The sequence below is a fragment of the Bacillus thuringiensis genome (assembly GCF_022095615.2).
Lineage (GTDB): Bacteria > Bacillota > Bacilli > Bacillales > Bacillaceae_G > Bacillus_A > Bacillus_A cereus_AG.
Map to the genome: position 1 here is coordinate 1,402,444 of NZ_CP155559.1, position 115,343 is coordinate 1,517,786.

Sequence of the window (115,343 nt, forward strand, 5' to 3'; positions counted from 1 at the left end):
CGTCGTACTAACTGGTAAGTGAATGAATGTTGCACCGAAAATAACAAGTGATGATGATAAATCGGCAGCTACACCATTTACAGGACGAATTTTCATAATTTGTCCACCGACAGTTTTAATAATTTTCCATCCACCGACAGAAGTACCAAGACCCATTGCAATCGCACAACATAATTGTACCCAGAATGGGATGTCGCTAGAAGTATGATAGTTATTAGCCATAAGAGCCATCGTAATGATTCCCATTGCTTTTTGCGCATCATTTGTACCATGTGTATAAGCTTGTAATGCAGCAGTGAAAATTTGGAATATACGGAAGTTTTTGTTCGTCTTCGTTAAATTAAAGTTTTTAAAGACTACTTTAAATATACTGTATACGATATAACCAATAACAAAAGCGATAATCGGTGAAATGATTAAAGCTTCAAGAATTTTTATGAACCCTTTAAGATTTAATGAGCTAATACCGGCCGCAGCGATAGCTGCACCTGCGATTGAGCCAATGATTGCATGCGAAGAACTACTTGGAATACCATAGTACCAAGTGATCAAATTCCATGCTATTGCCGCAAGTAAAGCAGCTAAAATTACAAGAGAACCATTTTGCAAGGCAAATGGATCAACGATATCTTTTGTAATTGTTTTTGCTACACCTGTAAATGTCATCGCACCTAAAAAATTCATAATAGCTGCCATAATAATTGCATGTCTAGGCTTTAGAGCTTTCGTTGAAACAGCCGTTGCAATAGCATTTGCTGTATCGTGAAATCCATTAATAAAGTCAAAAGCTAAAGCGCAAATGACTACTAAAACGGTCAGTAACAAGAGTGTATCCATGATCAAACTCCTTACGCGTTCTTCATAATAATTGTTTCTAATACGTTTGCAACGCTTTGGCAGCTATCCGCTACTTCTTCAAGCTCTTCGTAAATCTCTTTGTATTGAATAATTTTAATCGGATCTTTCTCACGAGAGAATAAGTGCTTAATCGCATGACGGCGAATATCATCACATTGTGATTCGTAATCCTTAATCTTAATCGCGTTCGTACGAATGTCGACTAACTTCTTTTTAGACAGTAGTTCAACAGAATTTGCAATCTCAATCGCACATTGATTAATTGCTTCAACGAATTTAATCATGTATTCATCAGCTTCTGTAATAGAATACATTTCGAATAGACCAGCACTATGATCTAATCCGTCTAATACATCATCCATACTCATTGCAAGTTGTAGGATGTCCTCACGTTCAATTGGAGTAATAAACGCTTTGTTTAGCTCCATAATGATTTCGTGAATAAATGAGTCACCTTTTGACTCATACTCTTTCATGCGCATAGAAAACTCTTTTAAATCGCTAGCATTTTTAATTTTATACTCCACGAAAAACTGCGCGCCTTCTTTTAAATTTTCTGAAACATTCATTAACATTTCAGAAAATTTATCTTTTTTTGATTTAAATACCATTATTAGTTACCCCCACAAAAGTAATATATGTAAAATATATTGGCTAATCAATTCTAACAAAAAACTGTCGTTTTTTAAAACATTTTATCGAAAAGTTTACAAAAACTTAACATAACTCTTATTGTTGTATTAATAATATTAATAATCAATAATGAATATCTTACTTGTAGAATGTCCTTTTCTTGCAAAAAGTATGAATGTGAAAGAAAAGCTTTACACTATAGGAAGGACTACGTTATTATAATAAATTTAAAAGGAGGTATATTCTTCCTTTTGAAAAGAAGAGTGTAAACAAACGAAGGAAGTGAACGAATGAAATTGAAGAACACTCACTTAAAAAAAATGCAGGAGTGGTTCAACAAGAGGAAGAAACTTCGTAACTCATTAATTGTATTAGGGAGTTTACTCGCTACTCTATTTATTGCTATAAATATAATAATTTCCATTCAAGACATATCTGAATTAAAACAAGCTGTTCCGCAACCGACCTTAATTTATGATGCAAATAATGAAGTTGCGACTAAATTAGCTTCTTCTAAAACAGAAGGTGTTAAAAGGAAAGATATTCCTGACATTATGGTTCAGGCAATTGTTGCAGTAGAAGATAAGGAGTTTTTTAACCATCACGGTATTTACTATAGTGGAATTATAAGTGCAGTTTTTAAAAATATTACAGCAGGAGAAGTTGTAGCGGGGGGAAGTACAATTACGCAACAACTTGCGAAAAATGTATTTCTGACACAAGACCGCACGTTCTCGCGTAAAATAAAGGAATATTTTTTAACCAAAAAAATAGAACGTACGTATACGAAAGATGAAATTATCGAAATGTATATGAATCAAATTTATTTCGGTGAAGGTGCTTGGGGCATAAAAAGGGCAGCTAAGTCTTATTTTGATAAAGATGTAAAAGATTTAACAATTTCAGAGGCTGCAACGATTGCTGGCTTGATTAAAGCACCGTCTGCGTATTCGCCTTATAAAAACTTTAATAAATCAATCGAACGACGTAATGTTGTATTAAGTTTAATGAAAGAGCAAGGATATATTTCTGACGAACAATATAATAAAGAAAAAGAGAGCGGTCTTGTGTTAAAACGTGGTGTTGATGATAAATACAAGGGAAAATACTCTCAATATGTAGACTATATTGTTAGGGAAGCAATGGACAAGTACGAATTAACACAAAATGAAATTTTAGCAGGTGGTTATCGTATTTATACAGAACTTGATCCGAAAAAACAACAAGCTGTAGAAGACGTTGTGAATAATGAGAGTTATTTCAAAGATAATGGCTCAGACCAGCTTATGCAGACGGGTGTAGTTCTTATGAATCCAAAAACAGGTGGTGTACCAGCTTTAGTTGGAGGTAGAGGACCGTATCAGTTTTTACAGTTTAACCATGCAACCCAATTAAAAAGACAACCTGGATCAACGTTAAAGCCTCTGGCTGTATATGTACCAGCGTTAGAGCAAGGGTATGAAGTATACGATATATTAAAAGATGAACCATTTAATATTAAAGAATATAAACCGCAAAATAGTGATCATACTTTTCACGGTGATGTGACAATGTATGAAGCTGTGGCAAAGTCGTACAATGTTTCAGCTGTTTGGCTATTAGAGCAAATTGGATTAGATAAAGGATTGAAATCTTTAGAGCGATTTGGTATTCCATTAGTGCCAGAAGATCGTACGTATCCAATTGCTCTAGGCGGGATGCATGTGGGAACCTCTCCATTTGTAATGGCTCAAGCGTATAGTACATTTGCAAATGACGGTGTTCAAGTGGAAGCTCATGCGATTAGGGAGATACAAAATGCTGAAGGTGAAACGATTGGAAAGTGGTATAAGAAAGAGACTCGGGTTACGAGCGAGAAAATTGCTCAAAAGATGACATATTTATTAAAAGGTGTTGTCGAAAAAGGAACGGGCGAAAAGGCGAAAGTTAATAATGTTGATACGGCAGGTAAGACAGGAACAACTCAAATTGTAAATGGACCAAGCACCGGTGCAAAGGATTCGTGGTTTGTTGGATACACACCAGATTTAGTAGGTGCGATTTGGGTAGGATATGATAAAACAGATAGCGATCATTATGTTCCGGGCGGGAGTCAAATTACGACGACAATGTTCCGGGATATTATGAAAAAAGCGGATGCAAATCCAGCTCAAAAAGCATTTCAGTTATCGCTCATATCTGAGGCTGATTATAAAAAACAATTGAATACAATAGAAGAGGAAAAACGAAGAAAAGAAGAAGAGAAGAGAAGGAAAGAAGAGGAACAACAAAGAAAAAAAGAGCAACAAGAGTGGCTTGATAAAGTGAAAGAATGGATTCCATCATTTTGGTAAAAGAAAGAGGCGAATAACGAAATTCGCCTCTTTTTCGTATGAAAAATAAAATGCAACTTTAATCGGTGGAGATTTTTGTCGATTTCTACTAGCTATTAATCCATATCCATTGAGATAGATGATATTAATCGTTAAGTAGAATGTTTGTACTGCCAAACGATTCGGAATCGTAGGTGATGATTATTTTGCCTTTACTAATAGGTTCGTAAGGTAATTCTTCTTCATAATCACCATTATTTTCATTGTGGATAGAAAGTGTAATTTCATCGATTTCTTTATTTGTATATTGATTTTTAATCGTTTCAGCAATTTGAAGTAACGCTTCGGAACTAGAAGCTTGCGTAATAAGCATTCCTTTTATAACTTTTTTTTCATTTTTTGTAGCATTGGAATAAGGGATGTTGCTTTGTTTTGTATACAAAAGTTTGTATGGAACAGTTTTTCTCTCTGCTTTTGATATAGTGGAATATTTTAGAGTTAAAAAAAATCCTACACATAAAATAATGCATACCATAAGAGCAAACCAAATGCGCATTAGTGACATCCCTCTCATTTTCATCCCTCTTTCATATCTTTGACTTCACTATTTATCATACAAAATGAGGATTAAGATAGAGTAAATTTGAGGTAAAGAAACGTAAAGAAAGAGCACTTATCCTCCCAAATAAGTGCTCCTTTTTATTAAAAGAGAGATTTAATAGACAATCGACAACCTATTACTTATAAATGTGCTTGGTCACTTCAAAATAGTATTGAAAATTGTGATTAGTAAATTCGGAAGACCGAAAGTATAGCAGTTGTTTCGCCTGTGTTAGGAATAGAAATAGTATTTGCTGTAGGTTGTACAGAAATTGTTGTACCAGCTTGTAAAGTAACGATTGTAGAGAAAGAAACTGCACTACCGATAACGTTAGTTGAAAAATTACGACTAGGTGGTTGGCCGTTAAATGAAAGACCGAAGCCAAATGGTGAAGAACCTGGGAAAGTTGTAGATGCAGAGAAACTAATATCATATACACCAGTTTCTAAAACAGTTAGAGTATCAGAACCATTAAAGGAGATGTTTGTTAATTCAAATGTTTCATTGAATTGTACATTGCTTCCCGGTGATACTGTTTGTGCAATTGTGTTTCCTAATACAGCTGTAGTTACAGGAATTGGAGTACCCGCTGCTCCTGTCGCGCCAGTAGCGCCAGCCGGTCCTTGAGCACCAGTAGCACCAGTAGCACCTTGAGCGCCAGCTGGTCCTTGAGCACCAGTAGCACCTTGAGCGCCAGCCGGTCCTTGAGCACCAGTAGCACCTTGAGCGCCAGCTGGTCCTTGAGCACCAGTAGCACCTTGAGCGCCAGCTGGTCCTTGAGCACCAGTAGCACCTTGAGCGCCAGCCGGTCCTTGAGCACCAGTAGCACCTTGAGCGCCGGCTGGTCCTTGAGCACCAGTAGCACCTTGAGCGCCAGCCGGTCCTTGAGCACCAGTAGCACCTTGAGCACCGGCTGGTCCTTGAGCACCAGTAGCACCTTGAGCGCCGGCCGGTCCTTGAGCACCAGTAGCACCTTGAGCGCCGGCTGGTCCTTGAGCACCAGTAGCACCTTGAGCACCGGCTGGTCCTTGAGCACCAGTAGCACCTTGAGCGCCAGCCGGTCCTTGAGCACCAGTAGCACCTTGAGCACCGGCTGGTCCTTGAGCACCAGTAGCACCTTGAGCGCCGGCCGGTCCTTGAGCACCAGTAGCACCTTGAGCGCCGGCTGGTCCTTGAGCACCAGTAGCACCTTGAGCGCCGGCTGGTCCTTGAGCACCAGTAGCACCTTGAGCGCCAGCCGGTCCTTGAGCACCAGTAGCACCTTGAGCGCCAGCTGGTCCTTGAATACCTTGAGCACCTTGAGGTCCAGTAGCGCCTTGAGCACCAGTAGCACCTTGAGCACCGGCTGGTCCTTGAGCGCCAGTAGCACCTTGAGCGCCAGCTGGTCCTTGAATACCTTGAGCACCTTGAGGTCCAGTAGCGCCTTGAGCACCCGCTGGTCCTTGAGCACCAGTAGCACCTTGAGCGCCGGCTGGTCCTTGAGCACCAGTAGCACCTTGAGCGCCGGCTGGTCCTTGAGCACCAGTAGCACCTTGAGCGCCAGCTGGTCCTTGAGCACCAGTAGCACCTTGAGCGCCAGCTGGTCCTTGAGCACCAGTAGCACCTTGAGCGCCGGCTGGTCCTTGAGCACCAGTAGCACCTTGAGCGCCGGCTGGTCCTTGAGCACCAGTAGCACCTTGAGCGCCAGCTGGTCCTTGAATACCTTGAGCACCTTGAGGTCCAGTAGCGCCTTGAGCACCCGCTGGTCCCTGGGCACCTTGAGGTCCTTGAGCACCAGTAGCGCCTTGAGCGCCAGCTGGTCCTTGAGCACCGGTAGCACCTTGAGCACCAGCCGGTCCTTGAGGTCCAGTAGCACCTTGAGGTCCAGTAGCACCAGTAGCACCTGTTGCTCCTCCTCCAAGGCAACCTGATCCGTATTGGACTAGGATAGTTTGAATCTCTGTTATGAGTTTAACTAGTTTGTCGATAGTGGAGCAATCTACTTTGAATAACTTAGCGATATACAATAAATAATTAAGCAAGCTTTGTAGCTCAACGTACAATGCTCCGCATGAGAAAGGTTTTGTTCTTAGAATAGTTAATAGATTAGCAATAATAGAATTTCCAATTTGTTTTTGTGCTGGAGATAAATCTAAGCAATTGAGGAATTTTTGTAGGTTATTTAGGGCAGCGATCAAGTTATCGATATGATTTTGAGAAGGGTTTTGAAAGACCGCTTGAATAGCTTGGCCAAGAGCTTGAAGAAGTCTAACGAATTCTGTAAGTTCGGACTTAGAGATGTTAATATAACTACAAGCTCTTACTTCGCAACAATCATTACCATAAAATACTTTTCCTTTATTTTTATTGTTCATCTTTTCATTCCTTTCTTTCATAGAATCAATAGTCATTACTATATATTAAAATGAAATTTATACTAAATTCGTGATGGACAAACTACCATTTCTAAAAAAATAAGAAATCGGCCCTCTTAGCAAAAATAAGTAAGATAAAGAGAAGGTTTATATAATGTAAAGACGAAAAGTTCAACATAAAAAACTGCATGCTAATTGTTGTAGGTATTTAACAATTGGCATGCAGTTTGTGGAGGAGTACCTCATTTGTATTCATTCAATTTTTCCAAAGTCGTTTTAGGTAAAATTGGAATTGAAACGGTAAAAGTTGTACCATCTTGATTACTAGTCATTTTTAATGTACCGTTATGATTTTGAATAATTTTCTTCGTTACTGACAAGCCCAGTCCTGTGCCTGAATCTTTTGTTGAGAAGAATGGATCAAAGATATATTCTTGAATGGCTGGAGGAATACCAATTCCATTATCAGTGAAAGTAATACGAACAAAGTTATTAAGGCGATAACTAGTGATTTGGATAGAAAGTTTTTTTTCGCCTTGAGCGTCGACAGCGTTCTGAAATAGGTTTAAAAAAACTTGCACAAGTTCATGACGATCAATATGGACTAATACATCATCTAATTCGGTAGAAAAAGTATAGTCAATTGAAATATTATGTAAAAAGACTTCACTAGCTAGTAACTGTTGAATATACTCACGTAAAAATGTATTAATAGGAAACGGTTCTCTTGTAAAATCGCGTGTTTTTGAAATAGCTAAAAATTTTGTAATAATACTATTTGCGCGGTCTAATTCAGGAATAAGTAAGTTTTTAAATAATTCTTTATTAGATGAAGAAACAGTTTCTTGTAAAAATTGTAAATAACCTCGTACGGTTGTAAGAGGATTACGTACTTCATGCGCAATACCAGCTGCGATTCGCCCTGCTAAAGAAAATTTCTCTGCATCACGTTCCGTGTTTAAATAATGAAAGACACTAATAACTCTAAAAATCTCTCCGTTATAATCACGAATAATTCGGTTATTTAAAATGCCATAGTTTTTGTCTAACACTTCTTCATTATATATTTCTGTACCCGTTCTTAATGTTTCAAGAGCTTTAATTTTTTCTTCTGGCAATTTTAGTAATTGTTGGATTGGTTTTCCGATTATATCATTTCGTATTACACCAAAATCATCTGCTGCAGCTTGGTTACATAAAGTGATATTTCCTTTAGCATTAACAAAGGTTACATGATGTGAAAAAGCATCAAAAATATGAACAAAGTATGTTTCAAGTTGCTCAAATAAAAATAATGAATCACAAGTAAGTTGAAAATCAGCCTCTTTATTTTCTTTTTGTATGTTTTGGATGGAATGAGTCGTTCTCGTTTTCTTTATTTGTAAACCAATATGTGGATTTTTGTATGTGAAATGATGTGGTAATTGATTCACAAGCTCTTCATAAAAACGTACTTTATTTTCTAGTTCTTCTATTCGTTTTTCATGAGATACAATATCATCGTTTGGAAGCATAAATAAATAACCCCTCAATTCAAAAATTCTTCCATCTAGTATATCATATTTTTATACGGATACTCTTAAAGAAGGGGCTACTTAATGAAATTGATTAGCCGAAGTGTTCGGGAAGTGAAAAAGGGAGGGATATATTTGCTTTTCATTGGAGTGACAGGGTGGGGAGATCATGATTCTTTATATATAGACCCCTATGAAAATAGAAATAAATTACGAACATATAGTGAGTATTTTCCTATAGTGGAAGTGGATAGTTCATTTTATGCGATGCAACCTGCACGAAACTATACAAAATGGGCAATGGAAACACCGAAAGATTTTGCTTTTATCGTAAAAGCATATCAAGGAATGACAGGACATATGAAAGGTGAAATCCCTTTTTCTACGTTTGATGAGATGTTTGATGTGTATAAACAATCTATTCTTCCTTTAATAGAAGCTGATAAATTAAAAACGATTTTATTTCAATATCCACCATGGTTTGATTGTAAAAAGAAAAATGTAGATTTTCTTCGATATACGAAAGAAAAAATGGAAGGTTTGCCGTGTGCTATAGAATTTCGAAATCAAACATGGTTTTATCCAGAAATGAGAGATAAGACGTTACAGTTTCTAGAGCAGGAGAAATGGATTCATACAATTTGTGACGAGCCACAGGCGGGGATAGGTTCGGTACCGCTCGTTTTAGAAGTAACGAATGCAGAGATGGTGTTAATACGTTTTCATGGTCGAAATGTTCATGGATGGCTTGATAAAGGGGAAAATTGGAGAGCAGTTCGCTGTTTATATCGCTACAATAATAAAGAACTAAAAGAATGGGTAGAGAGACTAGAGCAATTAAAAAAGAAGACAAAGGGCATATATGTACTATTTAATAATAATTCGGGCGGAGATGCAGCGGATAATGCGAAACAGCTTATGAAAATGATGAACATTACATATGGTGAGCCGAAACCTGAGCAATTAAATTTGTTTGAATGATGATAAATAAGAAAGGCACTGTACAAACAGGGGGAATGTACAGTGCCTTTCTATATGAAAAAGAGGGGTAACAATGTTACTGAGCGTTTGGTTGATTCATCAATTGTTGGCTTCGTAATAAATGATAATGGTTATCATTATCATTGTCAATAGTTTTCCGAAAAATAAATAAAAAACTTTTTATGAGACATTAACGGGTAGGAAGATACCTGATAAAAAGTTTGGCTGAAGTAAAGAAGTTTTTCGGGGTAGAATGCTAGTAAACTCCTGATAAAGTATCAAAAAAAAGAACAGCAATTAATGCTGTTCTTTTCCAGTGACGAATTGTTGTAAATCAAAAGGAGTTATCGCTTGGATAAATTCTTTTGAGATAAGTGTTTGAACAAGAGTACTCTCAGAAATGGAAGCACCTGTTTTCTTTTCATAAGCTTGTTTTAATAAATCAAGTTTTTCAGCCGTTTCTTTCGGTAATTCGATTGTTAATGTGTTCATAATTTCTCCCCCTTACTATTAGAGTACCACTACAATATAGGAGAGACAAGGAAAGAGAATGTGAAACATAAAAAAGGTTACCATTTATAAATGGTAACCTTTTTTATGTATAAGAGTTATTAAGCAATACCGATGTACTTTAAAGTTTTTGATGGAGTACTATGATCAAAGAAGTGTTGTAAAAATGCGATGTCAACACCTGATTTGTATGCACAATATCCCCAAGTTTTTCGAAGTGTATGTGAGCTAATCCCTTCTAATCCAACTTCTTTTGCAGCTTTGTTTAAAATGTACCATGCATGTTGTCTCGTAATAGATTTTGTTCCTTTTTGAGACTTTAATAATGGTTCATTACGTTTCCAAGTTTTACGTTCTTTCATGTAGTCTTCGATCGCGTGCTGTAAGTCTTCATTTACAGCAAACCATTTATGTTTCTTTACCTTTTCATTGTAAAATAAAATGGAATGGCGAACATTTTCATTTTCATCGATTACATCACTAACTTTTAATTGTAAGATTTCACTTACTTTTAAGCCAGAATTTACAGCTAATACGAATAATAAGCCATCACGTTTCGAAGATTGTAAAAGTATATTTTTGATAGTTTCTAATTGTTTTTCATTTTGAATAGGTTGTCCTGCTTGTTTCATTTCACGCACTCTCCTCTTTTATGTGTGTAAAGGAAAGGATTAACTTGTTTCTAACTATAAAGGGAGAGTGTGAATTTCATGTGAACTCCTAGTGAAATTAAGACAAATTATTTGACTTCTTTTACTTTTTGTAAATTAAAGTAGAATATAACACTATTAGTCGTATTATATACACCGTACTCGGCATGATGGAGATCTAAAATGTTTTTTACAATAGATAAACCGAGACCGGTACCTCCAGTATGACGGCTACGGGATGCATCTAAACGGTAGAAACGATCCCAAATTTTTTCAAGACTTTCTTCTGGGATAGGGTTTCCTGTGTTTTCGATTTCGACTTTTACTGTATCTTTCATTGCTATAACGGAGACTTGTATTTTTTCTCCATCTGGCGTATAGCGAATTGCATTGCTAAGTAAGTTCACAACGACTTGCTCAATACGACTACGATTAGCTTTAACAAATATCGAAGAGTCTACATCTATGTTTACTTGTAAATGCTTTTCCTCCATGCTAAATAATAACTTTGTATAGACTTGTTGAATTAATTCACCGATTGAGAATGTCGTCATATCTAGTTTGTACGTACCTGATTCTAATTTTGCCAATTCTAACATTTCAACAATAAGTCTGTTCATGTTTTCTGTTTCTTCTAAAATAACATCTGTGTAATACGTCGTATCTTTACTAACGCCATCTTTAATTCCTTCTGCGAAACTTCTAATTACACTGAGTGGTGTTTTTAATTCATGTGATACACCAGAAATGAATTCTTTTCGCGTTTTTTCCAATTGACGTTCACGTTCAATATCTTGTTGCAATTTTGTATTGGCAACATTTAATCGATCGATTCGGTCTTTTAAGTTTACAGATAACGTATTAATACTGCCGGAAAGCCCACCAATTTCATCGTCTGCTGTTACAGGTAATTTCTCACTAAAATCAAAATTGGCCATTTTCTTTGTAACGCGATTCATTTTAATTAATGGTTTCACAATGATTTTTGAATAGTAGAAGGATAATAAAATAATTACGAGAAATACGATTATTAAGGCATAGACATAATAATCCTTTAAAACGAGCATTGCTTCATTAACAGGTTGTAAAGACGCTATCGCAAAAGCGTATTCTTTAATTTTTCCATTTTCAATAATAGGTTTTACAAAGATACTATTTTTTATATTTTCTCCGCCATCTATTATATAAGTGTTTAATTGCTGCGAGTTAGCAGTGCCATTTCTAATAATCTCTGCAAAATATTGAACGGCTTGTAATGTTTCAAAATCATTTGCAAGGCGAACATCCGCTTTGGATGGAAGCTGTAACTTAGATACAATACCAGTAAACTCAATTTGAGTCACAGTTTTGGATCGGCTTGTAAGTCTATTTTTAGCAGGGTTGCCATTAATGGATTGAAAATCTGAATTGACATTTTCGTTTTGCCATCGATTATAGTTTGTTGTCAATTCTAGCGGTGTTATGGTGGAATCTTGTACAAAACCGACGACGTTTATCATCCCATCTTTTTTCAATCCTAAGTTTTCAAATTTATTATATTCTTCGGGCGTTAAAACATTATTGAGTGGAATGGAATATGCTTTATTATTTTTAGGGTTAATTACATCAATGTAAAAATTATTGTCGCTTTTAATAATGCCGTTCGCATTTAAAAACTGCATTTCAGCATTTGTTTTATCATGAAACTCTTGTTTTAGTTTTCGAACTTCCTCATAAGTTTTACCACTTTCTTCGTAAGTATCTACAAACTTCTCAAAAGCAGTTTGAACTGTTTTTACTTTTTTATTAATATAAAATTTCTCTAAAAATAGAGATTGTCCTAAGAAAAAAAGGAGGAATATGATTGTAAATAATGTTGATGTTAATAAAAATAGTTTAAAGACGATACTTCTGTTTTTCACTGCGTCACCTCTTGTGAGAAATACTGTAAATGATTTCTTTATTATAACAAACGTTACAAAAAAGTAGAGGAGAAAATCTGTCTCTTCCGAAAGTAGTTTTTAATAAAAAGTCACATAAAAAGAACTCGACAGACGTATGACGAGTTCTTTAGTGTATTATTGTTGAATTGCTGCATCTAAAGCAATTTCAATCATTTCGTTAAATGTAGTTTGACGCTCTTCAGATGTTGTTTCTTCACCAGTGAAAATGTGATCGCTTACTGTTAATACAGATAAGGCATTTACACCGTATTTCGCTGCTAATGTGTAAAGAGCAGTTGTTTCCATTTCTACTGCTAGTACACCATAATCTCCAAGTTTTTTAACCATGTCCATGCTTTCACGGTAAAATACATCTGCTGTTAAAACATTACCAACACGAACGTGTAAGCCTTTTTCAGTTCCAGCATCGTAAGCTTTCTTTAAAAGGTCAAAGTTTGCAGCTGGTGCAAAATCAAAACCTGGGAATGTTAAACGGTTCATATTAGAATCCGTACAAGCTGTCATTGCAATAATAACGTCACGTACTTTTACGTCTTTTTGAATCGCACCACAAGTTCCAACGCGAATTAAATTTTTAACTCCGTAGCTTTGGATTAATTCGTTTACATAAATAGAAATAGAAGGAACACCCATACCCGTACCTTGAACAGATACGCGTTTTCCTTTATAAGTTCCAGTGAAACCTAACATACCACGCACGTTATTATAGCATGTAACGTCCTCTAGAAATGTTTCCGCAATATATTTTGCACGTAATGGATCACCAGGTAATAGAATAGATTCAGCAATTTCGCCTTGTTTTGCTTCAATATGTACACTCATGAAAAGTCCTCCTTATAATGTATTGATAGAAATCAATATCATTTGCATTATACACTACGAATCCTTTCAATTAAAATCTTTTAATTATTTGTAATATGTGCAAAGCAGGAGGATTTCATAAATCATAATCTAGAATATATATGTAAGAAGTTTTGTATGAACAGAGACAATAAAAATGGTAGGTGATATTTTGAAAAATCTTGTCATTGGACTTGTTGCTTTATTATTTATTGTACTAGGCGGATTTTACATAAAAAAGTATCAGGAAACTACAGAGACTGTAGGTGATGTTCAGGAAGTAAAATGGGATGTGTCAAATGGAAAAGGAAATGAGAAAGTAGATATTTTGTTTCAATTACTAAATCATAAAAATAACGAAGTTCGTGGTGTGAATGATCAAATTCGGGCAGTTATTGTAGACGGACAATTAAAACAAGTACAACAAATGAAACCTACATTTGCAGGAAATGGATCCTATAAGGTATCTTCCAAAATAGCGAAAGATGAAGGCTATACAATATTTTTATATGAAGACAAAAATAAGTCTGTGCAATCATTTGCGAAGAATGATTTTGGGAAAGAGATGGACGAAAAAAATAAGAAAAAAGCAAAATTCCCAATCGATAGTGTACTTACAAAAAAAATAGGGGAGTATGAAGTTTCTCTTTTGTTTGGTGCATTGCATCCAAATGAACCAGCGACATTAACGTTTCAATTCCAAGCGAAAAAGGGTGAAAAATTGAAATTACATTCAGAGAGAGGAGAAGTCGAGGCGCTCTATATTGTGGACGAAACGAGAGAAAACTTTTTATACGCAATACCTGTTGATACAGATGAGCAAGTACAATATCGCATTACATTTCCTGCCGAAGGAGCGTATAAAATATGGGGAGATTTCTATATAAATGGTAAGAAATATGAAAAAGAATTTATTGTACAAGTTCAAAAAAGAAAAAACAGCTAAATGTTTAGCTGTTTTTTCTTTTTCCTATTAATTTTGTTACAGAGAGCATTGTAATTGGTAAAGAATGATTCTTTCTAAATGCTAAATATTTACCGCTCCATGCTGGTTTATATTTTTCTTTAAAATGACGTAGCCCGCTGAAACTATACGTATAACGAACATTATTAAAGATGGCAGCAGCAACTCGTTCAGACCAGAAAGATTGTGTCGATAAACCTACATTTGAAAGTGGTGCCATACCAATATTAAAGGAATGGTATTCATTTTCTTTTGCCCACTGGAACAGGTGGATGAAAATTGCATCCATAATGCCACTAGGTGCATCTGGATAATAGCGCATTAAATCAACAGACAATGATCCGTCTTGATATACGGGCATAAAGGTTGTAAATGCGATGATTTTTCCATCTGCATCAGATAATGTAGCGATAGGTGCTCGGCTAATATATTCGCGATCAAAGTATCCGAGTGAAAAGCCTTTCTCTTTTTTACCGCCGAGCCACGCATCTGAAACTTTCTTTAACTCTTCATATAGTTCATCTGAGAATGGTGGCTGGTGAATAGAGAATGTATAGCCTTCTCTTTCAAAACGGTTGAAAGTCGCTCGCATACCAGCGCGTTTTTTCCCTGTTATTGTAAATGTATTTAAATCAACGACAGCTTCTTCACCAAGCTTAAAGAAGTTATAACCAAAATCATGATATAAACTCATCCATTTACTTTCGATTTGGTAGAATACACAAATGTATCCAAATCGATCAGCCTCAGCTAAAAACTCTTGTAACACAGTACGGTAGGAGGAAGGATCTCCAATTGGATCACCTAGCACAACAAGACGTTTTCCTGTTATAGAGAAGAGAAGGAGCGCTTTCCCATCACTACTGAAGAAGAATTGTTTATCACCTAAAAATCCTAAATGACTAAGTACATTTCCGTCATGTTCATCTAAAAAGTTTTGCAATCTTTTATCATTAGCTGGTTGCCCGGGAAATTCATTTCGATAACGATTGGCAATGAGTGAGCCAATCAGTAAAAAGGTAGGAACGAAAAAGGCAGCTGCTAATGCACTTCGTTTCACTTGTGTAATATTACGAACGACAAAGTCAGGTTTAAAAGCTTCTTTTGCACCTGCAAATAAAATACCTAAGTTTTTATATAAATATAAAGTTATAAGTAAGAATATAAAAACTTTTACCATATCAGAAAGCGAAACTTCCATTTTCTCTCGTACAAATCTTTTACGAAGCATATATAATACAGCGAGTACGATTAATAAAATAAACGTCTCTTCAATATCAATTCCTTTGAGCGTATTAAAGATGGCTGCCCCGATTAAAGAAATAATCGTCATATAGTAAGAACGTTTTGTTCCATAATATATCCCTCGCGAAAGGATTAGCAGGAGAATACCAAATGTTAGTGATAAGCTAAAAGAAAATTGAATAAGATGTTTTGGAGCTAGAATATGTAAGGCGTGTGCCCTGTTTATACTTGTTGGTAGAATGGTCGATAAAATAACCATTAAGCCAGCAAATACTGTTAAAGCAGCAGATGCCCATGAACCTAGTTTTCCTAGAAAGTCACGCTGCAAGGTCCATATAACACCAGTTGTTTCTAGTGCAGGCGCAATAAAAGGTTTATCTTCAAACTTTTTAATGGCCACGCCTGTCATTTCAAAAGCTGCAAAAATAAGACCAAGGCAGAAAGGTAAAATGTAATAGACAAGGCGATATAATAACATAGCAGGTAGTAATACGCCTGTATCAATGCCGTATTGTCCGAGTCCAGTTAAAAAGACAAGATCAAATGACCCAAGTCCACCAGGTACAAGGCTAACAACGCCAGCTAAAGCAGCAATTACATATACACCTAAAAACTTTTGAAATTCGATATCGATGCCAAATAATATTAATATAACGTACATAACAATACCAGCAGATACCCACTCGACTAATGAAACTAATGAGTATAAAACAGTTGGGTTTTTCTCTTCTTCTTCTTCTTGTCCTTCAGTTTGGTTTGTTTTTCTATTTTTAAGTTTAGAAAATCCAATATATATAGGGACGAAAAGAGCAAAGAAGATAAGAACAGGCCATAGCCACGGTTTTTCATGCAAAATAAAACTTGTGTCTAATATTCCAATAAGACCGAGGAATGAAAGAATGGCTAATCCGTTAATAAAAGCAGTTGTCATCCAGGCGATACTTTTAATAAGTTTGCCATTTTCTTTTATGTATGGACGATAAAGCATTGTGCGTACACCAGCTCCAACGAGACCACCAAATCCAATAAATCCATTTAAAGTATTAGCAATCCATGAGATACGGAAAATCTTTTGGACTGGTATATCAGCTTTTAAATAACGAAGCATAACATAGTCATAAAAGAACATTGTTGATACGGCAAATGCGCCAAGTGTAATTGCTAAAAAGACTCCTCCGGTTGGAATGTTTTTAATTGTATTGATTGCTTCTAAAAAAGAAATGCCTGCTAATTCTTTTTTTGCTTGAAAGAATACAATTGTTAATACAATAAATGGGAAGATAATTTTCCCAATTTGTAAGAAACGTTTCCATGAAAACGACATAAATACAACTCTCCTTGTATAAGAAAACTGAGACAATAATATTATTATGACAAACTTCAAGAAAAATAAAAAGGTAAATTCCTTTATAGGGAAGCTATTTTTTATAACGGTTATATTTAAAAGAGTATTCCGTTTGTCAGAAAATTAAGTTAAAATAAATTGAAAGAAGGAAGAGAGGGGAAGTAGATGATTATAATAGGTTATGCGGGATATGAGTTAGAGAAAGCAAAACCTAATACATCAGAAGATTTCTTTAATAGATCTGAAGTGACATATATATTAAATAATGAAGAGAGAACTTTTTCCGTTTTATACGTTCGATATTTTGAAGAAGTTTTACAAGAAATTACTTCTTTTGAAGGAAATCCAGTATGTCAAGTAGAAGAACAAGACATATATTTGCGGGAAATTGTAGCGATATGTTGTTTACTGAAAGAGAATGAGCTTCGTACACAAAAACGTTTGTATGTAAATAATATAGAAGAATTCCAACAATATTTTGATGCGGGAACAGTGGTGAAAGTACAAGAAATATTGGCTGAATTACATAAAAATAAAAGAGTAGAAATAGCGTGAAATGGCAAAGGAGAGGGAAAAAATGTCTAATCTAATGGTTGAAAATCAAACAGAACAAGTTTCTATGTTTTTAGAAGATGTTATTACTTTGATAACCAATTATGTAAATTATCATACGTTGCCTTCTTTATTAGAAGAAACACCAGCAGGGAACGAGCGATATTATAAAGGGTTATTAGCATCAATGAGACGTCTTCTCGTTTTTTGTGAAGAAGGACATGATGCATGTTTTGTTCTGTTAAATAGCCAGCCATTTCGAAAAACAGCAGCTGAAAAAATTTTATATAAAATTTATCATCAAGTAATTGCAGAGTTTTTCTCACCAAAGAGTGATCATTGGTATGAAAATAGTCGGTCTGCCTATACAGGGAAAAACTCCATTGTTTTTCAACAAACGCCACCAGCATCTGTAGAGCAAGTGATGAAGAGTTTAGAAGGTAAATTTCAATTGATGCGTGAAGAACTAGAATATTATGAGACGGATTACCAAACAAAGATGTTACACAAATATTAATTGCGAAAAAGAAGCTAAGGGGACTTAGCTTCTTTTCCTTTTGTAAAGTTATATAAGGGATTTCCTTTGAATATATTTATGGGGATAGCATTAAGGAGGTGTAACATGAGTCAGCAAGGTGTATTTACAGATTACTTTCATGAAGTAGAGAGCTGGTGTGAAAGTGTTCTTCACGTATTAGATAGCCGTGCAATGGAAGTGTATGATGTCCATATGCTTGCTTATAAAATTCAAACGTTATTGGATCGTATGAAAGAGCATGAGTATGATACAGATGCAGAGTTTATGTATGAAATAAGTGATGATGTAGAACATATTCAGCATCACTTGCAGGAAGTATTCGTGCAGGGAGAAGAGGAATATGAACTATATGAAAGAGGGGGTAGTGAACGAGCTGTTCCAATTGGAGGGCACACACTTCCACCATTACCTTATCCGTATAATGCGTTAGAACCTTATATTTCTAGAGAAATTATGATGTTACACCATGATAAACATCATCGCAGTTACGTGGAAGGATTAAATAAGGCAGAGAAGATGATGGAAGAAGCGAGAAAAACGAATCAATTTGATTTAATTAAACATTGGGAAAGAGAAGCGGCTTTTCATGGATCAGGTCATTACTTACACACGATATTTTGGAATAACATGAAAAAAGATGGTGGTGGAAGTCCAAGAGGGGCTCTTTCACAGCAGGTTGAACAAGACTTTGGGAGTTTTTTACGTTTTCAAAAACATTTCACAGAAGCAGCTTCTAAAGTGGAAGGATCAGGATGGGCGATTCTCGTTTGGGTTCCACGATCTGGAAGATTAGAAATTTTGCAGAGTACACTTCATCAATTATTTACACAATGGGATACGATACCGCTCCTCGTACTAGACGTGTGGGAACATGCGTATTATTTACAATACCAAAATCGAAAAGATGAATATATTAAAAACTGGTGGAATGTTGTAAATTGGCCTGATGTCGAAAAAAGATTTGAAAGTGCGAAACAAATTGAATGGACACCGTATTAGACGCAGGTTTTCTGCGTCTTTTTTATTGGAAGGGGCAAGAGATTTCGTTCATATTTTAAAAGGCCAAGCATACACTTGTACAAAAAGTGCCAAAAGGACGTGGGGGGAAATATGAGACGAATTTGTGTAATAATCACGCTTCTTATTATGTATGCAAGCGTTATGCCAATTCCTACATATGCAAAGATGAACAGTAATGTCAGTGCTCGAAATGCTGTATTAATGGAGCAACAGTCAGGTCGTGTATTATACGGGAAAGCAGAACATGAACCACAAAAAATTGCTAGTATAACAAAAATTATGACAGCCTTGTTAGCTGCTGAATCAGGAAAAATGAAAGAAATGGTATCGGTTAGTAATGAAGCGGTGAGAGTAGAGGGATCAGCAATTTATTTAAAGCCTGGACAGAAAGTGAAGTTAGAGGATTTAGTATACGGACTCATGCTTAGATCTGGTAATGATGCAGCACAAGTAATTGCTGAAAATGTAGGAGGGAGTATAGAAGGGTTCGTATATTTAATGAATGAAAAGGCGAAACAAATTGGAATGAAAGATACGCACTTTTCAAACCCACATGGTTTGGATGGAGATGGGTCCCATTATTCGTCCGCTTATGATATGGCACTTTTAACGAAGTATGCAATGGGGAACGAAACCTTTAAGAAGATTTTTGGAACAAAAACGTATAAATCAGACTCATGGGATTATCCGTGGAAAAACAAACATAAACTTGTGACGTCGTATTATGAATTTGCAACAGGAGGAAAAACAGGTTTTACGAAGAAAGCAGGACGGACGCTTGTTACAACAGCATCAAAAGATGGACTAGATCTAATTGTCGTGACTTTGAGCGCTTCTAGCGATTGGGATGATCATATGAATTTATTTGATAAGGGTTTTGAACGTTTCAAGCAAACGAACGTTGTAGGACAAGGAGCTCTTGCTGAAATAACTGAAAAGAAATATGCCAATCATGTCTATACAAAAAATAGTTTTGCGGTGCCATTAACTGAGCAAGAAAGAAAGGATGTCGTATTAAAAGTTGAACTCGATAAAAGTGCAAAACTTAAGGATGGTGTAAAGGTTGGGAAGACAGAAATTTATGTTGGCAATGAGAAAGTTGGAGAACGGAATTTATTTTATAGTAAACGAAAGTTAGTAGCTACAACGGGAATGTACTGGAATAATGTGAAAGAAATTTTTTCTCATATGATAGGTGTTGGAAGCGATGGTTAATCTCGTATGGGTAGCGATGGCAGTCATAGGGATCGTATATGCCATGATAAATGGAACGATGGAAGCAATAAATAAAGCTGTATTTGACGGAGCAAAAGACGCAGTAACAATTTGTATAGGACTGATTAGTGTTTTAGTGTTTTGGCTTGGTTTAATGAAAATTGCAGAGGAAGCAGGGTTGTTAAAAAAGTTAGTGTCACTTTTTATGCCGATCGTAAAAAGGTTGTTTCCAGAAATACCGAAAGATCATCCGTCAATGGGATTTATTTTATCGAATATGATGGCAAACTTTTTTGGGTTAGGTAATGCAGCGACCCCTCTCGGTATTAAAGCAATGGAACAATTGAAAGAGTTAAATGGAGGGAAGGACTCTGCGAGTCGTTCTATGGTAACGTTTCTCGCGTTAAATACATCAGCGATTACTTTAATTCCTACGACTGTCATTTCGATTCGAATGACGTATGAATCAGCGAATCCTACTGAAATTGTTGGGGTAACATTCATTGCACAAGTACTCTCTATGATCGGAGCGATTTGGATTGACCGCTATTTTTACCGAAGAAGGAGTAGGAAGGGGCGGAAAAAATGAGCATTGTCAATACAATTTCATTATGGGTAATCCCTTGTGTAATTGGTTTTATCCTTTTATATGGCACGATAAAGAAAGTGCCAACGTATGAATCATTCGTTGAGGGAGGAAAAGAAGGAATTCAAATTGCAATCTCCATTTTACCGTTTATGGTTGGAATGCTCGTATCTATTTCTATATTTCGAGCTTCAGGTGCGTTAGATGCAATGATATCAGTAATGAAACCGATGTTAGATTTAATTCATGTCCCAGCAGAAATTGTTCCGCTAGCACTTATACGCCCTATTTCAGGCTCTGCTGGTTTAAGTATTACGACCGATTTAATTGCCACATATGGGCCAGACTCATTTATTGGAAGATTGGCTTCTACGATGCAAGGGAGTACAGATACGACTTTTTATATTTTAACAGTATACTTCGGAGCTGTTGGAATTAGAAAAATGGGAGATGCATTAAAAGTAGGACTTTTTGCCGATTTGATCGGAATTATTTGTTCAATTGTGTTTGTTTCTTTAATGTTTAAGTAATGCTATTCATTTTTTATGCTATTTCGCTTATAATACGTATACGACCACTATTAAGGTGTTGCTTAATAGTGGTTTTTTTATGCGGTATTTTTGACAAAATGATGAACTTTTATTGTGAGCAATATGAAGAATATGGACAATAATAAAAGGTAAAAACATGATTTGACCTTTATATGTTTATTATCATCGCTATGTTGTTTAAGTAAGATGAAGCGAAAAGCCGTCAAGTGTATGCGGTTGCCAAGTCTTTCTAATGTAAGGTAAGATAAATTCGAGGTGAAAAAAAGAAATGGAACGATTACAAAAAGTGATTGCGCAAGCAGGTATTGCATCAAGAAGAAAGGCTGAGGAATTAATTCAGCAAGGAAAAGTGAAAGTTAACGGAAAAATAGTGAAGGAGTTAGGAACGAAAGTCACTCCTCAAGATAAAGTAGAAGTAAATAACATCCCTCTTGAAAAAGAAGAACCTGTTTATTTTTTACTATATAAACCAACTGGCGTAATTTCAAGTGTATCAGATGATAAAGGAAGAAGTGTTGTAACAGACTTTTTCCCTGAAATTAGACAACGTTTATTCCCAATCGGACGCTTAGATTATGATACGTCGGGCGTATTATTGATGACAAATGATGGGGAATTTGCAAATGTATTAATGCATCCGAGATATAAAGTTGAAAAAACGTATGTTGCAAAAATTAAAGGGCCATTAACAGGTGAGAAAATTCGCATGTTAGAACGAGGTGTTGCATTAGAAGATGGGAAAACAGCACCAGCACAAGTGAAAATTATTTCTTGGGACAAGCGTAAAGAAATGGCGATTGTACAATTAACAATTCATGAAGGACGTAATCGTCAAGTACGTCGTATGTTTGAAGCGTTAGATTGTAAAGTAGTGAAACTAAAGCGTGAACGCTATGCTTTCTTAGAAGTAGGAAGCCTGCGACCTGGTGATGCAAGAGAATTGACACCACATGAGGTAAAACAATTACGTGCATTGGCTTCTACAAAGCCTCGCTAATCGATCTTGTGAAAATTTCACCAGTGGAATGCTCCGCTGGTGATTTATTAAAAAATACATATATTCATCACTCGTCGAAGAGGGGAGACAATATGAAAAAAAATCGCTTATTATTTCGCGTTATTATTCTGCTCATTTTATGTGGTGCTGTAGGATTTACACTTTATCAAGGATTCTTTGCTGATAAAGAGAAAATGCAAATCGGAAAAGAAGCACCTAACTTTGTTGTGACAGATTTAGAAGGAAAGAAAATTGAATTAAAAGATTTAAAGGGAAAAGGTGTATTTTTAAACTTTTGGGGCACTTGGTGTAAACCTTGCGAGAAAGAAATGCCTTATATGAATGAATTATATCCAAAGTATAAAGAAAAAGGCGTTGAAATTATTGCGTTAGATGCAGATGAAACAGAAATTGCTGTTAAGAACTTTGTGAAACAATATGATTTGAAGTTCCCAGTCGCTATTGATAAAGGAACAAAAATCATAGGGACATATAGCGTAGGACCATTACCGACAAGCTTCTTGATTGATAAAGATGGAAAAGTAGTCGAGAAAATTATAGGTGAACAAACGAAAGAACAGTTAGAAGGATATTTAAAGAAAATTACTCCGTAATAAAGAAAGCCTTTACATAAGAGGTGCTCACCTATAGCACCTTCGGTTTAAAAATTCTGAGTATTGCGGTAACTTGAGGTTAGAATATACAATAGTACATATAGATACAGGGGCGGTGAGAGTGTTGAAAGAAATTAAGTGTGAATGTGGACATGTTAATCCAATAGGAACTGTTTTTTGTGAGGCTTGTGGGAAACCATTTGAAAGCAATGAAAATATAAAACTATTGGATATGCGCTATGAGGGGAGTGCACGAAGATCTCTCACGCAAACAAAAACGATTGTCGATAAAATTTGGAGCTTTTTCTCTTCTGTAAAAGTGGGTGTATGGCTCATTGTAATCACTTTAGCTGCATCGGCGATTGGAACTATTTTTCCACAAGAAATGTACATAACTCCAGGGATTGCACCAGCTGAATATTATAAACAAGAATATGGATTTTTAGGACAATTATACTATCAATTAGGATTTAATAATTTATACGGTTCGTGGTGGTATATGATTTTAATTGCTTCAATTGGTATTTCACTTGTGATATGCAGTTTAGATCGTGTCATTCCGCTTTATAAAGCCTTAAAGAAGCAAGGGGTGAAAAGACACCCTAGCTTTTTAAAGAGACAACGATTATACGGCACTGGTACACCCCAAGATGGTGATTTGGAAAAAATCCAAATGAATTTAAAGAAAACGAACTATAACGTGAAAGTGGAAGACGGTAACATTTTAGCTGAAAAGGGACGGTTTTCACGCTGGGGTCCATATGTGAATCATATCGGTCTCATTATCTTTTTATTCGGTGCAATGCTCCGTTTTTTACCGAGTATGTACGTAGACGAAGCGCTTTGGTTACGTGATGGTGAAACGAAAGAAATACCAGGAACGGATGGGCAATACTATCTAAAAAACGAGAAATTTATAAAGGAAGTTTACGATAAAAGTAAGGACAAGGAAGTTTTTGATGAAGCAATTGACCGTGTAGGTGATAAAATGATTGCGAAAAACTTCCAAACGAATGCGGTATTATATAAAGTGGTTGGCGAAAATATAGCAGGACAAAAACCGAAATTGGAAAAGATAAAAGAAGCGGAAATTCGAGTAAATGAGCCGATGAAATTTGATCAATTTGCTGTTTATCAAGTGGATTACAAAGAAAGTGAATTTAAAAGCATGTCATTCCATTTGCAAAACAAAGAAAATAATCAAAAGTGGGGACCAATCAAAGTTGATTTAACGAATCCTACAGAAAAATTCGATTTAGGAAATGGTTATTCTTTAGAACTATTAAGCTATTTTCCTGATTTTTATTTTGACGAGAATGGAAGACCGAATACAAAAACGAAATTGCCAAACAACCCTGCATTTGTGTTTAAAATGTTTACGCCTGAAACACCAGATGGTGAAGTGAGTTTTGTTGGTATTCAGCAAAATATAGAACCAGATGGGAATAACAAATATAAAATGTCGTTTGCAGGTGTTGAAATGCAAAATGCAACAGCACTTACTGTAAGGAAAGATTTAACGCTTTGGATTCTCGGTATTGGAGGATTTATATTTATGGTTGGTGTCATTCAAGGGATGTATTGGAATCATCGCCGTATTTGGATACAACGCGTTAATGATGAATGGTGGATTGCAGGACATACGAATAAAAATTGGTTCGGTTTAAAGAAAGATATTGAAAGAGTACTAGAAGGTACAGCAATTCCGCAGCCAAGCGATAAAGTAGTGGATAAAAAAATTAGTTAAGGTGGGGAAACGATATGGTGCAAATAAGTAGTAACTTCCTCTTTACCGCATTTATTTTATATTTAATTGCAACTCTATTTTTCGGGGGAGCCATTAAAGAAAAGGGTCATAAATGGGCAAATATAGGAATAACGATTACAATTTTAGGGTTTATTGCACAGACAGTATATTTTGTTACAAGATGGATTGCATCAGGACATGCACCAGTTAGTAACTTTTTTGAATTCGGTACATTTTTCGGCATGATGCTTGTCGGAGCATTTATTGTCATGTATTTTATGTATCGCGTAAGTATAATCGGACTCTTTGCATTACCAGTTGCACTTTTATTAATTGCCTATGCAAGTATGTTTCCGAGGGAAATTTCGCCGCTTATTCCTTCTTTAAAAAGTAATTGGTTACATATTCACGTGACGACTGCAGCGGCAGGACAAGCAATTTTAGCAATTAGTTTTATTACGGGCGTTATGTATTTATTGAAAAATGTAGATCAATCAACGAGAAGTAAACGTACATTTTGGTTAGAAACGGTAGTGTTCACACTTGTTTGTACAGTTGGTTTTATTGGGGTGACAACGGTATTTTCTAGTATGAAATATGAAGCGAAGTTTCAATGGATTGATAAAAATGAACAACAAGTGGAAATGAAGTACAATCTTCCGGCTTTAGTAGGACCGCACGAAGGAAAGTTATTGACAGAAAATAAATTAGAACCGACAGTTGAAGTTCCAGCGATTGTAAATGCGAAAAAGTTAAATACTGTTATTTGGTCAGTGTTAGTTGGGACATTACTTTATATTGTATTAAGACTTGTTTTACGGAAACGAGTATCGGCAGCACTTCAGCCGTTAGTAAAAAATACAAATAGTGATTTACTGGATGAAATCGGATATCGTTCTATTGCAATTGGATTCCCAGTTTTCACATTAGGTGCATTAATTTTCGCCATGATTTGGGCACAAATAGCGTGGACGCGTTTTTGGGGCTGGGATCCAAAAGAGGTTTGGGCGCTTATTACTTGGCTCTTTTATGCGGCGGTATTACATTTACGCTTATCAAAAGGATGGCACGGAGAGAAGTCAGCGTGGTTAGCGGTAATTGGTTTTGCAATTATTATGTTTAACTTTATTGTAGTAAACTTAATTATCGCGGGTTTACATTCATACGCATAGAGAAATAAAATAGGAGAGTGAATGTCACTTTCCTATTTTATTTTTGTCAACTTTTCTTCTTTTTTGAGAAAAACATGACAAAGTAGCGGTTGATTTTGTAAAATGATGTCGAGGACATTATATACTGTTCAAAAAAAATACATAGTTTTGGAAAAAAATTGAACAAACTTTATTATTCTTGTGAAGCATAATATGGGAAGTGAAACATTTAGAAGATTGCTTAAATAAACGAGAATAGCGTAACATACTAGTGTAGAAGGGTAGGTGTAAACCGTTGTGGTAAAAGTACGCGACGGGTAGAAATGGAAAATGAATCAAGAATTTTAATTGTAGACGATGAGGATCGTATTCGTCGTTTGTTGAAAATGTATTTAGAAAGAGAACAATACACAATTGAAGAAGCGGACAATGGTGATACAGCTTTAGAAATGGCACTGCAAAATGATTACGATTTGATCCTACTAGATCTTATGATGCCTGGTAAAGATGGTATTGAAGTGTGTAAAGGAGTTCGTGAGAAGAAAGCGACGCCAATTATTATGTTGACAGCGAAGGGTGAAGAGGTAAATCGAGTACAGGGGTTTGAAGTAGGAACTGATGATTATATTGTGAAACCATTTAGCCCACGTGAAGTAGTACTTCGTGTGAAAGCGGTCTTACGCCGTTCAGTACCAACAACATTCTTTACACAAGATACAACGACAAAAGATGTTACTGTGTTCCCTCATTTAACAATTGATAATGATGCACACCGTGTTACAGCAGATGGTAATGAAGTAAACTTAACACCGAAAGAGTACGAATTACTATTATTCTTAGCGAAAGCGCCTGATAAAGTATTTGATCGTGAGCAATTGTTAAAAGAAGTATGGCAATATGAATTCTTCGGAGATTTACGTACAGTTGATACGCATGTAAAGCGTTTACGTGAGAAGTTAAGCAAAAAATCACCAGATGCTGCGAAGATGATTGTTACCGTTTGGGGCGTAGGTTACAAGTTTGAGGTTGTGAACGACTGATGCTTTGGAGAAGTGTAGTAGGGAAGTTATGGATGACCATATTACTTCTCGTTTCGTTTGTGCTTGGATTTGTTGCGATTTTACTTTCACAGTTTTTTAGAACATATTATGTTGATATGAGTGAAGCAAGACTTCAAAAGGTTGCAACAAGTGTCTCAGAGTTAATTGAAGAAGGTGCCGATGTAAAAACGATTGAGAATATCGCGTACAAATTCTCTGATCCCCTTTCAAGGATTATTATTGTAGAAGATGGTAAAGAAATATCTTCTTCGCCGAAACAAGAAGGGTTAGTCACTCTTACAATGGATGATTTGAAAGAAGATAAAGAATTAGCGGCTGTTTTTACAGACAAAAAAGAAATTAAGAATAACATTAGAAAAGCCTCTAATAGTAGAAAGAATAAAAACACTGAAAATGATATTATGATTGTCGGAAAACCAGTGCAGTCAAAAAATCAAAGTGCAGTGTTCGTATACGAATCTTTAAAAGTTCCGATACAAGGTATGGAGAGAACGACTGATTTCATTTTCTTATCAGCAGGGATTGCGATTATATTAACAACTTTCTTTGCATTCTTCTTATCTACTCGAATTACAGCACCACTCCGTAAAATGCGTGAGGTTGCTTTTGAGGTGGCGCGTGGGAAGTTTGATGCGAAAGCTCCTATGGTATCTCAGGACGAGATTGGTGAGCTTGCAACGGCCTTAAATCAAATGGGGAAACAGTTGAAGTTTAATATGAATGCTCTGCAGCAAGAGAAAGAACAGCTAGCTAGTATTTTAAGTAGTATGGCAGATGGGGTTATTACGTTAAATCAAGAAGGTGAAGTCGTTGTAATCAATCCGCCGGCTGAACATTTCTTACAAGTTTGGCAAGAGGAAAAAGAAGTAGAGCTCAGTAAAAAGCTGCCTTCTGAACTTGTTGAATTATTCCATCTTGTTGTAGAAAGTGAACAACAACAAGTGGTTGAAATTAATTTACAAAAAGGGAACTATGTAGTTCTTATGACGCCGCTTTACAACCAAACGAAAATTCGTGGTGCTGTAGCTGTATTACGTGATATGACGGAAGAACGCCGTCTTGAGAAGATGCGTCAAGACTTTATTGCAAACGTATCACATGAACTTCGTACACCGATGGTAATGCTTCAAGGGTATAGTGAAGCGATTTTAGATGATATTGTGCAAACGAAAGAAGAAATTAATGAGTTTGTTCAAATCATTTATGATGAATCTGTTCGTTTAGGTAAACTTGTAAATGAACTATTAGATTTAGCGCGTATGGAAAGTGGTAATGTAGAGTTACATATAGGTGAAGTTGATATTCATCCTTTCGTTGAAAAAATAGGTCGTAAATTCCAAGGAATTGCAAAGGATAAAGAAGTCGCATTAACGGTTGATTTCCAGAATCCAATTGAACAATACCCGTTTGATGCAGATCGTATGGAACAAGTATTGACGAATTTAATTGACAACGCAATTCGTCATACGAATGCAGGCGGACATGTAACGCTTGTAATTGATACGAAAAATAATGGTCTTACTTTTGAAGTACGAGATTCGGGCGCTGGTATTCCAGAAGAAGATATTCCATTTTTATTTGATCGTTTCTACAAAGCTGATAAAGCAAGAACACGTGGAAAAAAAGGTGGAACGGGGCTCGGGCTTGCGATTGCAAAAAATATTGTGCAAGGCCATGATGGTAAAATTGCTGTTTCAAGTGTTGTTGGAGAGGGAACTACATTCTCTGTATATTTACCGAATCGTATAATTTAGATATACGTTTTTAAAGTTGATAATGAATAAAGTTCTACTGTTTTTTATTTTTTTGTAAAATCAATTAAATAAATAATAGTAGAACTTTTTTTCTATCTTAGTCGAATGAAGAATAGTAAGAGGGGTGTCGTGAAGTGATGAAATTATACACGAAAACAGGAGATAAAGGGACAACGAGTGTAATAGGCGGCAGAGTGGATAAAGATAATATCCGAGTTGAAGCATATGGCACGATAGATGAGGCGAATTCTCATATTGGATATGCAATGACTAAGCTACAAGGCGGATCTTTTGGAGATATTTACAATGAACTTGAAAATATTCAACATGAACTATTTGATTGCGGGGGAGACTTGGCGATAGTAGAGGGGAAAACACCTCATAAAGTAACGATTGAAATGGTTGAAAGCTTAGAAAGAAGGATTGATTCGTATATAGAAGAAGCACCGCCGTTAGAGCGTTTTATTTTACCAGGTGGAAGCGAAGCGGCAGCTGCTATTCATATTGCGCGTACAGTTGTAAGGCGAGCAGAACGATGTGTAGCGTCCTTGCAAAAAGAAGGGGAAATAAATGGAGTTGTTCTAAAGTATGTAAATAGATTATCTGATTATTTGTTTGCGGTAGCTAGAGTAATAAACGCTCGATTACAAGTAAAAGATGTGGAGTATAATCGCAGTGCAATCGTTTTCCGTAATAAAGAAGAGAAGGAAGTGGAGTGATTCACTTTCTTTTTTTGTATACTTTTTTCTGTAATATACCAAAATAGAGAAGGTATGGTGTTAATTAGAAAACGGAGGATGTATATGAAAGTGTTAAAATGTGGTGTCATGTTATTGACGGTATTGTTTTTATCTCAATTACATGTGTACGCAGAGGGAAATCGATGGACATGGCCTGTTGAAGGGCAGATAAGTGATTATTTTGGGACAAGGCATGGAAAACACTACGGTATAGATATAGCGGCACCGATTGGCACGCCTGTGGCAGCTATTCAAGAAGGTAAGGTAACGAAGTCTTATTATTCAAGTAGTTATGGAAACGTTGTATTTATTAAACATGGAGAATATGAGGCTGTGTATGCACACTTAAATAAGAGATATGTAGTTCAAGGGGATTATATTTCAAAAGGAGAAATAATTGGAGAAGTAGGAAATACAGGAGAATCGAGAGGTGCACACTTACATTTGGAAGTTCATCAAGGAAGATGGACGATAGCAAAAAAGAATGCGATGAATCCATTGCTTGTTTTACATGAACAGAGAAATGAAGTCGTTTCTTCATCGTTATATGTCGTGCAAAAAGGGGACACTTTAGTTAGTATTGCACGGAAATTTAGTATGTCAGTTAAGGAAGTTAAAGAAAAAAATGGATTGCAGCAAGATCGGATTTATCCAAATCAACAATTATACGTAAAGTAAAGAAGAGCTAGTTTAACTAGCTCTTCTTTTACCAAAAAATAAAGACACATATAAATCCAGAAATAGCTAAGTAGCTATATAAGTAAAATACTTGCGTTCTTGTTTTTTCGTTTGTCCGAAACAGTACAATTGTTGGTTCAATTAAACCGATTGTCAAACAAAGTAGACCAAGAAGCATACAACCGATTGAAATGGAGTACAGGGCAATTTGTGGTGCTTGAAATGGAATCATCCATTTTAATAAAAATGCAATAAGTGCAGTGTAGCAAATGCTGCCGATGTATTTATTCAACGGTGCATTAGAACGGAACCCTGGAAGTTTTTTTAAGAAAGAGCGGGAAACAACTTCAGTTTGTAAAGATGTATGCTCTTCAATTATTTTTTGAGCTTCTTTTCCTTTTTGGAAAAGGGATAATATCCAGTTTCGCTCCCCTTGAAAAATAAATTGTGAAGTTGTCAAGTAGTGATCAATCTTCACTTTATTCCAACTCTTCCACGGATGACGCTCGCATAATTTTAATTTACTCTCTGTTTTTTTATCATACTGATAAATACTGATGCCATCTTCATCGAAAGCAGCATAGTATGTCTCGCTTGAGAATGTGCCTAGATCAATTGGACAGTAGAAAAGTAATTCTTTTTTTAAGTAAAAGTATTCTTTTCTTAAGTTTTTTTTCATTGCTTCTCGAATAGAGTGTCTCTTTTCTTTCTTCATGACATTTCCTCCATAATCCAGAAAATGTTCTTATCTTAACAATTCAACATCTTATCACTTTTAACTATATATGACTAGTGGATTCATAGGAGAAATACCTAATACTAAAAAATATGGGGTGTATTGTAAAATATAGCGATTGGTTTCAATTATATAAAATTAATAACTTATTTTTAATAAGTTACACTTTTTTTGTTCACAACACGATCATGTTGTTGTATAATGAAGTGGAAAATAGAATATCGGTCTATCTTCGGGGCAGGGTGAAAATCCCGACCGGCGGTGATGAACTATATGTGATTTTGTTCTAAGCCCGCGAGCCGTTAAGGCAGGATTTGGTGTGATTCCAAAGCCGACAGTACAGTCTGGATGGGAGAAGATGGAGGTTCAAGCGTTCAAAAAAGATAGGTATTTGAACGTCTGTTTGATGTGCCTTAAATTCTCCCTTTGTGTAAAACACAAAGGGTTTTTTCATTCTATGAAAAAATAGGCATAGCAGAACCTTTCCACTTTCCATGAGATGATCGATGGAAAAGGAGAGAGAAAGATGAAACAAAAAAACAGTGTAGTGCAGATGGTGAGTGTAGCGATGCTAAGTAGTATTGCATATTTACTGATGATGTTGGATTTCCCGTTTCCAGGGCTTCCGCCATTTTTAAAAATTGATTTTAGTGATGTACCAGCTCTAATTGCTGCGATTATTTTCGGGCCAGTTGCAGGGATAATTGTAGAAGCGATAAAGAATATTTTACATTACGGGATTCAAGGGAGTTTAACGGGAGTACCAGTTGGAGAAATTGCTAACTTTATTGCAGGATGTTTATTTATTGGACCAGCAGCTTTCTTATTTAGGAAGTATCGTACTGTTAAGAGTTTAACGACAGGATTAATGCTAGGTACAATTACAATGGCGCTCATTATGAGTGTATTAAATTACATCATCATATTCCCAGCTTACACTTGGTTTTTAAATTCACCAGCTATGTCTAGCGAAGCGATAAAAACAACGGTTGTAACGGCAATATTACCATTTAATTTGATTAAAGGAATTGTTGTGACAATTGTATTTGTAGCGTTATTCTCACGCCTGAAAGTATGGGTGTTTGCAAAAATGAAAAATGCATAAAATATAAAGTGAAACTTTAATTAGTGGGATTTTTGTTTATCCCCCACTAATTATTAGCCCTTACCAATCGGGCCTTTACGGACAGCCCGTCCCTCATCTAACTTCTTTGCTTTCGTTGGATTTTGAGGGGGGGATCTTACTGCCTGGCAAATAGCGGGGAGAAATAAAACCATTAGTAGTATGGAACTACTAATGGTTTTTTATTAAGTAGAATGAAAAAAGAAAACAAAAAATATCCCTCATATTAATGAGGGATATTTTTTGAAGTTAATAAAAGACTATTCGAATTTTAAAGAGTCGCCGTCGAATGATTCGTCAGCAACTTTAATTGAGTCAGTTGGACAACCTTCGAATGCATCCATCATATCTTCAATTAATACATCTGGAATTTCAACGATACCTTGGTTATCGTCTAACGTTACAAATGCAATACCTTCATCATCATAATCATAAATGTCTGGTGCAGCAGCGCCGCAAGCACCACATGCGATACAAGTATCTTTATCAACGATTGTATATTTTGCCATCTTTTATCCCTCCTGATAATATGTATGTGAAAAGCTCGCCATAAAAATTATAACCTTATTGTAAAACGGTTTTTAAAACTTTTCAACATAAAATTATAATGATAATCCTTATCAATTAGAGTGTCAACTAATTTTTGTATTATGTCATAAGATTTTCAAAATACGTAAATGTTATTTCGTTTGGTACAATATACTATATACAAGTACATAGTGCCAATATGATAAGTTTAATGAGTAACGTAGATAGTGCAATCATACTAAAAAGTAATTAAGTTAGAAAGGAGGAAGCGGTAATGCAACTACAATATACTTTATTGTATTGTTTAAAACAATTGAATGGTGAAAGGACCGTTTCTTCTATTTATTATTTATTAAAAGGAAAACGATCTTCGCAAACGTTCCAAGATGGAAATATGTTCCGAATTTCTTTTTTATTTGGAATATATAAATCGTTAAATAGAACAGACTATGATCGTGAAGTTGCAAAGTTGTTGCAAGCAGACTTGATTCAAGAAATACATGAAAATACATATTTGTTAACATCTAAAGGTAACATGCAGTTGCAAACATGGGAGGAAGTGTATGCTTTTCCCGCGCATTTACATGGTTTGCACTATGGAGAATTAGGTGAAACATTTTGGAAAAGGTTATCATTAATTATTCAAACTATATCTAATTTACAACAGAATAATACGAAGTTTATTCCCATTCAACAAGATACAGAAATAACGGTGTGGGTGAAACGCTTTTTAACAGGTATACCGTATAGGAGAAGTGAATTGGCTAAAAGATTATGGAAAGAAATACATAATCTTTTAGGAAAAGGTGATGTAGTAGAAGCGACAATTGTAACATATCGATTAACAGGATATGAACGTATCGGTTGTACATTGCAGCAATTAGTGGAAATTACGAAACAAGATATATTTCGGGTGTATTTTTTATTTTGGGGTACAATTCACTTCTTTATACAAGAAGTTCGCGATAAAGAAAATGAATTTCCGCTGTTAGCTGAAATTATATCTTACCCAAATGAGAGAGCTGAATTATTTAGTTTATCAACGAAAAAAACATATAATTTTTGGAGACAAGGACGTTCTTTAGAAGAAATAGCGACAATTAGAAATTTAAAGGTTGCAACGATAGAAGATCATTTTGTTGAAATTGCTTTACGGGAAAAAGAGTTTTCAATCGAGATGTTTATGGAAAAAGATAAAATAGATAAAGTAACAAAAGTAATTGAGGCATTACAAACACGTAAGTTGCGTGAGTTGAAACAAGCGGTTGGAGAGGGGATTTCTTATTTTGAGGTCCGTCTTGTATTGGCGCGGATGGAGGGTATAAATGAAGCTTGAGGAATATTTATATAGATGGTTTGGATATTCTGAATTTCGACCAGGGCAAAAAGGGGTAATTACAGATTTATTGGAAGGAAAAGATGTTATAGCGATGCTCCCGACTGGAAGAGGGAAGTCTATGTGCTATCAACTTCCAGGGCTAATGCAAGAAGGAACAGTACTTGTTGTATCACCGTTATTATCTTTGATGGAAGATCAGGTTGCACAATTAAAATATGTTGTGAAAAACCGAGTAATAGCATTTAATAGTTTTCGGACATTACATGAAAAAAGAGAAGCGATGAAAAAATTAGCTTCATATAAATTTATTTTTGTTTCACCAGAGATGTTGCAGTCGGAAGTGCTAATAAGAGAATTGAAGAAAGTTCATATTTCATTATTTGTTGTGGATGAGGCTCATTGTATTTCACAATGGGGTTATGATTTTAGACCGGACTATAAAAAACTAAATGTGGTCATTGAGAATATCGGGTCTCCTACGGTGCTAGCATTAACGGCAACAGCGACGAAAGATGTGCTACGAGATATAGCGGATAGTTTAGATTTGAAGAAAGTGACGCAGCATGTATACTCTATTGATCGTCCAAATATTGCAATGGAAGTCCAATTTGTGGAGACGATAGAAGAGAAGAAAGAAGCGCTTTTGGACCAGGTGATGTATTTACAAGGGCCAGGGATTGTATATTGTTCAAGCAGAGCATGGACAGAGCGCTTAACGGAATACTTAAGAGGAAAAGGCGTGACTGGTGTCGCTTTTTATCATGGTGGTATGGAACATGAAGAGCGTATGTTAATTCAACAGCAGTTTATGAATGACCAGTTGCAGCTTGTAATATGTACAAGTGCTTTTGGTATGGGAGTAAATAAGTCGAATACGAGCTATATTATTCATTTCCATTATCCGACCAATATAGCTTCCTATTTACAAGAAATCGGAAGAGCTGGAAGAGATGGTGAACCGAGTATAGCTATCTTACTATGTAGTCCGTTAGATCACGATTTGCCAATTTCAATAATTGAAGATGAATTGCCAAGTCAGTCGCAAATACAATTTCTATTTTCTTTACTACAAGAAAGAATGTTTCAAACGAAAGAATTACCAATAGAAGAGGTAGAAGAAATTTGTTATAATGCAGCAAGATTTAATGAACAATATTGGCGTTTCATCCGCTATCATCTTGAGCAGCTTGGAATCATACAACAGCGAAAATTAAAATTAGAGAGCTTGTCAGATGAAATTATGAACAGATTAATAGCTGAAGTAGAAATAAGGCTGCGTAATAAATATAGTGAGCTAGAAAACATGAAATCATGGATACATGTGAAAGGATGTAGACGTGAATATTTGCTGCAACAGTTCGGTTATAGAAAAGAGAACGAGTTAAAAAATTGCTGTGACTATTGTAGTATTACAAAAACAGATTATAAAAAAAGACAAGCGCAGCAATCGGATTTCGACTATAATTGGGAAACAGAGTTACAAAAGCTTTTCGGTCTAGAAAAGATGGGGGAATGATGAACATTCAAAGGCATAATATTGAAGATATGAGTCCGAAAGAAATAAGGCTGAATCTGTATATCACACAGTTCATTATTATCGGTATCGGTTGTTTACTAGCATATATATTATTCCGAGATATAAAATCGGTGTATAGTCTATGGAAATGGGAACCGGTGTCTATACTTATAATAGGCGGCTTATTAGCAATTGGTATTGTGTTATTAGATTATGTTGCAATGCGAGTATTTCCAGAGTCTTGGTTTGATGATGGGGGTATTAACGATAGGATGTTTCAAGGAATGTCAGTTATGCATCTACTCGTTATTACGTTCATTATCGGTTTTGCAGAAGAATTTCTATTTAGAGGTGTAGTGCAGACGCACTTTGGAATTGTAATAGCGAGTTTAGTATTTGCAGTGTTACATATTCGGTATATAAAAAAGCCATTTTTATTTTGTTTCGTATGTTTCATTAGTTTTGTCTTCGGTTATGTATTTGAATGGACAGGAAATTTGTTTATAACAATCTTTGCACACTTTCTTGTTGATTTTATAATGGGACTCCAATTAAGAAAATAAATGGAAGGTGGTGGTGAACAACATGAGAAAACGAATTCCTGATTTTGAAGAGGAATTAGAAGTTGAGCGAGTGGAAGAAAAAGAAAGTTTACCGCCGCGTAGTGAAATTCATAGAAATAAAGAGAAAAAAGAAAAGTTTAAAATGAATCATATTTTCGTCCGAGTTTTAACATTTCTATTCATATTACTACCAATTAGTATCTTATGGTATACAGATAAATATATTCAGGTGAAAAGTGATGGTAATAACGCTGGGAAAAGTGCGTTTGAGGTCATTTTCTTTGATTCAGCTAAATCTGAATCAGGGGCACCATCTGAGAAAGTAGTAACGCATACGGTGAAAGAGGGAGAAACTTTAGAAAGTATAGCGAAGCAATATTTTTCAGATGAAACTGGGATCGAAGTGATTAAAAAGTATAATGGTTTACAAGAGGATGAAGTGAATGTAGGTCAAGAAATAAAAATTCCGATAAAAGATAAGTCCGCAAAGCAGGAGAGCTAGAACATACTTGCTATAAAAACTGAGGATTATCTTTATGAGGAAGGGAGTAAAAAATATATGATATGGATTATCTTATTAAGTACTCTCATATGTATTGGTATTATATTTCTTCTTGTAATGTATACAGAAGCGATGCGTAATACTGTGTTAGAACATACTTTAATATTTGAAGAATTTCCGAAAAGTTTTCAAAAAGTAAAGGTGTTTTTTATTTCTGATATTCATAGAAGGGTCATTTCAAGTTCATTAATTGAACAAGTAAAAGGAAATGTAGACCTTGTAATTATTGGCGGTGATTTAGCGGAAAGAGGCGTCCCTTTATCGAAAATCTCTGCAAATATACAAAAGTTAAGAGTTATAGCTCCTGTATATTTTGTATGGGGAAATAATGATTATGAGATTGAATATCATGAATTAGATGCTTTGTTATTAGAAAATAATGTGAAAGTTTTAGATAATACAAGAGTTGTATTTGAGTCTGAACTAGGAGAAAAAATTTGTTTACTCGGTGTAGATGATGTTGGTTTGAAACGTGATCGTTTAGATTTAGCGTTGGCTGATTGCAAAGAAGATGGTTTTCGCATATTAATTAGTCATAACCCTGATATAATAAATAAAATGTCTGGAAAAGAACAAATTTCACTTGTGTTAAGTGGACATACACATGGAGGACAGATTCGATTATTCCCATCTAAAAAATATTTAAAAGGTGGCGTATATAAGCATTCAAATATGACTCTTTTTGTTAGTAATGGGTATGGAACAACGTTGATCCCACTTCGCTTCCGAGCACCTGCTCAAACACATATTATCACGTTATGCGGAGGGAAATGATGCCAACTCTAAACGGGAAATATAACATAAAAGCTGTTTCGAATATAATTGGAATTCAGCCGAGTACGCTTCGTGCATGGGAGAGACGATATCAAATTATTGCTCCAAAGCGGAATCATGCGGGGCATCGATTATATACAGAAGAGCATATTCAAATTTTGAAATGGTTAATGGACAAGGTTTCTTCCGGCATGATGATTGGACAAGCAGTTCAATTATTAGAAGGGAATCGTTTGCAGCGTAATGTTCAAAAAGAAATACATTACGATAGAGAAGTTGTTTTAGTGGACGATTTACTACAAGCTTTGTTAAAATTTGATGAAATTACAACTTCTGCATTGTTAAACGAGGCTTTTAGTATTTATGCAACAGAAAAAGTTATAGCAAGTATTGTTCTTCAAGTGTCAAATAAATTGTTAACGCTAAAAAATAATAATGAAGTTACATTGGTGCAATTCCAATATGTCGTATCATTTTTACAAACTCGTCTAGGAATGGTGTATCATAATGCATCATCATTTTCTTCTATACACAAAGTTGTTGTGTTAGAAAATAATATGTTGAAAGGGTTTGTTTTCTCAACGTATTTACGCTTAAAAGGATATGAAGTGATATATATTAGGTCAAGCTTAGCGGAAGATGGCATTTTGTTAGCTGTTGAGCAAATACAACCTACATATGTAGTAGTCTCTTTTAATGAGGAACAAGAACTTAAGAACGCGATGAACGACACGAATTTGTTGCAAGAAAAAAGTGAGAAACTTTCTGTTGGGTTTATAGGAGAAATAGGTGCTCGAGATCAGTTGAACATTCAAACATGCCTAATTGGTGATACGAAAGAAGAATGGGATGATTGGTTAAAAATGTTAGAATAGTTGTTCGAAAAGAACCATCTATTTTCTATTTCATATAATAAAAATTATATTCATTGGTTACGTAGGGAGGGTATGAGATGAGGCTGGAACGATTAAATTACAATAAGATAAAAATTTTCTTAACATTTGATGATTTATCTGAACGAGGATTAACGAAAGAAGATTTGTGGAGAAATGCACCGAAAGTACAGCAATTATTTCGTGATATGATGCAAGAAGCAAATAAGGAACTAGGGTTTGAAGCGGATGGTCCGATTGCAGTTGAAGTATTTTCTCTACAAGCGCAAGGAATGGTCGTAATTGTAACGAAAGAACATCAAGATGTGGATACAGATGATGAGTTCCGTGACGAGTTTATTGAAATGCAAGTGACTCTAGATGAAAGTGAGCATATACTTTATGAGTTTGCTACACTAGATGACGTAATTAACCTGTCGAATCGTTTATATAACCTTGATGTAACTGGCGGAAAACTATATACGTGGGATGGGCGTTACTATCTTTGGATGGAAGAAGAGGAGCAAGTTCAATTACTGAAGGCAGATTTTATAGCTATTTTAGCGGAATATGGTAATCCGTCTACAGCAACTATTTATCGTCTAATGGAGTATGGTAAAGAATTAATGGCTTCTCAAGCAATTGAACAAATACACAATTACTTTGTGAAAAAACAAAACCTTAGCTAATATAACAGAGCTAAGGTTTTGTTTTTTATTTGGAAAAACCTAAAATGTTGGTCTGAAAATGTCAAAACGATTAATGGTATAGCGGGAATCATAAATACTTAAGCATTCTTTATTTTATTTAAATGTATCTTTTTAAGGTGTTGTATTTAAGTGAAATAAAAAATATTTAAATATTTAAGTATTTTACTTTTCTAAAAGTAATAAAAGGACTATAATGATAGTGAAAACGCTTGCAAAAGAAAAAAGTTTGTATATATTTGTTAGCGTTTTCTATTGCATTCCAAATTTAACGGTGTATACTAGGCAATGAAGGTTTACTAAACAAGTGAAATTACAGGGGGTTTACTTACTATGGTAGCCGAAAAGGGAACTCAAACAAAAACACAACAACAAAGGGAACAACATTTTGAACTATTGAATTCGACACAAATTGTTATTAGTGAAGCATTAGAAAAATTGGGTTATCCAAACGAAGTATATGAATTATTAAAAGAACCAATTCGTATGATGACAGTGAAAATACCAGTTCGTATGGATGACGGGACTGTTAAAATATTTACAGGATATCGTGCACAACATAATGATGCTGTTGGTCCAACGAAAGGTGGAATTCGCTTCCATCCGAATGTAACAGAAAATGAAGTGAAAGCACTTTCAATCTGGATGAGTTTAAAATGTGGTATTGTTGATTTACCATACGGTGGAGGTAAAGGTGGAATTATCTGTGACCCACGTGAAATGTCATTCCGTGAGTTAGAAAGATTAAGCCGCGGTTATGTACGAGCAATTAGCCAAATCGTAGGACCGACGAAAGATATTCCAGCTCCAGATGTATTCACAAACTCTCAAATCATGGCATGGATGATGGATGAATATAGCCGTATTGATGAATTTAATTCACCAGGATTTATTACAGGTAAGCCACTTGTATTAGGTGGATCACATGGACGTGAAACAGCAACGGCGAAAGGTGTAACAATTTGTATTCGCGAAGCTGCAAAAAAACGCGACATTGATATTAAAGGTGCACGCGTTGTTGTTCAAGGATTCGGTAATGCTGGTAGCTTCTTAGCTAAATTTATGCATGATGCAGGCGCGAAAGTTATTGCAATCTCGGATGCTTACGGTGCATTGCATGATCCAAACGGATTAGATATTGATTATTTATTAGACCGTCGTGATAGCTTCGGTACAGTAACCAAACTATTTAATAATACAATTTCAAATAAAGAATTGTTAGAACTTGATTGCGATATTTTAGTTCCAGCTGCAATTGAGAACCAAATTACAGAAGAAAATGCTAATAATATTAAAGCAAAAATCGTTGTTGAAGCTGCAAATGGTCCAACAACATTAGAAGCAACTAAAATTTTAACAGATCGCGGAATTTTACTTGTTCCAGACGTATTAGCAAGTGCTGGTGGGGTAACAGTATCTTACTTTGAGTGGGTACAAAATAACCAAGGTTACTACTGGACTGAAGAAGAAGTAGAACAACGTTTAGAAAAAGTAATGGTAAGATCATTTGATTCTATTTATGAAACAGCACAAGTTCGTAAAGTGAATATGCGCTTAGCTGCGTATATGGTCGGTGTTCGTAAAATGGCTGAAGCAAGTCGCTTCAGAGGTTGGGTATAATATTATATCGTGAGAAAACGTGATTCCTTTCGAGGGAATCACGTTTTTTTGTTGAAGTATTAGTGTGAGGTGTTGTATATGGAAAATGAAATGATGGAACGAGTAGAACAATTAGAAGAAAAGGTTAAGAGGTTAGAGGCAGAACTCTCAAGAACGATGAAAGCCCGAAAAACAAGTAACGTTCGGATGTTCGGAGAAGGACTACTGTTTTTAATATTTGGTGCAGTTGTAGTAGGGCCGATTATCGCTTTTGTAATCTCGATTCTTACTTGGATTGTTGAAAAATAAAATAAAAATAAAAAAGAACGCTTGTTCTGCACGAACAAACGTGCTATACTTTCCTTAGATAAACAAAACGGAAATGATTTTAAGGAGAGATAAATGATGAAAATGACAGTAGACCAAAGATTTATGATGCCAGCAGATGTTGTAGAGCGAGTGGAAGTATTACGAAACAAACAAAGTAAGCGTGGCACATTATTACAATCAGTAAACAAATTTTTCGGTTTAGATACGAAAGAAGATTGTGTTTGGTTTTACGGTTTTTATGGAGTGGCTGTAAGTATTTTGTTGTTTATGGTGTTCACTTCAAATATTTTCGATTTTCTCTTCGCGTAAGAAATATGCGATAAGGACATTACTGCCGAATACATATATAAGGAAGTAAGGTAATCTTCTAGAGCGGGAGTTGGTAGTAATGGCGATGTTTCCTATAGAGCGTAACTATATTGGGTATGGAAGTTCACGACCGGGAATTCCTCTTTCTAAAGTAAGGTTTATTGTAAGTCATGATACGGGGAACCCTGGTAGCAATGCGATAGGGAATCGGGATTATTTTAATGAAATACAACCGAAAGCTTCGGCACATACATTTATAGATGATAAAACAATATTGGAAATTGTTCCTATAAATGAAGTTGCGTATCATGTTCGATATGGTGTGCCGACGGATAATGACTTATACGGCTATGACGCGAATAAGGCGGCCATTGGAGTGGAACTTTGTTATGGTGGTGATGTTAACTTTTGGGAAGCATATAATCGTTTTACATGGTATCATGCGTATTTATGCCAAAACTTTGGCTTAAATCCGAAAAAAGATATCGTGTCACATAAAACGCTTGATCCAGCTAGAAAGATTGATCCTGAGAATGTATTAGGGAAACAAGGTATTAAATTTCAGCAGTTTTTAGCAGATGTCTATCGGATGTACGTTTCGTTTAGATGACAAATATATGAAAAATGAATACAATAAAGATAGGTGCCTACTGCTGTAAGTAGGTTTTTTCTTGTTTTTATAAATAGCGTATTGGTAGAAGACTAGGAGTGAGCTGAGTATGCAGAAAGAAACAGCTATCATAATTGGAGGCGGTCCGTGCGGATTAGCAGCAGCAATTTCGTTGCAAAAGGTAGGGATAAATCCGTTAGTAATTGAAAAAGGAAACATTGTAAATGCGATTTATAATTATCCAACTCATCAAACATTTTTCTCTTCTAGTGAAAAATTAGAAATTGGTGATGTAGCTTTTATTACAGAAAATCGTAAGCCAGTCCGAAATCAAGCGCTTGCGTATTATCGTGAAGTAGTAAAGCGTAAATCTGTACGTGTAAATGCTTTTGAACGAGTGGAGAAAGTTCAAAAGGATGGAGAAGTGTTTCAGGTTGAGACGACAAAGCGTGACGGAAGTACAACAATATATATAGCGAAATATATTGTTGTAGCAACTGGATATTATGACAATCCAAATTATATGAACGTTCCAGGTGAGGAACTGAAGAAAGTAGCTCACTATTTTAAAGAGGGACATCCTTATTTTGATCGAGATGTAGTAGTTATAGGTGGGAAAAACTCGAGTGTAGATGCTGCGTTAGAACTTGTTAAAGCCGGTGCGCGTGTAACGGTTTTATATCGCGGAAGTGAGTATTCACCAAGCGTTAAGCCGTGGATTTTGCCGGAGTTTGAGGCGTTAGTACGAAGCGGCACGATTCAAATGCATTTCGGGGCTCACGTGAAAGAAATCACTGAACATACATTAGCGTTTACAGTTGATGATGAGGCATATACAATTCAAAACGATTTTGTATTTGCGATGACTGGTTACCATCCTGATCATAGTTTCTTAACGAAGATGGGTGTTCGGATTGATGAAGAAACAGGACGTCCGATTTATACAGAGGATACGATGGAAACGAACGCTGAAAATATTTTCATTGCAGGTGTAATTGCTGCTGGAAATAATGCGAATGAAATATTTATTGAGAACGGTCGATTTCATGGAGATGCGCTTGCACAAACTATTGCAACAAGAGAAATATAAAAAGAAGCTGTCGAAGTCTATTTCGACAGCTTCTTTTTTAACTGTGCATAAACATATTTTGGATTGTTTCATGAGAATTTGTGTTCTCTAATGCAACTAATAATTTAATACGTGCTTTTTGAGCATTTAAACCGTATGTGAATACAATACCCATATCTTTTAATTGCTTGCCGCCACCTTCATATGAATATACATCTTGAACGATGCCATTGAAACAACGAGAAACTAATACGACAGGAATGCCTTTATTTATTAATCGTTCTAGACTAGGAAGTGTTCTTGGAGGTAAATTACCTTGTCCAAGTGCTTCAATAACAATCCCGTCTACTGGAAGGGTTTCGATTGCTGCTAACAATGTATCGTCCATACCAGCGTATGCTTTTAGAACAACTACGTTTTTAGAAACTGTATTGACTGAATATGTTTCGTGATGTACTAAAGCGTGATGGAATACAACGCCTCGCTTTGTTACCATACCAATTGGTCCATACTGTGGACTCTGGAATGTTGCCACGTTACTTGTATGTGTTTTCGTTACATTTGTAGCGCAATGAATTTCGTCGTTTAATACGACTAGAACACCTTTTTCAGCAGCTTCACTACAGCTAGCGACTTTTACAGCTGATAAGAAGTTATATAGACCATCAGCACCTAATTCATTACTAGAACGCATTGCGCCTGTTACAACGATTGGAATAGTTGCTTGCACCGTTAAATCTAAGAAATAGGCTGTTTCTTCTAATGTATCCGTACCATGCGTAATGACTACGCCATGAATGTCGTCTTGTTTTACTCTTTCATCAATGATGACTTGTAATTGTAACATTTCGCTCGGTGTCATATGAGGAGATGGTAGATGGAACACATCTTCAACGATTAAATCAACATCGCCTTCTAAATCAGGAATAAATTTTAAAAGAGGATTTTTTTCACCTGGTTGTACGACCCCAGTTTCTTTATCTTCCTCCATTGCAATTGTTCCACCTGTGTGTAAAACTAGGATTCTTTTCAATGCTTATACCCCTTTCAAGTTGAAAAATACATTTAGAACATAACATGTTTTGAGTAAATTCGACAATGGAAATGTATAAAAGTATGCCTCGAAAATGACAATAAAGTTAGCTGCTATATGTACGATGTATAAAATTGCGAAACGAAATGTGTAAATATAGGATAGGAGGGAGCAATTACGTTGAAAAAGATGGAGAGAATTTTTATTCGTATATTAGTAATACAATTCATTTGTCTTTGTATTGTACAATTGTTATTTATACATAAGTCATCGGTGAAATATTTATCTAAAATTGTTTATTATGAAGGTGTCATGGTAAAAAACAAAGCAGAAATCTTACAGGTGAATAGGTAGTTTTCATTTTCTTCTATGAAGGATTATGCTACAATAATTGAGGATTTAATGACGTGAAGCAAATGAGAAGAAGCAGGCGAATACCTGCTTTTCATTTTGTTTTATAAGTGAAAAAATGAGGTGTTACAATGGATAAACGAATTTCAATTGCTATAGATGGTCCAGCAGCTGCTGGAAAAAGTACGGTTGCAAAAGTAGTGGCAAAGAAGCTTTCTTACGTTTATATTGATACAGGCGCTATGTATCGTACGATTACATATGCAGCCCTTGAGCAAAAAGTGGATATTGAAAATGAAGAGCAGTTAATGGAAGTTGTAAAGAATGTGAAAATCGAGTTTCAGCAAGGAGAAAATACACAACTTGTATTTTTAAATGGACAAGATGTTTCTGAAGTAATTCGTACACCTGAGGTGACGAATCGAGTATCTATTGTAGCGAAACATCGCCTTGTTCGTGAAGAAATGGTACGTCGTCAACAAGAGTTAGCCGAAAAAGGCGGCGTTGTAATGGATGGTCGTGATATTGGTACACATGTGTTGCCAGATGCTGAAGTGAAGATCTTTATGCTTGCTTCTGTTGAAGAAAGAGCAGAAAGAAGACATTTAGAAAATATGAATAAAGGTTTCGATTCTAATTTAGAGCAGTTAAAAGAAGAAATTGCTCAGCGTGATAAATTAGATTCAGAACGCGAGGTTTCTCCTCTAAAGAAAGCTGATGATGCATTGGAATTAGATACAACTTCTTTATCAATTGAAGAAGTTGTCCAAAAAATTATGAGTATTGTTTCAGGAGTGTTTGCGAAATAAAGAAAGGGGATAACCTCTTTCTTTTTTGTTTATATAGAAATGTAAAGGATACGTGAATTGTGAGTCTCTTTCCTTGACAAATGATGGGATTTGTAAGAAGTTAGTAAAAGAGAGATAAAACTTTCAGAATATATTCGCTATTATATTTCAAAACATACTTTCTTCAAGATGATTTTGCTGTATACTATTTATATAGGTTTAATATATTTTCTAGTGAAATGTATGAAAACTGAGTATGTGATGATAAATTCTTAAACATGCAAATGAAAACACATGTTTTCATTTCGTATATACATAAAAAATGCTTTGTCAATTCTGTAGGGAGGTATTTCCATGGTAGAGAAAATGAATGAAGAAGTTATGGATTCAAAAGAATTACAAGTTGGTGACGTTGTTACAGGTTCTGTAACGAAAGTTGAAGAGAAACAAGTGCTTGTAAATGTTGGATACAAAACAGATGGCGTAATTCCAATTAGTGAATTAGCTAACGTTCATATTGAAAAAGCAAGCGATGTTGTAGAATTAGATCAAATACTAGAATTAAAAATTATTAAATTAGAAGAAGATGATCTTGTCTTATCTAAACGTGCTGTTGATGCAGAAAAAGCATGGGTAGAATTACAAGAGAAATTTACTTCGGGTCATGTATTTGATGTGACTGTAAAAGATATCGTGAATGGTGGATTAGTTGTGGACCTTGGTGTTCGTGGTTTTATCCCAGCTTCACTTGTGGAAGTACATTATGTAGAAGATTTTACTGACTATAAAGGCAAAACATTAGCCGTGAAAATTGTTGAATTAGACCGCGAAAAAAATCGTGTAATCCTTTCGCATAAAGCAGTAGTAGAATTAGAACTAGATTCTAAGAAAAAAGAAGCAATCTCTTCATTAAAAGAAGGAGACATTGTTGAAGGAACAGTACAACGATTAACTGATTTTGGTGCTTTCGTAAATGTTGGTGGTGTGGACGGTTTAGTTCATATTTCACAAATTTCACACGAACGTGTAGAGCAACCTTCTGAAGTATTAGAGCAAGGGCAAAAGGTAAAAGTAAAGGTGTTATCTGTTGATGCTGATACACAACGTATTTCTTTATCAATTAAAGCAGCTCAACCAGGACCTTGGGAAAATGTTGCTGGCGAACTAAAAGCTGGAGATATTCGTGAGGGAGTAGTAAAACGTCTTGTTACATTCGGTGCATTCGTTGAAGTTTTACCTGGCGTTGAAGGTCTTGTGCACGTATCTCAAATTGCAAATCGTCACGTGAAAAATCCAAGTGAAGTATTGGAAATGGGACAAGAAGTAAAAGTGAAAGTGCTTGAAGTCCATGTGGCAGAGAAACGTATTTCTTTAAGTATAAAAGAAGCGCTTGAGGAAAATAATGTAATTGAAGATTACAGTCAGTATGAACCAAATGCTGATTCTGCTACTTTCCAATTAAGTGATATTATTGGTGAACAACTGAAAAAATTAAAGAAATAAAGAGGGGTACAAGTGGTAAGGGCAAAACGTAAATTAGATCATATTGAATACGCTCTTTCTACTGGTCAGTCTCGTACGCATGGCTTTCATGATATTGATTTTGTGCATCAAGGTTTGCCAAATTCAAGTTATGACACAATAACATGTGAAACAAAAATCGGCGAACTTTCACTAAGTTCGCCGATTTTTATCAATGCGATGACTGGTGGTGGAGGAGAGAAAACGTTACATATTAATGAGCAATTAGCATATGTAGCGAAACATCATAAACTTGCTATGGCCGTAGGGTCGCAAATGGCGGCGTTAAAAGATGAAAGTGAGGCTGCTTCTTATAAGATTATCAGAAAGGTAAATCCAAATGGTATTTTCTTTGCTAATTTAGGTAGTGAGGCAACTATCGAACAAGCAGAGCGTGCCGTTGATATGATTGAAGCGAATGCATTGCAAATTCATTTAAATGTCATACAAGAGTTAACGATGCCAGAAGGAGACCGTGACTTTACTGGTGTACTTCAACGCATTGAGAAAATTGTTTTAAATAGTAAGGTTCCTGTCATTGTGAAAGAAGTTGGATTTGGGATGAGTAAGGAAACAATGCAACAGTTAGCGAGCATAGGTGTCACGGCAATTGATATTGGCGGACAAGGTGGTACGAATTTTGCTGCTGTTGAAAATGAAAGAAGACAACGAATGCTTTCTTATTTTAATAACTGGGGCATACAAACGGCAACCTCGATTATTGAAGCAACCTCTACAAATAATAACCTCTCTTTTATTGCATCTGGGGGCATACAAACAGCGCTTGACGTAGCGAAAGCAATCGCATTAGGGGCGAATACAACTGCGTTTGCTGGATACTTTTTACGTATTTTAATGCAAGATGGTATCGAGAAGTTAGTGGATGAAATTGATCTTTTACATACAGATTTGAAATTTATTATGACAGCTCTTGGTGCGAAGACGATAGAAGAGTTACAGGCTGTACCTCTTGTTGTAAAGGGCGAAACATATCATTGGTTAACGCAGCGTGGTATTGATACTGCGCATTATAGTAGGAGATAAAGAAATCAACCGTTTGGTTGGTTTTTTTATTTCCTGTTCTTTTTTAGTAATATAAAGTGAGGAACGAATTAATATTCTATAAAAATAAAAAATGAAATTATTATGTATATAAACATTAGCTTGAGAAAATTGCGACTGAAATAGAGGTTGAAAAATGTAGATATTGTACTGATGAATGATTGGGAAGGGTTTAATTTTGTCAAAGAAAATAGGTGGAGGTAAAAAAACCTAGAAAGACTTATACATGAAATATTATTTCGGTATAAATAAAAATGTAAAAGACGGTTTCGTACAATATCGAAACCGTCTTTTTGTGTTCATTAGTGCTGATTTTGTTTTCGGGCTTGCTCTGGTGTATCCAGTCCAGTTGCACCGGGATATTGTAATGATTGGTCGCGGTCAGATTCGACGCGTCGTGATTCTCTTAGTTTTCGTTCTTGACGATCTTTACCCATAATGAATAGCACCTCCTTATTAAAAGTGTTGCTGTTATGTGAAAAAACTATGCGTGAAGAAAGTGGATTAACTTTCATAAAAAGTTCCCATAATGGAAAACATAGGAGGTGAAATGATGGAAGGGAGTACTTTTTATTTTGTATCTTGGATAGGGTGGATTGTTGTAACTTTTTTTATGAAAAAGGACTCTATGCGGTGGAAGATAAGCGCTTGTATATTGATTTTTATTATTTGCTCTTCGTTACATGTAACGATTGCTTCATTCACGGTATCAGTAAATGCACTTTTGCTTTGTATTGTTGCTTTTATAGGAATCACACTATATTCGATTTGGAAAAAATTATATACCTTACTTTCGGCACTTATTATTGCAATGCTATATACAAGTTTTCATTTGTTAGAAGTATATGATCCGATTTGGATTGTGGTGGACAGGTTGTTTTTGTTAAGTAGTGCTCTTGTGTATGCATCAGTTTTATTACATGGGGATCGCATATTACGATTATGTTCTCTTTATATAGGAATGTTACAGGGAGAATTGTTTGTGACACTTATTTTTCGGAAACTACACTTTCCTTATGATTACGGGAGTTTAGCGTTTTTTGATATCGTCGCCGTTTCTACATTTTTCATGGCAATTTTGTTTTGGATTGCAAAAGCATCAGTATACATGGAACAGTTCAAGAGGAAAGCACGTAAAAGAAAGGCGAGGGTAATACATGACTGAATATACACCGGCCATTTTATGCGGAGTAATAGCGGGGACAGTAACGAGAGTGCTAATGCTCCGGACGGATACGCGTCAATATCCGACGAGGCTCCACGGGAAAATTATTCACGTTGCGATGGGGTTAATTGCAGCGGCTTTAGGAGCGATTGCGATTCCGTCAATTTTGAAAAAAGATTTTTCTGCTATTACATTTCTGACATTAGCAGCAACACAGTTTCGTGATGTGCGTAATATGGAAAGAAATACACTTCAACAATTAGATGGATATGAGCTCGTACCGCGTGGTAATACATATATTGAAGGGATTGCATTAGTTTTTGAAAGTCGCAACTATTTGGCGATGTTAACGTCGTTTGCAACGACGTTTGCGTATATAGGGTTCCGTTCATGGGTTGCTGGAGTAATTATGGCTATCATCGCATTTATTATCGCGAAAAAATTAATGTCGGGCAGAAGGTTACATGATCTTGTTGATATCGAGCATGTTCCACTTCGTTTTGAAGGAGCGGGACTGTATATTGATAATATTTACATTATGAATATTGGATTGCCAGCAAGGCAAGAGGAAATTATGAAATATGGAATGGGCTTTATTTTAAGGCCGAAATCAATTGATGCCATGGTGACAATCTCAAACTTAGGACAACGACAAGCTATTTTACATGATGTTTCTGTTGCTTTAGGGATTTATAGAGATTCTGGTACGCCAGCGCTTGTGCCGTTAGCAAAGCGTGATTTAGAAGATGGTAGGGTGGGGATTTTTGTCTTGCCACAAGATCAAGATGCAGAGAAAGCGATAGGTGTCATAGGGAACGTACCGACGTTAGAAAGTGCTGTTCATATGTCATCGGAAGCCCCGAAAGGAAGGGGAGATAAAAGATGATGTTAGAAAGTGTAATACTCGCGGTTATTACCACAGCGCCGGAGAAATTTGCTGGTGGTGCCCCTTTGTTTACTTGTGAATCGACAGATGAATTAGAGTTTGTTGCAAATAATTTAGAGGCAATTTTGGATGGTATTGCGCATCGCTTACAAGAGAATGTATATATTATTGTGAAACATTAGTAACGTGTGGTATAATGTGAGGTGTTTTGATACGCTGAGAAATATTCTGGAATGCAAATCCCTTCTTGCACAAAGAAGGGTTTTTTACATAATAAACAGAAGCAAGTTGAAAGGATGAAAGTATATGCCGAAACCAGTAATAGCAATAGTAGGCCGCCCGAACGTAGGAAAATCTACTATTTTCAATAGAATTGTTGGAGAAAGAGTTTCAATCGTAGAAGATATACCAGGTATAACGCGAGACCGTATTTATAGTGCGGGAGAATGGTTAAATCATGAGTTTAACATTATTGATACAGGTGGAATTGATATTGGTGACGAGCCGTTCTTGACACAAATTCGTCAACAAGCGGAAGTAGCGATTGATGAAGCAGATGTTATCATTTTTATGACGAATGGTCGCGATGGTGTAACTGCAGCAGATGAAGAAGTTGCTAAAATTTTATATCGTTCTAAAAAACCAATTGTACTTGCGGTAAATAAGGTTGATAATCCAGAAATGCGTAGTGATATTTATGATTTTTATGCATTAGGATTTGGCGAGCCATTCCCAATTTCAGGTACACACGGTTTAGGACTTGGTGATTTGTTAGATGAAGCTGCAAATCATTTTCCAAAGATTGAAGAAGAAGCTTATGACGATGAAACAATCCGTTTCTCTTTAATTGGACGTCCGAATGTAGGGAAATCATCACTTGTAAATGCACTTCTTGGTCAAGAACGTGTAATTGTAAGTAATATAGCGGGAACGACACGTGATGCTGTTGATACACCATATAGTAAAGATGGTCAAGATTATGTAATCATCGATACAGCTGGTATGCGTAAAAAAGGGAAAGTATACGAAAGTACAGAAAAGTATAGTGTACTCCGTGCACTAAGAGCGATTGAACGTTCTGACGTTGTTTTAGTCGTTTTAGACGGAGAAGAAGGAATTATTGAACAGGATAAAAAAATCGCTGGATATGCTCATGATTCAGGACGTGCTGTTATTATCGTCGTAAACAAATGGGATGCAGTGAAAAAAGATGAAAAAACAATGAAAGCATTTGAAGAAAACATCCGTGCTCATTTCCAATTTTTAGAGTACGCACCGATTGTATTCTTATCTGCGAAAACGAAAAAACGTACACAAACATTATTACCAGTTATTAATGAAGTAAATGAAAGCCATAGTATTCGTATTCAAACGAACGTATTAAATGATGTAATTATGGATGCGGTAGCGATGAATCCAACGCCAACTCATAATGGTAGCCGTTTGAAAATCTTCTATGCGACACAGGTTGCGGTAAAACCACCAACATTTGTTATATTTGTAAACGATACAGAGTTAATGCACTTCTCATATGAGCGCTTCTTAAAGAATCGTTTACGTGAAGCGTTCGGTTTTGTAGGAACGCCAATTCACATTATCGCTAGAGCAAGAGACTAATGGAGAGGATGTGATTTTATGACAAAAATCACAGTAGTAGGAGCAGGTAGCTGGGGAACAGCGTTAGCGATGGTATTGGCTGACAATGGACATGATGTACGAATTTGGGGAAATCGCTCTGAACTCATGGATGAGATTAATACGAAACATGAGAATAGTCGATACCTTCCAGGAATTACATTGCCAAGCACAATCGTAGCCTACTCTTCTTTAGAAGAAGCATTAGTAGATGTAAATGTAGTACTTCTTGTAGTACCAACGAAAGCGTATAGAGAAGTATTGCAAGATATGAAGAAATATGTAGCGGGTCCGATTACTTGGGTTCATGCAAGTAAAGGAATTGAACCTGGTACGTCAAAACGTATTTCAGAAGTGATTGAGGAAGAAATTCCAGAGAACTTGATTAAAGACGTTGTTGTACTGTCTGGACCGAGTCATGCTGAAGAAGTCGGTTTACGTCAAGAGACGACGGTTACGTCTGCAGCAAAGCGTATGGAAGCGGCTGAGGAAGTACAAGACCTGTTTATGAATAGTTACTTCCGTGTATACACAAATCCAGATATCGTTGGAGTTGAACTTGGTGGTGCGTTAAAAAATATCATCGCATTAGCTGCTGGGATAACTGATGGACTTGGATTAGGTGATAATGCGAAAGCAGCATTAATGACACGTGGTTTAACGGAGATTGCTCGTTTAGGAAGAAAAATGGGCGGAAATCCATTAACTTTTGCTGGTCTAACTGGTATGGGAGACTTAATTGTAACTTGTACAAGTGTTCATAGCCGAAATTGGCGCGCTGGAAATATGCTTGGAAAAGGACACTCTTTAGAAGAAGTGTTAGAAAGTATGGGTATGGTTGTAGAAGGTGTAAGAACAACGAAAGCTGCTCACGAATTAGCAGAGAAAATGGAAGTTGAAATGCCGATTACAGCTGCTTTATATGACGTGCTATTCAATGGGAATAATGTGAAAGATGCAGTAGGCTCATTAATGGGACGTGTTCGAAAACATGAAGTGGAAGCTATACCTGACTTACTTTAAAAAAAGCGACAGAAGTACATTTGTACTTCTGTCGCTTTTTATTTTTATGGGTCTTTTCACCATTTTTTTAATTTTGCATAGGATGAAGAGTAACTTGAGGAGAGGGTGAAAAGAATGGATAATAACATTTTTAATAACATTGAAAAAGAAGCGAAAGTGAATAAAGAAGATATTTTTAAATTAGCATCATCTGTACAAAATGCGAATTTACGTGATGAGACTGTGCTTCGTCAATTGATTCATCAAGTGGCTCTTATGGCAGGACGTGAAGTGCCGAAAGAACAAGAGGATCAAATTGTAAAAGCGATCATTAACAATAATATGCCCGCTGACTTTGGCTCGTTAAGCAAAATGTTTAAAAAATAAAATATAAGAAACAAAGAGTTTGTAGATTGCATATGATAGCCATGAAAGTATGGGAATAGAGCTGTTTTGGGCATATTTGGTCAACCGAAGCGAGAGATACACTCGCTTCGGTTTTATTTTTATCTAGATTAGAGGAAGATGCGAAAAAATATGTGGATTAAAGTTATATATTCGTAATTTGTAATAAAATGTTCTTTTTTTTATTTGTTTAAAAATTTTAATTTGTTAAAATAGTATAAAAATAGATTAATAAAAAGGGGTGTGTATATGTCAGATGGGCTTTTAAAAATGTGGTTTGCTTTAGGAGCAATTGGATTTATGTTTTTTGCAGTAAGTTTTATTTTACTAAGTAGATACAAAATAAAGAATAAATTTTTGAAAGGGATTACAGCGTTAGTAGCGTACACCCTTATGGTTGTGTCAGGAATTGTTATTTTTCTTGTTGTATTTAGTGGACCAGTACAGCAGTAAAGGGAATGGTCTCGAAAATGCTACATACGGAGCAAGTTATATTAGTATGAAAAGGTGATTGCTAGTGAAAAAAGTCCATATTATTTTAATATTTTGTTGTATGAGCCTTTTAACAGGTTGTCTGTATCCGAAAGAAAATATGAGACAAAATGCTGTTCCTTATGAAGATCAGCTACAGGTTGTCCAAAAAGCTGTAGAGACATTTAAGGAGAAAAATGATGGGATATTGCCAATTAAGACGCGGGATATGAGTACGCCTATTTATCAAAAGTATCCAATCGATTTTCAAAAGATTGCTCCGCGTTACATACAAGAAGCGCCAGGAAATGCGTATGAAAGCGGAGGGGTGTACCAATACGTATTAATAGACGTTGAAACAAACCCAACAGTAAAGTTAATTGATGTTAGGATGGCTGAACAAATCCAGGAATTATCATTAAAGCTTAGGATGTATCGGGATGAACATCAATATCCACCATTTAAAAAGGTAATTTCAGATGGTGTGTATGAATTAGATTTCAAAAAACTAGGATACAAAGATGTGCCACAAGTAACAAGTCCGTACTCTGGTAAAGGGCTTCCTTTTGTAATCAATGAAAAGGGAGAAATTTATGTTGATTATCGAATCGACTTATATGAAGCGTTGAAAAAAAATGAAGGGCAATTTCAGGAGGGGGAAGATATTCGGAATATACTTTTGAAAGATTCTCCATTTGTACCTGCGTATTCTTTACCGTATACGGTAAAGAATGGAGAACCAATTTTTTTAAAATCATAAGTCATGAACCTTTCTTTTAGTGAATAAGTTCTAGAAGAAAGGTTTTTTATGTTACACAACTTGCGATGCAAACAAAAGGTATTTTTTAATAGTCATATGAAATTGGACAAAATTATATGATATATTGTCCGAACTTCTAGAATACCATTATATTATATCAGATATTATAGGCAACGTTAGAGAAGGTATTAGTTGACTATAAACGTGGAATTATTCCCAAAAATATTGAGGGAGGGAATCACTTGGAAAAGGTAGATATTTTTAAAGATATTGCGGAACGCACAGGCGGTGATATTTATTTTGGAGTTGTAGGAGCTGTTCGAACAGGGAAATCAACATTCATTAAAAAATTTATGGAACTTGTAGTTATTCCTAATATTGAGAATGAGTCTGACCGTCAAAGGGCGCAGGATGAACTGCCTCAAAGTGCTGCTGGTCGTACAATCATGACGACGGAACCGAAGTTTGTTCCAAACCAAGCGGTTTCTATCGAAGTAGATGAAGGTCTTGAAGTGAATATTCGATTGGTAGATTGCGTTGGATATACGGTTCCAGGAGCAAAAGGCTATGAAGATGAGAATGGCCCACGCATGATTAATACTCCTTGGTATGAAGAACCTATTCCATTCCATGAAGCTGCAGAAATCGGAACACGTAAAGTAATTCAAGAACATTCCACAATTGGTGTTGTAATTACAACAGATGGAACGATTGGTGAAATTCCAAGAAGAGATTATATAGAGGCAGAAGAACGCGTAGTAAATGAGTTAAAAGAAGTCGGAAAACCTTTCATTATGATCATCAACACTGTACAGCCGTATCATCCAGATACAGAGCAATTGCGCCAAAGTTTATCTGAAGAATATGATATCCCAGTCATTGCGATGAGTGTAGAAAGTTTAAGGGAAACAGATGTGTACAATGTACTTCGAGAAGCATTATTTGAGTTCCCTGTTTTAGAAGTGAATGTTAACCTTCCGAGCTGGGTGATGGTGTTAAATGAAGGGCATTGGTTGCGCCAAAGTTATCAAGAAGCGGTTCAAGAGACTGTGAAGGATATAAAACGTCTTCGTGATGTGGACCGTGTCGTTTGGCAGTTTAGTCAGTATGAATTTATTGATCGAGCGAGCTTAGCTGGTATTGATATGGGGCAAGGCGTAGCAGAGATTGATTTATATGCACCGGATGAATTATATGATCAAATTTTAAAAGAAGTAGTAGGGGTAGAAATTCGAGGGAAAGATCATTTATTAAAGCTTATGCTCGATTTATCTCATGCAAAAATAGAATACGATCAAGTGGCGGATGCCTTGCGTATGGTAAAGCAAACAGGATATGGTGTAGCAGCGCCTGCGTTAGCTGACATGAGCTTAGATGAGCCAGAAATTATTCGTCACGGTTCAAGGTTTGGTGTGAAATTAAAAGCTGTAGCTCCGTCTATTCATATGATTAAAGTAGATGTGGAGTCAACGTTTGAGCCAATCATTGGTACTGAAAAGCAAAGTGAAGAACTAGTTCGTTACTTAATGCAGGATTTTGAAGATGACCCATTATCAATTTGGAATTCTGATATATTCGGGCGTTCACTTAGCTCTATTGTTCGAGAAGGCATACAAGCGAAACTATCTTTAATGCCAGAAAATGCGAGATATAAATTAAAAGAAACGCTAGAGAGAATTATTAATGAAGGATCTGGCGGATTAATTGCGATTATATTATAAGAAAAAATCCCTCTCATCGTAGAGGGATTTTTTTGATTTTTGCGTATGGAATAGAAAAATAAACAGTCATTATCTAATATATTGTTGTAAATTGTCAAGTTTCATCAGATTTTCACATTTTAAGAGTAACAATTTCCTTAAAAATATTGAATTATAAAGGAGAATCGTATAATATAGGCGTTGATAATGATTTATCTACATCTTTGTAGTATAGAATTTGTAAAAATTGCCTACAAATGAAAGTAAGACTCATTTTATGATCATTATACAGTCTTATCTTTGGGAGGAGGTGAATGGCATGAACAAGACAGATTTAATCAATGCTGTTGCAGAAGCAAGTTCCCTTTCTAAAAAGGACGCAACAAAAGCAGTAGACGCTGTTTTTGATTCTATCTTAGAAGCTTTAAAGCAAGGTGATAAAGTACAACTGATCGGATTCGGTAACTTCGAAGTTCGTGAGCGTGCGGCTCGTAAAGGTCGTAACCCACAAACAGGTGAGGAGATTGAAATCGCTGCAAGTAAAGTACCTGCATTCAAACCTGGTAAAGCGTTAAAAGATGCGGTTAAATAATCCTTACATATTAACAGGGAAGAAGAGTTTCCTTTTTGGGAACTCTTCTTTTTGCTTTTAAAAACATAAATATGCTAGAATGTGTTCGTATCACTTTTAGGTTTTCGGGAGGGCTAGCGGATGGCAAAAGTTAATTTAGAACAAATTGAACATGCAGTACGCCTTATTTTAGAGGCAATCGGAGATGACCCAAATCGTGAGGGAGTACTTGATACACCAAAGCGTGTTGCAAAAATGTACGCAGAAGTGTTCTCGGGTATGCATGAAGATCCGAAAGAACATTTGCATAAAGTGTTCGGAGAAGATCACGAGGAGCTTGTACTAGTAAAAGATATACCGTTTTATTCGATGTGTGAGCATCATTTAGTTCCATTCTATGGAGTTGCTCACGTTGCATATATTCCGCAAGGCGGAAAAGTGACAGGGTTAAGTAAATTAGCTCGTACTGTAGATACAATTGCACGTCGTCCACAACTGCAAGAACGTATTACATCAACAGTAGCAAACTCTATTATGGAAGTACTAGAGCCGCATGGTGTAATGGTAGTAGTAGAAGCGGAACATATGTGCATGACGATGCGTGGTGTGAAAAAGCCAGGCGCGAAAACAGTAACAACAGCAGTACGTGGTGTGCTAGAAAATGATGCAGCAGCACGTAGTGAAATTTTATCTTTTATTAAATCGAAGTAAAGAAAAGTAGGAAACTGCTTTTCTTTTTTTTTTATGTAAATAAATGATATAGTTTTAGCAAGGAAGAGTGAGAATAGAAAGACTACTAAAAAGAATGGAAGATGTTATTTCGTTCGGTGGAAGTTTGGAAAGAGTAGCCAAGTTTTGGTTATAGAAAATAGTATGTATGTGTTATAATAAGTTTTATGAATTAGAAAACAAGGGTGATTTTTGTGTGTGACATCTACGGAGGGTATGCGGGTATAAGAGAGAAATTGATGGAGAAATTACGCCATCCTTATTTTATAAACTATATTGAAGAACCATTTATTGATGAAGAAAAAATAGCATTGTTATATGGTGCTTTAAAAGGTGCAAATTTACATATAGAACAAATTGAGCATTATGTAGTAACGATTATGCTTGTGCAAATTGCGCTTGATACACATGAAAGAGTATCAAATAAAGCAGGGGAAGAAGCAAATGAATCGCATAAACGTCGTCAGCTAACAGTACTTGCTGGTGATTACTATAGCGGGTTATATTATTACTTATTGTCTATGAATCGTGATATTGTTTTAATCCGTGCGCTTGCTGAAGGAATTAAAGAAATTAATGAACACAAAATAATGTTATATCAAAAAGCGCATGAAACGATGGATGACATAATGGAAAGTGTAGTTACGATTGAGTCTGCACTCTTGCAAAAAACATGTGATCATTTTCATTTATCGCATTGGAAGCCGTTTATAACATATGTACTAGGAAAAAACCGTCTTCAAAAAGAATGTGAACTGCATGCTGATAAACGACATTCACCTGTTTTTCAAGCAGTTCAAGGGATTGCGAAGGATAAAGCGGAGGCAGAAACAGTTATACATGGATGGATGATGGAACTCAGAAAGAAAGAAAATCAGTTTTTAGAAAACCACACAGATATAAGCGAAATAAACTCTGTGTTAAGAGATAAATCGAAGACATAAGCTATTTTACATTGGAAGAAGGTACGAGCATGCAACAATCAAAAGAAGAAAGAGTACATGATGTATTTGAGAAAATCTCTGATAAATACGATGTGATGAATTCTGTAATTAGTTTTCAAAGACATAAAGCATGGCGTAAAGAGACGATGCGCATTATGGATGTAAAACCAGGTAACAAGGCTCTTGATGTATGCTGCGGGACAGCGGACTGGACAATTGCGCTAGCTGGAGCGGTAGGTGAACAGGGCAAGGTTGTTGGTTTAGACTTCAGTGAAAATATGTTATCTGTCGGTAAGCAAAAGGTAGAGGCGTTACAATTAAAACAAGTAGAACTTCTACATGGGAATGCAATGGAACTTCCATTTGAAGATAACACATTTGATTATGTAACGATTGGATTTGGTTTACGTAACGTACCAGATTATATGCACGTATTAAAAGAAATGACGCGTGTAGTAAAGCCAGGTGGAAAAGTAATTTGTTTAGAAACATCTCAACCAACAATGATTGGTTTTCGACAAGGATATATTTTATACTTTAAATATATCATGCCGTTATTTGGAAAGTTATTTGCGAAAAGTTATAAAGAATATTCATGGCTGCAAGAATCTGCTAGCTCATTCCCAGGTATGAAAGAACTGGCTAATATGTTTGAAGAAGCTGGACTTGAACGTGTACAAGTGAAGCCGTTTACTTTTGGAGTAGCAGCGATGCATTTAGGTATGAAACCAGAATCAAAATAGAAAAAAGAAGTTTTAGGTTAAGGTGAACAATATGAAGTTACAACTTATGTACTCTTTTTTACGATCGGATATTAATGTGATAGAAAAAGAATTAAAAAAGACAGTTGCTTCTGAACAACCATTAGTAGAAGAGGCAGCATTACAACTTATTGAAGCTGGTGGGAAGCGAATTCGTCCTGTATTTGTATTGCTTGCGGGAAAATTTGGAGATTATAAGTTAGATGCAATTAAGCATGTAGCTGTTGCGTTAGAACTTATTCATATGGCTTCTCTTGTTCACGATGATGTTATTGATGCTGCATTTTTACGACGTGGTAGTGCGACTGTGAATGCGAAATGGGGAGATCGTATTGCAATGTATACAGGGGACTATCTATTTGCTAAGTCTCTTGAATGTATAACAAATATCGAAATTCCAGAGGCGCATCAGGCGCTATCGCATACCATTTTAGAAGTATGTAAAGGTGAAATTGAACAAATTAAAGATAAATACAATTATGACCAAAATTTACGAACGTATTTAAGAAGAATAAAGCGAAAAACAGCATTATTAATTGCTGCGAGTTGTCAACTAGGAGCAATTGCTGCTGGCGCTAATCGTGATACGGTAAATCGACTATTTTGGTATGGGTATTTTGTAGGCATGTCGTATCAAATTATTGATGATATTTTAGACTTCGTTTCTACAGAAGAGAAGCTTGGAAAACCTGCTGGCGGAGATTTACTACAAGGGAATATTACGCTTCCTGCCCTATATGCTATGGAAGATCCCGTACTTCGTAAGAAAATCATATCTGTACATGAAAATACAACAGCGGACGAAATGAAAGAAATTATTGAGGCTATAAAAAATAGTGACGCTATTGATCAAGCATTTGCGTTTAGTGAACGTTATTTACATAAAGCATTAGAAATCATAAAACCACTTCCGCGTGGACAAGCGAAGTATGCATTACAAAATGTAGCAAAGTATATTGGGAAACGAAAATTTTAGTGTTTTTTCTAAAAAATAAAATAATCTCTCTATTTCAAAACTATTGCACAATTGTGATAAGGGTGTTAATATGTGTGTGGGGATATACAATTACATACATAATTCAGAAGTGGAGAGATTTTTTATGGAAAAAACATTTCTAATGGTAAAACCAGACGGTGTACAACGTGCTTTCATTGGGGAAATTGTAGCTCGTTTTGAGAAAAAGGGCTTTCAATTAGTTGGTGCAAAATTAATGCAAGTCACTCCAGAAATTGCTGGACAACACTACGGTGAGCATAAAGAAAAACCTTTCTTTGGTGAATTAGTAGACTTTATTACATCAGGACCTGTATTTGCAATGGTATGGCAAGGTGAAGGTGTAGTAGATACAGCTCGTAACATGATGGGTAAAACAAGACCACATGAAGCAGCTCCTGGAACAATTCGTGGAGATTTCGGTGTAACTGTTGCAAAAAATATTATCCATGGTTCTGATTCGTTAGAAAGTGCAGAGCGCGAGATTGCTATTTTCTTTAAGGAAGAAGAATTAGTTGACTACTCAAAATTAATGAATGAATGGATTTACTAATTATTTTGAAATAATTTGTAAACGCTTTAATCACTGTGATAATAGTAGAAAGTGCAAGGAGAATAGGGGTATTCTTCTTGCACTTTTTTTTGTTTCAATTAGTTACGAAGTTAGAGCTGTTATGATATATTGATATGTAAAGTAAAAGGCCTATCGGAGAATAAACGAATGGCTGATTAATTATATAATTTCTTTCATATTTTTAGAGTAAGGAAAGATAATATCATTGCTTAATATAGCGAGATAAATACATATACGAAAAGAGGAATAACGTATGCGATATATTACAGCTGGTGAATCTCATGGTCCACAACTTACGACGATTATAGAAGGTGTTCCGGCAGGACTGCCTTTAGTAGCGGATGATATAAATGAAGAGTTAGCTAGAAGGCAAAAGGGGTATGGGCGTGGTAGACGCATGCAAATTGAAACAGATCAAGTGCAAATTGTAAGTGGTGTTAGACATGGAGAGACATTAGGTTCTCCAATTGCACTTGTTGTTGAAAATCGTGATTTTGCACATTGGACAAAAATTATGGGCGCAGAGCCTTTAACGGAACAAGAAGAAAAAGAAATGAAAAGGAAAGTAACAAAACCAAGACCGGGACATGCTGATTTAAATGGTGCGATTAAATATGGTCATAGAGACATGAGAAATGTACTTGAGCGTTCTTCAGCACGCGAAACGACAGTGCGTGTTGCTGCTGGTGCGATTGCTAAAAAAGTGTTAGCAGAAATCGGTATTACAGTGGCGGGCCATGTAATTGAAATTGGTGGTGTTGAGGCTAAGGAAGTTACGTATAGTTCAATTGAAGAATTAAAAAATATTACAGAAGCATCACCTGTACGTTGCTTAGATAAAGAAGCAGGTAACCAAATGATGAAAGCAATTGATGATGCGAAAGCAAATGGTGATTCAATTGGTGGAATCGTTGAAGTGATTGTGGAAGGAATGCCAATTGGGATCGGTAGCTATGTGCATTATGATCGAAAACTGGATGCAAAATTAGCAGCCGCAATTATGAGCATTAATGCTTTTAAAGGCGTCGAGATTGGAATTGGTTTTGAAGCAGCGCATAGACCGGGAAGTGAAGTTCATGATGAAATTTTGTGGAATGAGGAACATGGATATACACGAAGAACAAATAATGCAGGTGGATTAGAAGGCGGTATGACGACTGGAATGCCAATTGTTGTGCGAGGTGTGATGAAACCGATACCTACACTATATAAACCTCTTCAAAGTGTAGATATTGATACGAAAGAGCCTTTTACAGCGAGCATTGAACGTTCAGATAGTTGTGCTGTGCCAGCAGCTAGTGTCGTTGCAGAAGCGGTTGTAGCTTGGGAATTAGCGACAGCTTTAATAGAACAATTCGGATTAGATCGTATGGACCTTATTCGTGAAAATATTGAGAAACATAATGAATATGCGAGGGGATTTTAATGGGAAACATACATATTCAAACGAAATCAAAAGAATATGATGTACATGTAGGAAAAGAATCGTTGTCACATTTGACAACAATCGTTCAAAACATGCAGCCATCTGTATCAAACATTATGATTATTTCAGATGAAGCTGTTGCATCTTTCCATTTACAGACAGTTGTAGATGCATTGCAAATAGAGCAAAAAGTATTTTCATTCGTTGTACCGAGTGGCGAAAAAGAGAAGTCTTTTGAAAACTTCTATGCAGCTCATACGTCAGCTCTTGAAAATAAATTAGATAGAAATTCTTTAATTATTGCACTTGGAGGCGGGATGATTGGAGATTTAGCTGGCTTTGTTGCTGCGTCGTTTATGCGTGGAATCCGCTTTGTTCAAGTTCCAACAACTTTATTAGCTCATGATAGCGCAGTAGGTGGGAAAGTAGCGATTAATCATCCGTTAGGTAAAAATATGATAGGGGCATTCCATCAACCAGAAGCAGTTGTATATCATACGCCGTTTTTACAGTCTCTTCCTGAAAAAGAATGGCGTTCAGGTTATGCAGAAGTGATAAAGCATGCTCTTATTGGTGATGTAAAGCTGTATCATTGGCTAAAAGAAGAAGTGCAAACATTAGCAGACCTTCGTGATGAAAAGTTAATTCATATATTAACGAAGGCGATTCCTGTAAAGGCGAATATTGTAGCGCAAGATGAAACAGAAAAAGGTGTACGTGCTCATTTGAACTTTGGACATACGTTAGGCCATGCGCTTGAAAAAGAGCTAGGATATGGAAATATTACTCACGGTGACGGAGTAGCGGTTGGCATGCTATTTGCTTTGTTTTTAAGTGAGCAAGTGTACAAGGTTGACCTTTCCTATGGAGAGATGAAGCAGTGGTTCTTAAAGTACGGCTATCCAAAAATGCCAAGTGATTTGAATGTAGAGCGCCTCGTCCAGTTGATGAAACAAGATAAGAAAGCAAATGCTGGAGCAATTCATATGGTGCTAATGCAGGAATATGGGGTAGTGAATGTCGTATCTATTCCAGATGAGACTGTTCATATTGCGTTAGAGGCATTTCAAAAGGATATGGTTTAAAAGGTGCGAAGTGCTTGTTTAGATGTATTCTCGTAATAGTGACGGTAATGATAAACGATTATAGTAAGGGATTATAACCGTATTGTAATTGAATAAAATGACTGGGGGAAGAAAAATGAGAGTGAAAGAGCAATTGTTAACTTTGAGAGCATATGTACCTGGGAAAAATATTGAAGAAGTAAAAAGGGAGTATGGGTTATCAAAAATTGTGAAATTAGCATCGAACGAAAATCCATTCGGTTGCTCAGCACGCGTAACAGAAGCATTAACTTCTTTAGCGAGTCAATACGCACTTTATCCAGATGGATATGCATTTGAACTTCGGACAAAAGTAGCAGAGCAGTTAAGTGTCAAAGCAGAACAACTGTTATTTGGTAGTGGATTAGATGAAGTTATTCAAATGATTAGCCGTGCATTACTACACGAAGGAACAAATGTTGTAATGGCGAATCCAACATTCTCACAATACCATCACCATGCTGTTATTGAAGGAGCAGAAGTTCGTGAAGTACCACTTAAAGATGGCATTCACGATTTAGATGCGATGTTACAGCAAGTAGATGATAAAACAAAGATTGTATGGATTTGTAACCCGAATAATCCGACAGGTACATATGTAGAGAAACAAAACTTACTTTCATTTTTAGAATCAGTTCCTAAGTCAGCGCTCGTTATTATGGATGAAGCATACTATGAATATGCGGGAGAAGAAGACTATCCGCAAACATTACCACTTCTTGAAAAGTATGAAAATCTTATGGTTTTACGTACGTTTTCAAAAGCATATGGTTTGGCTGCTTTTCGTATCGGGTATGCGGTTGGTAATGTGAATTTAATCGGGCAGCTAGAAGTAGCAAGGTTACCATTTAATACATCGACTGTAGCGCAGGCTGTAGCACTCGCTGCATTAGAAGATCAAGTATTTTTACAAGAATGTGTGAAAAAGAACGAAGAAGGATTAAATCAATATTACGCATTTTGTAAGGAATATAATGTATTCTATTATCCATCTCAAACAAATTTCATTTTCTTAAAGCTCGGTATTCCTGGTAATGAGGCTTTCGAACGATTAATGAAGAAAGGCTACATTGTTCGTTCTGGTGCTGCATTTGGTATACATGATGGTATTCGTATTACTGTCGGTTTGAAAGAAGAAAATGATGAAATTATAGAATTATTGACAGAGCTTGTAAAAGAGCAAGTAAAGAAAGAAGAAACATATTCTTAAGAAATTGTGAAGGCTCCTATTATAGGGGCCTTTTTTATCGCATTAAAAATAAAGGTTGAAGACTGGTAATTAAGTTGTTCTGTAAACCACGGTTTGTATGGCTCGATAATTAGTGAGAGAAGTTATTTGCACGGTCATAAAAGAAAACGGTACAATAGAAAGTAGTAATGCGGTATCGGTGTCATATTCGAATCGTTATCAGTGAAAGTACAAGAAGAAGTATGCTCATTCTAGAGGTTGCGTTCTTACACCTAGTTGCTTATGATAAAGTGAAACTTTAATCAGTGGGATGTTTATCCCCTACTGATTATTAGCCCGCACCAATCGGGGTAAATGACCAGAAAATAATATTTGTTAGAATTAAAGGAGACGTTTATGCAAAAATTTGAACAAGCTGTTTCACATATTGAAAATGGTGAAGCGGAAAAAGGATTACAATTATTAAAAGAACAATTAAAAATTGCGAATGATGAAGAGAAGTATGATATCGCTCGCTATTATCATACACTTGGATTTACGGATGAAGCGTTAGCAATTACAGAAGATTTGCGTTTATTGTACCCAGAAGAAAGTGAATTCACTGTATTTTTAGCAGAATTATATATTGATCTAGACAAAGAAGATGAAGCAATTGAAGTGCTTCATGATATTCCCGAAAATGATGATTTATATGTTCAATCGTTATTACTTGTTGCGGATTTATTCCAAATGCAAGGTTTCGATGATGTAGCAGAACAAAAACTATTAAAGGCGAAAGAAATGATGCCTGACGAGCCTGTTATTACGTTTGGATTAGCAGAGTTATATAGTAGTAAAGGGGAAGAACAAAAGGCAATCACTTATTATGAGGCGCTATTAGCGGAACATAAAGTAATGGGTGGTGTTGTCATTGCACTTCGCCTCGCAGAAACGTTAAGTGCGATTGGAAATTGGGAAGAAGCGATTTCTTATTATGAAGCAGGTTTAGAGGAACAAAAAGATATCCACTCATTATTTGGATATGCCTTCACATTATATCAAGGTGAAGAATACCAAAGAGCAATTGGTGCTTGGCAAGAATTAAAAGAATTAGATCCGGAGTATGCATCGCTTTACATGTATTTAGCGAAAAGCTATGAAAAAGAAGGAATGCTTCAAGAAAGCTATGAAACACTTCAAGAAGGAATTAAAGTAGATGAGCTTTCTGTGCCATTTTATGTAGAATTAGCGAACATTGCGGCGAAATTAGGAAAAATAGCGGAAGCAGAGGAAGTGCTTCAAAAAGCGCTTGAGTTAGATCCAGGACATTTAGGGGCGATATTAAAATATGCGTATATCCTAAAAGAACAAGAAAAGTATGAAGAGTTAATTGCAGTTGTAGAGCGTGCGATTGATAGCGGAGAACCAGATACACAACTACTTTGGGATCTTGCATTTGCAAAAAAACAATTAGAAATGTATTCGGATGCATTAAAACACTATGAAAGTGCATATACTTCTTTTAAGAATCATCCAGACTTCTTGGAAGAGTACGGTTATTTCTTATTGGAAGAAGGTATGCGAAAAGAGGCGAAAGAAGTATTTACTCAGTTAATACAACTAGACCCGACACAAATTCATATTGAAGAATTGTTATATAATTTAGAGGATTTTTCATAAGTTGGAAGGAAACTGAATACCGCTTCTTGAATCTAAAAAGAAAAGAGAAAGACAGAGGAGGGACTTAATTGCTATGAATACCCCTGTTTCTGTAAACGAGAAGAAGGATTTTGTAAAATGGTTTTTGAACAATTACCAACTGAAACAGCGTGAATGTGTATGGATTTTGAATTATTTAATGAGTCACGACCAATTGATGCATAAAGTCCACTTCGTAGAGCATGCAAAATATTGTCCGCGTGGCTTAGTGATGTCCGCGAATTGTGTAAAAGATACACCGTTTCACTTTTTTAAACAAAATGTTATGACAACAGATGCTGAAAAATCGTTTCATGATATTCGTTTAAATCGAGATGAGGATATTTATATTCAACTCAATTTTAAATCATCGTTTCAAAATGCCAATTATGTAGCTGTATTAGAAGAAAACCCGTATTTACCGAAGCATATTGAAGTAAATGAAAAAGATCGTTTACTTGCAGAAAGATTTTTAGAAGAAAGTGTATTTTCTTTTAGAAGAGAACGCCTTTTGAAACAAATTGATGAAGCGCTGGATAAGCAAGATCAGGAAGCGTTTCATAGGTTAACAGCTGAGTTAAAGATGTTATAGAATTCATTTGGATTCATAAAATTTTAAAAATTTCAGACTTTTTAAGAAAAACTACCTATATTAAGGTAGTTTTTCTTTTTTTACCTCTTTTAGTATGGTTTAATATATATAAAGTGAAAGTTCTGTCATTTGCAGGTGAGGGGAGGGAAGAAATTTGAAATGGATTGTAAAAGATGTGGAACAGTTTGAGCAAGCAAGAGAGTATGTAGATACAGGTGTTATACCACTTTTATCAATTTCGGCAGCAAAAGAAATGAAAATGGTAGTAGAACAAGGGGAATTTATCGAATTGTTGAGTATGGAGTTGGAAAGGGAATATAAGGGAAGAGTGCTTTTACTACCATCATTTACGTATTTGGTAGAAAGTCAAAAAAATGAAAAAGGTCGTTTGCAAGAATGGACAAATCATTTACAAGAGCAAGGTTTTAAGCATATTGCTTATGTTACTAGTGATTTTTCATGGAAAGAAGATATGCAAGAATTGCAGGGAGATTTATTTTGGTTTCCTTCATTAGCGTTAGAACAATTTAGTGATCAAGCGAAAAGAGAAGTTATTCATGCGCATATAAAAAATATAATGGTGATGTTAGAAGAAAAATGGGGAAAAAAATAATAAACAGAAAGTTCTTATTATTATGAGTAGTATGATATTGACCTGTGCATGAGCGTATTATATCATGATAGTGTCCTAGTTTTTATTTTTTATATAATTTATCACGAGGGGACAATTTCTGATAGAGGGGGGAAATTTTCGTGAGCGAGAAAGAACATCGTGTATCAAGAAGACAGTTTTTAAATTACACCCTTACCGGGGTAGGAGGCTTTATGGCAGCGGGTATTTTAATGCCGATGACGCGATTTGCGCTTGATCCGGTGTTAAGAAAAGAAGCGGGAACGGATATGGTTGCTGTTGCGCAAGTAAAGGATATTACAACAGAGCCGAAACGTTTCGACTTTAAGGTGAAGCAGGTTGATGGTTGGTACAAGTCCGAAGAGCCAAAATCAGCTTGGGTTCATAAAGATGAAAGCGGAGACATTGTTGCGTTCTCTCCAGTATGTAAACATTTAGGATGTACAGTGAACTGGAATTCGGACAAAGCACATCCGAATCAATTCTTTTGTCCATGTCATGGGGGCCGTTACACAAAAGACGGGATGAACATTAAAGGCACGCCGCCCCTTGCTCCACTTGATGTATATGAATCTAAAGTGAAAGATGGAACGTTGTATTTAGGAAAAGCGAAGCCAAGAGGGGGTGCAAAGTAGATGCTAAATAAAATTTATGATTGGGTAGATGAAAGGCTAGATATTACACCAATATGGCGTGATATCGCTGATCATGAAGTACCTGAACATGTAAACCCGGCACATCACTTTTCTGCATTCGTTTATTGCTTTGGAGGACTGACCTTTTTCGTTACCGTAATTCAAATTTTATCTGGAATGTTTTTGACGATGTATTATGTGCCTGATATTAAAAATGCTTGGGAATCGGTTTATTATTTACAAAATGAAGTTGCATACGGACAAATTGTTCGTGGTATGCACCACTGGGGTGCTAGTCTCGTCATTGTAATGATGTTTTTACATACACTTAGAGTTTTCTTCCAGGGTGCGTATAAAAAGCCTCGTGAGCTAAACTGGATTGTTGGTGTTCTTATTTTCTTTGTTATGTTAGGTCTTGGATTTACTGGATATTTATTACCGTGGGATATGAAAGCTTTATTTGCTACGAAAGTAGGGATTCAAATTGCAGAGCAAACGCCGCTCATTGGTCCTTATATTAAAACATTACTCGCTGGTCATTCCGAAATTGTTGGCGCTCAAACATTAACTCGCTTCTTTGCTATTCACGTCTTCTTCTTACCAGCAGCACTTCTAGGTTTAATGGCCTTCCACTTCATCATGATTCGCAAACAAGGTATTTCCGGTCCACTATAAGAGATTGCTAAATTAAAGGGGAAAGAACTAAAGGAGGGAGATTATGCATCGCGGCAAAGGGATGAAGTTTGTAGGAGATTCTCGGGTACCGGTAGCTCGGAAACCAAATATTCCAAAAGACTATTCTGAATACCCAGGAAAAACAGAAGCATTTTGGCCGAATTTCTTGCTAAAAGAATGGATGGTTGGTGCAGTTTTTTTAATCGGTTATTTATGTTTAACAGTGGCGCATCCGTCGCCACTTGAGAGAATGGCGGATCCAACTGATGCCGGATATATACCACTTCCAGATTGGTATTTCTTATTCTTGTATCAGTTGTTAAAGTATTCTTATGCTTCTGGCTCATTTACTGTAATTGGAGCGTTTATAATGCCAGGGATTGCGTTTGGCGCATTACTATTAGCTCCATTTCTTGATCGAGGACCAGAAAGACGCCCGTTAAAGCGTCCTGTAGCAACTGGATTTATGCTTTTAGCAATTGCATCGATTATCTTTTTAACTTGGGAATCTGTAGCACACCACGACTGGGAAGCTGCAAAAAAACAAGGAGCAATTGTAAAAACAGCACCAGTTGATAAAAATGATGACGGCTATAAATTAATGCAAAAAAATACTTGTTTAACATGTCACGGTGACAATTTACAGGGCGGGGCAGCAGCGCCTGCACTGCAAAACTTAACTTTAAAGCCAGAAGAAATTGCTAAAATTGCGAAAGAAGGAAAAGGTTCAATGCCTAAAGGCGTATTTAAAGGTACGGATGAGGAATTGAAGAAGCTTTCGGAATTCGTTGCAAAGTATAATAAAAAATAATAAAAAGCTGACTACAAAAATTTGTAGTCAGCTTTTTATTTTGATGAAAGAAAGTTTACTATATAATAGAGTAGTGTTTGAGAAAAGAATGACTTTGTTTGAAAGGTGTTGGACATACAGCTTGGTTTACTTGTATGCAATGTTAAGGCAACGCTCCGTGTTATTATTTTTATTAGTTGTTAACATATTAGGTACAATATACGGATTTATATGGTATGGAAATCAATTAAAAGAAACTTCACCTATATTTTGGCCATTTGTACCTGATAGCCCGATGGCGAGTCTCTTTTTTGTCTTTGTTTTAATTGCTTTTTTAATAAAGAGAAATTGGGGATTAATAGAGGCGTTAGCGATTGTTACTTTAATAAAATATGGTATATGGGCTGTTGTTGTAAATGGGGTTTTGATCTATGTAAAAGGTCCTATTGGTGTTATGGGATATATGTTAATGCTTTCGCATTTTGCGATGGCAGTACAGGGATTGTTATATGTACCGTTTTACCGTATAAAAAAATGGCATTTTGCGGTAGCGGCTATATGGACATTACATAATGATGCAATTGATTATTTATTCTGGCAAATGCCGAGATATGGAATTATGCATTTGTTTGTAGAAGAAATTGGTTATTTTACGTTCTGGCTAAGTATTGCAGTTCTTTGTATTACATATTATTCTTGCTTACGTGAGAACCGAAAACAGTTTTCTTTATAATAGTTAGAACATGTAGGGGGAGAAAATGAAGAAAAATAAGAGTGGTACAAAAATATGGGATCGATTGGTTACAATAGTTGTTTCATACAGCATAGCATTTTCTGTATTTGCACTCGCAACAACGGCGGTTGTATACGGAAAATGGCTGTATTATTTTGAAATTGATTTTTTAAACATTCCAGATTTAGCGGATATGACGAAGGGTGATATTAAAAGAAATTATGATGTGCTTATCACATATTTATCGCCGTTTTATGATGGTGCATTACAGTTGCCAACATTAGATATGTCTACAAATGGCCGTATTCATTTTGTAGATGTTAAAAATATTTTAGTCAAGATTCAATATGTAATGTATGCAACAATTATGATTGCAATGATAGGCGGCATTTATTTATTAAAAAAGAAAAATGAAAAGTTTTTACTGCACGGATCGATTTTAACAATTATCTTTCCGATCGCGCTGATGCTACCAATCGCTATTAATTTTGAAAAGAGTTTTGTATTATTCCATAAACTGTTATTCAGTAATGATTATTGGATGTTTGATATTGAAACGGATCCGATTATATTAATGCTACCAGAAGAATTCTTTATGCATGCTGCGTGTGCTATTTTATTATTTATTTTATGCGGCAGCATAATTTGTTACAGCTTGTATAGATATTTTGTAAAAAAGAAAAGGGTTTCAAAGGAAAAATTCTCTGTTTAAAGAGAATTTTTTTGTTTGTAAAACGATAATATATTTTTCGGTCCAGTTCTGTTCTATTCTTGTCCAAATTAACATATTTTGTACTAGTAGTTATAGGGGGGACCGTGATGAAGAGAACATTAATTGGATTGATAGCATTTCTAATTATAATGTTTCCGTTACGTATATATGCTGAAGAGTGGAGTGAACTAACCGGATTGTTAGATGACTCATTACAATTAGTGAAGCGTAATGAAGATGAAAAAGCAGTACAAGTATTACAACATTTCTCGGAGCAGTTTGTCATAAAGGGGAATGAAAAGAAGCAAGAAGTAACGCCAGATCAAGTTAGAGTTATTTCTTTGGCATATGACAAGGCAAAACAATCTCTCGCAGAAGAAGATTTAGGTAAACAAGTTAAAATTGATAATGTGTTAGCCCTACAGCTCGCGGTTGATGCGCAAGTGTCGAAATATCAACCACTTTGGATGGAGAGAGAAAAAAAAGTAATGGGTGCCTTTTCTCAAATGGAAAAAGCGATGAAAAAAGAAGATACGGGACAGTTTCAACAAACGTTAAACACATTTTTGCATGAATTTAATATTATTTATCCAAGTTTAATGATTGCTTTGCCAGAAAACGAAGTGCAGCGTGTAAATGCCCATTTATCTTATTTGGATGAATTTCGTAACGTTATGTTAAAAACAAAAGGTGGGCAAATGCAATTAGGGATCATTAAAGGGGATTTGCAAAAAATATTTCACACAGTAAAAAAAGATGAAATTGCACCCTCTCTCATTTGGTTTATGACAATTACTGGAGGTCTTATTTTATTCACATTAACTTATGTTGGGTGGAGAAAGTATAAAGGAGAGAGAGAAAAAAGGAAAAGTAATGTACACTCTAAGAATAGATAATGCAATAAATAAAGATATGGATTGTAAGGTTTATTCATTGACAATGATGTCAGAAGAAAATAGAATGAGAAGTACTATAATTAAAACTTCAATGGAGGTTCAGAGGTTCATGATGTTTTATTTAATTTACTTCGCGATCATAATGATCATACCGTTGTATGCACAGTCAAAAGTACGTAGTGCCTATAGCAAGTATTCACAAGTTTATTCAACATCAGGTATGACAGGAGCGGAAGTGGCTCGAAAAATTTTAGATGAGAATGGATTATACAACGTAGCTGTAGAAGAAACACCAGGTCATTTATCAGACCATTATGATCCAACTGCCAAAACAGTTCGATTATCAACAGACAACTATTACGGTCATTCAGTTGCTGGTACAGCAGTTGCAGCACACGAAGTAGGACACGCAATTCAAGATGCAAAAGATTATAACTTTATGCGTATTCGTCATTCGTTAGTGCCAGTTGCAAACTTTGGATCGAATATTTCTTGGGTATTTATTATGATTGGTGCCTTTGCATCTATGTCTAACTTATTGTTATTAGGTATTATCTTAATGGCAGCAGGTGTTGTGTTCCAACTGGTTACATTACCTGTTGAGTTTGATGCATCAAAGCGTGCAATGCAACAAATTGAAGCGTTAGGTATCGTATCAACAGATGAATATGGGCAAGCTCGTAAAGTATTAAATGCGGCAGCATTAACATATGTAGCAGCTGCAGCTGTAGCGGTATTTGAATTATTACGTCTCGTATTAATGTATACTGGTATGCAGCGTAGCGACGACTAAAGACTATCATTTGATAGTCTTTTTTTGTTTTGTGGATTGGATTATATAATGTATTGTAAATAGAAATAATAGAAGTAATGCGGAAAGGTGGTGAGGGAAATGAAATATCCAAGCCATTTAGCAAAACAAGTGAGAGAACAAAGTGCCTCTTATCAGCTAGAAGGCTTTTTAAGTGGACAAGGTCCTGAAAATCCAAAATTTATGTTGCTAGGAGAAGCGCCAGGTGAAACAGAAATTCATAATGGGATTCCGTTTAGCGGGAGAGCAGGAAAACAATTAATGGTTTTTCTAGAACGGATTCCCGTTACAAGGGAAGAAGTATATATTACGAGCGCTGTTCGGAGTAGACCTTATAAGTGGAGAGAGAAAAAAGAACGAAATGGTGAAATCATACAGAAAAAGTATAATAGAACGCCAAATCAAGGAGAAATACTTGCCCATGCCCCTTTGTTGGATTATGAATTAGAGGAAATAAACCCGAAGCTTATCGTCACACTTGGAAATATCGGCCTTCAACGTTTAACAGGAAAAAATAAAAAAATAACTGATGTGCACGGACAATTATTAAAACAGCCCATTCAAAAATTAAAGGATATGCAAAGTACAGAGTTTATATGGTCAGAGAAAGAATATCATATTTTCCCGACTTTTCATCCTGCTTCCATTTTTTATAATCGGAGTTTATTGGAGCTTATTTATGAGGATTTAGGGAAACTAAAAAAATATGTAATAAAAAACTAGAAAAGCTAGAGAGCTTTTCTAGTTGCATTTATGTATGTAACGGGTTTTTATTTTCATCTAATGTAAAACCTTCACCAACTACATCATGTACATCACTTACAGCAACAAAGGCATGAGGATCTACAGAAGTAATAATATTTTTTAATTTCACGATTTCATTTTTAGCAACAACGCAATATAATACGTTCCGTTCCACTTTTGTATACGATCCAACAGCTTTTAAAAAAGTAGCTCCGCGTTCCATCTCAGATAAAATTTTGGCTGCAATTTCATCATTTTTATCTGAGATAATAGTTGCTCCTTTCGCTGCATAGGCTCCTTCTTGCATAAAATCAATGACTTTCGCACCGATAAAAACAGCAACTAACGTATACATGCCCTCGCGGTATGATAAATATGTAAGAATCGAGACGATAATGACGATAGCATCAAACATAAACATCGTTTTCCCCATACTCCAGCCAACGTATTTATGAGCGAGTCTCGCGATAATATCTACACCGCCGGTAGTCCCGCCGTATTTAAATATTATTCCAAGACCGATACCGATAAATGCCCCGGCGAATAAAGCCGCGAGTGTCATATCATTTTGTAAGTTTAAATGTAAGTTGAGAACTTCGTAACGCTGAAAAATCCATAGAAATAAAGATACGCTAAAGGTGCCGATTAGTGTATAGATAAATGTTGTTCTGCCAAGTAACTTCCAACCAATGAAAAATATAGGGATATTTAAAATTAAGTTTGAGTAAGAAGGATCAAACTTAAATAGAAAATACAATAATAGTGTAATACCGGTAAATCCACCTTCTGCAAGGTGATTTTCAATATTGATATTCACAATACCGAAAGAAAAAATAGCGGAACCGATTAAAATGAAAATGATATTTCGAATCTTCAAATTTGATGTCATATAGAAATCCCCCTAATTATGTAGATTGCATTGCTCCGCTGATACGGTAAAACATAATGATAAGTAATTTCTAGTTGTTAGTAAAAATAGTGAAGGCTACAAAAATCCGATTGGTTCGGGCTGGTGTTTTGCGAAAATCATGCAAAAGAAGTTTCACTTTACCCCGTTCCAACGGCTGGTAGGAGATAAAGCTCTGAAGAAAGTCAAACCAGCCGTAGGAACCCGATTGGTTCAACTAATCTTTTGCAAAAACCGCAAAAGAAAGTTTCACTTTATTATAGTCTATCCAAAAAAGGGTCGCAAATAGGTGTTTGGCGGGGAATAATATTTGTCAAATCGCGATGAATTGGCTAACATGAAAGAGGAAGGATTAGAGGTGAATTGTATGGAAGCGAAAACGATGAAGGATATGCAGAAAGAAGTAGATGCATATATTGGTCAGTTTAAAGAAGGTTATTTCAGTCCACTTGCAATGATGGCTCGTTTAACGGAAGAAATGGGTGAGCTTGCAAGAGAGGTTAATCATTATTATGGTGAGAAACCGAAGAAAACAACTGAAACAGAACGTAGTATTGAAGAAGAGCTTGGAGATGTATTATTTGTTATGATTTGTATGGCAAATAGTTTAAATATTGATTTAGAAACAGCACATAACATTGTAATGAATAAATTTAATACTCGCGATAAAGATCGCTGGACACGTATTGATGAGGGAGAGAAAGAATAATGAAAGAAATTAAAGTAATTATCGCTGGACCAAGAGGACGTATGGGACATGAAGCAGTCCTTCTTATGGAAAGAACGGAACATTTTAATTTAGTAGCAGCGGTGGATTATAAGCATGGCGGAGAGAAAATTTCTGATTTACCGGGTATGCCAGCGCTAGATGCACCTATTTACGCAGATTTACATACTTGTTTAGAGGAAGTAGAAGCTGATGTGTTATTAGATTTAACAACGCCAGAAGTTGGGAAACAACACGTTACACTTGCAGTTGAGCGTGGACTTCGTTCTGTTATTGGTACAACTGGATTTACAGAGGAAGAACTAAAGCAATTAACAGAGAATGCGAAAGAAAAAGAAGTAGGAACAATTATCGCTCCAAACTTTGCAATTGGTGCAGTTCTTATGATGAAATTCTCACAAATGGCAGCGAAGTATTTCCAAGATGTTGAAGTAATTGAATTGCATCATGATCAAAAGTTAGATGCACCATCTGGTACAGCGGTAAAAACAGTAGAATTAATTCGTCAAAACCGTGAATCAAAACAGCAAGGTCATCCAAATGAAGTAGAGCAACTAGAAGGAGCTCGTGGTGCAAATGTAGACGGCATTCACATTCATAGTGTACGTTTACCAGGACTTATTGCACATCAAGAAGTAATGTTTGGTGGAAATGGACAAATGTTAACGGTTCGTCATGATTCATTCAATCGTGAATCATTTATGTCGGGTGTAAAACTATCAATTGATACAGTAATGAATCTAGATCATCTGGTGTACGGTTTAGAAAATATTATCGACTAAAGGGGAGACAACGGATGAAAATTGCCTTAATCGCACATGACAAAAAGAAAAATGACATGGTTTCGTTTGCATACGCATATAAACCAATTTTTGAACAACATGAATTATTTGCAACAGGAACGACAGGACTTCGTATTATGGAAGCGACTGGCTTAGTTGTAACAAGATATCAATCGGGTCCTCTTGGTGGCGATCAAGAAATTGGTGCAATGATTGCAAAAAATGATATGGATATGGTGATTTTTTTCCGGGATCCACTAACTGCTCAGCCGCATGAACCAGATGTAAATGCATTGCTTCGTCTATGTGATGTATATGCGATTCCACTTGCAACGAATATGGCAAGTGCTGAAATGTTAATGCACGCATTAGAGCGAGGAGATTTAGATTACCGCAAGTTAAGAAAATGAGGGGAACAATTATGAGTGGATTACATATATTAGCGTTTGGTGCTCATGCCGATGATGTTGAAATCGGCATGGCTGGTACCATTGCTAAATATACGAAGCAAGGGTATGAAGTAGGTATTTGTGATTTAACAGAAGCTGATCTTTCTTCTAATGGAACGATAGAGTTGAGAAAAGAAGAAGCAAAGGCGGCAGCTCGTATAATGGGAGTAAAAACGAGACTGAATTTAGCGATGCCAGACCGTGGTTTGTATATGAAAGAAGAGTATATACGTGAAATTGTAAAGGTGATTCGTACATATAAACCAAAACTAGTTTTTGCGCCGTATTATGAAGATCGTCATCCAGATCATGCAAATTGTGCGAAACTTGTGGAAGAAGCTATTTTTTCAGCGGGAATTCGTAAATATATGCCAGAGGTTTCACCACATCGCGTGGAGTCTTTTTATTATTATATGATTAATGGTTTTCATAAACCGAATTTTTGTATAGATATAAGTGAGTACCTTTCTATAAAAGTGGAAGCATTAGAAGCATATGGAAGTCAGTTTTCAACAGGGAGTGATGGTGTGAAAACGCCGTTAACAGAAGGTTATGTTGAAACTGTGGTTGCTCGTGAGAAAATGTTTGGAAAAGAAGTTGGAGTTTTATATGCCGAGGGATTTATGAGTAAGAAGCCGGTTTTATTACATGCTGATTTAATAGGGGGATGTAAATGAAATTAAAAATAGGTATTACATGTTATCCTTCTGTAGGTGGTTCTGGAGTTGTTGGAACAGAATTAGGAAAGCAATTAGCGGAACGCGGGCATGAAATACACTTTATTACATCGGGTTTACCATTCCGGTTAAATAAAGTGTATCCAAACATTTATTTTCATGAAGTGACGGTAAGTCAATACTCTGTATTTCAATATCCACCATACGATTTAGCGTTAGCGAGTAAAATGGCAGAGGTTGCACAAAGAGAAAACCTAGACATTTTACATGTGCATTACGCAATACCACATGCAATTTGTGCTTATTTAGCAAAACAAATGATTGGAGAGCGTATTAAAATTGTTACAACCTTACATGGAACAGATATTACTGTGTTAGGTTCCGACCCTTCGTTAAATAATTTAATTCGTTTTGGTATTGAGCAATCTGATGTTATGACGGCTGTCTCGCATTCATTAATTAGCGAAACGCATGAGCTGGTAAAACCAAATAAAGATATTCAAACGGTGTATAACTTTATAGACGAACGTGTATATTTCAAGCGTGATATGTCTCAATTAAAGAAAGAATACGGTATAAGTGAGAGTGAAAAGATACTCATTCACATTTCAAATTTCCGTAAAGTGAAACGTGTGCAAGATGTTGTTCAGGCATTTGCTAAAATTGTTACAGAAGTAGATGCGAAGTTGCTTCTCGTAGGAGATGGACCAGAATTTTGCACGATTTTACAATTAGTGAAAAATTTACATATTGAAGATCGCGTCTTATTCTTAGGGAAGCAAGATAATGTTGCTGAGCTACTAGCGATGAGTGATTTAATGTTGCTTCTATCAGAGAAGGAAAGTTTTGGGCTTGTTTTATTAGAAGCGATGGCGTGTGGTGTACCTTGTATCGGAACAAGGGTTGGAGGTATTCCAGAAGTCATTCAACATGGTGAAACAGGATATTTATGTGAAGTTGGCAATCCAGCAGGAGTGGCAACTCAAGCCATTCAGCTATTAAAGGATGAAGAACTTCACCGTAATATGGGAGAGCGAGCAAGAGCAAGTGTTTACGAGCAGTTCCGCTCTGAAAAAATCGTCTCACAATATGAAACGATTTACTATGATGTACTAAGGGATGACAAAAATGAAAAGATTTAAAAAAGCTAGTTCTATTATTGAGACTTTAAAGCAACAAGGACATGAGGCCTACTTTGTCGGTGGAAGCGTACGAGATCTTATGATCGATAGGCCGATTGGAGATATTGATATTGCGACATCTGCTTTACCAGAAGAAGTGATGGCTATATTTCCAAGACATGTTCCTGTTGGTCTTGAGCATGGAACTGTAATTGTGGTAGAAAATGGTGAACCTTATGAGGTAACCACTTTTCGAACAGAGAGCGAATATGAAGATTTTCGAAGACCTAGTAGTGTTCAATTTGTTCGTTCATTAGAAGAGGATCTAAAACGTCGTGATTTCACAATGAATGCAATTGCGATGACAGAAGAAGGCGAAATGGTTGATTTATTTGCTGGACAGGAAGCGATTCAAAAGAGAGAAATTGTGACAGTCGGCAATGCTGCGGATCGTTTTCAAGAAGATGCCCTGCGAATGATGCGTGGTATTCGTTTCGTAAGTACGTTAGGTTTTTCTTTAGAGATGAAAACGAAACAAGCAATTGAAACATATGGGCATTTACTGGAACATATTGCAATTGAGCGAATTACAGTGGAATTTGAGAAACTGTTAACTGGAACATATTGCGTGAAGGGCTTGCAAGAATTAGTAGAAACGAAGCTATTTTCTCATCTGCCATATTTACAAATGTCAGAAGAGAGATTATTAAAAGCTACGCAATATAACTGGGATTCTTTTGAAACGGACATTGAGGCATGGGCATTCTTCTTATACTGTATCGGAGAAGAGCATCCATCTGTCTTTTTACGTCAATGGAAGTTTTCGAATAAAAAAATAAAAGATATCGTCGCAGTTTTATTAACAATCCGTACGAGAAAGGAGAAGGATTGGGATACAGTCCTTCTTTATAAAACGGGACTTCATATCGCTGAAATGGCTGAAAGAGTATATGAAGCGATGATTGAAAGCTATGATCATACATCTGTTAAACGAGTACAAACGTTGTTTGAAGCATTGCCAATCAAGAGTCGCCAAGAAATGAATGTGACTGGGAATGATTTATTAAACTGGGCAAATAAAAAGCCCGGTCCATGGGTTGCTGAAATGATTCAAAAAATTGAGGAAGCAATCGTACAAGGAAACGTAGTTAATGAGAAAGAGTGTATAAGGGAGTGGCTGCAAGGATGCAATCTACTATAAGAAAGCAGTTATTGCAAGTTTTTTCGGAAGCGGATGGCGCGTTTGTATCTGGCCAAACGATTAGTGATAAACTTGGTTGTTCAAGAACCGCTGTGTGGAAACATATGGAGGACCTTCGGAATGAGGGATATGAACTTGAAGCTGTGCGTCGATTAGGTTATCGCATTGCGGGTAAGCCAGACAAAGTAACTGCTAATGAAATTCAGTTAGGGTTACAAACGAAACGTATTGGTAGAACGGTATATTTTGAAGAAACTGTTGAATCTACGCAGCATATTGCAGCAAAACTTGCTTATGAAGGCGCAGAAGAAGGAACGATTGTTGTGGCAGAAGAACAAACGTCGGGCAGAGGTCGTTTAAGCAGGAAATGGTATTCACCAAAAGGAACAGGAATTTGGATGAGTATTATTTTACGTCCATCAATCCCGGTTCATCATGCACCACAACTTACTTTGTTAGCAGCTGTTAGCGTTGCACAAGCAATTGAAAAGTGCGCGGGTGTAAACGTAGGAATAAAATGGCCAAATGATATTTTAATTCAAGGTAAAAAGGCTGTAGGTATATTAACAGAAATGCAGGCAGATCCTGATAAAATTAATGCTGTCATTATGGGTATTGGTATTAATGCGAATCAAAAGCAAGAACATTTTGATGAGGAAATTCAGCATATTGCTACTTCTTTAGCGATTGAGTCTGGTAAGCCAATTGTTCGTGCAGAGCTTATGCAACAAATCTTTTTACAACTAGAAAAATTATATGAAGAGTATTTACAAAATGGTTTCTCTGTTATTAAAATTCTTTGGGAAAGTTACGCTGTTAGCATCGGGAAAGAAATTACCGCTCGAACGATGAGAGAGACAATTATAGGGGTAGCAAAAGGAATTACAGAGGATGGTGTATTGCTTCTGGAGGATCATGAAGGTAAAGTACATCACATTCATTCTGCGGATATTGAAATTAAGTAAAAGAAGTTCCTTTTTGGAACTTCTTTTTATTTGACTATTACTTTGCCTTCCATTCCTTTAAGAAGATGGTACCGGCATATTAATTCATATGTACCAGTATTTTTAGGTTTCACGGTAATATTTCTTTCTTTTCCTGACTCGACTACGACGTCAATGCCAAGTTTTTTCACTGTAAAGGTGTGTTCATTCTTACCTTTGTTTTTTAATAACAATGTTGTTGACTCTTCAATTGGAATCGTGATGACGTTTGGCTGAAAGTAATCATCGTTTAATTCAACTTCAATGACTTTCGTTGAATCGATAGGTTGTGTTACGACGTTAACTGAGGCAAATGCATGGAAGGAGCTAAAAGTTATCATCCCTGCAATCATCACAGGCAGAACGGTGAATCGAAATAACCATTTGTTCATAGACATTCGCAATTCTCCTTTTGTTAAGTATGTTCTTCCATTAACCTGCATCATTAGTTTAAGAGTTATACACGGCTTAAACAAAGGTTTGCCTTTCTATGATTGAGTTATTTATAAAAAAATTTCACATACCGTAATGAGAATAAAAAATTATTTTTTCGAAAAAATGTAGTAATTCCTTTTTGGAGTTTGCTATAATTAGTTCGAATGTGGGCAGTATCAGAGCGAACTGCACCATGATTCGAAGCAATCCGAAAAAATAATAACTTGGATTCTGCCTTGATCCAATAATGGACTGGGACAGAGGGATGAATAATGCCGACTAACACACAACCCTTCTGCCCTTTTATGGCCAGAGGGGTTTTTTATATGATTTCGGCCATCTCCTCTCTCCTGCATAAAGGAGGAGTAGTTTTTGAAAACAAAAACAGATTTTTTGAAGATGAAAGAGCAAGGTGAGCCGATTACGATGCTAACGGCGTATGATTATCCATCTGCTAAATTAGCAGAAGAAGCTGAAGTTGATATGATTCTAGTTGGAGATTCCCTTGGGATGGTGGTGCTCGGATACGATTCAACAGTACCTGTAACAGTAGAGGATATGATTCATCATACGAAAGCTGTACGCCGAGGAGCGAAAGAGACGTTTATTGTAACTGATATGCCATTTATGTCGTATCATGTGTCGCCTCAAGATACGATGGTGAATGCACGCCGCATTGTTCAAGAGAGTGGTGCTCATGCACTGAAGGTAGAAGGTGCAGGGGAAGTAGTATCAACAATTCATTACTTGACGAACGCGGGAATTCCTGTCGTGGCGCACTTAGGCTTAACTCCTCAATCTGTAGGAGTACTAGGTGGGTATAAAGTACAAGGAAAAGATGCTGAAAGTGCAAAAAAATTAATAGAAGATGCGAAGAGATGTGAGGAAGCTGGTGCGATAGCGCTTGTGCTAGAATGTGTGCCAATGCAATTAGCAGAATTAATTTCGAAGCAACTAACAATTCCAACGATTGGAATTGGAGCAGGGAAAAAAGTAGATGGGCAAGTACTTGTTTATCATGATCTTATCTCATACGGTGTAAATCGTGTTCCGAAATTTGTGAAGCAATATACGTCTGTTCAAGAGGAGATTGTGCGAGGGATTTCACAATACGTTACGGAAGTAAAGACAGGGCAATTTCCAGAAGAAAAACATTCATTCACAATGAAAGAGGAAGAATGCTTAGCGCTATACGGAGGAAAACAATAATGAAAATCGTTACTACAGTACAAGAGATGCAGCAAACTACAAACGAACTTCGTACCAGTGGAAAAAGTATTGGTTTTGTTCCAACGATGGGTTATTTACATGAAGGTCATGCGACTTTATTACGTAAGGCAAGAGCAGAAAATGAAATTGTAGTTTTAAGCGTGTTTGTCAATCCGCTACAGTTTGGGCCGAATGAAGATTTAGATCGATACCCTCGTGATATTGATAGAGATGAAAATGTAGCAAAAGAAAACGGTGTAGATTATTTGTTCTATCCGAGCATAGAAGAAATGTATCCAGCAGAACAAACGACAACAGTAGCAGTTGTGAAGCGTACCGATGTATTATGTGGCAAACAAAGACCTGGTCATTTCGCTGGTGTTGCGACTGTACTAATGAAACTATTTAATATTACATTGCCAACGCGTGCTTATTTCGGTATGAAAGATGCACAGCAAGTTGCTGTCATTGAAGGATTTGTCGCTGATTTTAATATTCCGGTTACGATCGTACCAGTGGATATTGTAAGGGAAGTGGATGGATTAGCGAAAAGTTCTCGTAACGTGTATTTATCACAAGAAGAGCGTAAAGAGGCTCCTCATTTATACCGCAGTCTATGCATAGCAAAAGAAAAAATTGAAGCAGGCGAACGTAATGCAGAAATCATTACAAATCTTGTGAAAGAGTATATTGAGACGTATACGAAAGGCACCGTAGATTATGCGGATTTATATGCATATCCTTCACTACAAGTAATAGATAAAATTGAAGGACGAATCATTTTAGCAATTGCAGTTAAATTTGAGAATGTACGATTAATTGACAATATAACATTAACGGTTAAATAAGGGGGAGCATCTATGTTTCGCACAATGATGAGAGCGAAGTTACATCGCGCAACAGTAACAGAAGCAAATTTAAATTATGTAGGTAGTATTACAATTGATGAAAATTTAATGGATGCAGTAAATATTGTAGAAAATGAAAAAGTACAAATTGTAAATAACAATAATGGTGCCCGCTTAGAGACATATGTTATTAAGGGAGAACGCGGTAGCGGTGTTGTTTGTTTAAATGGTGCAGCTGCAAGACTTGTACAGCCGGGGGATAAAGTTATTATTATTTGCTACGGTTTAGTGGCAGAAGAAAATATTCATAAACAAGAGCCGAAAATTGCAGTATTAGACGATGATAATCAAATTATTGAAATGTTAGGTGCTGAAAAAGCGGGTACGATATTATAAGTAAGAAGGCTATCTCTATTACGGAGATAGCTTTTTTGCGTATCTTTTCATTAAGATGAGATAAAACGTGGTATAGTAACATTATATAATTTTGTGTTTGATAGGTAAGAAATTGAGGTGTTACATATATGAGTAAGCGTTATGTTGTTGTGGATTTAGAGACGACAGGGAACTCCTGGAAGGATGGGAAGGATAAAATTACCCAAATTGCAGCTGTTGTAGTGGAAGATGGAGAGATATTAGAGATTTTCTCATCTTTTATTAATCCGAAGAGAGAGATTCCGCCATTTATTACAGAACTAACAGGGATTGATGAGAGTATGGTAAAGCAAGCCCCGTTATTTCAAGATGTAGCCCCGATGGTTGTTGAGCTATTACAAGGTGCAGCTTTCGTTGCACATAACGTTCACTTTGATTGGAATTTTTTAACGGAAGAATTAAGGCAGGCTGGATATACAGAAGTACATTGTCCGAAAGTTGATACAGTTGAGTTGGCGCAAATTCTTTTGCCGACGGCTGATAGTTATAAATTACGTGATTTAGCTAAACAACATGAACTAGAGCATGATCAACCGCATCGTGCGGATAGTGATGCTCTTGCAACAGCGGAATTGTTTTTGCAATTTTTAAATGAAATTGAAAAGTTACCCCTTGTCACCTTGCAATCGCTCTATGAATTGAGCGATGTTTTTCAAAGTGATATAGCGGATGTACTTTCTGAAAATATTTTAAAGAAAATGATGCATGGTAAAAAAGCGGTAGAGGGGTATGAAGTGCATCGAAATATTGCGCTTCGAAAACGGAATTATGCTTTAAATCTCAGTGAAACATGTTCATCTAAATTTGATGCTTTCTTGCATAAGACAATCGATAAACTTGAATTGAATATGCCAAAGTTTGAAAAAAGAGAAAGCCAACAGATTATGATGAAGGAAATATATACAGCACTAAGAGATTCTAGGTTTTCACTCATTGAAGCGGGAACAGGAACAGGGAAGACTCTTGCATATTTACTTCCAAGTATTTATTTTGCAACGAAAAAAGAAGAACCTGTCATCATAAGTACCCAAACAGTACAACTGCAACAACAAATATTAGAAAAAGAAATTCCATTATTACAGAAAATAATGCCATTTTCATTTGAAGTAGCTCTTTTGAAAGGAAGAAAGCATTATCTTTGTCTACATAAATTTGAATATGCTTTGCAAGAGGAAGAGAAAAATTATGATATGGCGCTCACAAAGGCAAAAATTTTAGTGTGGTTATTGCAAACGGAAACTGGCGATCGTGATGAATTAAATATTCCTGAGGGCGGAAAGTTACTTTGGAACCGTATTTGTAGTGATGTACATAGTCCAGGCGGGATGCAAAGCAACTGGTATAGCCGTTGTTTTTATCAACGAGCAAAGAATAAAGCATTATTTGCAGATATCGTTATTACAAATCATGCGTTATTATTTCAAGATTTTTCAAGTGAAGAACCACTATTTGCTTCATGTGAACATATTATCTTTGATGAAGCTCATCATATTGAGGAAGCGGCGAGTAGAACATTAGGTGAACAGTTCTCCTGTATGTATTTTCAATTAGTTTTATCTCGTCTTGGCACGCTAGAAACAGATGATGTACTTTCTAAAGTATATAAAATGATGAAAAAATCAGAGCAAGCTTCTCGTTCGACTTTCCGTATGGTTAGTCATAGTTTAAAGGAATTGAAATTTGATGCGGATGAGCTATTCCAAATGTTACGTGCTTTCATCTTTAAACAAACAAAGCAGGAACAAGGGATAAGCAATATGCCACTCATTTATCGATATAACACGGAAGTAGAGAAAGGTAAGTTATGGGATAGCATTACCGAGATAACAAATCGTTTTGTATACGATGTAAGGAAATTATTGACTACACTTGAGAAGCAAGTTGATATATTGCAAAGTAAATTAGAATGGGAGATGCATGTTGTTACAGGTGAATTTATGCATTTAATTGAGTTGTTGAGAAAGATGGAACAATCTTTACAATTACTCATTTTAGAAAAAAATTCATACGTGACATGGATGGAGACTGAAACAAAGGGAACAATTCATTCAACAGTTTTATATGCACAGCCTGTTCATATTGGTGAAAGGTTTGCGGATGAATTTTTAACGCAGAAAAAGAGTGTTATTTTCACATCAGCAACGTTAACAGTAAACGATTCATTTGCTTATATAAAAGAGGAGCTAGGTTTACATGATTTTTCTCCAAATACATTACAGGTCCCGTCACCATTCCGTTTTGAAGAACAGATGAAATTAATGGTTTCAACAGATGTGCCTTTTATTAAGCAAGCAAGTAATGAAGAATATATTGAATCTGTGTCGGCTCATATTGCAAAAATAGCGAAAGCTACAAAAGGTAGAATGCTTGTTTTATTCACTTCGTATGAAATGTTGAAAGAAGCGTATACGAATTTGAAAAATGATGAGGAATTAGAGGGATATTTATTATTAACGCAAAGTGTGAATAATAAGAGCCGAAGTCGTCTCATTCGTAAATTTCAAGAGTTCGACAAATCGATTTTGTTAGGAACAAGTAGTTTTTGGGAAGGGATAGATATACCTGGAGATGCCCTTAGTTGTCTTGTTATTGTCCGGCTTCCCTTTACGCCTCCCCATCAACCGATGATGGAAGCAAAAGGAGAATGGTTAAAAAATCAAGGAGAAGACGTATTCGCTAAGTTAGCACTCCCGCAAGCAATACTGCGTTTCAAACAAGGATTTGGTCGTCTGATTAGAACAAGTACAGATACCGGAACGGTATTTGTGTTAGACCGTCGTTTGACAAGCGCTTCTTATGGAAAACGTTTTTTACAATCAATCCCAACTGTCCCACTTTATGAAGGCCCTTTAGAAGAATTATTAGAACAATTAAAGGAACGGCCAAATAAATAAAATTGGAAGAAAAATACGCCTGAAGTACATTTAAGCTTCAGGCGTAAAAAATGTGGGTAGGAGGAATTTTATTTTTCTTACTTCTTGTATACAAAATGTATTGGTTTTCGACTTGAAACCTTTTTTTGCAGTACATGTCCTGCTATAATAGATGGGTGATGAAGCAGGGGTTGTAAAGAATGTACTCTTATTGTAACCGCATTGCGTTCTTCTATAATTAGAAATTTTTGTGTAACGGAGGAGTTTTTTCATGGATAAGAAAATCGAAGTCCTATCAACGACGCGTCTTAAATATTCGTCTGACTTGTATAAAATCGTTGATAGTTTGAATCGTACGTTAAAAGAGCAGGACCTCATGTTCGGATTAGCATTAGACGAAAAAGACAAAGAAACAGCTGTATTTACGATTTACAGAACGTAGTGATACAATGAAAAAGTGGATCTTTGCAATCGTTATCGTAATCGTTGCTAGCGGAATATATGGGGCGTATGTTTATAATAAAGCAATGGAAAAGAAACTTCCTAAAGAGGCAAAATCTGTAGAAATTGCGAAAGAAAAGGCAAAGCTTATAAAAGTAAAATCTGTTGATTATTATAACGGAGAATCTTCATATACAGTCGTACAAGGTACAGATGAAAAAGGAGAGCAACTTATCGTTTGGGTGCCTGAGAAAAAAGGGGAAACAATAGTAAGGAAAAAGAGCGAAGGTATTTCTGAAAAAGATGCTTTACAAAGAACGATTGAACAAGTCGGAGATGAAAGTAAAGAATCAAAAAGCAAGCCGAAAGAAATTTTAAAAGCAAAATTAGGCTTTGAAAACAATATACCATTATGGGAAGTTACATATATTGATGATGAAAATCGTTATAGTTATTACTATCTTGCATTTAAAGATGGTCAGTTTTTACGACGATATAGCATTGAAAAATAGATGTAGGGGGAACTACAAATGAAATTAGCAAAGCGAGTAGCTGCTTTAACACCATCTGCAACTTTAGAAATTACAGCAAAGGCACAAGCATTAAAAGCAGAAGGTCATGATGTAATTGGATTAGGGGCAGGAGAACCTGACTTTAATACACCAGAACATATTATGGATGCTGCGCATAAAGCGATGTTAGAAGGACATACGAAGTATACACCAACAGGTGGATTACAAGCGTTAAAACAAGAAATTGTGAAGAAGTTTACTCGTGATCAAGGAATTGCGTATGATCCATCTGAAATTATTGTATGTAACGGTGCAAAGCATGCATTATACACATTATTCCAAGTATTACTTGATGAAGGAGATGAAGTTATCATCCCAACTCCTTATTGGGTAAGTTATCCGGAACAAGTAAAGCTTGCTGGTGGTAAGCCAGTTTATGTAGAAGGTCTGGAAGACAATGAATACAAAATTACAGCGAAGCAGCTGCGTGAGGCAATTACAGAGAAAACGAAAGCAGTTATTATTAATTCACCGAGCAATCCAACAGGAATGATTTACAGCAAAGAAGAATTACAACAGCTTGGAGAAGTATGTTTAGAACACAATATTTTAATCGTTTCAGATGAAATTTATGAAAAATTAATTTATGGTGGAGCAGAATATACTTCGGTTGCCCAGCTTTCTAATGCATTAAAAGAACAAACACTTATTATTAATGGTGTATCTAAATCTCATTCTATGACAGGATGGCGTATTGGATATGCAGCAGGAAATAAGCAGCTTATTAAAGCGATGACGAACTTAGCGAGTCATAGTACGTCAAACCCTACTTCAATCGCTCAATACGGCGCAATCGCGGCATATGCAGGCTCACAAGAACCTGTAGAAACAATGCGTCAAGCATTTGAAGAGAGATTAAACATTATTTATGATAAATTAATTCAAATCCCTGGCTTTACTTGTATTAAACCACAAGGTGCATTTTACTTATTCCCTAATGTAAAAGAAGCTGTAGCTTTATCAGGATATGAAAACGTTGATGATTGGGCAAAAGCTTTATTAGAAGAGGAAAAAGTGGCTCTTGTACCAGGTACAGGATTTGGTGCTCCAAATAACGTTCGTTTATCATATGCGACATCTCTTGAACAAGTAGAGAAAGCATTAGAACGCATTCATACGTTTATGAAAAGTAAAGTGAAAGCTTAATTGTATATTTTATTAACGCAATACAAAAAACCTTCCTATATAATAGGGAGGTTTTTTTGACGAATTGTGGCAAAAAGAAATAGCGAAAGGTGTGTTATACTAGAGAGCGAGGTGTTTGGTGATGAAAAAGAAAATGATGTTACAGTGGTTTGAGCAGGGAAGCATTGCAATTCCAAAATTACTTATGATGCATTATAAAAAATTAGGGTTAAATGAAACGGAATTTATGGTTGTACTTCATGTACACACATTTTTAGAATCGGGCAATACGTTTCCGACTCCGTCAGAGATTTCAGAACGGATGACGATTACTGAAATGAAATGTATGGAAGTAATTCAGACATTGATTCAAAAAGGTTTTTTATCATTAGAAGGTGGACAAAAATCAGAAGCGATGATGTGTGAAAGTTATTCTTTACAACCGCTTTGGGAAAAAATATTGCATTTCTTAATGAATGAATCAATAGAGGAAGAACAAAAAGAAGTAAAACAATTGCAAGTAAATTTATATACAGTATTTGAAAAAGAATTTGGAAGACCACTTTCTCCATTTGAATGTGAGACGTTGGGAATGTGGGAAGATCAAGATCAACATCATCCGAATTTAATTCAAGCGGCCCTCAGGGAAGCTGTAATGAGTGGTAAGCTTAATTTCCGATATATTGATCGTATTTTATTTGAGTGGAAAAAGAATGGTATTAAAACAGTAGATCAAGCCCAAAACCAAGGACGAAAATTTAGAGAAAATCAACAACGAACGCAGCAAACGACAAAACAAGAGACGAAATTTACTGGGAAAGTGCCTTTTTATAATTGGTTGGAGCAGTAATGTAGGAGGAAGTATATGTTAAATAAAACGCAAATTCGCTATTGTTTAGACACAATGGCGGATATGTATCCAGAAGCACATTGTGAATTAATTCATGAAAATCCGTTTGAACTAGTAATCGCGGTAGCATTATCTGCACAATGTACAGATGCACTTGTAAATAAAGTGACGAAAAATTTATTTCAAAAATATAAAACACCAGAAGATTATTTAAGTGTTTCTCTAGAAGAGTTACAACAAGACATACGTTCTATTGGATTGTATAGAAATAAAGCAAAAAACATTCAAAAATTGTGTCAGATGTTGCTGGATGATTATAACGGAAAAGTCCCAGAAGATCGTGACGAGCTGACGAAATTACCAGGAGTAGGGAGAAAAACAGCAAATGTAGTTGTTTCGGTAGCGTATGGCATTCCAGCAATTGCTGTTGATACACATGTAGAGAGAGTGAGTAAACGGTTAGCGATTTGTAGATGGAAAGATTCAGTGTTAGAAGTAGAAAAGACATTAATGAAGAAAATTCCGATGGATGAATGGAGCGTTACACATCACCGTATGATTTTCTTTGGACGTTATCACTGTAAAGCACAACGACCACAATGTGAAGAGTGTCGCTTACTAGAAGTATGTCGTGAAGGAAAGAAGCGAATGAAGGGGAAATAAAGGATGGAGCGAGTTATAGAAATACCGAAAGAGTTTCGGTGCTTACCATTTTTTAAAGAAAGTATAAATTCGGTTGCGTATCATACAGAACAATCTTTTGAAGAAATAATACAACGTACTTACTTTATATATGATATGGAAAGACAAGATGAGCCGTGGAGTGAAATTGAAAATAGTATTCCTGTACTGTTGAAAGTATGGAAAAGTAAGCATGAAGACATTGCTACACTATTTCGAAACAGAAATAAGCAAGAAGCTGAAGGTCCAATGATTCTTTTTGCTGCACATTTGTTATCGATTGTATTTTGGTTAAATGAGCAACCTGTTCATAGTTTGAATGAAATGGAAGCTCATACGAGTAAATTGGAAGTACAACCAGTTAATTTTATGGAGCGCTATTCGTTCATTATAAAGAAACCGAATAATTATCATTCCTATATTCAGTTAGTGCAGTTGTATATTGAAATAGAAAAGCTATATGTAAAGAAAATGATAACAAAAAAGAAGTCCTTTTCTCGTTAAGAGAAAGGACTTCTTTTTTTGTATTAAGACTCTGTTGTAACAACATTTCCGTCTGCGTGAGGTGTATCTCCTCCGGTATTTTGTTGTTGTTCTTGTTGCTTGTGTTGTTCTTCTTCAGCTTTTTTTCTAGCAGCCTCTTCTTCAGCTTTCTTTCTAGCAGCTTCTTCTTCGGCTTTCTTTCTAGCGGCTTCTTCAGCAGCCTTTTTCTGAGCTTCTTCTTGTTGTTTACGTTGTTGTTCTTGTTGCTGTTGTTGCTGTTGCTCTTGTTGTTTACGCTGTTCTTCAGCAGCCTTTTTCTGAGCTTCTTCTTGTTTTAGTTTATCTTCATTAGCTTTTTTCTGAACTTCCTCATCAGCTTTTTTCTTAGCTTCTTCGTCAGCCTTCTTCTTAGCCTCTTCTTCAGCTTTCTTCGGGTCTGGAGTTCCGCCAGGTGCAGTGAAGGATGCACCAACTGCAGGGCTTGTTCCAGTGCCTTTTTTCGCTACTACAGAGAAGCTGTAAGTAACGCCTGGTTTAATACCACCAAGAGTAGCGTTCGTACCACTTATTGATAGGCTACCACTTGAACCGTCAGTAGCTTTATAGCTTGCTGCATACGCATCAACTTCTGCTGGTCCAGACCAGTTTAGTGTAACTGTGCTAGCGCCATCGAAAGTAACATTAAGACCACTAGGTGCATCTACTTTAATTTGTTTAATTGCATCTTTTTTCGCACCTTTTACGTATAACTCTCCGTTTATTTCTTGTACAGAAGAAGGACGCTCGAAACGAGATTTATCTGTAGCGAATTTGCTCATCATTACTTGGAACATTTGTTGTGCAATTCTAGTAGAGCGATCACCAATGTAATTTTCTGGACTATCTTTTTCGTAACCAGTCCAAACAGCCATTGTATATTGTGGTGTATATCCAGCGAACCAACTATCTCTGTTTGCATCAGCTGGAATACCATATTTTTTAATAACGTCTTCATCAAAGTTTTGTGTTCCTGTTTTACCGGCTACGTCAACACCAGAAACGTATGCTGTTGGACCTGTACCACCAGAACCAGGTTTTACTACGTCACGAAGAACGTCAGTAACCATGTAAGCTGTGTAGTCTTGCATCACACGTTGTTCTTTCGGTTTAAAACTTTTCTTTTTCCCGTCGGGGAAGATGACTTCTTTTACGAAGTGCGGTTTATTATAGTTACCATTATTACCAAAGGCTGCATATGCACCTGCTAATTGTAACGGAGAACTATCGTTACTACCAATTGCTGTTGATTCATATGTTTTGCCGTCTTTGAATGTCATACCCAAGCCTTCAGCAAACGCTTGGGATTTAGGAAGCCCAACCGCTTGAGCTGTCTTTAAAGCCGGGATGTTTAATGATTTTTTCAAAGCTTCACGTAGTGAAACGTCACCTTTGTAACTATTTGTTGCATTTCGTATTTTTTTACCATTGGAATACGTATACTCTGAGTCATTTAATTGATGGTATGTAGACCATTGTAAATTCTCAATTGCTGGACCGTAGTCGAAAATTGGTTTCATTGTTGAACCGACTTGGCGTTTTAAATCAGTTGCCATATTATGACCTTTGAAAGTAGATCTACTTTCTTTACGCCCAGCTCCAATTGCTCGAACTTCTCCAGATTGTGTATCCATAAATACGAATGATCCTTGGAATTGATCGTTCGGATACTTAATAAGGTTGCCATCCATAATTTTTTCAGCGTAATCTTGAGCATCTTGATCAAGTGTTGTATGAATCGTTAAACCATCTGAACCGATATTTACATCGGGATATTCTTTTTCAACTTCTGATACAACAGCATCTAAAAATGCTTGATACTTCATCTCAGTGATTTCTGAAGACGCTTGAAGACCTTCAGTTACAGGGATTTTCATCGCGTTATTCATTTCATCTTTTGTTATATAACCATGTCGATTCATTAAGGATAATACGACGTTACGACGTTGTGTAGCTCGTTCAACGTTGTCTTTTTTTGTTGGATCATAAATATTAGGACCTTGGGGTAAACCAGCGAGCATTGCAGCTTCATGTAACTGTAAGTCTTTTAAATCTTTGTCATAATATTTTTTGGCTGCTGTCGCGATACCGTACGAACGGTTACCTAAGTTAATCTTATTTAAGTACATTTCTAAAATCTCATGTTTAGAGTATTGTTGCTCTAATTTGTAAGATAGGTACCATTCTTGTACTTTTCTCTTTGCAGTTTTGTCCATCGTTAGAAAATAGTTTTTGACTACTTGTTGTGTAATCGTACTACCACCTTGAGATCCGAATCCTCCAGTGACATTTTCCATAACTGCTTTTGTAGTTCGTTTAAAATCAATTCCATTATGATCATAGAAACGTGAATCCTCAGTTGCAAGGAATGCATTTTCAACTACTTTTGGAATTTGATCATACGTAACGTGGGTTCGTTTTTCAGCACCGTACTCATAGAAAAAGTTCCCATTCTTATCAAGAAACTTTGTTGATAAAGGATTGACAAGTTTTGATTTGTCTAATTTTGGAGCGTCCTTCACCATAACAAAGAAAGCGGAAACGCCAGCTACAAGACCAACGATACCAAGAAGTAGACAACCTATAAGGAATTTTTTAAAAAAGGAGCCTTTTTTCTTTGGTTTTTTTTCTTTATTTGTTTCTTGCTGTTGATTTTTCACATGATTTCGTTCTGTACGAGAACGATAATTATCTGACATTATACTTTCTCCTACCTTTCATTCTCTCCCCCAAAAGTCGAAAAAAGAGCCTTAGTGATGACTCTATCACGAAAAATAAACCGTGTCTAGTACACGGATATAATCAATCCGAGGGTGATAACCGCATGATAATAAGGATCCATGCTCTTCTATTTCTTCTTTCGTAATCGATTTCCGTCCACCAGTATTTTGACGATTCCAAAATGCAATAATATGTTTTGCATCTAATAAATAAAGTTCATCAAAAAGTGTAAATTTAATAATAACAAATGCAATTCCATTATGAGCGATTACTTGCTTCATATGTTCAATTTGATGAAGGTGGAAGTTTTGAAGTGGAAAGCTGGTTTTATTTTTTGTCTCTTTCGCTTCAAAATCGATGTATTTCCCTTTATATACACCGTTGTAATCTGTTGTAGAAGGTTGTTTAAAATACGCTTCTTTTACCACTGCAGCACTTCGAGCGGGGTAATCTACTTTTACAATTTGAAGAGGTGTCGGTTTTTTATGTACACATGCAATATTATGGGTTAGGTAATATTCATTTGTTTCATTCAATTCCTCTTCAAGGGACATACCTCTATTACTATAAGTATGTTTTTTAATTGGTGTTTTATGAGGTTTTGAAGCTTGATTGTACCGTTTTCCATTTGGGTAACGAATGGTCATAGTGTGTCCACTCCCAACTTGCTAAGAATTACTTACAAAGGTGATTATAACAAAAAATGAAAAAAGATGTGACCTTTTTGAAGAAAGGTATGATGACTTGTTCATGTTTACATGGAATGATTATAGAGAAATTAAACAATATCGTAAAAATATGGTTTGCACAGAAGAGGAAAAAACAATCGTTTACAACATTAAGAAGGAAATAGAAATAGCTAATATGGATAACATTTCTCGTACACAGTCTTATCAAGAATATTATGTAAGAAACAGTGAAATCAGGTGGGCCTTTTTAGCGAGCATGGTTTCGAGAAATGCGGGATGGAATATGACTGATTTAAAAGGGAGAGATTATGCTACTGTTTTACCTCAATCAGTAAAACAACATTTGTTTCTAACGTATGAAAAAGCGAATTGGATTATTTTTTTAGATGCATTTCCTCAGTTGCTGTTATATGAAGAAAGTAAGAGGAGACAGGTGCCACTATTCTATTTGTTACAATATTTCAACGTATCAATTTTCATGGAAAAAGAATGGATATATTTTTGGGAGAAAAAAGATATAAATAGGCTTATGATAGCGCTTATTATAAATGAACAAAATAAAATTCAAAAACCAGTTATTGAGAATACATATTTTAAAAAACATGTATTCCATACAGCACTTTTTAAATTGCAAGAAATGCTTCATATTAGTGCTGTTATTTTTCCAACCGTTGAAGGGGGGATGTATGGTTTTTCAGTTTATCAATTCGAAACGTTACAAAAGCGTATAGAACTAGGGAAGAAATTAGCAGATTTACTGTTTCATCCGAATTATAAAAGTTTATTCCATAGGTTTGCATTGCAAACTATACACACAGGATCGAGAGCAGATTATGAATATTATGTAAGAGAAGCTAGGGAATCCTGTACGCCAGCCCTTAGAGAGGTTTATCCTGTCGTTGCACATAAGGAAATAAGTATGAGGGATTGGTTTTGTAGAGATACGGAAATAAATGAGCTGTTTTTACTGGAAGAGTATAAAGGTGAAGTTGATATAACAGAATGGTATAAAAGAAAGAGGGAGCAAATCTATGTTGCTTCTATCATAAATCGTTTTGTTAAAAGGATGGATGAGTTCGTGATATAATAAAAAAGAAGTCCCGTCTTCATTTATGAAGACGGGACTTCTTAATGTGAAGTAGTCCTGCCAAGTATGCGGAAAATTTAATCTCAAAACTTAATGAACATAAGAGATTAAGGATGCTTCAGAAATTAGCTTTTTATAAAAGTGCTAAAGTTACACTTTATGTAGCAGGGAAGTTTGGACCATCTAACTTTGGATTGCCAGTCTCGGGTTTATTTTGTTTGTTTTGTTTTTTCTTTTTTTCGTTTTTGTCCTTTGCCATTTTCATACACCTCCTTTTTGTATTGTTACCATTTCTATAAATGACATACAAAATGATTTCTTTGACGAATAACAACTAGTTTTGTCATGTGAGCAGGAGTGAGGAGTCATTCGGCGAAATTACATGACAAAGGAAAAGCAAAGAAGGGGGCGTTTTGTATATGGCGATGGTTCAGAAGGAAGATGTAATGAAAACAATGGATCAAATGTTAAGTTCTCTCGATTTGCTGGAAATGAATATAGGGATTAGAATGAATCATGCATTGAAGGATAAGAGTGAAAAAATATGCAATAAGATAGAAATAACAGAAATGCATATTGAGCATATGGAAAATAAATTAGTGCATCACGAAGAAAAAGGGAATTGGGTGAAGGCATTTCAAAACGTCGTAGTGAGTGCATAATAAGGTGGGAATAAAATGAAGTATGAACCATTAATACAATCTTCAGAAAAACTCATGCAGTATAATAATGAAGCGAATGTGAAAAAAAGAGAAATGATTGAGTACGATTTTTATAAGGATATGAAACCATTTGTAGATATGGTAGATGAGGAATTAAAAGTGTGGAAAGAATTAGCTTATAAATGGATTAAGGAAGAAAAACCGAAGTATATACATGTACAGCAAATTGATCAAGTGTACGATAATTTACAGACAAATGTATTGCAATGTTTTGTAAATAAAGGTAAAGGTAAGCGATTCTTTGAAACACATCAAGCCATTTCGTATACTTTGCAAAATATAATTGAGCAATGTAAGTAACAAGAGGGGGAACCCTCTTGTTTTTTTTATGCTTCTGTCATTGTTGTAGGTTTTGTTGCCCCGTTTATTTCCAATTCTTTTATTAATGTTCGATAATCTGAAATGCATATTTTTCCTTCGAGATACCAATGTCTCGCAAAGTCTAACAATTCATTTACATTCTCTGTGTAATACCCCTTTTTTTGTGAAAACGCTTGTTTTAAATCCCCTAATACCATGTTGATTCCTCCCCCATGAGAATCTTCTTCTTCATTATCATAGCATGGAAGGGTTTTCTTTTTTAATTTTTTAAAAATTTAAACTTCCGACAAAAATAGACAGATACTCCGTCACACAAATTATTTTACAAGTACATATTATATATGTAGAAACTTATGTGAAGGAGGAGAGAATGCATGTTTCAACAATCTAACGTATATCAGCAATCTAATCCATATGCACAGCAAAATATGTACCAATATAATACAGATACATATTTACGATATAATATGTATCCTTTCGAGCCTCATTATGGAAATCAAAATTATTACCAGCCATTTGAAGTGTCGTTTATGAATCAACAGCAACAACAGCAGCAACCCTATATGAATCAACAACAGCAGCCCTATATGGATCAACAACAGCAGCCCTATATGAATCAACAACAGCAGCCTTATATGGATCAACAACAGCAACCTTATATGAATTCACAATACTATATGCCACCATCATCTCCCTATGGAAATCAACAAGCGATGTTTTATCCACCAAAACAACCGTACCCGACGCAGAGTAAACAAAAGCAACAACAGCAACCAAGCCAATTTTCTAGTTTTGTTTCTCAATTTAAAACGTCAGATGGTAACTATGATGTAAATAAAATGATGAATACAGCTGGACAAATGATGAATGCGATGAATCAAGTGACAGGTATTGTAAAGCAAGTTGGAGGTTTTTTTGGTAAGTAATTTTGGAGGGTTGTCTATAAAGAGTATTGTATAGGAAGTGGGGACTAGACAAATTTCCTTGGAATAAATGGGTATATATAACAAACGGCTTTCCCTCTTTTCTCATACTGTAAAGTGTAATCAGATTTTCTTTAACGAGAGAGGAGAGAAAAAACTATGCATCATTGTCATCCTTGTTTTGGAGGGCATAAGCCTGTAGGACCTATTTGTACAACTGCTCCTGTCATTCATCCGACGAAACAGTGTGTAACACATTCTTTTTCAACAACGGTGGTGCCACACATTTTCCCAACGCATACAACACATGTACACCATCAACAAATTAAAAACCAAAACTTCTTCCCACAAACAAATTCGAATGTAAATGTTGTAGACCCAATCGATCCAGGATTCGGCGGTGGATGTGGACCATGTGGTCATGGACATCATGGACATCACGTATCTCCATTTGGTCCAGGGCCAAATGTATCCCCGTTTGGACCAAACGTATCACCATTCGGACCAAATGTATCGCCATTTTTACCAAACAATGTATCACCAGTAGGTCCGAATATTGGACCAAACGTTGGTGGAATGTTTAAAAAGTAAATGATATGTTAGAACTAGCAAAATGCTAGTTCTTTTTTTGTAATTGGAGTGTTGATATGAAAGTTATTGCTGTAACGGGATATAAGCCATTTGAACTTGGTATATTTAAAAATGATCATCCAGGGGTGGAATGTATAAAAAAAGCATTGCACCGAAAATTAACTACTTTTGTAGAAGAAGGTTTGGAATGGGTGATAATAAGTGGGCAGTTAGGGGTCGAATTATGGGCTGCTGAAGTTGTTTTTGAAATTCAAGTAGAATATCCAGATTTAAAATTAGCGGTATTTACTCCGTTTTTAGAACAAGAAGAAAGCTGGAAGGAAGATAACCGTGAATATTACGAATATATTCTTTCTCAAGCAGACCATATTGATAGTATTACGAAACGGAAGTACGAAAGCCCAGAGCAATTTAAATTAAAAAATCAATTTTTTATTGAAAAAAGTGATGCACTTTTAGCTGTATATGATGAAGAAAAACCAGGGAGTCCCAAATATATTGTAGAAGCAGCAAAGAAAAAAGGAGAAATAGAAAATTATCACAGTTATTTTATTCTTTTTTCCGATTTACAAGATATAATAGAAGAGGAACAGTGGAATAATGCTGAGTAATATGTAATATAGTACTCGTATATATGATTGACAAAAGGCATTGTTTCTGAAAAAATTTAGGTAATGAAAGTTTTGGCAAAAATTTGAGGTGAAGAAAATGATTTCGGATAAAATTAAATTAACGGCGAAAGATATTTTAGAAAAAGAATTTAAAACAGGCATGAGAGGCTATCAACAAGAAGAAGTAGACAAGTTTCTTGATATGATCATTAAAGACTATGAAGCTTTCCACAAGGAGTTTGACCAATTAAAGCAACAAAATGCTCGTTTAAAGCGTGAATTAGAGGAACAAAAATTAGTAGCAACGCAAGTGCCACAACAACCAGTTGTACAAACACCAGTTGCACAACCTGTATATAACAACACGAATACGGACATTTTAAAACGTCTATCTAATTTAGAAAAAGCTGTATTTGGAAGTAAGTTATACGAATAATTTCTAGTGGTAAAAGGGTTAAAGCATTTTACATAGAAAAAAACATTGCAAAATCTTTTTGTTTCCACTATACTAATGGATGTCATAACGTTTGGGTAATCGCTGCAACGCCAACGTTGTAGAGGAAAGTCCATGCTCGCACGGCCTGAGATGGCTGTAGTGTTCGTGCCTAGCCAATTCATAAGCTAGGGTATTCTGGCTGTAAGGCTGGTTTAACGGCAGGGAAAAAACCTAAGTCCTTTCGGATATGGTTTGACTACCTTTAAAGTGCCACAGTGACGAAGTCCTTGAAGAAATGATAGGAGTGGAACGAGGTAAACCCCACGAGCGAGAAACCCAAATAATGGTAGGGGAATCTTTTCCAAGGAAATGAACGACGGGAAAGGACAGGTTGTATAACTTGTAGATAGATGATTGCCACCGGAGTACGAGGCGTGGGCCGTTTGTAGTACAAAGGAACAGAACATGGCTTACAGAACGTTATGAACCAACTATGAAATAACTCAGCTCTCCTTTGTTAGAGGAGGGCTTTTTATTTGTATGAAGTTATAAATTATGAGTTAAAATGGTTAATGAGAAAATTTTTCGTAAAATGTAATAATTAATAGCTATTAATTATTGTTTGAATATACATAAGAGGTGAATGCAAATGGGAAAAGTTACTTTAATTGCAACAGCGGCAATGGGTATTGAAGCGTTAGTTGCCCGAGAAGTTCGCGATCTTGGTTATGAATGTCAAGTAGAAAACAGCAAAGTAACATTTGAAGCAGATGAAAAGGCGATTTGTCGTACGAATTTATGGTTACGTACTGCGGACCGTGTGAAAATTAAAGTTGGCGAATTTAAAGCAACAACATTTGATGAGCTGTTTGAGAAAACAAAAGCGTTAAACTGGGGAGATTATATTCCAGAGAACGGTGAGTTCCCTGTTATTGGTAAATCTTTAAAATCTGAGTTATTCAGCGTTTCGGATTGTCAACGTATCGTTAAAAAGGCTGTCGTTGAAAAATTAAAAACAACGTATAAACGTACAACTTGGTTTGAAGAAGATGGTCCGTTATTCCGTATTGAGATTGCAATGTTAAAAGATATTGCAACATTAACAATTGATGCGAGCGGCGTTGGACTTCATAAACGTGGATACCGTATGGATCAAGGGGAAGCTCCTTTAAAAGAAACATTAGCTGCGTCTTTAATCAAATTAACAAACTGGAAGCCAGATCGTCCTTTCGTAGATCCTTTCTGTGGATCAGGTACGATTCCAATTGAAGCAGCATTAATTGGGCAAAATATCGCACCAGGATTTAACCGAGGCTTTGCATCGGATGAATGGGGCTGGGTTGGTAAACAAAACTGGCGTGAAGCTCGTCAAGAAGCTGAAGATTTAGCGAACTATAATCAACCACTGCAAATCATTGGATCGGATATCGATCATCGTATGATCCGAGTTGCTCAAGATAACGCAGAAGAAGTAGGTTTAGGTGATTTAATTACATTTAAACAAATGCAAGTAAAAGATTTCACGACAAAAGAGGATTATGGCTATGTTGTAACGAATCCTCCATACGGAGAACGTTTAAGTGAAAAAGCACTTGTTGAACAACTATATAAAGAAATGGGACAAGTATTCCGCCCGTTAGATACATGGTCGGCGTATGTATTAACAAGTTACGAAGCATTTGAGAAGTGTTACGGAAAAGATGCATCGAAAAAACGTAAACTGTTTAACGGATTTATCCGTACAGATTACTACCAATACTTCGGAAAACGTCCACCGCGTAATTCATAGTATAAAACTCCTCCAGCGCGCATATACTGGCTATTATGTAATGCGTAAAGGAGGAACTGATATGGATGGTTTCCAATTATCAATGATTCAAAAAGCTATTCACCGTACGTATGATGAGCTCGGAAAAGAAATGGATAGTCAAGGTGCGATTGTAGATGAAATACAAAAAGCACAAGAAGAATATTTGTCAGCTCTTTCACATGAAACAGCGATTGATAAACGATATTTAAAGTCATTAATATAGAAGAAAATTTTCCTTTTTCGAAAGGGAAATTTTTTTTCGTGTATTTCTATGTATGGCAACAGGGGAAAGTGGCTGCACACATATGAGTAGCAGTTGCTATATCTTTTATAGAAAAACTTTTTGGTTGGAGGCTAAGGATGTTTACTGAGAAGAGATTACCATTTGAAGTAGGAAAACAAGATAATTTTTATGATAAGTTGAATGAGTGGATTGGAGATGTGTTTTACGACATCCTTCCGGAAAAAGGCTTTGAAGAGCGTGATGAACAAATTTTTATGGCGTTTCAATTAGAGCGTGCTTTCCAAGAAAAGAAAGTTATGTTCGCAGAAGCTGGTGTAGGAACTGGGAAAACAATTGTATATCTTCTATATGCAATTTGCTATGCACGTTATACTGGAAAGCCAGCTATTATCGCTTGTGCAGATGAAACGCTAATTGAGCAGCTTGTGAAAGAAGAAGGGGACATTGCTAAATTATCTGAAGCTCTAGGACTATCTGTTGATGTAAGACTTGCGAAATCAATGGATAATTATTTATGTTTACGTAAACTTGAAGATGTTATGAGTGGACGAGCTCCAGAAGTAATTGAAGACGTATACTACGAATTACCACAGTTTGTATTCGATCACGGTACGATGCAAAACTTTACTCACTATGGTGACCGAAAAGAATTTCCGCTTTTAAATGATGAGGAATGGTCAAAAGTAAACTGGGATTACTTCCAAGATTGCTTTACTTGTGATTCGCGTCATCGTTGTGGTCAAACTCTTTCTCGTGAGCATTATCGTAAAGCAGCAGATTTAATTATTTGTTCTCAAGATTTCTACATGGATCATATTTGGACGTACGATGCTCGTAAGCGTGAAGGGCAAATTCCGTTATTACCAGAAAGTAGCTGCGTTGTATTCGATGAAGGACATCTTGTAGAATATGCAGCTCAAAAAGCTTTAACATACCGTTTAAAGCAAACGATGATGGAGCAACTTTTAACGAGATTGTTACAAAATGATATTCGCGAGGAGTTTGCACATTTAGTAGAAGAAACAATTTGGCAAACAGAGCGATTCTTTGATGTGTTACAAGAGAATAAAAAGGAAATCGCCGGTTCTGATCGTTTAGGAATTACTGTGACAGAAAAAGTAACTGCTGAAGCAAAGCGACTTTATGCGAAAATTGGTGAAGTCGGTGATGCATTAGTGTTTGAAAGTGAAATGCATACAGTAAACACGTATGATTTAAATATTGTTGATGAACATTTAGATGTATTAGAACATTCACTTCGTCTGTTCATGCACGAGAAAAATGTAATTACATGGGGTGAAGAAGGTGATGGAGCCTTCACGTTAGTGATTATGCCACGTGCTGTTGAAGAAGTATTACAAGAGAAAGTATTCTCGAAGAAGATTCCATATATTTTCTCTTCTGCTACATTATCTAACAACGATTCATTCGCATTTACGGCAAATAGTCTAGGGGTAAAAGATTACTTATCATTCTCAGTTGCCTCACCGTTTGATTATGAGGAGCAAATGGCAGTAAACTTACTATCGCATACGAAAGAAAATGAATGGGAAAGAAAGTGTCAATATACACTTGAAAATATACAAAAGACAAATGGACGTACACTTGTATTATTCCGTACAACACAAGAGCTTGCAGCGTTTAAAGAATATGTAAGTAAAGAACAAATGTCAGTTCCGTTCTTATATGAAGGGGATCAAGAAATTAGTCAGTTAGTTTCTCGTTTCCAAAATGAAGAAGAGACTGTGCTTTGTGCCGTTCATTTATGGGAAGGTTTAGATATTCCGGGTTCATCATTATCACATGTTATTATTTGGTCATTACCATTCCCTCCAAACGATCCTGTGTTTGAAGCGAAGCGTAAACATGTAAATGATCCATTCTGGGATGTAGATGTACCATATATGATTTTACGTCTTCGTCAAGGGATTGGACGTTTAATTCGTACGAGCGACGATAAAGGTGCTATATCAATCTTCTTATCTGATACAGAAGATGAGAAAGTGATAGAAGCGGTGAAAAACGTACTACCAGTAGAAGGTAAAGAATTGTAAGGAAAAAGCTTGGCGCTTGCCAAGCTTTTTTTTTATTATAAAAGGAATTTAGATTTCTATGTCGAATTAAGTTTGAGGTAGAAAAAGGAGGTTTTTATACGATGACAGTAGCTACATATGAAGTAGAAAAACAATTTTTAACATATGTGAAGAAGATACAGAATTACGGAGAAGCATTAAGCTTAATGTTTTGGGACTTGAGAACAGGTGCGCCTAAAAAAGGTGTAGACCAACGTTCAGAAGTAATTGGTATGCTTTCATCAGAAGTGTTTGCCATGTCGACTTCAGATGAGATGGGAAATTATTTAACAGAGCTTGAAAATTTAATACGTGAAGACAAACTTTCTGAAACGACGAAGAAAATGGTTGAAGAGTGTCGTAAAGAATATGATAGAAATAAAAAAATACCACAAGCGGAATATGAAGCGTATGTGAAATTAGAAGCGAAAGCGGAAAGTGTGTGGGAAGAAGCTCGCGAAAAATCTGATTTCGAAATGTTCCGTCCTTATTTAGAGAAAATTGTTGAATTTAAAAAGAAATTTATTACATATTGGGGTTACGAAACATATAAATATAATACATTATTAGATATGTATGAGCCGGGTATTACAGTAGAAGTGTTAGACCACGTATTTGGTCAACTTCGTGAACGTATCGTTCCGCTCGTAAAAGAAATATCGGAGTCGCAAAAGAGATTAAAGACAAGTGCTTTATCAGAACATTTTTCAAAAGAAAAACAAAAGAACTTTACATTAGAGCTATTAAAGCAATTGAATTATGACTTTGAAGCAGGTCGTCTTGATGAAACGGTACATCCATTCGAGATTACATTAAATAGAGGGGATGTTCGTATTACGACACGCTATGACGAAAAAGATTTCCGTATGGCTGTGTTTGGAACAATACATGAATGTGGTCATGCTGTATATGAACAAAATATTGCGGAGAAATTTGAAGGTACACCGCTATGTAGTGGAACATCTATGGGTATTCATGAGTCACAATCATTATTCTTTGAGAACTTTATCGGTCGTAATAAATCATTCTGGAAGAAAAATTATGATTTATTAAAAGAGTATAGTGATGGTCAATTCAATGATATATCAGTAGATGAGTTTTATGATGCGATTAACGAATCGAAGCCATCGTACATTCGTATAGAAGCAGATGAGCTTACATATCCTCTTCACGTCATGGTTCGTTATGAACTTGAGAAAGAATTATTTGATGGTACATTACAAGTGAAGGATTTACCGGCGGCTTGGAATGATAAAATGGAAGCATATTTAGGAATTCGTCCAGAAAACGATGCACAAGGTGTATTGCAAGATGTTCATTGGGCTGGTGGTTCATTTGGATACTTCCCATCTTATGCGCTTGGTTATATGTATGCAGCGCAATTTAAGGAAAGAATGTTAAAAGACATTCCGAACTTTGATGCATTGTTAGAAGAAGGAAATGTAACACCAATTCGTGAATGGTTAACAGAAAATATTCACCAATACGGTAAAACGAAAAAGCCACTTGAAATTTTAGAAGATGTGACAGGCGAAGGATTAAATGCAAACTACTTAGCAGATTATTTAGAAGCGAAGTATAAAGAAATCTATGATTTATAAAAAAGAGCTGCTTACTTGCAGCTCTTTTTTTTAGGGGGTAGAAGAATGTGGTTTATACATATACAGTAATGACGCAAGAAGAAGCGGAAGAAATTGCATATAACTGGCATTATGAAGGGGAATATTCCTTTTACGATATAGAAGCAGATGAAGAAAATTTAGCTGAGTTTTTACATGAGGAGAGTAGAGGAAATCATACTTTTTCTGTGAAGGAAAATGGTACTCTCATTGGTTTCTATACTGTTTGTAAAATAAATAATGGAACGGTTGATATAGGTCTTGGAATGAGACCTAATATAACTGGAAACGGATTTGGTTTACAGTTTATAAACGCTATACTAGCTTTTAGTAAAGAAAAATACGGATGTAATTATATAACACTATCAGTAGCTACATTTAATGAGAGAGCGATTAAAGTGTATAAAAGGGCAGGATTTGAAGCAGTTGGAACGTTTATACAGAAAACAAATGGTAGTTGTTTTGAGTTTTTGAAAATGAATTATATATGTAAAAATGATTAAAAAACAGAAGAATCTCCTTCTGTTTTTTTGATGCAAAAATAAATAATACTTTTTGTAATTGGGAGCTTTGAAATTTTGGAAGAGGATGTGTATGATTGAACTTTAGTAGCAAATAGCAAGTTTAGTAAGGAGATGCAGTATGAGTACAATTAAAACGAAAAATGAAATAGATTTGATGCACGAATCTGGGAAGTTACTTGCGTCGTGTCATAGAGAAATTGCGAAAATGATGAAACCGGGTATTACGACAAAAGAAATTAATACGTTTGTTGAAGCGTATTTAGAAAAGCATGGTGCAATATCTGAGCAGAAAGGTTACAACGGGTATCCATATGCGATATGTGCATCTGTAAACGATGAAATGTGTCATGGGTTTCCGGCCGATGTTCCTTTAGCTGAGGGGGATATTGTAACAATTGACATGGTAGTAAACTTAAATGGTGGTCTTTCAGATTCTGCTTGGACGTATAGAGTTGGAAATGTTTCTGATGAAGCAGAAAGGTTGTTGATAGTAGCTGAGAATGCTTTGTATAAAGGAATTGATCAGGCGATAATCGGTAATCATGTAGGAGACATTGGCTATGCAATTGAAAGCTATGTAGCAAAGGAAGGTTTTTCTGTCGCAAGAGACTTTACGGGACATGGAATTGGTAAGGAGATTCATGAAGAACCAGCAATTTTTCATTTTGGGAAACAAGGACAAGGACCTAAGCTACAAGAAGGAATGGTAATTACAATTGAGCCGATTGTAAATGTAGGTATGCGATATTCGAAAGTAGATTTAAATGGATGGACTGCAAGAACGATGGACGGGAAATTATCAGCTCAATATGAGCATACAATTGTGATTACAAAAGATGGGCCAATCATTTTAACGAATCTTTAATATGATATGTAAGAGTTTACAAAACTCGAACGAAAATGATATTTTTATAAAATTTGTACGTGTTTTATTAAGAAAAGCTTTTCAAAGTATAAAAAGTGCGTTATAATCCTTCTATAAAATAAATAGTTAGCTACACTCATATAATCGCGGGGATATGGCCTGCAAGTTTCTACCGAAGTACCGTAAATACTTTGACTATGAGTGAGGACGAATATATTTGCTTGTTTAGCATTCTTTTTTGCGAAACTCCAAAAGCGCGTCTCTCACTTGTAACGAGTGGTGGCGGCTTTTGGAGTTTTTTATTGCATAAGAGGGGGAACAAACATGAAAGTATTACAAGAAAAGATTTTGAACGAAGGAAAGGTTTTATCTGGTGACGTATTAAAGGTAGATGCATTTTTAAATCATCAAATTGACCCAGTACTTATGCAAGAGATCGGAAAAGAATTTGCTAAACGTTTTAAAGAAGAGAACATTACAAAAATCGTAACGATTGAATCTTCGGGCATTGCACCGGCAGTTATGGCTGCATTAGAGCTTGGTGTAAAAGTAATCTTTGCAAGAAAACGTAAATCGTTAACGTTACAAGATAATATGTACGTTGCAAACGTATACTCATTTACGAAACAAGAAACGAATGAAATTTCATTATCTCGAAATCATATCGATGAAACTGATCGCGTTTTAATTATCGATGACTTTTTAGCAAACGGTCAGGCTGCTTTAGGTTTAATGAGTTTAGTAGAGCAAGCAGGAGCAAGTATTGCAGGTATTGGTATAGTTATTGAAAAAGCATTTCAAGATGGAGGAAAGAAGCTGCGTGAACAAGGCGTTCGTGTTGAGTCACTAGCAGAAATTGCATCACTTGATAACGGCACAGTTACATTTGTACAGCATGAAACTGCGGAGGTGAAATAAGCGATGAAGCAACATCCATTTAAAATCGCATCGCTTGGTATGCAGCATATGCTTGCTATGTATGCTGGTGCAATTATCGTTCCGCTTATTGTGGGCGGTGGGCTTGGTTTAAATCAAAAAGAGTTAACATATTTAGTCTCAATTGATTTATTAATGTGCGGCGTAGCAACAATTTTACAAGCACTATCAAATCGCTTTTTCGGTATTGGACTTCCAGTTGTGCTTGGTTGTACATTTACAGCGGTTGGCCCGATGATTGCAATCGGAAAACAATACGGGGTGTCTTCTATTTATGGAGCGATCATTGCTGCGGGGTTATTCGTTGTTATTTTTGCGAAATTATTTGGAAAACTTGTAAAACTATTTCCACCAGTTGTAACAGGATCTGTCGTTACCGTAATTGGAGTTACACTTGTTCCAGCAGCAATTAATGATATGGCTGGAGGAGTAGGAAGTAAGGATTTTGGTAGTCTTGAAAATTTAGCGTTAGCATTTGGTGTGTTACTATTTATCATCATTATGTATCGTTTCTTTGACGGATTTATTCGTTCAATCTCTATTTTACTAGGTCTATTGTTCGGTACAATCGTTGCAGCGTTTATGGGGAAAGTAAGTTTGCAAGCGGTTGGAGAAGCCGATTGGTTCCATGGTATTCAGCCATTTTACTTCGGTACACCAACATTTGAATTAACGCCAATTATTACGATGATCTTAGTTGCTTGCGTAGGGATTGTAGAAGCAACAGGTGTATATTTCGCATTATCTGATATTTGCAATAAAAAGATCGGTGAAAAAGAATTAACAAAAGGTTATCGTGCAGAAGGATTAGCGATGGTGTTAGGTGGTATTTTCAACGCTTTTCCATATACAACATACTCTCAAAACGTAGGACTTGTTCAATTAACTGGAGTAAGAAATCGCGTTATTATTTATACTTGTGGTGGTATGTTAATCGTTCTTGGTTTCATTCCAAAAATAGCAGCTATTACAACTATTATCCCGAAATCAGTACTTGGCGGTGCGATGTTAGCGATGTTCGGTATGGTTATGGCATATGGTATTAAAATGTTAAGTAGCGTTGATTTTGGTAAACAAGAAAACTTATTAATTGTGGCGTGTTCTGTGGGAATCGGACTTGGAGTTACAGTCGTTCCTACTTTATTCTCACAACTTCCTGAAAATATTCGTATTTTAACAGATAACGGAATTGTACTTGGAAGTGCGTCAGCAGTACTTTTGAATATTGTATTTAATATGGTGCCGCAGCGTAAAGTGAAAGTAAAAGAAGAGCCAGTGTCTATGCAAAGTGCAGTAAGAGAAGCGTAAAAAAGCAAGGTCTCATTATGAGACCTTGCTTTTCTTTTTAAGTGGCATCATTTTCCCGTACGTACCAAGACGCCAAATGTACTCAAGTGGCCCGTATTGATAACGTGACAGCCACCAGCGGCTAATAAAGATTTGTAACGTGTAGAAACCGACGCAGAATAGTGGTCCTACCCATAATGGAGCAGGATAATAATTTTTGAGTAATAGACCAAATACAAGTAATGTAACAATTGTATGCGAGATGTAATTTGTTAACGCCATTCGGCCAACGTATTGGAACGGGCGTAATATCTTTTGCCATCTTTCTTTTTGTAATAAACGCATGAGCGTGAAAATGTAGAAGATGAATAATGTCTTTCCGCTAAACATTGTAAAGGCCTGCATATAAATTGGTTCATAAGATGGTTTTGATAAGAAATAACGGACCATGAAGAACCACATTGGCAATGTTAAAATGAACATAATAATTTGCCATTTTTTAAGCTTTGGATCTAACTCTTTCGTACGGCGGAAAATATCCTTTTTACCGGCATATAAACCAAGTAAAAATAGCCCAACTGTTTCTGGGAGCATGAATGCGTTTAGTCCAATTCCATCAGCATAAAATGCATGGAAACGATTTTGTATTTGTGACACCCAGTCTTCAAGTGGCATGATTGGTAAGGATAACCCGAGTTCCTCCCTTGGCATCAAGGCAATACCAATACTAGCAATTAGCATAATAAACTGAAAAATACTTAATAAAACGATTGCCCATATTAAAATGGTACGAGGTTCTCTCTTATAAAATAAAAATAAGAAGAATCCAGCGATTGCATAAGTATGTAAAATGTCTCCGTCCCATAAAAGAACGTAATGTAAGAAACCGAATAATAATAAAATAAGTAAGCGACGAACAAATAAAGTTTTTGGACGATCTGTTTTCGCTTCAGCACGAGTCATAAAAATGTAAAAGCCTAGGCCGAATAAAAACGAAAAGATAGTATAAAACTTTGTTTGAATAAACATATCGTAGAATAGACGGATATAGCTATCTAGCCCCTCATAAATTCCTGAAAGATCACGTGAGTCAATCCCAGCGATAACAGGCCAGTTAACAAGAAAAATACCTAGTACAGCTATTCCTCTAATCATATCGATGGAGTGTATCCTCTCGCCTTGTGAAATATTTTGTGTCATTATTTTCCTCCTTGTTAATTAATTACCTTTTATTATACAAAATGTAAGATGGAGGGTATAGGGTAGATTTCCATTTTTTTTTAACTATTAAGTTATGTAAGATGAGATATAATAAGAGTGCACAACAAGTTTTAACCTTCTTCAAAACAGGCAGTGAAGCTCCTTCTTATAAGGGGCTTTCTTTATGAAAAGTGTTGATAATGATTCTCTTTAATGATAAAATGTATTTAAAAGTGATAATCATTATCAAAAAAAGGTTGGTGCATGAGTATGGTATATGCATTAGTAGCAGGTACAGTCGCTGTATATGCAGTTATTGCAAAGTATGTTTTAAATGGAGTAGGAACAGCAAAATGAGTGATATGACATAAAATCCCTTTCATTTGTAAAAAGAATGAAAGGGATTTTTTATTTTTAATGAGAATATGCTGAAAATTTAGTATGATAGTAAAGTGAAACTGTAATCAATGAGAGGATGTATGTCCCGTTGATTATGAGCTCGCAAATAGCGAGGAAAAGTATATACATCTTGGATAAAGGGGAACAAGGGGATGACAAACATAGTACAGACAAACGGTATGAAAAAACTTGTTTGTTTTTATGAAGAGTGGCAAAAACACGGCGATGCAGAGAATAGTGTAAAGTTGTTTGAGGTGATTCAAAAATATAAGCAAGAGCAGCTTATGATTGCGTTCTGCGGTCACTTCTCTGCAGGGAAATCAACGATGATGAATCATCTATATAAAGCGCAGTTGTTACCGACAAGTCCTATTCCGACAAGCGCTAACGTTGTCAAAATTGAAAAAGGGATGGATCGTGTTGTTGTAACGGTTAAATCTGGAGAACAGTACGAGTATGACGGTGCATATTCAGCTGAAGAATTAAAACAAATTTGTAAAGACGGTGATGAGGTAATTGGTGTTCACATTTATCGGAATGATGCGCCAATTCCTGAAGGTGTTATGTTAGTTGATACACCAGGGATTGATTCAACAGATGATGCCCACCAACTAGCGACAGAATCAACGCTGCATCTAGCAGACGTAATTTTTTATATGATGGATTATAATCACGTCCAATCGGAAGTGAATTTACAATTTGTTAAAGAATTGAAACAACGTAATAAAACGGTTTATCTCGTTGTAAATCAAATAGATAAACATAAAGAAAATGAATTATCGTTTGAGGATTATAAAGATAGTGTAAAACAATCGTTCTCTAACTGGGATATTGAAGTAGATGGAGTGTATTATACTTCATTACGAATGATGAACCATACACATAATGAAATTGGGAGCTTAGAAACATTAATTACTTCTATTATGAAAGAAAAAGAGCAGTATGTAAGAGATGGAATGGAGCGAGAAACAGAATATTTAATGGGAGAACATTTCTCGTTTATTCTTTCTGAAAATGAAAAAGCTCTTTTGAAATATGAGGAAGAGTTAGCATCACCGCTTTCCGTTTCAGAGATAGTGGAAAAGAAAGAAGCGCTAACGGAAACTAAACAACGCGAGGCTAGTAAAGAATCTCATGTGAGAAACGAATTTATAAAAGGCTTACAAGCTATATTAGATAACGCGTATTTAATGCCATTTGAAATGAGAGAATTGGCAAATGCGTATTTAGAAACGAAATTAACTAAGTTTAAGGTCGGTTTGCTATTTGCGAAAGGAAAGACGGAGCAAGAAAAACAGAGACGTTTAGATGCTTTTTATTCTGCCTTACAAAAGATTGTTGAAACGCAACTTGATTTCCATGTGAAAGAATTTATTGTTACCTTCTTAAAAGAAGAAGGATTGTTTACAGAGGAAATTGGGAAAGACATATATGCTTTAGAAATAGCTTTCGGACCAGAAATGTTGGCTGAAGTCATTAAACAAGGAGCAGGTTTCACAGGTGATTACTTACTTCTTTATACAGCGGATGTAGCGAATGAACTGAAGAAACGTTATTTTACAAAAGCACAGCAAATTTTTGATAAAAGTGCAGTTGTTTTAAAGCAAAAAGTGAAGGAAGAAGTTACTCGTATTGAAGAAGAGATAGAAAAATATACGATGTTGCAAACGGCAAAAGAAACGAAATTGCAATACAGTAACAATTTGGAGACATATGAAAGTTATTTGCAAAATGTTTGGCACGAGCGTATTGCTACGCCAGAAGGATTGCAAATAGAGGAGATATTGCAAAGTAAAACACAAATTGTTAGTGAGAAATTCACACTACAAGAGCAGGAAAGCGTGAACAGTAACGTAATGGCTCGTGAGGAAGAGATAAAAGGAACGGCAGCTTTAAATATTCAGCGTATATTAGAGAAAGTGAAGAAAGCTGAAACGATATTAGAGCCATTGCCAGCGCTGAAACACGTACAGCAAGAGGTAATAGAAAAAAGGCGTCGTGTGGAAACGAAACAATTTACAGTAGCGTTATTCGGAGCTTTTAGTGCTGGGAAGTCATCATTTGCTAATGCATTGCTTGGTGAGAAGGTACTTCCTGTGTCACCAAATCCGACGACGGCAACGATTAATCAAATTTTGCCAGTTACAGAGGAAAAACCACACGGAACAGTAATCGTTCAATTTAAATCAAAGCAAGCTCTATTAGAAGATATGAAAGCTGTTTATAAGCTGTTTCATTATGAGATTACTACGTTAGATGAAGCGTTAGCACAAATTGATAAAGTTATGAAACATCCTTCACCAACTGGGAAGCAAAAAACAACATTTAGCTTTTTACGAGCGGTACAAAAAGGGTATGATACGGTTTCTGTTCATTTAGGGGAGCAAGTACAAGTTACATTAGAAGAGTTTTCTGATTATGTAGCGAATGAAGAAAAATCATGTTTTGTTGAGTACATGGAGCTTTATTATGATTGTGCTTTAACAAGGCAAGGAGTAGCGCTTGTAGACACACCTGGAGCGGATTCCATTAACGCCCGCCATACGGATGTTGCGTTCCAGTATATTAAAAACGCAGATGCTATTTTATTTGTAACATATTATAATCATGTGTTCTCTCGTGCTGACCGTGAATTCTTAATCCAGCTTGGTCGTGTAAAGGATACGTTTGCTCTTGATAAAATGTTCTTCTTAATTAATGCGGCCGATTTAGCAGAGTCTGAAGAAGAACTTGAAATGGTAAAAGGGTATATCGCAGACCAGCTACTGCAATACGGTATTAGAAATCCGCGTTTATTTGCAATTTCAAGTTTATGTGCGCTTGAAGAGAAGCAAGGAAAGAATATTGAAAAAGAGAAGTACGGTATTTTACAAAACTCTGGGATTGCTAAGTTCGAGGAATCATTTACATCCTTTATGATGAGAGATTTAATGCTCGTATCTGTTCATGCTTTATATGGTGCATTGCAAGGAGCAGATCAGCTTTTAGTAAATATGATAAATGGTGCAAAGCAGGGGAATGAAGAGAAAGAGAAGCAAACGAAAAAATATGAAGCAGAGCGTGATCAACTACTTCATATTATTTCATCATATAGTGTGCTTGCTGAAGAGCAGGCGATGCACAATGAAGTGAAAGAATTGCTTTACTACGTGCAACAGCGTCTATTCCTCCGCTATAACGATGTGTTTACTGAATTTATTAATCCAGCATCGCTTCGAACGGATGGAAATGTGAAAGTGCAGTTGCAACAGTGCGTTATGGAATTAGTAGCATTTATTCAGCATGACTTATTACAAGAAATGCGTGCGACATCATTACGCCTTGAAAAATGGATAGATGAAGCGATGAAACGTGCAAAGAATGAGATTGTGGTGAACTGTAAAGTAGAAAATGAATCAATTTCTATGAGTGGAACAGTGGATTATGAATATAAAGATATTACACATAAAGAACCGTTCCCTTCAGTTGAAATAAAAGATTTCAAAAAAGCATTGGCACATTTTAAAAATGAAAAAAGCTTTTTTGAAAAAAATGATAAAGCTTTCATGCAAGAAGAGGCTAAATTTGTATTAGAGCCTTTCGTATCAAACTATGTAGCTGATGAAAAAGATTTATTTGTTCATCATTATAAGCAAGAATGGGATATGAAATGGAACTTATTCCAAAAAGTGATGCAGCAAGATGTGATGAACTACTATGAAAGTATATTATTTGCATTGGCTGAAACGATTGATGTATCACTATATGAACAAAGTAAAGAACAATTGCAAAAGCAGTTAGTGGAGATTGAAAAAGAAATTTATGTGATCTAATTATTATGAGAAAAAGATTCGTTCAATTTTCTTTTGCAGTACTGTATCTAAAGATTTGACAAACCCAGCAAATTCATCGGTAGAAATCATATGAGTAAGAACGAGTCGTCTGCCGTCTGGTGTTTCACCGCATAAGACGAATGAAGAAAATTCATATGTTTTGTTTTCTACTACTAATTTTGGATAGGAATACGTGTCGCTTTTCTTCTTCTTTCCATCAATAGAGATGACGTTGCATTTTTTCTCATTGTTGTCCATGGTGAATCCCTCCTTTCTATTACTTATGGTAGACAAGGAGGGATTAGAACAATAGAGAAAGGGGAATTTTTTATGAGTGTAGTAATAGAGTATATTTCGAAAGAAGCTATACCGAAACCTTTATTATTGCTTGCTGATCCAAGTGAGGGGCAAATTGATGCATATGTACAAAGAGGCTTAACATATGTAGCTAAGCAAGAGGAGCATGTTATCGGTGTATATGTTCTTTTGGAAACAAGGCCGAAGACGATGGAAATTATGAATATTGCGGTTGTAGAGCATTTGCAAGGAAAAGGGATTGGGAAGAAGCTAATAAGTCATGCCATAGAAACTGCTAAAGGATATGGTATGTCAAAACTTGAAGTTGGTACAGGCAATTCTAGTGTTTCACAACTTGCTTTATATCAAAAATGTGGATTTCGTATTTTTTCTATTGATTTTGATTACTTTTCGAAGCATTATGAAGAAGAGATTATTGAAAATGGGATTGTATGCCGTGATATGATTCGGCTTGCAATGGAATTGAATCAGAACGTATAACTTATTTAGGGGGAAGAGAATATGGAAGTACATAAAGCAATTACAGCACATTCTCGTAAACAAAATGAAAGTGTAAAAGCATGTTTACAATTAGATGCGCAGCGTGAAGCAGCGATTGAAGCAGCCGTATCTCTTGCGTCAAATGGGAAAGAATTTTCGGTTGATGTCATTAATGTTGTAACAAAGCAAATTAATGCTCTTGCAAAAAATGGTGTTACCTTGCAGCGTAAATATGTTACAGAAGAAATGGTTATGGAGTATGTAAGTCGTTTGCAAGAGAAAGAAGGTCGTTAAAGATGATAGTTACAGTCGAATGGTTACGTGAGCATATAGAAGATGAGAATGTCCGTATAATCGATTGTCGTTTTGATTTAGCGAACCCTAATTGGGGTAGAGAAAAGTATGAGGAAGAACATATTCTCCATGCGTTATATTTTGATTTAAATTTAGATTTATCAAGTCCAGTAGCAGAACATGGTGGTCGTCATCCATTGCCGAATATTGAGGAGTTTGCAGACAAGCTTTCACAAGCTGGTATTGATGAACATACGACAGTAATTGCATATGACAGTCAAGCGGGTGCAAATGCTTCTCGTCTCTGGTGGTTATTAAACTATGTAGGGCATGAGAAAGTATATATATTAGATGGCGGATTTCCAGCTTGGAAAGAGAATGGACTACCGACAACAACGGAAATTCCTGTTGCTAAACGAAAAGCATTCAAAGTAAATGTACAAGATTATATGCTTGTAACGATGGAAACAGTGAGAGAGAATATTCATGCAGGTGCAAATGTTACGTTAATTGATTCTAGAGAACCAAAACGTTATGCTGGTGTAGAGGAACTAGTTGATCCAAAAGCAGGGCATATTCCGACAGCAGTAAACTATTTTTGGAAGGATGGAATTGTCCAATCAGGACAATTTAAGAATGAAGCTGGGCAACAAGAACGATTCCAAAATCTTTCGAAAGATAAGGAAACAATTGTATATTGTGGTTCAGGCGTTACAGCCTGTCCAAATATTCTTGCATTGAAATTAGCTGGATTCCAAAATGTTAAATTGTATGCAGGTAGCTGGAGTGATTGGATTTCTTACCCAGAAAATCAAATTGCAAAAGAAGAAGATTAATCACTTGCATGCAAAAATAATTTGTATTAAAATAAGGTCACAAGCAAGAAATTGCTCGAAAAACTTTGTATTTTACACATTGGAAACAATGTGATAATATAACGACAAGTAAATAATACATCCTGCGGTGTACGTAACTTATTTATGTCTAAAACCGATGTTAGTTATACGGAAGCTCAATATTTAGCGACCATCATCAAGCCTTCCTTGTGGAGGAAGATGTACGGTAACTGTGAGGGCATCCACCTGCGAGTAGCGGGTTTTTGGACATTTACGAGGAGCGGCACGTGCGGGGGTCTTATTTCAACTAACATTATATGAAATTCCTACGGTGTACGTAGCTTATGTATGTCTTAAACCAATAAGTTTAATATGGAAGTTCAATATTTAAATGTAGCTAACATGCCATCTTTTTAAGAAGGAAGTTACAAACATTTGTGAGAGCATCCACCTGTGAGAGCAGGTTTATGGACATCTAGAGAGAACGGCATATGTGGGGCTAAATAAAAACCTTACGTTTTATACGTAAGGTTTTTTTGTTGCATATATATATTCATGTTATCTCGATTCACCTGTGAAATTTCCATAATAAATATAGCACTTTCTGTCTTCATCAATCTCTCTTGAATCTAAAGTGAACTCCATATGCGTGCCGTCGCGCTTAATATATATAATATCTGAATGAAGAGATGGTAAAATTTCTTCATAGTTCCATACATCTTTACTTTCAATCAAGTTTGAACTCGTATCCTTTAGCTCTCTAATTTCAAAACCGATGTGGAAGTAAGTAGGATCTGAAGGATCGTTAGAAAAGGTTTCTTGTTGAATATATATAACTGCTGTTCCGTCTGGATCTACTGAAGTTGCAGTAACAACATATGTATTTTTATCTTTTATAAAATATTCACAAGTCATGCGTGCGATGATTTCAGAATTAGAAATATTTGCGTAGTTCCATAAAGCTGGATACCCTTTCGTTTCATCATTAAGTCGATATTCTAAGTGCATTTTATCCCTCTTCTTCCTTTTTCTTCTACTTTATCATGCCATCCTATATAATAAAAATAGAATTTAAAAAGGGGAGTGCGAAGGTGACAAAAACGAAATGGCTAGTAGGTGGTGTCGTAACATCTTTAATGACTGGCACCTTATTT

At 35.9% G+C, this 115,343-nt stretch carries 123 protein-coding genes, 3 other RNA genes and 2 riboswitches (2 of these 128 only partly in view); of the genes, 103 read left to right on the forward strand and 23 right to left on the reverse strand.

Translation table 11 applies throughout. The features are described from left to right. Both KZZ19_RS07285 and KZZ19_RS07290 read right to left on the reverse strand, forming a co-directional pair. A protein-coding gene (locus tag KZZ19_RS07285) for an inorganic phosphate transporter (protein ID WP_088095732.1) crosses the window boundary here: on the reverse strand, positions 1-837 show its 5' portion. Its footprint begins 162 nt before the window's first position; only the first 837 of its 999 coding nucleotides appear in the window; its start codon is at positions 835-837; its stop codon lies off the left edge, out of view. Positions 838-848: 11 nt separating this feature from the next. Further along, on the reverse strand, positions 849-1,469 hold the full coding sequence (locus tag KZZ19_RS07290; protein WP_000231446.1) for a DUF47 domain-containing protein: 621 nt from the start codon (positions 1,467-1,469) through the stop codon (positions 849-851). 312 nt (positions 1,470-1,781) lie between these two features. Here KZZ19_RS07290 and KZZ19_RS07295 point away from each other — a divergent pair, with 312 nt between their 5' ends. Continuing rightward, positions 1,782-3,824 (forward strand): transglycosylase domain-containing protein, encoded by a 2,043-nt coding sequence (locus KZZ19_RS07295; RefSeq protein WP_237980014.1) that lies wholly within the window; start codon positions 1,782-1,784, stop codon positions 3,822-3,824. Positions 3,825-3,948: 124 nt separating this feature from the next. Here KZZ19_RS07295 and KZZ19_RS07300 read toward each other — a convergent pair whose 3' ends face one another. The 3 genes from KZZ19_RS07300 to KZZ19_RS07310 all read right to left on the reverse strand — a co-directional run bounded on the left by KZZ19_RS07300 (position 3,949) and on the right by KZZ19_RS07310 (position 8,272). Further along, the gene (locus KZZ19_RS07300) at positions 3,949-4,377 is read right to left on the reverse strand and encodes a hypothetical protein (RefSeq protein ID WP_237980015.1); all 429 of its coding nucleotides are present in this window, start codon (positions 4,375-4,377) and stop codon (positions 3,949-3,951) included. Between the two features lie 212 nt (positions 4,378-4,589). Next, the gene (locus tag KZZ19_RS07305) at positions 4,590-6,758 is read right to left on the reverse strand and encodes a Gly-Xaa-Xaa repeat protein (protein ID WP_348638032.1); all 2,169 of its coding nucleotides are present in this window, start codon (positions 6,756-6,758) and stop codon (positions 4,590-4,592) included. Between the two features lie 242 nt (positions 6,759-7,000). Further along, a complete protein-coding gene (locus tag KZZ19_RS07310) occupies positions 7,001-8,272 on the reverse strand; it encodes an ATP-binding protein (protein WP_237982591.1) in 1,272 nt (423 codons plus the stop codon). Positions 8,273-8,407: 135 nt separating this feature from the next. Between KZZ19_RS07310 and KZZ19_RS07315 the strand changes: the two genes are divergently transcribed. Then, on the forward strand, positions 8,408-9,253 hold the full coding sequence (locus KZZ19_RS07315) for a DUF72 domain-containing protein (RefSeq protein ID WP_237982590.1): 846 nt from the start codon (positions 8,408-8,410) through the stop codon (positions 9,251-9,253). Between the two features lie 297 nt (positions 9,254-9,550). Here KZZ19_RS07315 and KZZ19_RS07320 read toward each other — a convergent pair whose 3' ends face one another. From KZZ19_RS07320 to deoD, 4 genes are all read right to left on the reverse strand, one after another. Then, positions 9,551-9,745 (reverse strand): DUF3924 domain-containing protein, encoded by a 195-nt coding sequence (locus tag KZZ19_RS07320; RefSeq protein WP_001094861.1) that lies wholly within the window; start codon positions 9,743-9,745, stop codon positions 9,551-9,553. A 119-nt stretch (positions 9,746-9,864) separates the two neighbouring features. Next, positions 9,865-10,395, reverse strand: coding sequence for a tyrosine-type recombinase/integrase (locus KZZ19_RS07325; protein ID WP_000806236.1), 531 nt, complete (start codon positions 10,393-10,395; stop codon positions 9,865-9,867). A 107-nt stretch (positions 10,396-10,502) separates the two neighbouring features. Beyond that, a complete protein-coding gene (locus tag KZZ19_RS07330) occupies positions 10,503-12,314 on the reverse strand; it encodes a sensor histidine kinase (protein WP_237982589.1) in 1,812 nt (603 codons plus the stop codon). A gap of 156 nt (positions 12,315-12,470) precedes the next feature. Further along, complete coding sequence (deoD, locus tag KZZ19_RS07335) at positions 12,471-13,178, reverse strand: purine-nucleoside phosphorylase (RefSeq protein ID WP_000110707.1); 708 nt, start codon at positions 13,176-13,178, stop codon at positions 12,471-12,473. Between the two features lie 175 nt (positions 13,179-13,353). Between deoD and KZZ19_RS07340 the strand changes: the two genes are divergently transcribed. After that, positions 13,354-14,142 (forward strand): hypothetical protein, encoded by a 789-nt coding sequence (locus KZZ19_RS07340; RefSeq protein ID WP_237982588.1) that lies wholly within the window; start codon positions 13,354-13,356, stop codon positions 14,140-14,142. Between the two features lie 4 nt (positions 14,143-14,146). Here KZZ19_RS07340 and mprF read toward each other — a convergent pair whose 3' ends face one another. Beyond that, the gene (mprF, locus tag KZZ19_RS07345) at positions 14,147-16,729 is read right to left on the reverse strand and encodes a bifunctional lysylphosphatidylglycerol flippase/synthetase MprF (protein ID WP_237982587.1); all 2,583 of its coding nucleotides are present in this window, start codon (positions 16,727-16,729) and stop codon (positions 14,147-14,149) included. A gap of 186 nt (positions 16,730-16,915) precedes the next feature. On the opposite strand from mprF, the gene KZZ19_RS07350 reads away from it, so the two are divergent. From KZZ19_RS07350 to KZZ19_RS07415, 14 genes are all read left to right on the forward strand, one after another. Further along, positions 16,916-17,305, forward strand: a complete 390-nt coding sequence (locus KZZ19_RS07350; protein ID WP_098343593.1) for a hypothetical protein — start codon at positions 16,916-16,918, stop codon at positions 17,303-17,305. A gap of 22 nt (positions 17,306-17,327) precedes the next feature. Next, positions 17,328-17,819, forward strand: coding sequence for a YpuI family protein (locus tag KZZ19_RS07355; protein ID WP_088095745.1), 492 nt, complete (start codon positions 17,328-17,330; stop codon positions 17,817-17,819). A gap of 105 nt (positions 17,820-17,924) precedes the next feature. Continuing rightward, positions 17,925-18,839 carry a superoxide dismutase gene (locus tag KZZ19_RS07360; RefSeq protein ID WP_088095746.1) on the forward strand — a complete coding sequence of 305 codons (915 nt, stop codon included), beginning with the start codon at positions 17,925-17,927 and terminating at the stop codon, positions 18,837-18,839. Positions 18,840-18,950: 111 nt separating this feature from the next. Beyond that, a complete protein-coding gene (gene dacB / locus KZZ19_RS07365) occupies positions 18,951-20,075 on the forward strand; it encodes a D-alanyl-D-alanine carboxypeptidase DacB (protein ID WP_141532664.1) in 1,125 nt (374 codons plus the stop codon). After that, positions 20,068-20,664 carry a spore maturation protein SpmA gene (gene spmA / locus KZZ19_RS07370; RefSeq protein WP_000247806.1) on the forward strand — a complete coding sequence of 199 codons (597 nt, stop codon included), beginning with the start codon at positions 20,068-20,070 and terminating at the stop codon, positions 20,662-20,664. Before dacB ends, spmA begins: the two co-directional genes overlap by 8 nt. Continuing rightward, on the forward strand, positions 20,661-21,191 hold the full coding sequence (gene spmB / locus KZZ19_RS07375) for a spore maturation protein SpmB (protein ID WP_000029511.1): 531 nt from the start codon (positions 20,661-20,663) through the stop codon (positions 21,189-21,191). Before spmA ends, spmB begins: the two co-directional genes overlap by 4 nt. 289 nt (positions 21,192-21,480) lie before the next feature. Continuing rightward, positions 21,481-22,209 carry a 23S rRNA pseudouridine(2605) synthase RluB gene (gene rluB, locus KZZ19_RS07380; protein ID WP_088095750.1) on the forward strand — a complete coding sequence of 243 codons (729 nt, stop codon included), beginning with the start codon at positions 21,481-21,483 and terminating at the stop codon, positions 22,207-22,209. A 92-nt stretch (positions 22,210-22,301) separates the two neighbouring features. Beyond that, positions 22,302-22,823, forward strand: a complete 522-nt coding sequence (resA, locus tag KZZ19_RS07385) for a thiol-disulfide oxidoreductase ResA (RefSeq protein WP_088095751.1) — start codon at positions 22,302-22,304, stop codon at positions 22,821-22,823. A 121-nt stretch (positions 22,824-22,944) separates the two neighbouring features. After that, positions 22,945-24,570, forward strand: coding sequence for a cytochrome c biogenesis protein ResB (gene resB / locus KZZ19_RS07390; protein WP_237982586.1), 1,626 nt, complete (start codon positions 22,945-22,947; stop codon positions 24,568-24,570). A 14-nt stretch (positions 24,571-24,584) separates the two neighbouring features. Then, the gene (resC, locus tag KZZ19_RS07395; RefSeq protein WP_088095753.1) at positions 24,585-25,742 is read left to right on the forward strand and encodes a cytochrome c biogenesis protein ResC; all 1,158 of its coding nucleotides are present in this window, start codon (positions 24,585-24,587) and stop codon (positions 25,740-25,742) included. Positions 25,743-26,044: 302 nt separating this feature from the next. After that, complete coding sequence (gene resD / locus KZZ19_RS07400; protein ID WP_000426862.1) at positions 26,045-26,761, forward strand: DNA-binding response regulator ResD; 717 nt, start codon at positions 26,045-26,047, stop codon at positions 26,759-26,761. Next, positions 26,761-28,536, forward strand: coding sequence for a sensor histidine kinase ResE (gene resE / locus KZZ19_RS07405; RefSeq protein ID WP_088095754.1), 1,776 nt, complete (start codon positions 26,761-26,763; stop codon positions 28,534-28,536). The genes resD and resE overlap by 1 nt, the downstream gene beginning before the upstream one ends. Before the next feature lie 137 nt (positions 28,537-28,673). Further along, the gene (locus KZZ19_RS07410; RefSeq protein WP_237982585.1) at positions 28,674-29,255 is read left to right on the forward strand and encodes a cob(I)yrinic acid a,c-diamide adenosyltransferase; all 582 of its coding nucleotides are present in this window, start codon (positions 28,674-28,676) and stop codon (positions 29,253-29,255) included. An 84-nt stretch (positions 29,256-29,339) separates the two neighbouring features. Continuing rightward, positions 29,340-29,954 carry a peptidoglycan DD-metalloendopeptidase family protein gene (locus tag KZZ19_RS07415; RefSeq protein WP_237982583.1) on the forward strand — a complete coding sequence of 205 codons (615 nt, stop codon included), beginning with the start codon at positions 29,340-29,342 and terminating at the stop codon, positions 29,952-29,954. Positions 29,955-29,982: 28 nt separating this feature from the next. Here the strand turns inward: KZZ19_RS07415 and KZZ19_RS07420 are convergent, their stop codons facing one another. Beyond that, positions 29,983-30,669 (reverse strand): hypothetical protein, encoded by a 687-nt coding sequence (locus KZZ19_RS07420; RefSeq protein ID WP_237982582.1) that lies wholly within the window; start codon positions 30,667-30,669, stop codon positions 29,983-29,985. 245 nt (positions 30,670-30,914) lie between these two features. Continuing rightward, positions 30,915-31,054: riboswitch (FMN riboswitch) on the forward strand. A 162-nt stretch (positions 31,055-31,216) separates the two neighbouring features. Here KZZ19_RS07420 and KZZ19_RS07425 point away from each other — a divergent pair. Further along, positions 31,217-31,795, forward strand: a complete 579-nt coding sequence (locus tag KZZ19_RS07425) for an ECF transporter S component (protein WP_000810850.1) — start codon at positions 31,217-31,219, stop codon at positions 31,793-31,795. A 278-nt stretch (positions 31,796-32,073) separates the two neighbouring features. Here KZZ19_RS07425 and KZZ19_RS07430 read toward each other — a convergent pair whose 3' ends face one another. Then, positions 32,074-32,322, reverse strand: coding sequence for a ferredoxin (locus tag KZZ19_RS07430; RefSeq protein WP_001151994.1), 249 nt, complete (start codon positions 32,320-32,322; stop codon positions 32,074-32,076). A gap of 293 nt (positions 32,323-32,615) precedes the next feature. On the opposite strand from KZZ19_RS07430, the gene KZZ19_RS07435 reads away from it, so the two are divergent. The 12 genes from KZZ19_RS07435 to KZZ19_RS07490 all read left to right on the forward strand — a co-directional run bounded on the left by KZZ19_RS07435 (position 32,616) and on the right by KZZ19_RS07490 (position 42,612). Continuing rightward, the gene (locus tag KZZ19_RS07435) at positions 32,616-33,677 is read left to right on the forward strand and encodes a helix-turn-helix domain-containing protein (RefSeq protein WP_237982581.1); all 1,062 of its coding nucleotides are present in this window, start codon (positions 32,616-32,618) and stop codon (positions 33,675-33,677) included. Continuing rightward, positions 33,667-35,196: a RecQ family ATP-dependent DNA helicase gene (locus KZZ19_RS07440; protein WP_237982580.1), complete on the forward strand. Its 1,530-nt coding sequence runs from the start codon at positions 33,667-33,669 to the stop codon at positions 35,194-35,196. Before KZZ19_RS07435 ends, KZZ19_RS07440 begins: the two co-directional genes overlap by 11 nt. Continuing rightward, positions 35,196-35,759: a CPBP family intramembrane glutamic endopeptidase gene (locus KZZ19_RS07445; RefSeq protein ID WP_061677819.1), complete on the forward strand. Its 564-nt coding sequence runs from the start codon at positions 35,196-35,198 to the stop codon at positions 35,757-35,759. The genes KZZ19_RS07440 and KZZ19_RS07445 overlap by 1 nt, the downstream gene beginning before the upstream one ends. A gap of 22 nt (positions 35,760-35,781) precedes the next feature. Beyond that, positions 35,782-36,261: a LysM peptidoglycan-binding domain-containing protein gene (locus tag KZZ19_RS07450; RefSeq protein ID WP_237982579.1), complete on the forward strand. Its 480-nt coding sequence runs from the start codon at positions 35,782-35,784 to the stop codon at positions 36,259-36,261. A 57-nt stretch (positions 36,262-36,318) separates the two neighbouring features. Then, a complete protein-coding gene (locus tag KZZ19_RS07455; protein ID WP_088095762.1) occupies positions 36,319-37,095 on the forward strand; it encodes a metallophosphoesterase in 777 nt (258 codons plus the stop codon). Further along, positions 37,095-37,970, forward strand: a complete 876-nt coding sequence (locus KZZ19_RS07460; RefSeq protein ID WP_237982578.1) for a MerR family transcriptional regulator — start codon at positions 37,095-37,097, stop codon at positions 37,968-37,970. The genes KZZ19_RS07455 and KZZ19_RS07460 overlap by 1 nt, the downstream gene beginning before the upstream one ends. Before the next feature lie 77 nt (positions 37,971-38,047). Further along, positions 38,048-38,656 carry a genetic competence negative regulator gene (locus KZZ19_RS07465; protein ID WP_088095764.1) on the forward strand — a complete coding sequence of 203 codons (609 nt, stop codon included), beginning with the start codon at positions 38,048-38,050 and terminating at the stop codon, positions 38,654-38,656. Positions 38,657-39,007: 351 nt separating this feature from the next. Then, positions 39,008-40,294: an NAD-specific glutamate dehydrogenase gene (gudB, locus tag KZZ19_RS07470; protein WP_000225171.1), complete on the forward strand. Its 1,287-nt coding sequence runs from the start codon at positions 39,008-39,010 to the stop codon at positions 40,292-40,294. Positions 40,295-40,372: 78 nt separating this feature from the next. Then, positions 40,373-40,582 carry a hypothetical protein gene (locus KZZ19_RS07475; protein ID WP_237982577.1) on the forward strand — a complete coding sequence of 70 codons (210 nt, stop codon included), beginning with the start codon at positions 40,373-40,375 and terminating at the stop codon, positions 40,580-40,582. 93 nt (positions 40,583-40,675) lie between these two features. After that, the gene (locus tag KZZ19_RS07480) at positions 40,676-40,912 is read left to right on the forward strand and encodes a DUF3961 domain-containing protein (RefSeq protein ID WP_001983018.1); all 237 of its coding nucleotides are present in this window, start codon (positions 40,676-40,678) and stop codon (positions 40,910-40,912) included. A 79-nt stretch (positions 40,913-40,991) separates the two neighbouring features. Further along, a complete protein-coding gene (locus tag KZZ19_RS07485; protein WP_088095765.1) occupies positions 40,992-41,522 on the forward strand; it encodes a peptidoglycan recognition protein family protein in 531 nt (176 codons plus the stop codon). 109 nt (positions 41,523-41,631) lie between these two features. Next, entirely contained in the window at positions 41,632-42,612 is a 981-nt protein-coding gene (locus tag KZZ19_RS07490; RefSeq protein WP_237982576.1) for a YpdA family putative bacillithiol disulfide reductase, read from the forward strand. A gap of 37 nt (positions 42,613-42,649) precedes the next feature. Here KZZ19_RS07490 and ansA read toward each other — a convergent pair whose 3' ends face one another. Further along, on the reverse strand, positions 42,650-43,624 hold the full coding sequence (gene ansA / locus KZZ19_RS07495) for an asparaginase (protein WP_265413178.1): 975 nt from the start codon (positions 43,622-43,624) through the stop codon (positions 42,650-42,652). Between the two features lie 180 nt (positions 43,625-43,804). Between ansA and KZZ19_RS07500 the strand changes: the two genes are divergently transcribed. The 4 genes from KZZ19_RS07500 to KZZ19_RS07515 all read left to right on the forward strand — a co-directional run bounded on the left by KZZ19_RS07500 (position 43,805) and on the right by KZZ19_RS07515 (position 47,328). Beyond that, on the forward strand, positions 43,805-43,978 hold the full coding sequence (locus KZZ19_RS07500; RefSeq protein WP_088095768.1) for a YpfB family protein: 174 nt from the start codon (positions 43,805-43,807) through the stop codon (positions 43,976-43,978). A 128-nt stretch (positions 43,979-44,106) separates the two neighbouring features. Beyond that, positions 44,107-44,784 (forward strand): (d)CMP kinase, encoded by a 678-nt coding sequence (gene cmk, locus KZZ19_RS07505; RefSeq protein WP_000361265.1) that lies wholly within the window; start codon positions 44,107-44,109, stop codon positions 44,782-44,784. A 333-nt stretch (positions 44,785-45,117) separates the two neighbouring features. Next, on the forward strand, positions 45,118-46,266 hold the full coding sequence (gene rpsA / locus KZZ19_RS07510) for a 30S ribosomal protein S1 (RefSeq protein ID WP_237982874.1): 1,149 nt from the start codon (positions 45,118-45,120) through the stop codon (positions 46,264-46,266). 12 nt (positions 46,267-46,278) lie between these two features. Beyond that, positions 46,279-47,328 carry a type 2 isopentenyl-diphosphate Delta-isomerase gene (locus KZZ19_RS07515; protein WP_237982875.1) on the forward strand — a complete coding sequence of 350 codons (1,050 nt, stop codon included), beginning with the start codon at positions 46,279-46,281 and terminating at the stop codon, positions 47,326-47,328. 320 nt (positions 47,329-47,648) lie between these two features. Here the strand turns inward: KZZ19_RS07515 and KZZ19_RS07520 are convergent, their stop codons facing one another. Next, entirely contained in the window at positions 47,649-47,783 is a 135-nt protein-coding gene (locus KZZ19_RS07520) for a YpzI family protein (protein WP_000513900.1), read from the reverse strand. A gap of 116 nt (positions 47,784-47,899) precedes the next feature. On the opposite strand from KZZ19_RS07520, the gene KZZ19_RS07525 reads away from it, so the two are divergent. From KZZ19_RS07525 to KZZ19_RS07665, 29 genes are all read left to right on the forward strand, one after another. Next, entirely contained in the window at positions 47,900-48,511 is a 612-nt protein-coding gene (locus KZZ19_RS07525) for a YphA family membrane protein (RefSeq protein WP_237981860.1), read from the forward strand. Then, entirely contained in the window at positions 48,504-49,397 is an 894-nt protein-coding gene (locus KZZ19_RS07530; RefSeq protein WP_237981861.1) for a YIEGIA family protein, read from the forward strand. The genes KZZ19_RS07525 and KZZ19_RS07530 overlap by 8 nt, the downstream gene beginning before the upstream one ends. Further along, on the forward strand, positions 49,394-49,579 hold the full coding sequence (locus tag KZZ19_RS07535) for a capping complex subunit for YIEGIA (RefSeq protein ID WP_088095774.1): 186 nt from the start codon (positions 49,394-49,396) through the stop codon (positions 49,577-49,579). The genes KZZ19_RS07530 and KZZ19_RS07535 overlap by 4 nt, the downstream gene beginning before the upstream one ends. A gap of 124 nt (positions 49,580-49,703) precedes the next feature. Next, complete coding sequence (gene der, locus KZZ19_RS07540; RefSeq protein WP_001125888.1) at positions 49,704-51,014, forward strand: ribosome biogenesis GTPase Der; 1,311 nt, start codon at positions 49,704-49,706, stop codon at positions 51,012-51,014. An 18-nt stretch (positions 51,015-51,032) separates the two neighbouring features. Continuing rightward, the gene (locus KZZ19_RS07545) at positions 51,033-52,055 is read left to right on the forward strand and encodes an NAD(P)H-dependent glycerol-3-phosphate dehydrogenase (protein WP_000161774.1); all 1,023 of its coding nucleotides are present in this window, start codon (positions 51,033-51,035) and stop codon (positions 52,053-52,055) included. Positions 52,056-52,169: 114 nt separating this feature from the next. Then, positions 52,170-52,421 carry a stage VI sporulation protein F gene (locus KZZ19_RS07550; RefSeq protein ID WP_000369753.1) on the forward strand — a complete coding sequence of 84 codons (252 nt, stop codon included), beginning with the start codon at positions 52,170-52,172 and terminating at the stop codon, positions 52,419-52,421. A 267-nt stretch (positions 52,422-52,688) separates the two neighbouring features. Continuing rightward, a complete protein-coding gene (locus tag KZZ19_RS07555; protein ID WP_237981862.1) occupies positions 52,689-52,892 on the forward strand; it encodes a DUF2768 domain-containing protein in 204 nt (67 codons plus the stop codon). A 64-nt stretch (positions 52,893-52,956) separates the two neighbouring features. Beyond that, positions 52,957-53,670, forward strand: a complete 714-nt coding sequence (locus KZZ19_RS07560; protein WP_237981863.1) for a hypothetical protein — start codon at positions 52,957-52,959, stop codon at positions 53,668-53,670. A gap of 242 nt (positions 53,671-53,912) precedes the next feature. Beyond that, on the forward strand, positions 53,913-55,391 hold the full coding sequence (gene spoIVA, locus KZZ19_RS07565) for a stage IV sporulation protein A (protein WP_000416519.1): 1,479 nt from the start codon (positions 53,913-53,915) through the stop codon (positions 55,389-55,391). A 298-nt stretch (positions 55,392-55,689) separates the two neighbouring features. Continuing rightward, on the forward strand, positions 55,690-55,962 hold the full coding sequence (locus KZZ19_RS07570) for an HU family DNA-binding protein (protein WP_001043860.1): 273 nt from the start codon (positions 55,690-55,692) through the stop codon (positions 55,960-55,962). Between the two features lie 120 nt (positions 55,963-56,082). Then, positions 56,083-56,652, forward strand: a complete 570-nt coding sequence (gene folE, locus KZZ19_RS07575; RefSeq protein ID WP_088095776.1) for a GTP cyclohydrolase I FolE — start codon at positions 56,083-56,085, stop codon at positions 56,650-56,652. 212 nt (positions 56,653-56,864) lie between these two features. Further along, a complete protein-coding gene (locus KZZ19_RS07580) occupies positions 56,865-57,614 on the forward strand; it encodes a heptaprenyl diphosphate synthase component 1 (protein ID WP_140392405.1) in 750 nt (249 codons plus the stop codon). Positions 57,615-57,643: 29 nt separating this feature from the next. Continuing rightward, positions 57,644-58,357, forward strand: a complete 714-nt coding sequence (menG, locus tag KZZ19_RS07585) for a 2-heptaprenyl-1,4-naphthoquinone methyltransferase (RefSeq protein WP_088095778.1) — start codon at positions 57,644-57,646, stop codon at positions 58,355-58,357. 31 nt (positions 58,358-58,388) lie between these two features. Next, positions 58,389-59,351, forward strand: a complete 963-nt coding sequence (gene hepT, locus KZZ19_RS07590) for a heptaprenyl diphosphate synthase component II (protein ID WP_237981864.1) — start codon at positions 58,389-58,391, stop codon at positions 59,349-59,351. 124 nt (positions 59,352-59,475) lie between these two features. Next, positions 59,476-59,922: a nucleoside-diphosphate kinase gene (gene ndk, locus KZZ19_RS07595; RefSeq protein ID WP_000415890.1), complete on the forward strand. Its 447-nt coding sequence runs from the start codon at positions 59,476-59,478 to the stop codon at positions 59,920-59,922. A gap of 274 nt (positions 59,923-60,196) precedes the next feature. Beyond that, positions 60,197-61,369, forward strand: a complete 1,173-nt coding sequence (gene aroC / locus KZZ19_RS07600) for a chorismate synthase (protein WP_237981865.1) — start codon at positions 60,197-60,199, stop codon at positions 61,367-61,369. After that, a complete protein-coding gene (gene aroB, locus KZZ19_RS07605; RefSeq protein WP_237981866.1) occupies positions 61,369-62,454 on the forward strand; it encodes a 3-dehydroquinate synthase in 1,086 nt (361 codons plus the stop codon). Before aroC ends, aroB begins: the two co-directional genes overlap by 1 nt. Positions 62,455-62,569: 115 nt before the next feature. Further along, a complete protein-coding gene (gene hisC, locus KZZ19_RS07610) occupies positions 62,570-63,682 on the forward strand; it encodes a histidinol-phosphate transaminase (protein ID WP_237981867.1) in 1,113 nt (370 codons plus the stop codon). A gap of 375 nt (positions 63,683-64,057) precedes the next feature. Then, positions 64,058-65,320: a tetratricopeptide repeat protein gene (locus KZZ19_RS07615; RefSeq protein WP_088095783.1), complete on the forward strand. Its 1,263-nt coding sequence runs from the start codon at positions 64,058-64,060 to the stop codon at positions 65,318-65,320. Positions 65,321-65,393: 73 nt separating this feature from the next. Continuing rightward, positions 65,394-65,930 (forward strand): ReoY family proteolytic degradation factor, encoded by a 537-nt coding sequence (locus KZZ19_RS07620; protein WP_001095929.1) that lies wholly within the window; start codon positions 65,394-65,396, stop codon positions 65,928-65,930. Positions 65,931-66,084: 154 nt separating this feature from the next. Then, positions 66,085-66,543 carry a YpiF family protein gene (locus KZZ19_RS07625; RefSeq protein ID WP_237981868.1) on the forward strand — a complete coding sequence of 153 codons (459 nt, stop codon included), beginning with the start codon at positions 66,085-66,087 and terminating at the stop codon, positions 66,541-66,543. A gap of 140 nt (positions 66,544-66,683) precedes the next feature. Continuing rightward, positions 66,684-67,196: a menaquinol-cytochrome c reductase iron-sulfur subunit gene (gene qcrA, locus KZZ19_RS07630; protein ID WP_001290420.1), complete on the forward strand. Its 513-nt coding sequence runs from the start codon at positions 66,684-66,686 to the stop codon at positions 67,194-67,196. Next, a complete protein-coding gene (qcrB, locus tag KZZ19_RS07635; protein WP_000932700.1) occupies positions 67,197-67,871 on the forward strand; it encodes a menaquinol-cytochrome c reductase cytochrome b subunit in 675 nt (224 codons plus the stop codon). A 43-nt stretch (positions 67,872-67,914) separates the two neighbouring features. Continuing rightward, a complete protein-coding gene (gene qcrC / locus KZZ19_RS07640; RefSeq protein WP_000554603.1) occupies positions 67,915-68,682 on the forward strand; it encodes a menaquinol-cytochrome c reductase cytochrome b/c subunit in 768 nt (255 codons plus the stop codon). 121 nt (positions 68,683-68,803) lie between these two features. Then, positions 68,804-69,394, forward strand: a complete 591-nt coding sequence (locus KZZ19_RS07645) for a DUF1405 domain-containing protein (RefSeq protein WP_237981869.1) — start codon at positions 68,804-68,806, stop codon at positions 69,392-69,394. A 25-nt stretch (positions 69,395-69,419) separates the two neighbouring features. Continuing rightward, on the forward strand, positions 69,420-70,106 hold the full coding sequence (locus KZZ19_RS07650) for a TIGR01906 family membrane protein (protein WP_237981870.1): 687 nt from the start codon (positions 69,420-69,422) through the stop codon (positions 70,104-70,106). Positions 70,107-70,213: 107 nt separating this feature from the next. Continuing rightward, on the forward strand, positions 70,214-71,002 hold the full coding sequence (ypjB, locus tag KZZ19_RS07655; protein ID WP_088095787.1) for a sporulation protein YpjB: 789 nt from the start codon (positions 70,214-70,216) through the stop codon (positions 71,000-71,002). Positions 71,003-71,114: 112 nt separating this feature from the next. Further along, a complete protein-coding gene (locus KZZ19_RS07660; protein WP_002096760.1) occupies positions 71,115-71,795 on the forward strand; it encodes a zinc metallopeptidase in 681 nt (226 codons plus the stop codon). A 99-nt stretch (positions 71,796-71,894) separates the two neighbouring features. Beyond that, the gene (locus tag KZZ19_RS07665) at positions 71,895-72,536 is read left to right on the forward strand and encodes a uracil-DNA glycosylase (RefSeq protein WP_237981871.1); all 642 of its coding nucleotides are present in this window, start codon (positions 71,895-71,897) and stop codon (positions 72,534-72,536) included. Between the two features lie 28 nt (positions 72,537-72,564). Here KZZ19_RS07665 and KZZ19_RS07670 read toward each other — a convergent pair whose 3' ends face one another. Continuing rightward, positions 72,565-73,446 carry a YitT family protein gene (locus tag KZZ19_RS07670; RefSeq protein WP_000203305.1) on the reverse strand — a complete coding sequence of 294 codons (882 nt, stop codon included), beginning with the start codon at positions 73,444-73,446 and terminating at the stop codon, positions 72,565-72,567. A 385-nt stretch (positions 73,447-73,831) separates the two neighbouring features. Here KZZ19_RS07670 and KZZ19_RS07675 point away from each other — a divergent pair, with 385 nt between their 5' ends. Genes KZZ19_RS07675 through KZZ19_RS07705 form a run of 7 tightly spaced genes read left to right on the forward strand, consistent with a single transcriptional unit; the run spans position 73,832 to position 79,386 of the window. Then, positions 73,832-74,173, forward strand: a complete 342-nt coding sequence (locus KZZ19_RS07675) for a nucleotide pyrophosphohydrolase (RefSeq protein ID WP_001992677.1) — start codon at positions 73,832-73,834, stop codon at positions 74,171-74,173. Next, positions 74,173-74,973, forward strand: a complete 801-nt coding sequence (dapB, locus tag KZZ19_RS07680) for a dihydrodipicolinate reductase (RefSeq protein WP_061677792.1) — start codon at positions 74,173-74,175, stop codon at positions 74,971-74,973. The genes KZZ19_RS07675 and dapB overlap by 1 nt, the downstream gene beginning before the upstream one ends. A gap of 14 nt (positions 74,974-74,987) precedes the next feature. After that, the gene (mgsA, locus tag KZZ19_RS07685; protein ID WP_000684767.1) at positions 74,988-75,383 is read left to right on the forward strand and encodes a methylglyoxal synthase; all 396 of its coding nucleotides are present in this window, start codon (positions 74,988-74,990) and stop codon (positions 75,381-75,383) included. Between the two features lie 11 nt (positions 75,384-75,394). Next, positions 75,395-76,099 carry a bacillithiol biosynthesis deacetylase BshB1 gene (gene bshB1, locus KZZ19_RS07690; RefSeq protein ID WP_237981872.1) on the forward strand — a complete coding sequence of 235 codons (705 nt, stop codon included), beginning with the start codon at positions 75,395-75,397 and terminating at the stop codon, positions 76,097-76,099. After that, positions 76,096-77,241: an N-acetyl-alpha-D-glucosaminyl L-malate synthase BshA gene (gene bshA, locus KZZ19_RS07695; protein ID WP_237981873.1), complete on the forward strand. Its 1,146-nt coding sequence runs from the start codon at positions 76,096-76,098 to the stop codon at positions 77,239-77,241. The genes bshB1 and bshA overlap by 4 nt, the downstream gene beginning before the upstream one ends. Beyond that, positions 77,228-78,421 carry a CCA tRNA nucleotidyltransferase gene (locus KZZ19_RS07700; protein ID WP_237981874.1) on the forward strand — a complete coding sequence of 398 codons (1,194 nt, stop codon included), beginning with the start codon at positions 77,228-77,230 and terminating at the stop codon, positions 78,419-78,421. Before bshA ends, KZZ19_RS07700 begins: the two co-directional genes overlap by 14 nt. Continuing rightward, positions 78,406-79,386 carry a biotin--[acetyl-CoA-carboxylase] ligase gene (locus tag KZZ19_RS07705; protein ID WP_098871135.1) on the forward strand — a complete coding sequence of 327 codons (981 nt, stop codon included), beginning with the start codon at positions 78,406-78,408 and terminating at the stop codon, positions 79,384-79,386. The genes KZZ19_RS07700 and KZZ19_RS07705 overlap by 16 nt, the downstream gene beginning before the upstream one ends. Positions 79,387-79,412: 26 nt before the next feature. Here the strand turns inward: KZZ19_RS07705 and KZZ19_RS07710 are convergent, their stop codons facing one another. Then, a complete protein-coding gene (locus KZZ19_RS07710) occupies positions 79,413-79,802 on the reverse strand; it encodes a cupredoxin domain-containing protein (RefSeq protein ID WP_097817827.1) in 390 nt (129 codons plus the stop codon). Positions 79,803-80,211: 409 nt separating this feature from the next. On the opposite strand from KZZ19_RS07710, the gene panB reads away from it, so the two are divergent. The 10 genes from panB to KZZ19_RS07760 all read left to right on the forward strand — a co-directional run bounded on the left by panB (position 80,212) and on the right by KZZ19_RS07760 (position 89,377). Further along, the gene (gene panB, locus KZZ19_RS07715; protein ID WP_000853116.1) at positions 80,212-81,048 is read left to right on the forward strand and encodes a 3-methyl-2-oxobutanoate hydroxymethyltransferase; all 837 of its coding nucleotides are present in this window, start codon (positions 80,212-80,214) and stop codon (positions 81,046-81,048) included. Continuing rightward, positions 81,048-81,896 carry a pantoate--beta-alanine ligase gene (gene panC / locus KZZ19_RS07720; protein WP_237981875.1) on the forward strand — a complete coding sequence of 283 codons (849 nt, stop codon included), beginning with the start codon at positions 81,048-81,050 and terminating at the stop codon, positions 81,894-81,896. Before panB ends, panC begins: the two co-directional genes overlap by 1 nt. A gap of 12 nt (positions 81,897-81,908) precedes the next feature. Then, positions 81,909-82,292 (forward strand): aspartate 1-decarboxylase, encoded by a 384-nt coding sequence (gene panD, locus KZZ19_RS07725; protein WP_237981876.1) that lies wholly within the window; start codon positions 81,909-81,911, stop codon positions 82,290-82,292. A gap of 128 nt (positions 82,293-82,420) precedes the next feature. Next, positions 82,421-85,225, forward strand: coding sequence for an ATP-dependent DNA helicase DinG (gene dinG / locus KZZ19_RS07730; RefSeq protein WP_237981877.1), 2,805 nt, complete (start codon positions 82,421-82,423; stop codon positions 85,223-85,225). 250 nt (positions 85,226-85,475) lie between these two features. Beyond that, positions 85,476-85,646, forward strand: a complete 171-nt coding sequence (locus KZZ19_RS07735) for a YpmA family protein (protein WP_000358354.1) — start codon at positions 85,476-85,478, stop codon at positions 85,644-85,646. Between the two features lie 7 nt (positions 85,647-85,653). After that, positions 85,654-86,157: a DUF5590 domain-containing protein gene (locus KZZ19_RS07740; protein WP_237981878.1), complete on the forward strand. Its 504-nt coding sequence runs from the start codon at positions 85,654-85,656 to the stop codon at positions 86,155-86,157. A gap of 18 nt (positions 86,158-86,175) precedes the next feature. Next, the gene (gene aspB / locus KZZ19_RS07745; protein ID WP_237981879.1) at positions 86,176-87,363 is read left to right on the forward strand and encodes an aspartate transaminase AspB; all 1,188 of its coding nucleotides are present in this window, start codon (positions 86,176-86,178) and stop codon (positions 87,361-87,363) included. 121 nt (positions 87,364-87,484) lie between these two features. Further along, the gene (gene dnaD, locus KZZ19_RS07750) at positions 87,485-88,192 is read left to right on the forward strand and encodes a DNA replication protein DnaD (RefSeq protein ID WP_088095800.1); all 708 of its coding nucleotides are present in this window, start codon (positions 87,485-87,487) and stop codon (positions 88,190-88,192) included. A 15-nt stretch (positions 88,193-88,207) separates the two neighbouring features. Further along, on the forward strand, positions 88,208-88,855 hold the full coding sequence (nth, locus tag KZZ19_RS07755; RefSeq protein ID WP_088095801.1) for an endonuclease III: 648 nt from the start codon (positions 88,208-88,210) through the stop codon (positions 88,853-88,855). Between the two features lie 3 nt (positions 88,856-88,858). Next, positions 88,859-89,377 carry a YpoC family protein gene (locus tag KZZ19_RS07760; protein ID WP_088095802.1) on the forward strand — a complete coding sequence of 173 codons (519 nt, stop codon included), beginning with the start codon at positions 88,859-88,861 and terminating at the stop codon, positions 89,375-89,377. Between the two features lie 23 nt (positions 89,378-89,400). Here the strand turns inward: KZZ19_RS07760 and KZZ19_RS07765 are convergent, their stop codons facing one another. Further along, positions 89,401-92,091 carry a PBP1A family penicillin-binding protein gene (locus KZZ19_RS07765; protein ID WP_237981880.1) on the reverse strand — a complete coding sequence of 897 codons (2,691 nt, stop codon included), beginning with the start codon at positions 92,089-92,091 and terminating at the stop codon, positions 89,401-89,403. A 66-nt stretch (positions 92,092-92,157) separates the two neighbouring features. Then, positions 92,158-92,760, reverse strand: coding sequence for a Holliday junction resolvase RecU (recU, locus tag KZZ19_RS07770; RefSeq protein WP_237981881.1), 603 nt, complete (start codon positions 92,758-92,760; stop codon positions 92,158-92,160). A 103-nt stretch (positions 92,761-92,863) separates the two neighbouring features. Here recU and KZZ19_RS07775 point away from each other — a divergent pair, with 103 nt between their 5' ends. Beyond that, a complete protein-coding gene (locus KZZ19_RS07775; RefSeq protein ID WP_237981882.1) occupies positions 92,864-93,889 on the forward strand; it encodes a DUF2515 domain-containing protein in 1,026 nt (341 codons plus the stop codon). 157 nt (positions 93,890-94,046) lie between these two features. Here KZZ19_RS07775 and KZZ19_RS07780 read toward each other — a convergent pair whose 3' ends face one another. Further along, on the reverse strand, positions 94,047-94,223 hold the full coding sequence (locus KZZ19_RS07780) for a phage portal protein (protein WP_172555552.1): 177 nt from the start codon (positions 94,221-94,223) through the stop codon (positions 94,047-94,049). Positions 94,224-94,308: 85 nt separating this feature from the next. Here KZZ19_RS07780 and KZZ19_RS07785 point away from each other — a divergent pair, with 85 nt between their 5' ends. Beyond that, entirely contained in the window at positions 94,309-94,551 is a 243-nt protein-coding gene (locus tag KZZ19_RS07785) for a hypothetical protein (RefSeq protein WP_001252039.1), read from the forward strand. Between the two features lie 15 nt (positions 94,552-94,566). After that, positions 94,567-94,911 (forward strand): YppE family protein, encoded by a 345-nt coding sequence (locus tag KZZ19_RS07790; protein WP_088095806.1) that lies wholly within the window; start codon positions 94,567-94,569, stop codon positions 94,909-94,911. Between the two features lie 26 nt (positions 94,912-94,937). Here the strand turns inward: KZZ19_RS07790 and KZZ19_RS07795 are convergent, their stop codons facing one another. Beyond that, positions 94,938-95,129, reverse strand: a complete 192-nt coding sequence (locus KZZ19_RS07795; RefSeq protein WP_000242661.1) for a YppF family protein — start codon at positions 95,127-95,129, stop codon at positions 94,938-94,940. A 177-nt stretch (positions 95,130-95,306) separates the two neighbouring features. Here KZZ19_RS07795 and KZZ19_RS07800 point away from each other — a divergent pair, with 177 nt between their 5' ends. The 13 genes from KZZ19_RS07800 to pbuX all read left to right on the forward strand — a co-directional run bounded on the left by KZZ19_RS07800 (position 95,307) and on the right by pbuX (position 106,871). Then, positions 95,307-95,858 carry a YppG family protein gene (locus KZZ19_RS07800; RefSeq protein WP_088095807.1) on the forward strand — a complete coding sequence of 184 codons (552 nt, stop codon included), beginning with the start codon at positions 95,307-95,309 and terminating at the stop codon, positions 95,856-95,858. 156 nt (positions 95,859-96,014) lie between these two features. Then, complete coding sequence (locus KZZ19_RS07805) at positions 96,015-96,446, forward strand: CotD family spore coat protein (protein ID WP_237981883.1); 432 nt, start codon at positions 96,015-96,017, stop codon at positions 96,444-96,446. A gap of 56 nt (positions 96,447-96,502) precedes the next feature. Then, positions 96,503-97,057, forward strand: a complete 555-nt coding sequence (locus tag KZZ19_RS07810; RefSeq protein WP_076536397.1) for a DUF1273 domain-containing protein — start codon at positions 96,503-96,505, stop codon at positions 97,055-97,057. A 97-nt stretch (positions 97,058-97,154) separates the two neighbouring features. Continuing rightward, complete coding sequence (gpsB, locus tag KZZ19_RS07815) at positions 97,155-97,493, forward strand: cell division regulator GpsB (protein ID WP_000622425.1); 339 nt, start codon at positions 97,155-97,157, stop codon at positions 97,491-97,493. An 87-nt stretch (positions 97,494-97,580) separates the two neighbouring features. After that, positions 97,581-97,971, forward strand: an RNA gene (rnpB, locus tag KZZ19_RS07820) — RNase P RNA component class B. A gap of 171 nt (positions 97,972-98,142) precedes the next feature. Continuing rightward, positions 98,143-99,282 (forward strand): THUMP domain-containing class I SAM-dependent RNA methyltransferase, encoded by a 1,140-nt coding sequence (locus KZZ19_RS07825; RefSeq protein ID WP_000521229.1) that lies wholly within the window; start codon positions 98,143-98,145, stop codon positions 99,280-99,282. A gap of 61 nt (positions 99,283-99,343) precedes the next feature. Then, a complete protein-coding gene (locus KZZ19_RS07830; protein ID WP_088095809.1) occupies positions 99,344-99,526 on the forward strand; it encodes a DUF3921 domain-containing protein in 183 nt (60 codons plus the stop codon). A gap of 137 nt (positions 99,527-99,663) precedes the next feature. Further along, a complete protein-coding gene (locus KZZ19_RS07835; protein ID WP_088095810.1) occupies positions 99,664-101,601 on the forward strand; it encodes an ATP-dependent DNA helicase in 1,938 nt (645 codons plus the stop codon). Positions 101,602-101,702: 101 nt separating this feature from the next. Next, positions 101,703-103,220, forward strand: coding sequence for a carboxypeptidase M32 (gene ypwA / locus KZZ19_RS07840; protein ID WP_237981884.1), 1,518 nt, complete (start codon positions 101,703-101,705; stop codon positions 103,218-103,220). Positions 103,221-103,267: 47 nt separating this feature from the next. Continuing rightward, the gene (locus KZZ19_RS07845) at positions 103,268-103,741 is read left to right on the forward strand and encodes a GNAT family N-acetyltransferase (protein ID WP_237981885.1); all 474 of its coding nucleotides are present in this window, start codon (positions 103,268-103,270) and stop codon (positions 103,739-103,741) included. A 139-nt stretch (positions 103,742-103,880) separates the two neighbouring features. Next, the gene (locus tag KZZ19_RS07850; RefSeq protein ID WP_237981886.1) at positions 103,881-104,627 is read left to right on the forward strand and encodes a type I methionyl aminopeptidase; all 747 of its coding nucleotides are present in this window, start codon (positions 103,881-103,883) and stop codon (positions 104,625-104,627) included. A gap of 116 nt (positions 104,628-104,743) precedes the next feature. After that, positions 104,744-104,845, forward strand: a riboswitch (purine riboswitch). A 106-nt stretch (positions 104,846-104,951) separates the two neighbouring features. Then, positions 104,952-105,545 (forward strand): xanthine phosphoribosyltransferase, encoded by a 594-nt coding sequence (locus KZZ19_RS07855; protein WP_000866491.1) that lies wholly within the window; start codon positions 104,952-104,954, stop codon positions 105,543-105,545. A gap of 3 nt (positions 105,546-105,548) precedes the next feature. Next, a complete protein-coding gene (gene pbuX, locus KZZ19_RS07860) occupies positions 105,549-106,871 on the forward strand; it encodes a xanthine permease PbuX (protein ID WP_000809222.1) in 1,323 nt (440 codons plus the stop codon). Between the two features lie 15 nt (positions 106,872-106,886). On the opposite strand, the gene KZZ19_RS07865 is transcribed toward pbuX, so the two are convergent. Further along, a complete protein-coding gene (locus KZZ19_RS07865; protein ID WP_237981887.1) occupies positions 106,887-108,050 on the reverse strand; it encodes a DUF418 domain-containing protein in 1,164 nt (387 codons plus the stop codon). Between the two features lie 551 nt (positions 108,051-108,601). Between KZZ19_RS07865 and KZZ19_RS07870 the strand changes: the two genes are divergently transcribed. Continuing rightward, complete coding sequence (locus KZZ19_RS07870) at positions 108,602-112,261, forward strand: dynamin family protein (protein ID WP_237981888.1); 3,660 nt, start codon at positions 108,602-108,604, stop codon at positions 112,259-112,261. Between the two features lie 3 nt (positions 112,262-112,264). On the opposite strand, the gene KZZ19_RS07875 is transcribed toward KZZ19_RS07870, so the two are convergent. Further along, positions 112,265-112,519: a DUF3931 domain-containing protein gene (locus tag KZZ19_RS07875; RefSeq protein ID WP_000369740.1), complete on the reverse strand. Its 255-nt coding sequence runs from the start codon at positions 112,517-112,519 to the stop codon at positions 112,265-112,267. A gap of 72 nt (positions 112,520-112,591) precedes the next feature. On the opposite strand from KZZ19_RS07875, the gene KZZ19_RS07880 reads away from it, so the two are divergent. The 5 genes from KZZ19_RS07880 to ssrS (KZZ19_RS07900) all read left to right on the forward strand — a co-directional run bounded on the left by KZZ19_RS07880 (position 112,592) and on the right by ssrS (KZZ19_RS07900) (position 114,693). Beyond that, entirely contained in the window at positions 112,592-113,059 is a 468-nt protein-coding gene (locus tag KZZ19_RS07880; protein WP_237981889.1) for a GNAT family N-acetyltransferase, read from the forward strand. 21 nt (positions 113,060-113,080) lie between these two features. Then, positions 113,081-113,353, forward strand: coding sequence for a YpbS family protein (locus KZZ19_RS07885; RefSeq protein WP_016088583.1), 273 nt, complete (start codon positions 113,081-113,083; stop codon positions 113,351-113,353). 2 nt (positions 113,354-113,355) lie between these two features. Beyond that, positions 113,356-114,189, forward strand: coding sequence for a sulfurtransferase (locus tag KZZ19_RS07890; protein WP_237981890.1), 834 nt, complete (start codon positions 113,356-113,358; stop codon positions 114,187-114,189). A gap of 116 nt (positions 114,190-114,305) precedes the next feature. Further along, a non-coding RNA gene (ssrS, locus tag KZZ19_RS07895) (6S RNA) lies at positions 114,306-114,488 on the forward strand. 21 nt (positions 114,489-114,509) lie between these two features. Next, positions 114,510-114,693, forward strand: a non-coding RNA gene (gene ssrS, locus KZZ19_RS07900) — 6S RNA. Positions 114,694-114,747: 54 nt separating this feature from the next. On the opposite strand, the gene KZZ19_RS07905 is transcribed toward ssrS (KZZ19_RS07900), so the two are convergent. Continuing rightward, positions 114,748-115,197 carry a hypothetical protein gene (locus KZZ19_RS07905; RefSeq protein WP_088095819.1) on the reverse strand — a complete coding sequence of 150 codons (450 nt, stop codon included), beginning with the start codon at positions 115,195-115,197 and terminating at the stop codon, positions 114,748-114,750. A gap of 83 nt (positions 115,198-115,280) precedes the next feature. Here KZZ19_RS07905 and KZZ19_RS07910 point away from each other — a divergent pair, with 83 nt between their 5' ends. Continuing rightward, positions 115,281-115,343: the 5' end (the start) of a hypothetical protein gene (locus KZZ19_RS07910; RefSeq protein WP_063263216.1), read on the forward strand. Its footprint extends 249 nt past the window's final position; 63 of the gene's 312 nt are visible here — the first part of the coding sequence; its start codon is at positions 115,281-115,283; its stop codon lies beyond the right edge, outside the window.

Excerpts from the sequence above, each read along its gene's own strand:
- KZZ19_RS07905 (WP_088095819.1), bottom strand. The coding sequence starts at position 115,197 with ATGCACTTAGAATATCGACTTAATGATGAAACGAAAGGGTATCCAGCT.
- KZZ19_RS07530 (WP_237981861.1), top strand. The coding sequence starts at position 48,504 with ATGACTGAATATACACCGGCCATTTTATGCGGAGTAATAGCGGGGACA.
- aroC (WP_237981865.1), top strand. The coding sequence starts at position 60,197 with ATGCGATATATTACAGCTGGTGAATCTCATGGTCCACAACTTACGACG.
- KZZ19_RS07445 (WP_061677819.1), top strand. The coding sequence starts at position 35,196 with ATGAACATTCAAAGGCATAATATTGAAGATATGAGTCCGAAAGAAATA.
- KZZ19_RS07310 (WP_237982591.1), bottom strand. The coding sequence starts at position 8,272 with ATGCTTCCAAACGATGATATTGTATCTCATGAAAAACGAATAGAAGAA.
- KZZ19_RS07485 (WP_088095765.1), top strand. The coding sequence starts at position 40,992 with ATGGCGATGTTTCCTATAGAGCGTAACTATATTGGGTATGGAAGTTCA.
- KZZ19_RS07460 (WP_237982578.1), top strand. The coding sequence starts at position 37,095 with ATGCCAACTCTAAACGGGAAATATAACATAAAAGCTGTTTCGAATATA.
- KZZ19_RS07765 (WP_237981880.1), bottom strand. The coding sequence starts at position 92,091 with ATGTCAGATAATTATCGTTCTCGTACAGAACGAAATCATGTGAAAAAT.
- recU (WP_237981881.1), bottom strand. The coding sequence starts at position 92,760 with ATGACCATTCGTTACCCAAATGGAAAACGGTACAATCAAGCTTCAAAA.
- KZZ19_RS07740 (WP_237981878.1), top strand. The coding sequence starts at position 85,654 with ATGAAAAAGTGGATCTTTGCAATCGTTATCGTAATCGTTGCTAGCGGA.
- spmA (WP_000247806.1), top strand. The coding sequence starts at position 20,068 with ATGGTTAATCTCGTATGGGTAGCGATGGCAGTCATAGGGATCGTATAT.
- KZZ19_RS07810 (WP_076536397.1), top strand. The coding sequence starts at position 96,503 with ATGAAAGTTATTGCTGTAACGGGATATAAGCCATTTGAACTTGGTATA.
- KZZ19_RS07535 (WP_088095774.1), top strand. The coding sequence starts at position 49,394 with ATGATGTTAGAAAGTGTAATACTCGCGGTTATTACCACAGCGCCGGAG.
- KZZ19_RS07545 (WP_000161774.1), top strand. The coding sequence starts at position 51,033 with ATGACAAAAATCACAGTAGTAGGAGCAGGTAGCTGGGGAACAGCGTTA.
- KZZ19_RS07425 (WP_000810850.1), top strand. The coding sequence starts at position 31,217 with ATGAAACAAAAAAACAGTGTAGTGCAGATGGTGAGTGTAGCGATGCTA.
- KZZ19_RS07885 (WP_016088583.1), top strand. The coding sequence starts at position 113,081 with ATGGAAGTACATAAAGCAATTACAGCACATTCTCGTAAACAAAATGAA.
- hepT (WP_237981864.1), top strand. The coding sequence starts at position 58,389 with ATGAAGTTACAACTTATGTACTCTTTTTTACGATCGGATATTAATGTG.
- hisC (WP_237981867.1), top strand. The coding sequence starts at position 62,570 with ATGAGAGTGAAAGAGCAATTGTTAACTTTGAGAGCATATGTACCTGGG.
- KZZ19_RS07360 (WP_088095746.1), top strand. The coding sequence starts at position 17,925 with ATGAGTCAGCAAGGTGTATTTACAGATTACTTTCATGAAGTAGAGAGC.
- KZZ19_RS07790 (WP_088095806.1), top strand. The coding sequence starts at position 94,567 with ATGAAGTATGAACCATTAATACAATCTTCAGAAAAACTCATGCAGTAT.
- dnaD (WP_088095800.1), top strand. The coding sequence starts at position 87,485 with ATGAAAAAGAAAATGATGTTACAGTGGTTTGAGCAGGGAAGCATTGCA.
- KZZ19_RS07450 (WP_237982579.1), top strand. The coding sequence starts at position 35,782 with ATGAGAAAACGAATTCCTGATTTTGAAGAGGAATTAGAAGTTGAGCGA.
- qcrC (WP_000554603.1), top strand. The coding sequence starts at position 67,915 with ATGCATCGCGGCAAAGGGATGAAGTTTGTAGGAGATTCTCGGGTACCG.
- KZZ19_RS07305 (WP_348638032.1), bottom strand. The coding sequence starts at position 6,758 with ATGAACAATAAAAATAAAGGAAAAGTATTTTATGGTAATGATTGTTGC.
- KZZ19_RS07435 (WP_237982581.1), top strand. The coding sequence starts at position 32,616 with ATGCAACTACAATATACTTTATTGTATTGTTTAAAACAATTGAATGGT.
- KZZ19_RS07855 (WP_000866491.1), top strand. The coding sequence starts at position 104,952 with ATGAAAGTATTACAAGAAAAGATTTTGAACGAAGGAAAGGTTTTATCT.
- spmB (WP_000029511.1), top strand. The coding sequence starts at position 20,661 with ATGAGCATTGTCAATACAATTTCATTATGGGTAATCCCTTGTGTAATT.
- KZZ19_RS07430 (WP_001151994.1), bottom strand. The coding sequence starts at position 32,322 with ATGGCAAAATATACAATCGTTGATAAAGATACTTGTATCGCATGTGGT.
- KZZ19_RS07490 (WP_237982576.1), top strand. The coding sequence starts at position 41,632 with ATGCAGAAAGAAACAGCTATCATAATTGGAGGCGGTCCGTGCGGATTA.
- aspB (WP_237981879.1), top strand. The coding sequence starts at position 86,176 with ATGAAATTAGCAAAGCGAGTAGCTGCTTTAACACCATCTGCAACTTTA.
- KZZ19_RS07420 (WP_237982582.1), bottom strand. The coding sequence starts at position 30,669 with ATGAAGAAAGAAAAGAGACACTCTATTCGAGAAGCAATGAAAAAAAAC.
- gpsB (WP_000622425.1), top strand. The coding sequence starts at position 97,155 with ATGATTTCGGATAAAATTAAATTAACGGCGAAAGATATTTTAGAAAAA.
- KZZ19_RS07475 (WP_237982577.1), top strand. The coding sequence starts at position 40,373 with ATGGAAAATGAAATGATGGAACGAGTAGAACAATTAGAAGAAAAGGTT.
- KZZ19_RS07340 (WP_237982588.1), top strand. The coding sequence starts at position 13,354 with ATGGTAGGTGATATTTTGAAAAATCTTGTCATTGGACTTGTTGCTTTA.
- resE (WP_088095754.1), top strand. The coding sequence starts at position 26,761 with ATGCTTTGGAGAAGTGTAGTAGGGAAGTTATGGATGACCATATTACTT.
- panD (WP_237981876.1), top strand. The coding sequence starts at position 81,909 with ATGTTTCGCACAATGATGAGAGCGAAGTTACATCGCGCAACAGTAACA.
- KZZ19_RS07570 (WP_001043860.1), top strand. The coding sequence starts at position 55,690 with ATGAACAAGACAGATTTAATCAATGCTGTTGCAGAAGCAAGTTCCCTT.
- KZZ19_RS07800 (WP_088095807.1), top strand. The coding sequence starts at position 95,307 with ATGTTTCAACAATCTAACGTATATCAGCAATCTAATCCATATGCACAG.
- KZZ19_RS07355 (WP_088095745.1), top strand. The coding sequence starts at position 17,328 with ATGTCTAATCTAATGGTTGAAAATCAAACAGAACAAGTTTCTATGTTT.
- KZZ19_RS07290 (WP_000231446.1), bottom strand. The coding sequence starts at position 1,469 with ATGGTATTTAAATCAAAAAAAGATAAATTTTCTGAAATGTTAATGAAT.
- der (WP_001125888.1), top strand. The coding sequence starts at position 49,704 with ATGCCGAAACCAGTAATAGCAATAGTAGGCCGCCCGAACGTAGGAAAA.
- KZZ19_RS07700 (WP_237981874.1), top strand. The coding sequence starts at position 77,228 with ATGAAAAGATTTAAAAAAGCTAGTTCTATTATTGAGACTTTAAAGCAA.
- KZZ19_RS07555 (WP_237981862.1), top strand. The coding sequence starts at position 52,689 with ATGTCAGATGGGCTTTTAAAAATGTGGTTTGCTTTAGGAGCAATTGGA.
- cmk (WP_000361265.1), top strand. The coding sequence starts at position 44,107 with ATGGATAAACGAATTTCAATTGCTATAGATGGTCCAGCAGCTGCTGGA.
- KZZ19_RS07520 (WP_000513900.1), bottom strand. The coding sequence starts at position 47,783 with ATGGGTAAAGATCGTCAAGAACGAAAACTAAGAGAATCACGACGCGTC.
- KZZ19_RS07295 (WP_237980014.1), top strand. The coding sequence starts at position 1,782 with ATGAAATTGAAGAACACTCACTTAAAAAAAATGCAGGAGTGGTTCAAC.
- KZZ19_RS07670 (WP_000203305.1), bottom strand. The coding sequence starts at position 73,446 with ATGACATCAAATTTGAAGATTCGAAATATCATTTTCATTTTAATCGGT.
- ypjB (WP_088095787.1), top strand. The coding sequence starts at position 70,214 with ATGAAGAGAACATTAATTGGATTGATAGCATTTCTAATTATAATGTTT.
- KZZ19_RS07835 (WP_088095810.1), top strand. The coding sequence starts at position 99,664 with ATGTTTACTGAGAAGAGATTACCATTTGAAGTAGGAAAACAAGATAAT.
- bshA (WP_237981873.1), top strand. The coding sequence starts at position 76,096 with ATGAAATTAAAAATAGGTATTACATGTTATCCTTCTGTAGGTGGTTCT.
- KZZ19_RS07620 (WP_001095929.1), top strand. The coding sequence starts at position 65,394 with ATGAATACCCCTGTTTCTGTAAACGAGAAGAAGGATTTTGTAAAATGG.
- KZZ19_RS07665 (WP_237981871.1), top strand. The coding sequence starts at position 71,895 with ATGAAATATCCAAGCCATTTAGCAAAACAAGTGAGAGAACAAAGTGCC.
- KZZ19_RS07650 (WP_237981870.1), top strand. The coding sequence starts at position 69,420 with ATGAAGAAAAATAAGAGTGGTACAAAAATATGGGATCGATTGGTTACA.
- KZZ19_RS07890 (WP_237981890.1), top strand. The coding sequence starts at position 113,356 with ATGATAGTTACAGTCGAATGGTTACGTGAGCATATAGAAGATGAGAAT.
- dinG (WP_237981877.1), top strand. The coding sequence starts at position 82,421 with ATGAGTAAGCGTTATGTTGTTGTGGATTTAGAGACGACAGGGAACTCC.
- KZZ19_RS07550 (WP_000369753.1), top strand. The coding sequence starts at position 52,170 with ATGGATAATAACATTTTTAATAACATTGAAAAAGAAGCGAAAGTGAAT.
- dapB (WP_061677792.1), top strand. The coding sequence starts at position 74,173 with ATGAAAGAAATTAAAGTAATTATCGCTGGACCAAGAGGACGTATGGGA.
- bshB1 (WP_237981872.1), top strand. The coding sequence starts at position 75,395 with ATGAGTGGATTACATATATTAGCGTTTGGTGCTCATGCCGATGATGTT.
- KZZ19_RS07705 (WP_098871135.1), top strand. The coding sequence starts at position 78,406 with ATGCAATCTACTATAAGAAAGCAGTTATTGCAAGTTTTTTCGGAAGCG.
- ndk (WP_000415890.1), top strand. The coding sequence starts at position 59,476 with ATGGAAAAAACATTTCTAATGGTAAAACCAGACGGTGTACAACGTGCT.
- KZZ19_RS07850 (WP_237981886.1), top strand. The coding sequence starts at position 103,881 with ATGAGTACAATTAAAACGAAAAATGAAATAGATTTGATGCACGAATCT.
- KZZ19_RS07735 (WP_000358354.1), top strand. The coding sequence starts at position 85,476 with ATGGATAAGAAAATCGAAGTCCTATCAACGACGCGTCTTAAATATTCG.
- KZZ19_RS07795 (WP_000242661.1), bottom strand. The coding sequence starts at position 95,129 with ATGGTATTAGGGGATTTAAAACAAGCGTTTTCACAAAAAAAGGGGTAT.
- KZZ19_RS07410 (WP_237982585.1), top strand. The coding sequence starts at position 28,674 with ATGAAATTATACACGAAAACAGGAGATAAAGGGACAACGAGTGTAATA.
- KZZ19_RS07875 (WP_000369740.1), bottom strand. The coding sequence starts at position 112,519 with ATGGACAACAATGAGAAAAAATGCAACGTCATCTCTATTGATGGAAAG.
- folE (WP_088095776.1), top strand. The coding sequence starts at position 56,083 with ATGGCAAAAGTTAATTTAGAACAAATTGAACATGCAGTACGCCTTATT.
- KZZ19_RS07320 (WP_001094861.1), bottom strand. The coding sequence starts at position 9,745 with ATGAACACATTAACAATCGAATTACCGAAAGAAACGGCTGAAAAACTT.
- KZZ19_RS07870 (WP_237981888.1), top strand. The coding sequence starts at position 108,602 with ATGACAAACATAGTACAGACAAACGGTATGAAAAAACTTGTTTGTTTT.
- KZZ19_RS07825 (WP_000521229.1), top strand. The coding sequence starts at position 98,143 with ATGGGAAAAGTTACTTTAATTGCAACAGCGGCAATGGGTATTGAAGCG.
- resA (WP_088095751.1), top strand. The coding sequence starts at position 22,302 with ATGAAAAAAAATCGCTTATTATTTCGCGTTATTATTCTGCTCATTTTA.
- KZZ19_RS07615 (WP_088095783.1), top strand. The coding sequence starts at position 64,058 with ATGCAAAAATTTGAACAAGCTGTTTCACATATTGAAAATGGTGAAGCG.
- deoD (WP_000110707.1), bottom strand. The coding sequence starts at position 13,178 with ATGAGTGTACATATTGAAGCAAAACAAGGCGAAATTGCTGAATCTATT.
- KZZ19_RS07350 (WP_098343593.1), top strand. The coding sequence starts at position 16,916 with ATGATTATAATAGGTTATGCGGGATATGAGTTAGAGAAAGCAAAACCT.
- KZZ19_RS07785 (WP_001252039.1), top strand. The coding sequence starts at position 94,309 with ATGGCGATGGTTCAGAAGGAAGATGTAATGAAAACAATGGATCAAATG.
- dacB (WP_141532664.1), top strand. The coding sequence starts at position 18,951 with ATGAGACGAATTTGTGTAATAATCACGCTTCTTATTATGTATGCAAGC.
- KZZ19_RS07660 (WP_002096760.1), top strand. The coding sequence starts at position 71,115 with ATGTTTTATTTAATTTACTTCGCGATCATAATGATCATACCGTTGTAT.
- panC (WP_237981875.1), top strand. The coding sequence starts at position 81,048 with ATGAAAATCGTTACTACAGTACAAGAGATGCAGCAAACTACAAACGAA.
- KZZ19_RS07760 (WP_088095802.1), top strand. The coding sequence starts at position 88,859 with ATGGAGCGAGTTATAGAAATACCGAAAGAGTTTCGGTGCTTACCATTT.
- KZZ19_RS07465 (WP_088095764.1), top strand. The coding sequence starts at position 38,048 with ATGAGGCTGGAACGATTAAATTACAATAAGATAAAAATTTTCTTAACA.
- resD (WP_000426862.1), top strand. The coding sequence starts at position 26,045 with ATGGAAAATGAATCAAGAATTTTAATTGTAGACGATGAGGATCGTATT.
- KZZ19_RS07865 (WP_237981887.1), bottom strand. The coding sequence starts at position 108,050 with ATGACACAAAATATTTCACAAGGCGAGAGGATACACTCCATCGATATG.
- KZZ19_RS07455 (WP_088095762.1), top strand. The coding sequence starts at position 36,319 with ATGATATGGATTATCTTATTAAGTACTCTCATATGTATTGGTATTATA.
- nth (WP_088095801.1), top strand. The coding sequence starts at position 88,208 with ATGTTAAATAAAACGCAAATTCGCTATTGTTTAGACACAATGGCGGAT.
- KZZ19_RS07775 (WP_237981882.1), top strand. The coding sequence starts at position 92,864 with ATGTTTACATGGAATGATTATAGAGAAATTAAACAATATCGTAAAAAT.
- KZZ19_RS07415 (WP_237982583.1), top strand. The coding sequence starts at position 29,340 with ATGAAAGTGTTAAAATGTGGTGTCATGTTATTGACGGTATTGTTTTTA.
- KZZ19_RS07710 (WP_097817827.1), bottom strand. The coding sequence starts at position 79,802 with ATGTCTATGAACAAATGGTTATTTCGATTCACCGTTCTGCCTGTGATG.
- mprF (WP_237982587.1), bottom strand. The coding sequence starts at position 16,729 with ATGTCGTTTTCATGGAAACGTTTCTTACAAATTGGGAAAATTATCTTC.
- KZZ19_RS07440 (WP_237982580.1), top strand. The coding sequence starts at position 33,667 with ATGAAGCTTGAGGAATATTTATATAGATGGTTTGGATATTCTGAATTT.
- qcrB (WP_000932700.1), top strand. The coding sequence starts at position 67,197 with ATGCTAAATAAAATTTATGATTGGGTAGATGAAAGGCTAGATATTACA.
- KZZ19_RS07525 (WP_237981860.1), top strand. The coding sequence starts at position 47,900 with ATGGAAGGGAGTACTTTTTATTTTGTATCTTGGATAGGGTGGATTGTT.
- resC (WP_088095753.1), top strand. The coding sequence starts at position 24,585 with ATGGTGCAAATAAGTAGTAACTTCCTCTTTACCGCATTTATTTTATAT.
- KZZ19_RS07300 (WP_237980015.1), bottom strand. The coding sequence starts at position 4,377 with ATGAGAGGGATGTCACTAATGCGCATTTGGTTTGCTCTTATGGTATGC.
- KZZ19_RS07830 (WP_088095809.1), top strand. The coding sequence starts at position 99,344 with ATGGATGGTTTCCAATTATCAATGATTCAAAAAGCTATTCACCGTACG.
- aroB (WP_237981866.1), top strand. The coding sequence starts at position 61,369 with ATGGGAAACATACATATTCAAACGAAATCAAAAGAATATGATGTACAT.
- rpsA (WP_237982874.1), top strand. The coding sequence starts at position 45,118 with ATGGTAGAGAAAATGAATGAAGAAGTTATGGATTCAAAAGAATTACAA.
- KZZ19_RS07805 (WP_237981883.1), top strand. The coding sequence starts at position 96,015 with ATGCATCATTGTCATCCTTGTTTTGGAGGGCATAAGCCTGTAGGACCT.
- rluB (WP_088095750.1), top strand. The coding sequence starts at position 21,481 with ATGGAACGATTACAAAAAGTGATTGCGCAAGCAGGTATTGCATCAAGA.
- KZZ19_RS07480 (WP_001983018.1), top strand. The coding sequence starts at position 40,676 with ATGATGAAAATGACAGTAGACCAAAGATTTATGATGCCAGCAGATGTT.
- KZZ19_RS07880 (WP_237981889.1), top strand. The coding sequence starts at position 112,592 with ATGAGTGTAGTAATAGAGTATATTTCGAAAGAAGCTATACCGAAACCT.
- KZZ19_RS07675 (WP_001992677.1), top strand. The coding sequence starts at position 73,832 with ATGGAAGCGAAAACGATGAAGGATATGCAGAAAGAAGTAGATGCATAT.
- gudB (WP_000225171.1), top strand. The coding sequence starts at position 39,008 with ATGGTAGCCGAAAAGGGAACTCAAACAAAAACACAACAACAAAGGGAA.
- mgsA (WP_000684767.1), top strand. The coding sequence starts at position 74,988 with ATGAAAATTGCCTTAATCGCACATGACAAAAAGAAAAATGACATGGTT.
- ypwA (WP_237981884.1), top strand. The coding sequence starts at position 101,703 with ATGACAGTAGCTACATATGAAGTAGAAAAACAATTTTTAACATATGTG.
- menG (WP_088095778.1), top strand. The coding sequence starts at position 57,644 with ATGCAACAATCAAAAGAAGAAAGAGTACATGATGTATTTGAGAAAATC.
- KZZ19_RS07325 (WP_000806236.1), bottom strand. The coding sequence starts at position 10,395 with ATGAAACAAGCAGGACAACCTATTCAAAATGAAAAACAATTAGAAACT.
- pbuX (WP_000809222.1), top strand. The coding sequence starts at position 105,549 with ATGAAGCAACATCCATTTAAAATCGCATCGCTTGGTATGCAGCATATG.